Source organism: Pedobacter frigoris (assembly GCF_032678645.1).
GTDB classification, from domain to species: Bacteria; Bacteroidota; Bacteroidia; order Sphingobacteriales; family Sphingobacteriaceae; genus Pedobacter; species Pedobacter frigoris_A.
Map to the genome: position 1 here is coordinate 519,045 of NZ_JAVTSP010000002.1, position 115,343 is coordinate 634,387.

91 protein-coding genes (2 of these 91 cut by a window edge) are annotated in these 115,343 nt (G+C 39.8%); 50 read left to right on the forward strand and 41 right to left on the reverse strand.

Annotated features, from left to right (window positions below; all coding sequences use genetic code 11):
* The 3 genes in view from R2Q78_RS08655 to wecB (R2Q78_RS08665) are tightly spaced (at most 23 nt apart) and all read left to right on the forward strand, a layout consistent with a single transcriptional unit that may run on beyond the window.
* On the forward strand, nucleotides 1-168 hold the 3' portion of the coding sequence (locus R2Q78_RS08655; protein ID WP_316790845.1) for a WxcM-like domain-containing protein. It extends 258 nt beyond the left edge of the window; the window shows 168 of its 426 coding nt (coding positions 259-426); the start codon falls outside the window, past its left edge; its stop codon occupies nucleotides 166-168.
* A gap of 10 nt (nucleotides 169-178) precedes the next feature.
* Entirely contained in the window at nucleotides 179-1,300 is a 1,122-nt protein-coding gene (locus tag R2Q78_RS08660; RefSeq protein ID WP_316790847.1) for an NAD-dependent epimerase/dehydratase family protein, read from the forward strand.
* A gap of 23 nt (nucleotides 1,301-1,323) precedes the next feature.
* Nucleotides 1,324-2,466, forward strand: coding sequence for a non-hydrolyzing UDP-N-acetylglucosamine 2-epimerase (gene wecB, locus R2Q78_RS08665; protein WP_316790849.1), 1,143 nt, complete (start codon nucleotides 1,324-1,326; stop codon nucleotides 2,464-2,466).
* Between the two features lie 12 nt (nucleotides 2,467-2,478).
* Here the strand turns inward: wecB (R2Q78_RS08665) and R2Q78_RS08670 are convergent, their stop codons facing one another.
* On the reverse strand, nucleotides 2,479-3,210 hold the full coding sequence (locus tag R2Q78_RS08670) for a tyrosine-protein phosphatase (RefSeq protein WP_316790851.1): 732 nt from the start codon (nucleotides 3,208-3,210) through the stop codon (nucleotides 2,479-2,481).
* A gap of 166 nt (nucleotides 3,211-3,376) precedes the next feature.
* Here R2Q78_RS08670 and R2Q78_RS08675 point away from each other — a divergent pair, with 166 nt between their 5' ends.
* The 20 genes from R2Q78_RS08675 (at nucleotide 3,377) to R2Q78_RS08770 (ending at nucleotide 26,673) form a co-directional block, all read left to right on the forward strand.
* Nucleotides 3,377-4,147, forward strand: a complete 771-nt coding sequence (locus R2Q78_RS08675; protein ID WP_316790853.1) for a polysaccharide biosynthesis/export family protein — start codon at nucleotides 3,377-3,379, stop codon at nucleotides 4,145-4,147.
* Nucleotides 4,148-4,150: 3 nt separating this feature from the next.
* Nucleotides 4,151-6,553: a polysaccharide biosynthesis tyrosine autokinase gene (locus R2Q78_RS08680; protein ID WP_316790856.1), complete on the forward strand. Its 2,403-nt coding sequence runs from the start codon at nucleotides 4,151-4,153 to the stop codon at nucleotides 6,551-6,553.
* Between the two features lie 2 nt (nucleotides 6,554-6,555).
* Complete coding sequence (locus R2Q78_RS08685; protein WP_316790858.1) at nucleotides 6,556-7,857, forward strand: nucleotide sugar dehydrogenase; 1,302 nt, start codon at nucleotides 6,556-6,558, stop codon at nucleotides 7,855-7,857.
* A gap of 4 nt (nucleotides 7,858-7,861) precedes the next feature.
* Complete coding sequence (locus tag R2Q78_RS08690; protein ID WP_316790860.1) at nucleotides 7,862-8,845, forward strand: SDR family oxidoreductase; 984 nt, start codon at nucleotides 7,862-7,864, stop codon at nucleotides 8,843-8,845.
* 1 nt (nucleotide 8,846) lies between these two features.
* Nucleotides 8,847-9,983, forward strand: coding sequence for a DegT/DnrJ/EryC1/StrS family aminotransferase (locus R2Q78_RS08695; protein WP_316790862.1), 1,137 nt, complete (start codon nucleotides 8,847-8,849; stop codon nucleotides 9,981-9,983).
* Between the two features lie 2 nt (nucleotides 9,984-9,985).
* Nucleotides 9,986-10,564 (forward strand): acyltransferase, encoded by a 579-nt coding sequence (locus R2Q78_RS08700; RefSeq protein WP_316790864.1) that lies wholly within the window; start codon nucleotides 9,986-9,988, stop codon nucleotides 10,562-10,564.
* 1 nt (nucleotide 10,565) lies between these two features.
* Nucleotides 10,566-11,603: a Gfo/Idh/MocA family oxidoreductase gene (locus R2Q78_RS08705; RefSeq protein ID WP_316790865.1), complete on the forward strand. Its 1,038-nt coding sequence runs from the start codon at nucleotides 10,566-10,568 to the stop codon at nucleotides 11,601-11,603.
* Between the two features lies 1 nt (nucleotide 11,604).
* Nucleotides 11,605-12,843, forward strand: coding sequence for a polysaccharide pyruvyl transferase family protein (locus R2Q78_RS08710; protein ID WP_316790867.1), 1,239 nt, complete (start codon nucleotides 11,605-11,607; stop codon nucleotides 12,841-12,843).
* A gap of 16 nt (nucleotides 12,844-12,859) precedes the next feature.
* Nucleotides 12,860-14,266: a lipopolysaccharide biosynthesis protein gene (locus R2Q78_RS08715; protein ID WP_316790869.1), complete on the forward strand. Its 1,407-nt coding sequence runs from the start codon at nucleotides 12,860-12,862 to the stop codon at nucleotides 14,264-14,266.
* Nucleotides 14,267-14,288: 22 nt separating this feature from the next.
* Nucleotides 14,289-14,846 (forward strand): acyltransferase, encoded by a 558-nt coding sequence (locus R2Q78_RS08720; RefSeq protein WP_316790871.1) that lies wholly within the window; start codon nucleotides 14,289-14,291, stop codon nucleotides 14,844-14,846.
* Between the two features lie 61 nt (nucleotides 14,847-14,907).
* Nucleotides 14,908-16,032, forward strand: coding sequence for a glycosyltransferase family 4 protein (locus R2Q78_RS08725; RefSeq protein ID WP_316790873.1), 1,125 nt, complete (start codon nucleotides 14,908-14,910; stop codon nucleotides 16,030-16,032).
* Between the two features lie 13 nt (nucleotides 16,033-16,045).
* On the forward strand, nucleotides 16,046-17,092 hold the full coding sequence (wecB, locus tag R2Q78_RS08730) for a non-hydrolyzing UDP-N-acetylglucosamine 2-epimerase (RefSeq protein ID WP_316790875.1): 1,047 nt from the start codon (nucleotides 16,046-16,048) through the stop codon (nucleotides 17,090-17,092).
* A gap of 24 nt (nucleotides 17,093-17,116) precedes the next feature.
* Entirely contained in the window at nucleotides 17,117-18,412 is a 1,296-nt protein-coding gene (locus R2Q78_RS08735; RefSeq protein ID WP_316790877.1) for a glycosyltransferase, read from the forward strand.
* 77 nt (nucleotides 18,413-18,489) lie between these two features.
* Nucleotides 18,490-19,740 carry an EpsG family protein gene (locus R2Q78_RS08740; protein WP_316790879.1) on the forward strand — a complete coding sequence of 417 codons (1,251 nt, stop codon included), beginning with the start codon at nucleotides 18,490-18,492 and terminating at the stop codon, nucleotides 19,738-19,740.
* 15 nt (nucleotides 19,741-19,755) lie between these two features.
* Nucleotides 19,756-21,093: a hypothetical protein gene (locus tag R2Q78_RS08745; protein WP_316790882.1), complete on the forward strand. Its 1,338-nt coding sequence runs from the start codon at nucleotides 19,756-19,758 to the stop codon at nucleotides 21,091-21,093.
* 7 nt (nucleotides 21,094-21,100) lie between these two features.
* On the forward strand, nucleotides 21,101-22,273 hold the full coding sequence (locus R2Q78_RS08750; protein WP_316790884.1) for a glycosyltransferase family 4 protein: 1,173 nt from the start codon (nucleotides 21,101-21,103) through the stop codon (nucleotides 22,271-22,273).
* A complete protein-coding gene (locus tag R2Q78_RS08755; protein WP_316790885.1) occupies nucleotides 22,260-22,889 on the forward strand; it encodes a sugar transferase in 630 nt (209 codons plus the stop codon). The genes R2Q78_RS08750 and R2Q78_RS08755 overlap by 14 nt, the downstream gene beginning before the upstream one ends.
* Entirely contained in the window at nucleotides 22,870-23,514 is a 645-nt protein-coding gene (locus R2Q78_RS08760) for an acetyltransferase (protein WP_316790887.1), read from the forward strand. The genes R2Q78_RS08755 and R2Q78_RS08760 overlap by 20 nt, the downstream gene beginning before the upstream one ends.
* Nucleotides 23,511-24,665, forward strand: a complete 1,155-nt coding sequence (locus tag R2Q78_RS08765; RefSeq protein WP_316790888.1) for a DegT/DnrJ/EryC1/StrS family aminotransferase — start codon at nucleotides 23,511-23,513, stop codon at nucleotides 24,663-24,665. Before R2Q78_RS08760 ends, R2Q78_RS08765 begins: the two co-directional genes overlap by 4 nt.
* Nucleotides 24,666-24,720: 55 nt before the next feature.
* A complete protein-coding gene (locus tag R2Q78_RS08770) occupies nucleotides 24,721-26,673 on the forward strand; it encodes a nucleoside-diphosphate sugar epimerase/dehydratase (protein ID WP_316790890.1) in 1,953 nt (650 codons plus the stop codon).
* Here the strand turns inward: R2Q78_RS08770 and rfbC are convergent.
* The 7 genes from rfbC to R2Q78_RS08805 form a co-directional block, all read right to left on the reverse strand.
* Entirely contained in the window at nucleotides 26,663-27,220 is a 558-nt protein-coding gene (gene rfbC, locus R2Q78_RS08775; protein ID WP_316790892.1) for a dTDP-4-dehydrorhamnose 3,5-epimerase, read from the reverse strand. The two genes, R2Q78_RS08770 and rfbC, sit on opposite strands and share 11 nt — an antisense overlap.
* Nucleotides 27,221-27,250: 30 nt before the next feature.
* Nucleotides 27,251-28,111: a glucose-1-phosphate thymidylyltransferase RfbA gene (gene rfbA / locus R2Q78_RS08780; RefSeq protein WP_316790894.1), complete on the reverse strand. Its 861-nt coding sequence runs from the start codon at nucleotides 28,109-28,111 to the stop codon at nucleotides 27,251-27,253.
* A gap of 111 nt (nucleotides 28,112-28,222) precedes the next feature.
* Nucleotides 28,223-30,640, reverse strand: coding sequence for a glycoside hydrolase family 95 protein (locus R2Q78_RS08785; RefSeq protein ID WP_316790896.1), 2,418 nt, complete (start codon nucleotides 30,638-30,640; stop codon nucleotides 28,223-28,225).
* Nucleotides 30,641-30,794: 154 nt separating this feature from the next.
* Nucleotides 30,795-32,321, reverse strand: coding sequence for a RagB/SusD family nutrient uptake outer membrane protein (locus R2Q78_RS08790; RefSeq protein WP_316790898.1), 1,527 nt, complete (start codon nucleotides 32,319-32,321; stop codon nucleotides 30,795-30,797).
* A 44-nt stretch (nucleotides 32,322-32,365) separates the two neighbouring features.
* Nucleotides 32,366-35,659: a TonB-dependent receptor gene (locus tag R2Q78_RS08795; RefSeq protein ID WP_316790900.1), complete on the reverse strand. Its 3,294-nt coding sequence runs from the start codon at nucleotides 35,657-35,659 to the stop codon at nucleotides 32,366-32,368.
* A gap of 255 nt (nucleotides 35,660-35,914) precedes the next feature.
* Nucleotides 35,915-37,039, reverse strand: a complete 1,125-nt coding sequence (locus tag R2Q78_RS08800) for a FecR family protein (RefSeq protein WP_316790903.1) — start codon at nucleotides 37,037-37,039, stop codon at nucleotides 35,915-35,917.
* A 96-nt stretch (nucleotides 37,040-37,135) separates the two neighbouring features.
* Nucleotides 37,136-37,714 carry an RNA polymerase sigma-70 factor gene (locus R2Q78_RS08805; RefSeq protein ID WP_316790905.1) on the reverse strand — a complete coding sequence of 193 codons (579 nt, stop codon included), beginning with the start codon at nucleotides 37,712-37,714 and terminating at the stop codon, nucleotides 37,136-37,138.
* Between the two features lie 668 nt (nucleotides 37,715-38,382).
* On the opposite strand from R2Q78_RS08805, the gene R2Q78_RS08810 reads away from it, so the two are divergent.
* Nucleotides 38,383-38,862: a hypothetical protein gene (locus R2Q78_RS08810; RefSeq protein WP_316790907.1), complete on the forward strand. Its 480-nt coding sequence runs from the start codon at nucleotides 38,383-38,385 to the stop codon at nucleotides 38,860-38,862.
* A gap of 525 nt (nucleotides 38,863-39,387) precedes the next feature.
* On the opposite strand, the gene R2Q78_RS08815 is transcribed toward R2Q78_RS08810, so the two are convergent.
* From R2Q78_RS08815 to R2Q78_RS08870, 12 genes are all read right to left on the reverse strand, one after another.
* On the reverse strand, nucleotides 39,388-41,235 hold the full coding sequence (locus R2Q78_RS08815) for a WecB/TagA/CpsF family glycosyltransferase (protein ID WP_316790909.1): 1,848 nt from the start codon (nucleotides 41,233-41,235) through the stop codon (nucleotides 39,388-39,390).
* 10 nt (nucleotides 41,236-41,245) lie between these two features.
* Entirely contained in the window at nucleotides 41,246-42,235 is a 990-nt protein-coding gene (locus tag R2Q78_RS08820; RefSeq protein ID WP_316790911.1) for a glycosyltransferase, read from the reverse strand.
* Nucleotides 42,229-43,653 carry a lipopolysaccharide biosynthesis protein gene (locus R2Q78_RS08825; RefSeq protein WP_316790913.1) on the reverse strand — a complete coding sequence of 475 codons (1,425 nt, stop codon included), beginning with the start codon at nucleotides 43,651-43,653 and terminating at the stop codon, nucleotides 42,229-42,231. The genes R2Q78_RS08820 and R2Q78_RS08825 overlap by 7 nt, the downstream gene beginning before the upstream one ends.
* Nucleotides 43,643-44,962: an O-antigen ligase family protein gene (locus R2Q78_RS08830; protein WP_316790915.1), complete on the reverse strand. Its 1,320-nt coding sequence runs from the start codon at nucleotides 44,960-44,962 to the stop codon at nucleotides 43,643-43,645. Before R2Q78_RS08830 ends, R2Q78_RS08825 begins: the two co-directional genes overlap by 11 nt.
* Nucleotides 44,963-44,984: 22 nt before the next feature.
* Complete coding sequence (locus R2Q78_RS08835) at nucleotides 44,985-47,384, reverse strand: polysaccharide biosynthesis tyrosine autokinase (protein WP_316790917.1); 2,400 nt, start codon at nucleotides 47,382-47,384, stop codon at nucleotides 44,985-44,987.
* Between the two features lie 2 nt (nucleotides 47,385-47,386).
* Nucleotides 47,387-48,175: a polysaccharide biosynthesis/export family protein gene (locus R2Q78_RS08840; protein WP_316790919.1), complete on the reverse strand. Its 789-nt coding sequence runs from the start codon at nucleotides 48,173-48,175 to the stop codon at nucleotides 47,387-47,389.
* Between the two features lie 26 nt (nucleotides 48,176-48,201).
* A complete protein-coding gene (locus R2Q78_RS08845) occupies nucleotides 48,202-49,578 on the reverse strand; it encodes an exopolysaccharide biosynthesis polyprenyl glycosylphosphotransferase (RefSeq protein WP_316790922.1) in 1,377 nt (458 codons plus the stop codon).
* Between the two features lie 79 nt (nucleotides 49,579-49,657).
* Entirely contained in the window at nucleotides 49,658-50,983 is a 1,326-nt protein-coding gene (locus R2Q78_RS08850) for a right-handed parallel beta-helix repeat-containing protein (RefSeq protein ID WP_316790924.1), read from the reverse strand.
* Nucleotides 50,984-51,126: 143 nt separating this feature from the next.
* On the reverse strand, nucleotides 51,127-52,110 hold the full coding sequence (locus R2Q78_RS08855) for a helix-turn-helix domain-containing protein (protein WP_316790926.1): 984 nt from the start codon (nucleotides 52,108-52,110) through the stop codon (nucleotides 51,127-51,129).
* A gap of 119 nt (nucleotides 52,111-52,229) precedes the next feature.
* A complete protein-coding gene (locus tag R2Q78_RS08860; RefSeq protein WP_316790928.1) occupies nucleotides 52,230-54,203 on the reverse strand; it encodes a sensor histidine kinase in 1,974 nt (657 codons plus the stop codon).
* A gap of 306 nt (nucleotides 54,204-54,509) precedes the next feature.
* Nucleotides 54,510-54,815 (reverse strand): carbohydrate-binding module family 14 protein, encoded by a 306-nt coding sequence (locus R2Q78_RS08865; RefSeq protein WP_316790930.1) that lies wholly within the window; start codon nucleotides 54,813-54,815, stop codon nucleotides 54,510-54,512.
* Between the two features lie 5 nt (nucleotides 54,816-54,820).
* Entirely contained in the window at nucleotides 54,821-55,912 is a 1,092-nt protein-coding gene (locus R2Q78_RS08870) for a DUF1573 domain-containing protein (RefSeq protein WP_316790933.1), read from the reverse strand.
* Nucleotides 55,913-56,368: 456 nt separating this feature from the next.
* On the opposite strand from R2Q78_RS08870, the gene glmS reads away from it, so the two are divergent.
* The 3 genes from glmS (at nucleotide 56,369) to R2Q78_RS08885 (ending at nucleotide 61,382) form a co-directional block, all read left to right on the forward strand.
* Nucleotides 56,369-58,207: a glutamine--fructose-6-phosphate transaminase (isomerizing) gene (gene glmS / locus R2Q78_RS08875; protein WP_316790935.1), complete on the forward strand. Its 1,839-nt coding sequence runs from the start codon at nucleotides 56,369-56,371 to the stop codon at nucleotides 58,205-58,207.
* Between the two features lie 123 nt (nucleotides 58,208-58,330).
* Nucleotides 58,331-60,640, forward strand: coding sequence for a glycoside hydrolase family 20 protein (locus R2Q78_RS08880; RefSeq protein WP_316790937.1), 2,310 nt, complete (start codon nucleotides 58,331-58,333; stop codon nucleotides 60,638-60,640).
* Between the two features lie 73 nt (nucleotides 60,641-60,713).
* Nucleotides 60,714-61,382 (forward strand): class I SAM-dependent methyltransferase, encoded by a 669-nt coding sequence (locus tag R2Q78_RS08885; protein ID WP_316790939.1) that lies wholly within the window; start codon nucleotides 60,714-60,716, stop codon nucleotides 61,380-61,382.
* A gap of 7 nt (nucleotides 61,383-61,389) precedes the next feature.
* Here R2Q78_RS08885 and R2Q78_RS08890 read toward each other — a convergent pair whose 3' ends face one another.
* On the reverse strand, nucleotides 61,390-62,496 hold the full coding sequence (locus tag R2Q78_RS08890) for an acyloxyacyl hydrolase (RefSeq protein ID WP_316790941.1): 1,107 nt from the start codon (nucleotides 62,494-62,496) through the stop codon (nucleotides 61,390-61,392).
* Nucleotides 62,497-62,561: 65 nt separating this feature from the next.
* Here R2Q78_RS08890 and R2Q78_RS08895 point away from each other — a divergent pair, with 65 nt between their 5' ends.
* Complete coding sequence (locus tag R2Q78_RS08895; RefSeq protein WP_316790943.1) at nucleotides 62,562-64,502, forward strand: OmpA family protein; 1,941 nt, start codon at nucleotides 62,562-62,564, stop codon at nucleotides 64,500-64,502.
* 77 nt (nucleotides 64,503-64,579) lie between these two features.
* Here R2Q78_RS08895 and dxs read toward each other — a convergent pair whose 3' ends face one another.
* Complete coding sequence (gene dxs, locus R2Q78_RS08900; protein ID WP_316790945.1) at nucleotides 64,580-66,508, reverse strand: 1-deoxy-D-xylulose-5-phosphate synthase; 1,929 nt, start codon at nucleotides 66,506-66,508, stop codon at nucleotides 64,580-64,582.
* A 93-nt stretch (nucleotides 66,509-66,601) separates the two neighbouring features.
* On the opposite strand from dxs, the gene glyA reads away from it, so the two are divergent.
* Both glyA and R2Q78_RS08910 read left to right on the forward strand, forming a co-directional pair.
* Entirely contained in the window at nucleotides 66,602-67,873 is a 1,272-nt protein-coding gene (glyA, locus tag R2Q78_RS08905; RefSeq protein WP_316790948.1) for a serine hydroxymethyltransferase, read from the forward strand.
* A gap of 21 nt (nucleotides 67,874-67,894) precedes the next feature.
* Nucleotides 67,895-70,660, forward strand: a complete 2,766-nt coding sequence (locus tag R2Q78_RS08910; RefSeq protein ID WP_316790950.1) for a PAS domain S-box protein — start codon at nucleotides 67,895-67,897, stop codon at nucleotides 70,658-70,660.
* 386 nt (nucleotides 70,661-71,046) lie between these two features.
* Here the strand turns inward: R2Q78_RS08910 and R2Q78_RS08915 are convergent, their stop codons facing one another.
* The 6 genes from R2Q78_RS08915 to R2Q78_RS08940 all read right to left on the reverse strand — a co-directional run bounded on the left by R2Q78_RS08915 (nucleotide 71,047) and on the right by R2Q78_RS08940 (nucleotide 77,013).
* Nucleotides 71,047-72,423, reverse strand: a complete 1,377-nt coding sequence (locus R2Q78_RS08915; protein WP_316790951.1) for a hypothetical protein — start codon at nucleotides 72,421-72,423, stop codon at nucleotides 71,047-71,049.
* Between the two features lie 24 nt (nucleotides 72,424-72,447).
* Nucleotides 72,448-73,155 (reverse strand): ComF family protein, encoded by a 708-nt coding sequence (locus R2Q78_RS08920; RefSeq protein ID WP_316790952.1) that lies wholly within the window; start codon nucleotides 73,153-73,155, stop codon nucleotides 72,448-72,450.
* A gap of 46 nt (nucleotides 73,156-73,201) precedes the next feature.
* Nucleotides 73,202-74,251 (reverse strand): 23S rRNA (adenine(2503)-C(2))-methyltransferase RlmN, encoded by a 1,050-nt coding sequence (rlmN, locus tag R2Q78_RS08925; RefSeq protein ID WP_316790954.1) that lies wholly within the window; start codon nucleotides 74,249-74,251, stop codon nucleotides 73,202-73,204.
* 71 nt (nucleotides 74,252-74,322) lie between these two features.
* The gene (gene rluF / locus R2Q78_RS08930; protein WP_316790955.1) at nucleotides 74,323-75,411 is read right to left on the reverse strand and encodes a 23S rRNA pseudouridine(2604) synthase RluF; all 1,089 of its coding nucleotides are present in this window, start codon (nucleotides 75,409-75,411) and stop codon (nucleotides 74,323-74,325) included.
* 154 nt (nucleotides 75,412-75,565) lie between these two features.
* Nucleotides 75,566-76,063 carry a DinB family protein gene (locus R2Q78_RS08935; RefSeq protein WP_316790957.1) on the reverse strand — a complete coding sequence of 166 codons (498 nt, stop codon included), beginning with the start codon at nucleotides 76,061-76,063 and terminating at the stop codon, nucleotides 75,566-75,568.
* Between the two features lie 257 nt (nucleotides 76,064-76,320).
* Nucleotides 76,321-77,013 carry a YafY family protein gene (locus tag R2Q78_RS08940; RefSeq protein WP_316790959.1) on the reverse strand — a complete coding sequence of 231 codons (693 nt, stop codon included), beginning with the start codon at nucleotides 77,011-77,013 and terminating at the stop codon, nucleotides 76,321-76,323.
* A gap of 51 nt (nucleotides 77,014-77,064) precedes the next feature.
* On the opposite strand from R2Q78_RS08940, the gene R2Q78_RS08945 reads away from it, so the two are divergent.
* The 20 genes from R2Q78_RS08945 to R2Q78_RS09040 all read left to right on the forward strand — a co-directional run bounded on the left by R2Q78_RS08945 (nucleotide 77,065) and on the right by R2Q78_RS09040 (nucleotide 102,357).
* A complete protein-coding gene (locus R2Q78_RS08945) occupies nucleotides 77,065-78,243 on the forward strand; it encodes an amidohydrolase family protein (RefSeq protein ID WP_316790961.1) in 1,179 nt (392 codons plus the stop codon).
* Nucleotides 78,244-78,298: 55 nt separating this feature from the next.
* Nucleotides 78,299-79,240: an NAD(P)H-dependent flavin oxidoreductase gene (locus R2Q78_RS08950; RefSeq protein ID WP_316790963.1), complete on the forward strand. Its 942-nt coding sequence runs from the start codon at nucleotides 78,299-78,301 to the stop codon at nucleotides 79,238-79,240.
* A gap of 36 nt (nucleotides 79,241-79,276) precedes the next feature.
* Nucleotides 79,277-79,558 carry an acylphosphatase gene (locus R2Q78_RS08955; RefSeq protein ID WP_316790965.1) on the forward strand — a complete coding sequence of 94 codons (282 nt, stop codon included), beginning with the start codon at nucleotides 79,277-79,279 and terminating at the stop codon, nucleotides 79,556-79,558.
* A gap of 1 nt (nucleotide 79,559) precedes the next feature.
* Nucleotides 79,560-81,059: a lipopolysaccharide biosynthesis protein gene (locus R2Q78_RS08960; RefSeq protein ID WP_316790967.1), complete on the forward strand. Its 1,500-nt coding sequence runs from the start codon at nucleotides 79,560-79,562 to the stop codon at nucleotides 81,057-81,059.
* Complete coding sequence (gene dut, locus R2Q78_RS08965) at nucleotides 81,056-81,487, forward strand: dUTP diphosphatase (RefSeq protein WP_316790968.1); 432 nt, start codon at nucleotides 81,056-81,058, stop codon at nucleotides 81,485-81,487. Before R2Q78_RS08960 ends, dut begins: the two co-directional genes overlap by 4 nt.
* A gap of 6 nt (nucleotides 81,488-81,493) precedes the next feature.
* On the forward strand, nucleotides 81,494-82,567 hold the full coding sequence (locus R2Q78_RS08970; protein WP_316790970.1) for a tetratricopeptide repeat protein: 1,074 nt from the start codon (nucleotides 81,494-81,496) through the stop codon (nucleotides 82,565-82,567).
* The gene (locus tag R2Q78_RS08975) at nucleotides 82,545-83,333 is read left to right on the forward strand and encodes a DUF4292 domain-containing protein (protein ID WP_316790971.1); all 789 of its coding nucleotides are present in this window, start codon (nucleotides 82,545-82,547) and stop codon (nucleotides 83,331-83,333) included. Before R2Q78_RS08970 ends, R2Q78_RS08975 begins: the two co-directional genes overlap by 23 nt.
* A gap of 23 nt (nucleotides 83,334-83,356) precedes the next feature.
* The gene (locus R2Q78_RS08980) at nucleotides 83,357-84,622 is read left to right on the forward strand and encodes a murein hydrolase activator EnvC family protein (RefSeq protein WP_316790973.1); all 1,266 of its coding nucleotides are present in this window, start codon (nucleotides 83,357-83,359) and stop codon (nucleotides 84,620-84,622) included.
* A 54-nt stretch (nucleotides 84,623-84,676) separates the two neighbouring features.
* Entirely contained in the window at nucleotides 84,677-85,120 is a 444-nt protein-coding gene (tatA, locus tag R2Q78_RS08985) for a twin-arginine translocase TatA/TatE family subunit (RefSeq protein ID WP_316790975.1), read from the forward strand.
* 12 nt (nucleotides 85,121-85,132) lie between these two features.
* A complete protein-coding gene (locus R2Q78_RS08990) occupies nucleotides 85,133-85,339 on the forward strand; it encodes a twin-arginine translocase TatA/TatE family subunit (protein WP_316790976.1) in 207 nt (68 codons plus the stop codon).
* Between the two features lie 44 nt (nucleotides 85,340-85,383).
* Nucleotides 85,384-86,814, forward strand: a complete 1,431-nt coding sequence (gatA, locus tag R2Q78_RS08995) for an Asp-tRNA(Asn)/Glu-tRNA(Gln) amidotransferase subunit GatA (protein WP_316790978.1) — start codon at nucleotides 85,384-85,386, stop codon at nucleotides 86,812-86,814.
* A gap of 19 nt (nucleotides 86,815-86,833) precedes the next feature.
* A complete protein-coding gene (locus tag R2Q78_RS09000) occupies nucleotides 86,834-88,054 on the forward strand; it encodes a lytic transglycosylase domain-containing protein (RefSeq protein WP_316790980.1) in 1,221 nt (406 codons plus the stop codon).
* Nucleotides 88,055-88,193: 139 nt separating this feature from the next.
* Entirely contained in the window at nucleotides 88,194-90,509 is a 2,316-nt protein-coding gene (locus R2Q78_RS09005; RefSeq protein WP_316790982.1) for an NADP-dependent malic enzyme, read from the forward strand.
* Between the two features lie 3 nt (nucleotides 90,510-90,512).
* Entirely contained in the window at nucleotides 90,513-91,097 is a 585-nt protein-coding gene (gene ruvA, locus R2Q78_RS09010; RefSeq protein WP_316790984.1) for a Holliday junction branch migration protein RuvA, read from the forward strand.
* A 46-nt stretch (nucleotides 91,098-91,143) separates the two neighbouring features.
* Nucleotides 91,144-98,313, forward strand: a complete 7,170-nt coding sequence (gene sprA / locus R2Q78_RS09015; RefSeq protein ID WP_410478485.1) for a cell surface protein SprA — start codon at nucleotides 91,144-91,146, stop codon at nucleotides 98,311-98,313.
* A 94-nt stretch (nucleotides 98,314-98,407) separates the two neighbouring features.
* Complete coding sequence (gene gcvH, locus R2Q78_RS09020) at nucleotides 98,408-98,788, forward strand: glycine cleavage system protein GcvH (protein ID WP_316790988.1); 381 nt, start codon at nucleotides 98,408-98,410, stop codon at nucleotides 98,786-98,788.
* A gap of 3 nt (nucleotides 98,789-98,791) precedes the next feature.
* Complete coding sequence (locus R2Q78_RS09025) at nucleotides 98,792-99,193, forward strand: VanZ family protein (protein ID WP_316790990.1); 402 nt, start codon at nucleotides 98,792-98,794, stop codon at nucleotides 99,191-99,193.
* Nucleotides 99,194-99,385: 192 nt separating this feature from the next.
* Nucleotides 99,386-99,601, forward strand: a complete 216-nt coding sequence (locus R2Q78_RS09030; protein WP_136837157.1) for a ferrous iron transport protein A — start codon at nucleotides 99,386-99,388, stop codon at nucleotides 99,599-99,601.
* Between the two features lie 5 nt (nucleotides 99,602-99,606).
* Entirely contained in the window at nucleotides 99,607-101,724 is a 2,118-nt protein-coding gene (gene feoB / locus R2Q78_RS09035) for a ferrous iron transport protein B (RefSeq protein ID WP_316790993.1), read from the forward strand.
* Nucleotides 101,725-101,742: 18 nt separating this feature from the next.
* Nucleotides 101,743-102,357 (forward strand): SprT-like domain-containing protein, encoded by a 615-nt coding sequence (locus R2Q78_RS09040; RefSeq protein ID WP_316790994.1) that lies wholly within the window; start codon nucleotides 101,743-101,745, stop codon nucleotides 102,355-102,357.
* On the opposite strand, the gene R2Q78_RS09045 is transcribed toward R2Q78_RS09040, so the two are convergent.
* From R2Q78_RS09045 to pdxA, 13 genes are all read right to left on the reverse strand, one after another.
* Complete coding sequence (locus tag R2Q78_RS09045) at nucleotides 102,306-103,124, reverse strand: hypothetical protein (RefSeq protein ID WP_316790996.1); 819 nt, start codon at nucleotides 103,122-103,124, stop codon at nucleotides 102,306-102,308. The genes R2Q78_RS09040 and R2Q78_RS09045 overlap by 52 nt on opposite strands.
* A 36-nt stretch (nucleotides 103,125-103,160) precedes the next feature.
* Nucleotides 103,161-105,137, reverse strand: a complete 1,977-nt coding sequence (locus R2Q78_RS09050; RefSeq protein WP_316790998.1) for a dehydrogenase E1 component subunit alpha/beta — start codon at nucleotides 105,135-105,137, stop codon at nucleotides 103,161-103,163.
* A 13-nt stretch (nucleotides 105,138-105,150) separates the two neighbouring features.
* Nucleotides 105,151-106,542: a LutB/LldF family L-lactate oxidation iron-sulfur protein gene (locus R2Q78_RS09055; RefSeq protein WP_316790999.1), complete on the reverse strand. Its 1,392-nt coding sequence runs from the start codon at nucleotides 106,540-106,542 to the stop codon at nucleotides 105,151-105,153.
* Nucleotides 106,543-106,655: 113 nt separating this feature from the next.
* Nucleotides 106,656-108,266, reverse strand: a complete 1,611-nt coding sequence (locus tag R2Q78_RS09060) for a M28 family peptidase (RefSeq protein WP_316791001.1) — start codon at nucleotides 108,264-108,266, stop codon at nucleotides 106,656-106,658.
* 11 nt (nucleotides 108,267-108,277) lie between these two features.
* On the reverse strand, nucleotides 108,278-108,718 hold the full coding sequence (gene rpiB, locus R2Q78_RS09065) for a ribose 5-phosphate isomerase B (protein WP_316791003.1): 441 nt from the start codon (nucleotides 108,716-108,718) through the stop codon (nucleotides 108,278-108,280).
* 45 nt (nucleotides 108,719-108,763) lie between these two features.
* A complete protein-coding gene (gene tatC / locus R2Q78_RS09070) occupies nucleotides 108,764-109,654 on the reverse strand; it encodes a twin-arginine translocase subunit TatC (protein ID WP_316791004.1) in 891 nt (296 codons plus the stop codon).
* 81 nt (nucleotides 109,655-109,735) lie between these two features.
* Complete coding sequence (gene accC / locus R2Q78_RS09075; protein ID WP_316791005.1) at nucleotides 109,736-111,076, reverse strand: acetyl-CoA carboxylase biotin carboxylase subunit; 1,341 nt, start codon at nucleotides 111,074-111,076, stop codon at nucleotides 109,736-109,738.
* Between the two features lie 35 nt (nucleotides 111,077-111,111).
* Nucleotides 111,112-111,579: an acetyl-CoA carboxylase biotin carboxyl carrier protein gene (accB, locus tag R2Q78_RS09080; RefSeq protein WP_316791007.1), complete on the reverse strand. Its 468-nt coding sequence runs from the start codon at nucleotides 111,577-111,579 to the stop codon at nucleotides 111,112-111,114.
* 71 nt (nucleotides 111,580-111,650) lie between these two features.
* Nucleotides 111,651-112,640, reverse strand: a complete 990-nt coding sequence (locus R2Q78_RS09085; protein WP_316791009.1) for a beta-ketoacyl-ACP synthase III — start codon at nucleotides 112,638-112,640, stop codon at nucleotides 111,651-111,653.
* 8 nt (nucleotides 112,641-112,648) lie between these two features.
* Nucleotides 112,649-113,590, reverse strand: a complete 942-nt coding sequence (gene plsX, locus R2Q78_RS09090) for a phosphate acyltransferase PlsX (RefSeq protein WP_316791010.1) — start codon at nucleotides 113,588-113,590, stop codon at nucleotides 112,649-112,651.
* A gap of 99 nt (nucleotides 113,591-113,689) precedes the next feature.
* Nucleotides 113,690-113,881 carry a 50S ribosomal protein L32 gene (gene rpmF / locus R2Q78_RS09095; protein WP_136837169.1) on the reverse strand — a complete coding sequence of 64 codons (192 nt, stop codon included), beginning with the start codon at nucleotides 113,879-113,881 and terminating at the stop codon, nucleotides 113,690-113,692.
* A gap of 20 nt (nucleotides 113,882-113,901) precedes the next feature.
* Entirely contained in the window at nucleotides 113,902-114,441 is a 540-nt protein-coding gene (locus R2Q78_RS09100; protein WP_316791013.1) for a DUF177 domain-containing protein, read from the reverse strand.
* 65 nt (nucleotides 114,442-114,506) lie between these two features.
* Nucleotides 114,507-115,343 carry the 3' portion of a 4-hydroxythreonine-4-phosphate dehydrogenase PdxA gene (gene pdxA, locus R2Q78_RS09105; RefSeq protein WP_316791015.1) on the reverse strand. The gene runs 243 nt beyond the window's last position, so 837 of the gene's 1,080 nt are visible here — the last part of the coding sequence; the start codon falls outside the window, past its right edge; its stop codon occupies nucleotides 114,507-114,509.

Below are 115,343 nucleotides of genomic sequence, written 5' to 3' on the forward strand. Positions count from 1 at the left end.
TATACGATCTCCGCAATTAGCAATCAAGTGCTTCATGTGCCTTTAGGTTATGCGACTTCAGTTCAGGCCATAACAAATGAGTCAAAGTTGCTTGTATTTGCCGACTATGGTATAGAAAATGCGAAATTCGATGATTATCTGTATCCCCAAGACTATTTTGGAAAGTGAAATATAAATAATGAAATTAAAAATAGGAATAACTGGCCAGCAAGGGTTTGTTGGACAGCATTTATATCATGTGCTAGGTCTTTATCCCGAAGAATTTGAAAGGGTAGATTTTAATAAATCTTTTTTTGAAGATCAATCTAAATTGGATGATTTCACAACAAAATGCGATGTGATCGTTCATTTGGCTGCAATGAACCGACACAACGATCCTCAAGTAATTTACGACACCAATGTCGGATTAGTGGAAAACCTAATTCAGTCTCTGGAGAATTGTAATAGTAAAGCGCATATTTTGTTTTCTTCTTCTTCACAGGAAGAAAGAGACAATTTATATGGTAAAAGTAAAAAAGAGGGGCGTAAGCTCTTTATTGAATGGGCAAAACATTCAGGAGGCAAATTTACAGGAATGATCATCCCTAATGTTTTCGGACCATTCGGTAACCCTTATTATAATTCGTTTATTGCTACATTCTCACATCAACTAACTCATGATGAGCAACCCAGAATTGATGTAGATGGAGAAGTTAAATTGATTTATGTAACTGATCTCGTGCAATCTATCATTTCAGAGATTCGTGGCGCTATGGGCAATAATTTGTTGACCGTTGCTCATACTGATCAGAGGAAGGTTTCTGATATTTTAGCGTTACTGGGAACGTATAAATCAGAGTACCAGGATTTAGGAATTATCCCCGAATTAAAATCTGCGTTTGAAGTAAATCTCTTCAACACATTCAGATGTTATATGGACATTAAAAATCACTTTCCAGTTAAGTTTGTTAAACATACTGACCCGAGAGGTGCATTTGTTGAGGTGATACGTCTGAATGTCGGCGGGCAAGTTTCATTTTCTACCACTGTGCCCGGAATAACAAGAGGGAATCACTACCATACCCGTAAAATTGAACGTTTCGCAGTAATAAAAGGAAAGGCTTTAATACAATTGAGACGCATTGGTACAGAAGAGGTACTGGATTTTTACCTTGATGGTAATAATCCGTCGTATGTCGATATGCCGATTTGGTATACGCATAATATCAAAAATATTGGAGATGAGGAACTCTATACAAATTTCTGGATCAATGAATTTTTTGATCCGGCTGATCCCGACACCTATTTTGAAAACGTTTAGATAAATATTCGACACTAACATTTATGAAAGTAAAATTGAAAGTAATGACAGTAGTGGGCACTCGCCCGGAAATCATCAGACTTGCGAGGGTGATGGCAGCGCTTGATGCTTCAGATGCGATTGAACACATCATAGTGCATACTGGTCAGAATTATGATTATGAACTGAATCAAATTTTCTTTGATGACCTTTCTATTAGAAAACCAGACTTCTTTTTAAATGCTGCGGGAGCTAGCGCAACAGAGACAGTGGGGCAAATCCTAATTAAGATTGATCCATTATTGGCTAGTGAACAACCGGATGCTTTTTTAGTACTGGGTGATACCAATTCGTGCTTATGTGCTATACCCGCTAAAAAGCGACAAATTCCTATATTTCATATGGAGGCGGGCAACAGATGTTTTGATCAACGTGTTCCAGAGGAAACAAACAGAAAAATTGTAGATCATATATCAGATGTGAATTTAACCTATAGCGATATTGCCAGGGAATACCTTTTGCGTGAAGGATTACCGGCGGATAGAATCATTAAAACGGGATCGCCTATGTTTGAGGTATTGAATCATTATCTGCCTCAAATTGAAGGATCTGATATCTTGAATAGGTTGAGTCTGGAAGAACAAAAATACTTTGTTGTTTCTTCACATAGGGAAGAGAATATTAGTAGCGAGAAGAACTTCACAAACCTGATGAAGAGCCTGAATTTGATAGCTGAGAAGTATGGCTATCCAATTATAGTTAGTACGCATCCCAGGACCAGAAATATGATTGAATCAAAGAATATAGAGATGAGATCAGAGATTCAGTTCCTTAAACCTATGGGATTCAATGACTATAACGCACTTCAAATGAAGTCTTATGCTGTACTGTCAGATAGTGGAACTATATCAGAAGAGTCTTCAACGCTTAATTTTCCTGCATTAAATTTGCGTGATGCACACGAGCGTCCTGAAGCTATGGAAGAAGCATCAGTTATGATGGTCGGAATGAATCCGGAGCGGATCATGCAGGCTTTGGTTCAATTGAACTATCAGAAAAGAGGCACTGAAAGAAATTTCAGAAGAGTAGCCGATTACTCCATGCCAAATGTTTCCGACAAAATGGTAAGGATTATTATCAGTTACGTAGATTACATTAAAAGAGTTGTTTGGAGCGAGAATTACTAAACAGGTAATTGTTTATTCTTTCAAAAACCTGTTTTTTAATAGGTTACTATCGACTAATCGGGCGAAATATTTTGATTCTGGTACACGCTTAAGAATTGGCAAATGCCTCACATGATGAATATCAGTGCCGATAAAATCAATCATATCTTTTTCGATCAGTTTTTCTGCTATCGACCTGATATGTTTGCCATAGTGGTCGGTTAAGGATAGCGCATTTACCTGTAATTCTATACCCATTTCCTTTAGGCGGCTATAGTAGTTGAATTGTTTGTGGAAAAACAAATATCTTTCTGGATGAGCCAATACGACTTGATAGCCCTTAATTCCTAAATCAAAAATCACTTCTTCCAAATCGTGAGGTCTCGAGATTTGACTAAATTCGACAAGAAGTCGGTTCCCTGGCAAAGGCATTACTGTGCCTTCAGCTAGTTGATGCTGGAATTGTTCGTCCAAAAAATACTCTGAAGAAAGATTTAATGTTATCCCTTCCGGAATTTGATTATCCAGAAGGGAATGACCTTTTTTTAAGCTCTCGTGGGTATTTGGATGTATATCCTGAAGTGTATGGGGTGTTGTATACAATTTTGAAAAACCTAGTTCCTTTAATCCCGATATAATTTGGATACTATCAGCTATATCTTTGGCTCCATCGTCAACTCCGGGAATCAAATGGGAATGCATATCAGTACCAATGATAGTGAAATCGGAATAGGGTGATTTGAATTTCTTATTAAAAAATAGCATTTTCTTTACATTAATTTACTTGACGGCGATACTACGAAACTAAGAAATATAAGGTAAACTTTTGATGTAATGATAATTAAAGTTTCAACTTACATTCGGGCTTTTTTGTAGTTATATGTTAGAATGTAGTATATTCGCTGAAATTTAATATGTTACCTAATTACTTATGAAAAATACATTTTATCTACTTGCCTTAATAGTACTTTTCAGTTCCTGTAGGGCGAAATATAAAACTATACCGTATTTCACAGATTTACCTGCCGATAGCATTTTTCTACAGCAAATAACTAATCAGCAAGTGTTAAAAATCCAAAAGGATGATATTCTCGCTTTGACTGTAAGTAGCCTGAATGCAGAGGCATCGTCTATTTTTAACATGGGTAATGCAAGTACCTCACCTGCTCAGACGGGAAATGCTGTGTCTGGAGGAGTTAATGGTTTTTTAGTGGATCAGAGTGGCAATATACAGCTCCCTTTAATAGGGTCTATTAAAGTGTCAGGAATGACAGTTGTTGAAGCTCGCCAACTTATACAGAATGAACTTAAAAATTATTTGAAAGAACCCATAGTTAGTTTGCGGATAGTAAATTCTCGTGTTTCTGTGTTAGGAGATGTCGCTCGACCAGGAGTGTTTCCGATACAACAAGAACAAATATCGCTTACAGAAGCATTAACTATGGCTGGGGATTTGAATATAACTGCAATGAGAAAAAACGTATTATTGATAAGAGAGGAAGACGGAAAAAGGAAGTTTGTTCGGTTCAACCTTAATAATAGTACATTATTTGAATCCCCTTACTATTATTTAAGAAGTAATGATATTGTTTACGTTCAGCCGAGCAATGCAAAATATGCTAGTGTAGACACTAACTATAGAAACCTAAGTGTTGCTTTATCTTTAATTTCCATTGCCGTATTAATTATAACCCGCTTTTAATTGATGACAAATATCTCACCAAATTCGGAATTTTTCGATACTAACTCCGATCTTCAAAAAGACACTGATTTTAAGGAAATATTTTATAGATATTTATATTACTGGCCTCTATTTGCATTATCGATAGCAGTCTTCATGGCTGGTTCATATATCTATTTAAGGTATACGAAGCGTGTTTATCAAATTACTACAACTCTATTAATTAAAGACGAAAAAAAAGGGGGACAAGTCGGAGACGTTCTTGGGGAACTTGATGCATTTAGTAACTCTACAAATCTTGAAAATGAGATTTTGATTTTGCAGTCTAAAACCTTAATGCGTAAAGTAGTTGAGCGGTTACATCTTGATGTTACCTATGAAACAAAAGCAAGAGTATTAGATATAGATTTATATGGCGCTCGTCCGATCAACTTCATCACGGAAAGTATAAATCCTTCATTCTTTGGGCGGGAGCTGCAGATTTCCTTCCCTGACTCTAGGCATTACATGTTAGAAGATTTAAATTCGAACAAAAGAGTTGAAGGGCCATTGAATAGCTTTCAAAGAAATATTTTCGGAACTTACAAGATAGAGGTAACACCATTTTTCAATAAGTTTAAAAATATAAAACTAGAGATAAGAATTAGTGACATAGGAATGGTAACGGATAATTGCCTGTCAAAATTAAATATTCAGAAAGCAAAAAATGCAAGCGTCTTAACATTAGGATATCAGGCGACAGTTATAAAAAGGGGTAAAGATATATTAAATACGCTGGTTCAAGTTTACAATGAAGCCTCGGTTTCAGACAAAAACCAAACAACTCAGAGCACTTTAAAGTTTATCAATGAACGTGTTGTGTTAATAGGGGGAGAACTTAATGATATCGAGAAGGATGTAGAAGGTTTCAAGAGCAGTAATAGCTTAACTGATATTAGTAGCGAGGCATCATTATATTTATCAAATGTAAAGGAAAACGATAGTAAATTGAATGAAGTTGATCTTCAGCTAAGTATATTAAAAGGAATTCATACATATGTAAATTCAAACGCTTCTGGTGAAAAACTTCCGAGTACGATGGGTATTTCAGATCAGGTTTTGACCAGTCAAATTGGTCAACTGAGTGAGTTGCAGTTATTGAAAGACCGGACTCTTGCAACTACCCAGCCTAACAACCCATTACTTGATCCAATAAATTCCCAAATTGAAACCACACGTGCAGCGATAAGATCCACCATTAAAAATATTGAAGCAGCATTATTGAATACGAAGAGAACTTTAGAATTAAATAATTTAAAATATCAAGGGTCAATTCGAGAGATTCCTGGCCAGGAAAGACAGTTTATAAGTATTAAGCGACAACAAACTATAAAAGAATCTTTGTACTTATATTTATTGCAAAAGCGTGAGGAAACAGCCTTAGCATTCGCCTCGGCAATCGCGGATAGTAGAGTTGTTGATGAAGCGTTTGAGACTAAAAGTCCTATAAAACCCAAGAGACAAACAGTTTATCTCGCCGCTTTTCTTTTGGGTTTGATATTACCTGTTGGATACGTGTATGCCAAAGATTTATTGAACAATAAGGTAACTGGTACGAGTGATATCCAAAAAATAACTAGCGTTCCTATTCTAGGCGAAATTGTTTTCGAGGAAGGTTCAGAAGCCATAGTTGTTAAAGCGAATAGCAGAAAGGCTATTGCTGAACAGTTTCGGGCAATCCGGACTAATATGCAATATATTCATGGAAATCGAAAAAATGAGGGTGGCTGTGTTACACTATTTACCTCCAGTATGTCGGGAGAGGGCAAGAGTTTCGTCGCGACAAATATTGGTGCTGCTTTGGCAATAAGTGGTCGTAGAACAGTTATTTTAGAACTTGATTTAAGAAAACCAAAGATTAGTAAATATCTTGAGCTTGAAAATAAGATAGGTTTAAGTAATTATCTAATAGGTAAGGCTGATTTGAAATCAATAATCCAACCTTCGGGTGTAGATAAAAATTTATTTGTAATAAATTCCGGTCCTGTACCTCCAAATCCATCTGAGCTCCTTATCAATAAAGAGATGGATGAATTGATCGCTTATTTGAAAGATAATTTTGATGAAATTTTAATTGATACCCCTCCAATTGGATTGGTAACAGACGCACAAATTTTAGCGCGTTTGGTTGATGCGACAATATATATGGTGAGGCAAGGTGTCACATTTAAGGATCAAATGAACCATTTAGATATTTTGTATAAAAATAAAAAATTTCCTAGACTAAACTTGATTCTGAACGGGATTAAGCTTGGAGGTAGTTACGGATATGGTTACGGATATGGTTACGGTTACGGATATGGTTACGGGTATTATTCTGATGATCATCAAAAAAGTAATAAGAGTTTCAAATCAATTATGAAAGATATTTTAAAACGTTTTAAATAATTATGCAAATAAATATTACCGATGCAAAAATTGCAGTGATTGGCTTAGGGTATGTCGGGTTACCTTTGGCGGCAGCCTTTGCCAGGAAATATCCCGTAATTGGATTCGATATTCATCAGACTCGTATAGACGAGCTAAGAAGCGGATTTGATCGTACGTTGGAACTAGATAATAATCAATTGATCGAGGTTACGGTTTCATCTCCAACCATAGTAGGATTGTTCTGTACTAACCAATTGGAAGAAATGAAAAGCTGTAATGTTTTTGTTGTTACTGTTCCAACTCCAACAGATAAAAATAATCGCCCGGATTTAACACCTCTTTACAAAGCAAGTGAAACCGTTGGGAAGGTTTTGAAAAAAGGTGATGTAGTTGTTTACGAGTCTACCGTATATCCTGGAGTAACAGAAGATGAATGTATTCCGGTATTAGAAAAGATTAGTGGATTAAAATATAATGTTGACTTTTATGCTGGATATTCTCCTGAGAGAATCAATCCGGGAGATAAAGAACATACAGTTACAAAGATTTTGAAGGTAACCTCCGGCTCAACTCCCGAAATTGCAGAGTACGTAGATCAGTTATATAAATCGGTTATCACTGCAGGCACGCACAAGGCAAGTAGCATCAAGGTCGCTGAAGCTGCTAAAGTGATTGAAAATTCACAGCGTGACATCAATATCGCTTTTGTTAACGAATTAAGTAAAATATTCAATAGAATGGGTATTGATACTCATGAGGTATTAGAAGCTGCGGGTACGAAATGGAACTTCCTGAACTTTAAGCCAGGTTTAGTAGGGGGGCACTGCATTGGTGTAGATCCTTATTACCTTGCTCAAAAAGCTCAGGAACTAGGTTATCATCCAGAAATAATTTTGGCAGGTCGGCGATTGAATGATGACATGGGTGCTTATGTTGCACAAGAAGTCATAAAATTGATGATTAGGAAAGATATTCAAATCAAAAATGCCAACGTTTTAGTTTTAGGCTTTACCTTTAAGGAAAACTGTCCCGATGTTCGCAATACTAAAGTTATTGATATTATTAGTGAGTTAAAGACATACAATACTAATATTACGGTATTTGATCCATGGGCAAAACCAAATGAAGTTATGCATGAATATGGTTTGGAGACTACCAACGAAATTGAGGTGATTAATAGACAGACATATGACGCGATCATATTGGCTGTCAGCCATAATGAGTTTAAGCGACTGGATATTTCTAAATTGAAATGTAATAATTGTGTGATTTACGATGTAAAAGCATTTTTAGATAAAGACATAGTAGATTCAAGATTGTAAAAAAATGTACGAAACTAAACACCATCGAGAAGATTTGACAGGTAAATCTTTTTTAATCACAGGAGGAGCCGGATTTATAGGCTCTAATCTGGTGGAATACCTTTTAAAACATGGTGCCGGGAAAGTCAGGATATTAGATAATTTTTCCACAGGTTCACATGAAAATATAGCGCAGTTTAGGGATAATGCAGCTTTTGAAATAGTCGAGGGTGATATAAGGAGTCTTGAAGACTGCAGACTGGCAGTTGCTGGAATAGATTATGTTTCTCATCAGGCAGCGCTTGGTTCGGTTCCCAGGTCAATTAATGATCCAATCACTTCTAATGAGGTAAATATTTCAGGTTTCTTGAATATATTAGTTGCAGCAAGGGATGAGGGCGTCAATGGGTTTGTTTATGCAGCAAGCTCGAGTACATATGGTGACCATCCCGCTTTGCCTAAGGAGGAAGAAAATATTGGCAATCCTCTATCTCCCTATGCAGTGACTAAATATGTAAACGAGCTTTACGCTTCCGTTTTTTCAAGAACTTACGGATTCCATACAATAGGTTTACGCTATTTTAATGTTTTTGGACCTCGTCAGAATCCTAAAGGCCCTTATGCTGCAGTAATCCCTCTCTTTATAGAATCAGCACTGAAAGGTGAAGCCCCATTTATAAATGGTGATGGGGAGACAAGCAGGGATTTTACTTTTGTAGAGAATGCAGTTCAGGCAAATATAAAAGCTTTGTTAACCAGCGGCCTAAACAGCAATGAGGTGATTAATATTGCTTTTGGACAGCGTACGACATTAAATGAATTGTGGGATAGAATTGCTGAAAGAACAGGACTTGAGATAAAACCAGCTTATCGTGAGGAAAGAAGAGGAGATGTGAAGCATAGCTTGGCATCTATTCAGAAAGCAAAAAATTTAGTAGGCTATGATCCGGGATTTTCTGTATTAGAAGGCTTGGATATTTCTTTGAATTGGTATAAGAATAACAGTTAAGATGAAAGCAGCTCAAACCATACAAATGGTTGATTTAAAAAATCAATATTTAAAGATAAAACCTGAAATTGATAAAGCATTAATTGAAGCCGTAGAAGCTACCGCCTACATCAATGGCCCTGAGGTAAAGCAGTTTATTCAGAGTTTGAAAGATTTTAATAAAGTTAAGAGAGCAGTTACTTGCGCAAATGGAACTGACGCATTACAAATTGCTATGATGGCTCTTGACTTTAAGCCTGGGGATGAAGTCATCGTTCCCGCATTTACATATATTGCAACTGTCGAAGTTATAGCACTTCTTGGGCTCGTCCCGAGATTTATCGACGTGAGAAAAGATACATTTGAACTGGATTATACACAACTTGATGCTTTAATTTCAGAGAAAACCGTTGGAATTATTCCTGTTCACCTTTTTGGACAATGTTCCAATATGGTACCAATTCTATCTATAGCTAAGAAGCACAATATTGCAGTTATCGAAGATACGGCGCAAGCAATGGGGGCGGAATATATATATGCAGATGGAACAAAATCATTTGCCGGCACAATAGGTGATATAGGAACTACATCTTTCTTTCCGTCTAAAAATTTAGGTTGCTTTGGAGACGGGGGTGCTCTTTTGACTCAAAATGAAGGGTTGGGTGAAAAAGTGCATATTATTGCTAATCATGGTCAAAGGAAAAAGTATTACCATGAAACTATTGGGGTTAATTCGCGTTTGGACACAATTCAGGCCGCGATCCTAAATGTTAAAATCAAATACTTAAATGATTATAGTTTTGCCAGGCAGAAAGTGGCAAAAAAATATGATGCTGCACTAGGTAATATAGATGGATTATCTATTCCTGTGCGTGCAACTTATTCAACGCACGTTTTCAATCAATATACATGCAGAGTAAGTAACGGTAAAAGAGACGAACTCAAGTATTATCTGGAAGAGAGAGGAATACCGACAATGATTTACTATCCTGTGCCTGTTCATTTGCAAGAAGCTTATTCTATTTATGGATATAAAAAAGGAGATTTTCCTATATCTGAACAGTTGTGTAATGACGTCATTTCATTTCCCATTCACACAGAAATGCAAGATGACGTTCAGGAATTAATTATAGAGAATATCCTCACTTTTTTTAGATAATAATGGAGAGCAATTATTTCGTTCATGCCACAGCCATAGTAGATGAAGGAGCTTCAATTGGAGAGCTTGTTAAAATTTGGCATTTTTCTCACATTATGTCAAATTGTACGATAGGAGATAAATGTAACATCGGTCAAAATGTGGTTATTTCTCCAGGCGTCATTTTAGGTAAAAACGTCAAAATACAAAATAATGTATCTATTTATGAGGGAGTTACGTGTGATGATGACGTTTTTTTGGGGCCGTCAATGGTCTTTACTAACGTAGTTAATCCCCGCAGTGCAATTAATCGTCGAGGACAATATTCAAAAACACATGTTGGACGTGGGGCATCCATTGGAGCAAACGCAACCATTGTTTGTGGTCATGATATAGGAGAATTTGCATTTATTGGTGCAGGTGCTGTAGTTACTAAAACCGTCCCTGCGTATGCCCTTGTTGTTGGCAACCCTGCAAAGCAATTGGGATGGGTAAGTGAATATGGACATCGTTTAAATTTTAACTCAGAAGGTTTGGCGATTTGTGAGGAAAGTAATCAGGAGTATAAATTGGAAAATAATACAGTAACCAGAATAAAATAAAATGGCAATAAATAGAAAAATAAGATTCGCCGTTATAGGATGTGGACATATAGGCAAAAGACACGCCAGTATGATTCAGGGTAATGAGCATTTCGAACTTGTCGCTTTGTGTGATGTTAAATCAAAAGAAACATTAGGTATAGATGCTCATTCCTCTGCCAAATTCTTCTCATCAATTGATGAGCTTCTATCTGCAGATATTGCAATTGATGCCGTCGCTATTGCGTCTCCAAACGGATTTCATGAAGAACATGCCCTAGCTGTTTTAGAAAAAAGTTGCCACGTTGTTGTTGAAAAACCAATGGCCCTTACCAAAGCAGGATGTGAACGTATTATTTTTAAGGCTCTTCAAAAGCACAAACAGGTGTTTTGTGTTATGCAAAATAGATATTCTCCACCGTCTGTTTGGTTAAAGACTATTCTTGATGAAGGAGTTTTGGGTAAAATTTTTATGGTACAAACCAATTGTTATTGGAATAGAGACGATAGATACTATAAGCCTGATCAAAAAACGGGAAAGCCTACTTCCTGGCATGGAACAAAAGAATTAGACGGTGGCACTCTATTTACTCAGTTTTCTCACTTTATCGATTTGATGTATTGGTATTTTGGGGATATAAAAAATGTAAAAGCCAGATTTAATGATTTTATTCATGAAAAAAGCACTGAATTTGAGGATTCCGGTTTCATAAGTTTTGATTTTGTAGATGGTGGCATGGGTAGTTTAAGCTATTCTACAGCCGTGTGGGATAAAAATTTAGAAAGTTCCATCACGATTATAGCAGAACACGGATCTGTAAAGGTTGGCGGTCAATATATGAATGAGGTTGAATATTGTCACATTAAAAATTATATCATGCCAGAGCTTCCTCCAAGTAATCCTCCAAATGATTATGGTCCGTATAAGGGCTCTGCTGCAAATCATCATTATATATATGAGAATATTTCTGATGTAATAAATAACGAAGGAAGTATAACCACAAATGCGCTTGAGGGTCTCAAAGTGGTGGATATCATTGAACGGATCTATTCCTCATAAAATGAATATAGAAAAACTCAAAAAAATAGTAATTTTTGGAAGCTATAATAAACAAAGTGTAGGAGATAAGGCAATACTTATCTCCATTATTGATTTGTTATTCAGAAATTCAGCAAATAAAATCGTTGTTGAGGTAATTTGCTTCGACTCCGAAGCTATTCAGGAAGAATTGAAATTTTTTCCATGGTCGCCTTCAGTGAATGTTGTGCCATTTCAAGAAAATTTGCAGTATGCACCCGGCAAAAAGCTATCCGTTGGAGTAAAAAATAAATTAGGAAAATTTATTCCTAGGAGTTTGATTCATGCTATAAGTTCGGTTAAATTTTATTACAATTATAAACCTAAATTTGATACGAATGCCGATTTACTAATTATTGGTGGGGGAAACTTGCTAATGGATTTATTTCCATCTTGGCTAATTATGCCGTATGTAATCACACGAAGATTTAAGTGTCCATATGTAATCGCGGGTGTTGGAGCTTTCCCAATCAAAACGTTATTTGGGAGTTTGATAATAAAAAGGCTATTAAAGTCCTCCTCATTGAATTATGTGAGAGATAAGAAAACTTATGATTTGGTGAAAAAAGGTTATGGAATTGACTGTAACCTTCACCCCGATTTCGCATTTTCCTACCCAACGGAAGTTGAGGAAAATGGAGATAAGAATGAAAATATGATTGCGGTAAACATAGCTCCAATATTCAGTCCACAATGGCCATATTCCGACGAGGCCAAGTTTGAAAATTTTATAAATATTATAGCAGAAGGTTTGTATTATGAGCTTCTTAATAATAACGCCTACAACAAACTTTTATTTTTCGATAGTAACTATCCAACTGATAGATTAGGAGCTCTTAACATTATCAATAAATTGTTAGCTATGGGTATAGATAAGTCTCGCTTAGTATACAAAGATGAAATAACAAGTAGTCAAGGTATCGTGAATATGCTTCGCGGTGTAAAATTCTGTATTGTAACGCGTTTGCATGCTGGAATACTTGCATTGGACGCTGGCGTACCTGTTTTGGGGATAGCTTATCAACCAAAAGTCCGGGATGTGTTTCATTTGGCTGGACTTGACAAGGGCGTGATTGATATAAAAGAAATCGACGGATTCAGTTTATTTTTACGAGACTTCTCTGAAAATAGTTCCGATTTTAAGTTAAGCAAAGAAGTTAAAGGGAATCTGAGAATCAAAAATGAAGTTGTAATAAAAAGAATACTAGCTGTATCGAACTAATCTTATTTAATATCTTATGAGTCAAGGAAATGCTCTTTTGAAAAACACGTTTGTATACGCAATAGGTAATTTTGGTTCTAAAATTCTGACCTTTCTCTTGTTGCCTTTATTTTCTTATTACTTGACAACTGGTGATTTTGGAATTTATGATATAATTCTAACTACCATAAGTTTATTGGTCCCCTTTGTCACGATGCAATTTTCTGAAGCCTCATACCGTTGGCTGTTAGATTCTGGCGACGACGAAAAGGCAAAGTCTGTTGCGATTACAAACGGATTCACTGTGATATTTATAAGTGCCGTAGTTTATTGTGCCTTTTATGTAATTTTATCTCGGTTTATTGATTTTAAATTAACTATTTATTTTCCAGTTATACTTTTTGTTTCTAGTTTTTTACCCTTTTTTCAGCAAGCGGCGAGAGGTTTAGGTAAGAAGAAACTTTATTCAATAGCAGGGATTATTAGCGCTGCTTTCGTGTTGCTTTTTAATGTATGCTTTCTAATTCTGTTTAAATTGAAGTTGGAAAGTCTTCTGTTGGCAATGGTCTTATCAAATTCGATAGTTATATGCTTTCTTATCATTTCAACAAAAGTTTTCCGTTTTTTTGAATTCAAAAATCTTCGCTTAATCCATATCAAAGCAATGTTAAAGTATTCTTGGCCCCTGATACCTAATACTATAAGTTGGTGGCTTATAAACGCGGCTGATAAATACATAATACTCTATGTATTACATGCGGAAGCTAACGGTATTTATGGCGTTTCAAGTAGATTCCCCGCCATAATTGCACTAGTGAACTCGGTTTTTTTAATGGCATGGCAAGACGAAGGTATTACTAGTAAGGAAACGGACTATTCAACTAAAAATAGTTTCTTTGCCCGGACTTTTCATAAGTTCATTGCTTTCGAGTTAACTTTCGTTGCAATATTGATTTGCATATCACAATATTTGGTCAAATACTTTCTAGACCCTAAATTTTATGATTCCTGGCGCTATATTCCTTTTCTATTTTTAGGTGTAGCTTACTCTTCTTTCTCAGCGTACATTGGCGTTGCATACCAGCGCGCTAAGAAAACAAAAGGTATATTTACTACCACAATAATTGGAGGTGTGGTAAATATTTTAATCAGTCTACTGTTCATAAAACACATAGGATTATATGCTCCAGCTTTAGGCACTTTTGTAAGTTTTTTTATAGTATTTTTGGTAAGGAAACATGAAACTAATGCTTTTTCTCCGGTATATATCGACAAAATCCTTTTAACCCTTTTAACCTTTTGGGGTATCATATGTGTAGCGGTGACCTCATTCAGCAATGTTTATATAAACATCATTTTTACGCTATTTTCAATAGTTATTTTCGTTATGTGTAATCGTCCGCTACTTAAGTATGGTTATGGATTATTAAAGAGAAATAAATAATTATTAGGTTAGAACATATTCAATGAAATCAATATATAAAATCATTTTAAACTATAGAAATAAGCTCATTCTTAAGAGGATCACTAGTAAGTTCGGAAGCATAGGTGTCGGGGTCAAAATATGGAAGGATATAAAGGTATCCTTTCCGAGCAAACTCGTTATTGGTGATCATGTGTATATAGGGCCAAATGCTTTTATTCAGGCGTTAGGTGGCGTGGGTATAGAAAGAGGAACTATAATAGGGCCTGATTTGCGATTGTATTCCGCTAATCATAGATTTAAGCAGGCAGCCTCGATTCCGTATGACGAACACTATGATAAACGACAAGTTATGGTTAAGGAAAACGTTTGGATAGGTGGCGGGGTAATAATAGTTCCGGGTGTCGTTATTGAAGAGGGCGCAGTTGTAGGAGCGGGGAGTGTTGTAACAAAGTCCGTTCCAAAATTCGCCATCGTGGCAGGGAATCCTGCTAAGGTAATTGGTTATCGCGACGAAGAAGAATATTTGAGGCTCAAATCTGAAGATATGATTTATTTAAAATTGAAGAACTCAGGTTCAATCAGGCCTAATTATTTGTGATTACTCAGTTAAAGATTTTTATAAAATGATGCATATACTATTACTTCCATCATGGTACCCCATGGAAACTAGGCCTTTAATAGGAACATTCTTTCAAGAGCAAGCTTCTGCATTAAAATCTATGGAACTAAAAGTTGGTGTTGTGGCAGTGAATCAACAGCCCTTGAAAGATATAGGTAAACCCTTATTCAATAACGGTTTAGTATCAAAGACTGTTCATAATGATATACCTACCTATATTCAGGAAATTCGTTCATGGTTACCTAGAATACCTTACGGTAATGCATTTTTATCTAAACGCGCATTCCACAGAATCATTGATTTATATATCGAGGAACATGGTGTTCCAGACATTATTCATGCTCATTCAGTCTTCTTTGGCGGCTATGCTGCGGTAACACACAAACTCAAAATAAAAACTATTTTAACAGAGCACAATAGTGGATTTGTACGAGGTCGGTTTAATAGAGGTTGGCAAAAGAATTTGGTGAATTCAGTTTTGCAAAAGGTTTTACTTAAAATATCGGTAAGTAATTTTTTTTCAAATGCTCTATGGAAGCAATATCCAAAGCATGGAGAGTGGGTTACTATCCCAAATATAGTCGATAAACGTTTTTTTTTAAAGCCAATAAAATCTAAGGAATCAAGCGATCTTACCTTTTTAAATATAGGATTTTTGACTCCTGTAAAGGGACAGAGGTCTTTATTAACCGCGTTTGCATCGTTATTAAATCAGGTTCCTAATTGCATACTTAATATTGGAGGAGATGGGCCTTTGAAGGCAGAGTTGATAGAGTATGCCAGGAATCTAGGTATAGAAGAAAAGGTGTTTTTTCTAGGGAACTTAACTAGATCTCAAGTTCAAGATCATATGTTAAGTTCTGATTTTTTTGTTCTCAACAGCAATTTTGAGACATTTGGAGTTGTATTGATTGAAGCATTGGCTTCAGGATTACCAGTATTAAGCACTAAATCGGGAGGACCACAGGATATAATAAATGATTCTAATGGTATTTTGGTAGATAATCATGACCATGACGCGTTAGTTGATGGATTATTAACGTTATGTGAGAATAAAAATCAATATAATAAAGTGCATATAAGAGATGATTGTTATAATCGATTCTCAGAAGAGTCGGTTGCACGTACATTAACTAACACCTATTTAAAAGTTTTACAAGTATAATTTTGGATTACAGATGAAAATCTTAACTATTATCGGAGCCCGACCACAATTCATAAAGCATTTTCCCTTTGAGAAAGCCTGTGAAGGAAAATTAGAATTACAAACCATTCACACAGGACAACACTATGATGCTAATATGAGCGAGATTTTTTTTAAGCAATTAGGAATGAAAAAACCTGATTTTATATTAAATACAGGGAGTGGCAATCATGGAGCGCAAACAGCTTCAATGATGATAGAGATAGAGCAGATAGTTTTATCACAGAAGCCCGATGGGATTGTAGTATATGGTGATACAAATTCTACGTTGGCTGGAGCATTAGTCGCTTCAAAACTTCATGTTCCGTTGTTTCATATTGAGGCTGGATTGAGAAGTTTTAATAAAAAAATGCCAGAAGAGGTGAACAGGATTCTTACAGACCATGTATCAGATATGCTTTTTATTCCCTCCGAAGCTGCGGAGGCTAATCTTTCTAACGAAGGAATAACAAAAGGTGTTTATGTAATTGGAGATATAATGAAAGACTTGGTAAAGCAAGTAAAAGAGAAAGGACTTATAAGAAGTTCACCGTGTGATGATCCTTACTATTATGTTACTCTTCACAGGCCCTATAACACAGATGATACCAGTCGTCTAAAGTATATTTTAGAAGAACTTAATCTTTTAAGGTTTAAAGTTATAATGGCACTACATCCTAGAACCAAAAATCTCATGAAAAAGTTTGAGTTAAAACAAGAATCATATAATAATATTTCATTTATTGATCCTCAATCATATTTCGATAATTTAACGTACTTGTCTTTTTCAGAGGGTCTTATAACTGATAGTGGTGGAATGCAAAAGGAAGCGTATTGGTTGAACAAAAAATGCGTTACTATACGAACGGAAACAGAGTGGATCGAAACTGTGACCTTGGGAGGAAATTCTTTATTATTCGAAGATTTATCATCAATGCAAGATTCTATTGAAAAACCAATTGAAGCCTGGGACTTTAATCTTTATGGTGATGGATTTGCAGCTGAACATATAGTAGATAGAATTGTAGCTTATTTTGCATAGTGTAAGGATGATATGTTAAACCACATGAAGAAAAAAGTACTTATTATTTCCTACAGTTATCCACCGTCAAATGCACCAGCGGCACAACGGCCATATGCAGTCGCAAAATATCTGAACAAAGAAGAGTTTGAGGTCACAGTCATAACATGTGGCAATGCTGATAGTTCTTTGGGTTATAACGAAGGGTTTGATCCTGAACTTCCAAGTGTTAAATTAATAAAAGTAAATAGCTTGATAGGCAGTGGTGCATCGAAACTGAGAGAAAGCAAAATGAGTAGTAAAAGGAACTTTAAAAGTAGGTTAAAGTCATCCTTATTTAATCTTCTGTCTTCTATGGTTGTGCCAGATAAAGCTATATTTTGGTATCCAAAAGTTCGCAGATACTTAAACAATCACGCGGATCTGATTTATAAAACAGATGTACTATTTACAACTTCTCCCGCTTTTTCCAATCATTTATCAGGTTTATTCGTTAAAAATCGAAACAATGATGTTTTATGGATAACTGAAATGAGAGATTTTCATTCAATTGAGAGAACTACTCTTGCTAGAAATTTAAAACAATTAATAGACAGAAGGTTGGAGCGTTTAGTTATAGAAAGGTCAGATAAAGTTTGTTTTATATCTCATTCCATGAAAGAGATATATGAAAAATATTATCAGAGTTTTAACAATAAATTTAGCGTAATCTACAATGGATTTGATTTATCCGATTTCCAGAATTTAGATATAGGTAAAACAGCAAATAGAAAGCTGACCATATTTTACGCTGGAAGTTTTTATCAAGGAGTTAGATCCCCTTTACCATTACTTAGAATATTGGACAGCTTAATCGAAAGTGGAAGAATAACTCCAGACGAACTGGAAATTCGCATAGCCGGCAACTTTGAAAGTGCGTTAAAGGAGGAGGTGAAGTCCTTTCATTCTTATCGTTCGATTAGTTTTATAGGCAATATTCCTCGTGCCGAGGTACTTAGACAATTAGTTGATGCGGATCTGTTATGGTTAATCGTAGGGAATAAATCTACTCATTATACTGGTGTGCCTATCAAGTTCTTTGAATATCTAGGAGCCAGAAGACCTATATTGAATTTTGCGCCGGGTCTTTCAGAGCCGTCAAGGATTATTTCAGAAAATAAACTAGGATGGAATTTTGATACTTCAGAATTTAATTTGGGAGACTCTGTAGAAGTTTTTGAACAAATTATCGACAGCCACAAATCGGGATTATTAGCTGAAAGTCTGCAAGATAAGTCCTTTCCAGAATTTGATAGGCAACATCAAGGTAAACTATTTGATAAATTATTCAGTGGACAATGAACTTTTTGAAAATAAACCTATTATCTAAATGAATAACAGCTATTTGTATGTCAAACTGTAATATAACTAACTAGAATATGCTTAAGAGAATTGGGGGGTTCGGTTTTCCCTTATTGTTTGCTTTGCCAGTAGCAGGTTTTTTCGCTTCCTTATGTAATATCCGATCTAAATCTAGCGCATTTGTTTATGTCGCATTTGCTATGTTATTTGGATACGCTATTTCATTTTCAGATCCATCTGCCGATTCCTACAGGTATGCTGAGGCTTTTCAAAGATTTGACAATACACTTAATTACAATACCATTGTCCAACTTTATCGAAATGGTGAATTGCGAGATATGTACCGATTATTGCTGTTCTATTTTGTATCGTTGTTTTCAAGTAATCCCAAGGTGGTATATGCTTGTGCAGGCTTGGTATATGGTATATTTAGTTATTTATCCTTGCTGATATTTGTTCGCGAACGAGGGAACAAATGGGATAAATATACATTAGCATTAGCTTTAGTATTCTTTACATATATATCGCTCGCGAGTATCAATGGGTTTAGGTTTAACACTGGTGCCTTAGTGTTGTTTTATTCGACTTACCAATTTATTATTAAGAGAAAGACAATTTGGGTATTCGGAATTTTAATCACACCATTGTTTCACTACGGTATCATATTAATGATACCAGTTATCCTTTTCTACAAACTTGTAGAACGTTTGCTATACACTAAAGATGAGGTAAAGTCCATTTTATTCTATGCATTCATTTTGGCCTTTATTGCCTCCTGGATTTTAGGAGCCAATTCTATAAACTTGAGCTTTTTAAGTCAGGCAGATGTTCTGTCTGGTGCTGTGGGTGCGAGAATGAACTATATCAATAGTTCTGAAGTTGCGAATCTTGTTGAGAATAGAGGTGAATCGTCACTTTTCTTAGGTATTCAAAAATATTTTGGATATGGGATTAAAATATATGTGTTTGTGGTAATTTTATTCTTAAGGAAATTGTTGAATCGGGCAAAGAAGGACAAGATAGAATTCTCAAGATTATTTGCTTTCGTTTTATTTTTTTATTCAGTTGCCTTTATAGCAAGTTCAATTCCTTCGGGAGGGAGGTTCCTTAATATTGGTCATTTGTTTATGATATTGCTTTTAGGAAGATGTTACGCGGTTTATAAGGGGGAAGATATTAGAAAATTAATCCTTTGGGCCTTACCAGTATTTTCTTTTAATATTGCCTTCATAAATTTCATGTTGCCTTTCTTGATACTCAGTCCAACAATTTGGTATGGTAACCTTTTTTGGATTATAATTGAGGGATTGGATTTTTACTTGTCGTAAGCACTTCAAAAGATTATGAAGAAAATATATACAAAATTACCTTTGGGACTCCAAAATTTAGTTTTAACATTAATAAATACATACAAGTACTATCAAAAATATGGCGCCATTCCTATATTCAACCCGCTAAAGAAAATTATTCAGGAGCTTGATGTTAGTAAGTTTAATGACGATTTAGTAGTAGAGAGAATAAACCGTTTGATAAGTTATGCAACAGCAAATGTTCCATATTACCGAAAAAATAAGGATCTTTATATACCTCTAAAAACTGTTAAGGATCTTGAAAGAATCCCAATTCTAAAAAAATCGACTTTGAAGGAACATAATGGAGATTTCATTTCTGTAGAAGCGAATAAATATAATTCTTATAGCTTTAAAACCAGTGGGTCAACAGGAACCCCTCTTTATGGAGCTATAAAAAACTCTGAATTAAGGACACGGTTTGAGATGTTTCTTACGTCACTGAAAATCGAAGGCATAGACTATTCAAGGCCTTTAGCTCGATTTCCAGGAGCAGATTTGGCTAGGACGGGAAAAGTTTTCAGGCGCGATTTTATCAACGGTCATATGCTCTTTTCCATCTATCATTTATCAGATGCCAAAATCTGTGAATATCATAAAGCTTTAAGTCATTATAAAATTGAAATATTAGAGGGATATCCTTCGACAATTGTTTCGTTAGTGCGGTTTTTGAAGGCAAATAAATTATCACTACCGTATGTAAAACACGTACTAACAACTGCGGAAAAACTTTTGGATAACCATCGGCAAGAAATTGAAGAGTTTTTTGATACTAAAGTTTTCGATTTTTATGGGTCTTCGGAAGGATCTGTTTATATGTTCTCAACAAAAGAGGGACATTATTTAAACTCAAATATAATCGGATTTTTTGAGTGCGTTGATGAAAATCACGAAACTGTTAAGCTAAATGAGAGTGGAAGATTAATTGTTACAAGTTTTAGTAGCTCCTATACGCCCCTTATACGTTATGATATCGGTGACTATGCTACGATTATATCAAGTGATAGGGATGTAATCAAGGTAAAAGAAATCCAAGGTAGACAAGAAGAAATATTTATCACTCCGCAAGGAAAGGCATTTGGCCGCTTCTCACTGATTTTGAAATATCTTCCATCTACTATTATGGAATCTCAATTGATTTTGACACAGCGAAGTAATAAGGCGAAGATCGAATATATTTCGGTTATAGAATTGAGTATTGATAATTTCGAACTATTTGAAGAAAAGCTTAATTCATTACTGGAGATGAATTTTACATTTGAGTATCAAAGAATAGAAAAATTTGATAAATCAAAAAGAGGAAAATTAAGTGCTGTTAAAATATATACGTAATACCACTATGTTTAAACCTAAATTGATTAGAATTACTACCGTTCCCATTTCCCTAGAGAAATTGATTTCCGGTCAAATGGCATTTATGGGTAATAAAGGATTTGAGGTAAGTATGGTGTCTTCAGATTTTAAAGATAGCGACATACTGTCGAAGAAGGAACATGCGGACTTTATACCTGTTAATATGACAAGAAGAATCACCCCTCTTGCCGATCTGAGAGCATTATATCAGCTGATTGATGTTTTCAGAAGAATAAAACCCTCTATTGTTCACACCCATACGCCTAAAGCGGGATTGTTAGGAATGGTTGCGGCTAAGATGGCCGGGGTACCTATTAGGCTTCATACTGTCGCTGGGTTGCCTTTGATGGAAGCAACGGGCCCTAAAAGAAAATTACTCGAAGCTGTTGAAAAAATCACTTATGCCTGCGCAACTTTTGTCTATCCCAATTCCGGAAACTTAAAAGATTTTATAATAGCATCAGGTTTTTCGAAACCGGAAAAATTGAAAGTTATAGGGAACGGCAGTAGTAATGGGATAAATACCGAAGAATTCAAACGAGCACCGCAGATTGATGAGCATGCCAATGCAATCAAGGCACAATATCGAATAAAAGAAGAGGATTTTATATTCGTTTTTATTGGAAGGCTGGTAAAGCATAAAGGGATTGAAGAATTAGTGTCAGCATTTTCTGTTTTGAATAAAAAAGATCAAAATGTCAAATTATTACTGGTAGGTCCACAAGAAGAAAAACTTGATCCGCTGTCTAGTGGGTGTTTGAGAGAAATTGAAGAAAATCCTGCCATCATTGCAGTAGGTTACCAAACAGATGTCAAACCATATTTGTCATTGAGCAAAGCCCTAGTTTTTCCATCCTATCGTGAGGGATTCCCTAATGTTCCAATGCAGGCCGGCTGTTTCGATCTTCCTTGTATTGTTACTAATATTAATGGATGTAATGAAATAATTGTGAACGGCGAAAATGGATTGATTATACCTGTAAAAGATAGAGATGCTTTATTATCCGCAATGGAAACACTATATCTAGATAAAACTTTATATCCCAAAATGGCTTCAATAGCCAGGGAAATGATTGTAAAGAGGTATGATCAAGAAAGGGTTTGGCAGCTAATTTTGGAAGAATATAAAAAACATCTAAAAAATAATGGAGTTGTATAGAAAGGCATTAAAACGTTTCATGGATTTGGTCGTAGGCATTGCGGCATTTTTGATTGCTTTGCCAGTTTTTGCCATAGTTATGATTTTCCTAACCATTGCAAATAACGGAAAACCATTTTTCTTTCAAGTCAGACCTGGTAAGCACGGAAAATTATTTAAAATCATCAAGTTCAAAACTATGAATGATAAAAGGGGGGCTGATGGTGAATTGTTACCTGACGCACGGAGGTTGACATCTGTTGGGGCTTTTGTACGTAAAACTTCTCTCGACGAAATTCCTCAGTTAATCAATGTTATCAAAGGAGATATGAGTCTTATAGGTCCCAGACCTCTCCTTGTTGAGTATATTCCGCTATATTCCACCGAACAGGCAAGAAGGCATGAAGTCAGGCCAGGTATCACTGGTTGGGCACAGGTAAATGGAAGAAATGCAATCAGCTGGGAAAAGAAATTTGAGTGCGATATTTGGTATGTAGACCATCTATCATTAGCTTTGGACCTGAAAATTGTATTGATGACCTTACATAAAGTATTTAAAAGTGAGGGGATTAGTCAAGATGGACAAGTAACTATGACAAAGTTTACAGGAACAGTTAATGGCAGACAAGGCGCTTAACGTATATCTCATCGGTGCTCGCGGGCATTCTAAAGTAATCGCCGATATTTTGAATGTACAAAAGCGTTTGATAGGAGGTGTATTCGACAGGGATGCGCATATTAAACAAATGCTCGAATTTTTTGTCGAAAATCAACCCGAAGAAGGCCAATGGCCCTCACCGGCACTTTTTATCATCGGAATAGGCAATAATTTTATAAGAAAGAGAATAGCCGAAGAAAATCATGACGTAATGATTTTTACAACTGCAGTGCATCCAAGATCCACAATATCTTCCTATGTTACCATTGGTGAAGGAACAGTTGTGATGGCGGGCGCTGTTGTTAACGTTGACTCATATATTGGTAAACACGTCATTTTGAATACGAATTGTTCGATAGATCATGACTGCATTTTAGGAGATTATGTACATGTTTCGCCTAATGCTGCTTTAGCTGGTAGTGTCGAGGTAGGGGAAGGAACTCATATCGGAATCGGTACAAATGTAATTCAAGGCATAAAAATTGGTAGATGGGTGACGATAGGTGCGGGATCGGTAGTTATCCGCGATGTTCCTGACTACGCTGTGGTAGTTGGAAACCCTGGAAGAATTATTAAATATAATAAAAAGGACATATTAAAATGAACTCAAAAATCTGGTTATCTTCTCCCCATATGGGCGGTAATGAACAAAAGTATGTAAATGAAGCTTTTGAAACCAATTGGATTGCTCCACTCGGTCCCCACGTAGATGGATTCGAGAAAGATCTTTCAGCATATACGGATGTTAAGCATGCTGCAGCCCTAAGTTCTGGTACTGCAGCAATTCACCTGGCTTTGATCATGCTGGGAGTACAGGCAGGAGATGAAGTCATCTGTCAGTCAATGACGTTTTCTGCCAGTGCAAACCCTATCGCATATCTTGGTGCAGTTCCGGTCTTTATTGATAGTGAGACTGATACCTGGAACATGTGTCCTGTATTTCTTTTAAAAGCGATTAAGGATCGGCTTGCAAAAGGTAAAAAACCAAAAGCGATTATCCCAGTCCACTTGTACGGTATGCCCGCGAAAATGGACGAGATCTTAGCTATCGCAAAAGAATATGATATCCCAGTTGTAGAAGACGCTGCAGAAGCCTTGGGCTCGTCCATCAATGGAAAATCAGCCGGAAGCTTCGGCACGCTGGGCATCCTTTCATTTAACGGAAACAAGATCATTACCACTTCGGGCGGTGGCGCATTAATTTCAGACAACGAGGATTTTATAAAAAAATCAAGGTTTTTAGCTACGCAAGCCCGTGATGCTGCACCTCATTATCAGCACAGTGAAATTGGTTACAATTATCGCATGAGTAATGTGTGCGCAGCGATAGGGCGTGGGCAAATGGAGGTTTTAGATGATCACATTGATAACAGAAGAGCAAATTTTGAATTTTATAAAAATGAACTTTCCAGTATCGATGGTATTACTTTCTTGGAAGAGCCAGAAGGGTACAGATCTAATCGGTGGCTAAGTACTATATTGATAGATCCTAAGCTTACAGATGGTATAACCCGTGAAGACATCAGACTGGATTTAGAAAAAGATAATATTGAGTCAAGACCTCTTTGGAAACCTATGCATTTACAGCCAGTATTTGAAAACAGTCCATATTATGGTAATGGAATCTCTGAAGAACTATTCAAAAATGGGTTATGTATCCCTTCGGGTTCAAATTTGGAACGACAGGATCTTGAAAGAGTAGTTGGGAAGATAAAGAACTTAATGTGTACGAGAAAAATACCAATAAGTGGGTAACGATAATTGGTGTAGTTTTTGCTAACTTTGCATATGGTTAAATTATACTAGATATATGTTCTCCAAAATTGAAATTGTACCCAGATGGATAATTTTTACCATTGACCTTTGTCTGTCAGTGGTAGCTATGATGTTAGCAAAAATATTGAAGCACAATTTTATTTTAGCCGACTTAAATATTCTGGCCTTATATAAATCAATTGTTTTGGTGGTAGTGATAAATACCATTGTTTTTTTTAACATCAAAACATTTGCTGGAATTGTTCGATATACTAGTGCACAAGATTCTTTTAGAATACTCTTTGCGGTAACGCTAAGCGCATTAATCCTGTTTTTTACCAATGCGCTGTTTATCGTATTCGGCTTTGAGCATTTTGTTAGTAATGTAACTATTATAATATACACTCTGTCTAGCTTCTTGTTCTTAATTACATACAGGGTGATTGTCAAGTATTTTTTTATGTATATTAAAAATGCAAATCTTGATAAAATTCGTGTAATTATTTATGGCGCAGGCGAAGCTGGGGTGGCTACCAAAAGAACTTTTGATCACGATGCTAAAGTCAATAAAAATATTATGGCATTTGTGGACGACGATCTTCGTAAAGTGGGGAAGACCATTGATGGTATAAAAATTCTCGACGCGGGAATGCTGGAAACGTTGATTGTGAAGCACGAGGTCGATGAGATTATTTTCGCCTCTTATACCATTCCTCAAGAAAGGAAAGAGCAGATCGTTGACGTTTGTTTAGAAAATGATGTAAACATTCTTAATATTCCACCGGCAGATGTATGGGCAAGAGGAGATGTTAAACCGAAGCAGATTCAAAATTTGAACATCGAAGACCTGTTGAATAGAAAATCTATACAGATTAATATTGAAGGGATCCAAAAGCAATTAAAAGACAAACGTATCTTAATCACTGGTGCCGCAGGATCAATTGGAAGTGAAGTTGTGAGACAGCTGATGAAATTTGAAACCGGACTGATCATCATGTGTGACCAGAGTGAGACCGCTTTACATAATCTATATCTGGAGATGGAGGAACGCCATCAAAGTACAAACTTTCATGCCTTCATTGGTGATGTAAAAGATGAGAAAAGGATGTCTTTTTTATTTGAGACTTATAAACCTCATTACGTTTACCATGCTGCTGCTTACAAGCATGTACCAATGATGGAAGATAATCCCGCGGAGGCAATTAAAACAAATGTATTAGGCACGAAGACGATTGCAGACATGTCCGTAAGGCACGGCGTTCAAAAGTTTGTGATGATTTCTACTGATAAGGCAGTAAATCCTACCAATATCATGGGCGCATCAAAACGTATCGCTGAAATATATGTGCAGTCACTAAACAACTCATTAAATAATCCCAATCTTATTTTTAGTAATGGTTTAAGTTATCTAAATGATGGTAACGTAAAGCCAATTACAAAATTTATTACTACACGTTTCGGGAATGTATTGGGATCAAATGGCTCTGTAATTCCAAGGTTTAAGCAACAGATTGAAAAGGGTGGTCCACTTACAGTGACTCATCCTGAAATAACCAGGTATTTTATGACCATTCCTGAGGCCTGCAGGTTGGTTCTGGAGGCGGGTTGTATGGGTAAAGGTGGAGAGATCTTCATCTTCGATATGGGTAAGTCTGTAAAGATTGTCGAGCTGGCCAAAAAGATGATCCGTCTTGCCGGTTTAATTCCTAATAAGGATATCGCGATTACATATACTGGGCTTAGACCAGGCGAAAAGCTTTTTGAAGAACTATTAAACGACAATGAAAATACGATGCCTACGCATCATGAAAAGATCATGATTGGCAAGGTTAGAGAATATGTATTCAACGAGATAGAGAAACAAGTCTACCAGCTTTTAGATCATGCAATTATAAATGACAACAGAAAAGTTGTCGTGCAGATGAAAAAGATTGTCCCTGAATTCAAGAGTAAGAATTCCAAGTTCGAAGAATTAGACATTGAACTTTCTGAAATGACTATTGATTAGTGGCGAATGCCATCTCTTCAAATGTCGGTAGAATCAAATCCTTATCTGATAAACTTCTATTCTCCTCCGGTATTCCCCAGTCAATACTTAAAGTAGGGTCGTTATATTGTATTCCTCCCTCAGAAGCTTTATTATAACTGTTGTCACACTTATAAGCAAACACTGCTGTTTCGCTCAATACGGAAAATCCATGAGCAAAGCCACGTGGGACATAAAGTTGCAAATTATTTTCTGCGGTTAATTCTACCGACACCCATTGACCGTAAGTCTCAGACTCCTCTCTTAAATCTACAGCAACATCTAACACGCGGCCTTCTATTGCCCTCACTAACTTCGCCTGTGCGTATTCACCTTTTTGAAAATGAAGGCCTCGAATTACACCATAAGTGGATGCGCTTTGGTTATCCTGAACAAAGTGTCCTGACTGCCCCGTAAGCTCCTCGAATTTAGGCTGGTTAAAGCTCTCAAAAAAATATCCCCTGCTGTCTTTAAACACGGTTGGTTCAATAATAAAACAGCCTTTAAGCTTTGTTTCTTGTACTTTCACTAATCTTCAATATATCGTTGTTGTAATAGATTATTTTAATAATTTTAATAGATATGCACCATAACCACTTTTAACCAATGGTTCTGCTACAGCCTTTAGCTGTTCTTTATTGATAAAGCCCATTCTGTAAGCTACCTCTTCAATACATCCTATCTTTAATCCCTGGCGCTCTTCAATGACGTGAACAAACTGACCGGCTTGCATCAATGAAGCAAAGGTGCCCGTATCCAGCCAGGCGGTCCCCCTGCTCAATACACCAACCTTCAATTTACCTTGTTCCAGGTATACTTTGTTTACATCAGTAATTTCATATTCGCCCCTCGCAGAAGGCTTGATATTTTTAGCGATTTCCACAACAGAATTGTCATAGAAATAAAGACCAGGGACCGCATAATCAGATTTTGGATGAGTGGGTTTCTCTTCAATAGATACTGCCTGATTTTGCTCATTAAACTCAACAACTCCATAGCGTTCCGGATCAGAAACACGGTAGGCAAATACTACTCCACCATCCGGATCGGCGCTGGATTGCAGCAACCTTGACATCCCATCACCATAAAAAATATTATCGCCAAGCACCAATGCGACCTTATCGTCACCTATGAAATCGGCACCTATGACAAATGCCTGGGCAAGGCCATTGGGCTGTTCCTGTACTGCATAAGAAAACTTGCAGCCCAATCTGCTTCCGTCACCCAACAGCTTTTCAAAATTAGGCAAATCGTGCGGAGTAGATATTACGAGAATCTCCCGGATTCCCGCAAGCATTAGGGTTGACAAAGGATAATAGATCATCGGCTTATCATAAACCGGCATCATTTGTTTGCTCATTACCAGGGTCAACGGATGCAGCCTTGTTCCGCTTCCACCTGCTAAAATTATTCCTTTCATTAATTATTGGCGTTATTCATCGGTAAATGATTTTTAATTCTGGGCGCAAAGCTAAGAATATTCATTGGAAATGAGGAAGAAACAAAATCCATCACGAATCACGTTAATACTCTATAAGAGCTTCATTAAATTATATTTCTTACCCGCTGTTGTCTTAAATTCTACCTCTTTATCACCATATTTTATCTTGCAATTGCCGCCTGTGTTTGAAAGTAATGAAGCAGCGATGAGATTACCTGCATCCCATTTCATATCCACTACAAAATTGCCACGGGCCACTAAACCTTTTATTTCGCCATTTTTCCATGTTGATGGCAATGATGGCAAAAGTTCTACTACATCTTCATGGCTTTGCAATAACATCTCGGCGATGCCAGCTGTAGCACCAAAGTTTCCATCAATTTGAAATGGAGGATGCGCACAAAATAGATTTGCAAAAGTACCACCACCATTACTCATGTTTATTTTACTGCTGGTGACCGGTTTAAGCAAATCATTTAACAATTTTAATGCCCTATCACCATCTCGTAACCTTGTCCATAAAGCAATTTTCCAGGCTAAAGACCATCCCGTGCCATTATCGGTGCGTGCATTTAAAGATTTCTTTGCGGCCATTGCAAGTTCTGGCGTTTTATTTACAGAAATATCTTTACCCGGATAAACCGCATAAAGGTGAGAAATGTGCCTGTGTGTAGGCTCTGCTTCCTTAAATTCTTCGGCCCACTCCATTAATCTGCCATCAGAAGCAACTTTTGGACGGGCTAAATTTGCAGTAGCATCACGTAACTGGGTTAAAAACTCATCATCATTAACATTTAAAATTTTTGCAGCCTTGGCCGTGTTTGTAAACAATTCATAAATGACTTCCTGATCGTGTGCCGGGCCCATACTAATTTGCGCATTTCCTCCGTCGGGTGTTTTGAAAGTGTTTTCTGGTGAAGCCGATGGCCCAGAAACAAGTTTGCCTGTTTTAACATCTTTAACCAACCAATCCAGGTAGAAAAGTGACGCTTGTTTTAAACTTGGATATGCTGATGCAAGATATTTTTTGTTATTGGTAAAGGCATATCTTTCCCATAAATGTTGAGAAATCCACCCGCCCGCACCAACATGCATACCCCAGCTTGGATGTTCTCCTGGCGAAGTATAGCCCCAAACATTTGTAATGGGATGCAATACCCAACCCTTCATGCCGTATTGTACCCGGGCTGTTTTTTTGCCCGGTTCTTGCAGACAATTTATCAGATCAATCAATTGTTGATTACATTCCGATAAATTGGTAATTTCTGCAGGCCAATAGTTCATTTGCACATTAATGTCGGTGTGATAATCGCCATTCCACGGCGTTTGGATTTGATTAGCCCAAATGCCCTGCAAGTTTGCCGGCAAACTGCCCTTGCGGGATGATGACAGTAACAGGTAACGGCCATATTGGTAGTACAATTCGTATAAACCAAGTTCATTTTTCGTTTCGTGGTTTTTTAGTAGAAGTTCGTTTGTTGGCAAGTCATTTTTAGCATTGCCTAGTTTAAGTGATGAGCGGAACATATAGCTGGAAAAATCTTTTATATGCTGGCTTTTTAGCAAAGTATAATTTTTTGAAATAGCTTTTTTGGTAATCTGATCCAGCTCGGTGGCAAAGGTATTGTTAACATAATCTGGATAATGCAAACGATAGTCTGTTGCTGCGGTAACCACAATAGTCACCGCCGTGGCATTTGTTATTTGGAACCCATTATCGCGAGTTTCTACTTTACCGCCGGTTAAAATGGGCGTTGCGTAAGTTTTATACTGCATTCCATCGCCACCTTTGCCATTATCCATAGCCCCTTGCATTAATAATTTATTTCCCTCAACAGTGGTTTTAAACCTCTCGGGCCTGGTTAATGCCATTTGGAAAGTTATTGCGTTAGGTTTATCGGCCGTTAGACGTATTATTAATGCCCTATCCAGATTAGATGCGAAAATCTCTCTGGTAAAAGTTATGCCATTCTGGGTATATCTGGTAAGCGATATGCCTGTGGTTAAATCTAATTCGCGATGATAATTTTGAAAGCTATTTTCATTTTTAAAATCAAGCCATAAATCTCCCAAAGTTTGAAAACATCCGAAAGGCACATTAGCGCCATTTCCATGTCCAGATCCTGCACCTTTGCAAACCTGTGTTTTATTGGTGAGTTCGGTTGCTTTTTTATACTCACCGGCAAAAAGTAGTGCACGTATTTCAGCCAGATATTTTCCGGCATCGGGGTTATCGCTATCTTGTGGGCTACCGCTCCAAAGCGATTTTTCGTTGAGCTGTATCCTTTCCTTATTTACATCACCAAAAACCATAGCCCCCAAAAAACCGTTCCCAACAGGGAGCGCCTTTAACCATTCTGGATTGTTGGCTACGTCTTTTAAATTGTCTTTAACCAATGCATCAGCGGGTGTTTTAAACCATATTTTATCATTAGTTTTTAATTGAGCCCTAACATTAAAAGTTATGGCGAATAGCAAAAAGAGTATATATTTTTGTCTGTGGTTCATAATGTGTCTCTGATATGCCGTGAATTTAGCAACAACTAAGTAAAGCACCGCGTTTGCCGGTCAATATTGTTGTTACGTTTGTAAAAGTGATGGTAAATTATACATATACCACTGGCTGTTCTATTAGCCAGTGGTATACGTTGAAGCTTAAATACTACTTGATGTAGTCTGGATTTTGTTCCAGTTTTTTATTCCTGTCCAATTCTCCCTGAGAAAAAGGCAATACATTATTCAACTCTCCGAATTTTAATTGTACACCTGCTGGATTTTTCAACAGGGCGAGTTTCGGGCCCATTAAGTTTCTTCGCTTCAGATCAAAGTAGCGATGACCTTCTAAAGCCAGTTCAACCCTTCTTTCGTGAAGAATGAAATCCCTTAATTTCTCCTTTGTATTATAAACTGTTCTATCTATCGGTGGCAAGCCTACACTCGTCCTGGTCCTGATTTTATCGATAGCGTCGTAGATCGCTCCATTAGGCCCGCTTTCTTCGTTTTTGGCTTCTGCATACATCAACAATACATCAGCAAAACGCAAGTGGATAATATTCTGATCGGTAAGCGGTGTTTTACTTCTGTCGAATGGTAGTTTGGACAAGTCGACATACTTCTTTTGAGAATATGTAGTTAGAAGTGGGTCAGATTCATTGAAAACCGTACCGTCCGGATTAATGTATTTCTCTGTTGGCACTTTGATCGTAAATTTCAAGCGCGGATCTCTGTTGTTATAAGGATTTGTACCGTCATAACCCGAACCGGTCTCACCGATCATTTTCCCATTAGCCATTTCATATTCATCTACCAGGTTCTGATAAGGCGCTATGGAGCCATACCAACCCAGCTCAACCAGCACACCTTCGCCGCCCTGAGGGTTATTTGGCGCCAGAAATTTCGTTGAGAATATAATCTCCGGATTATTTTGCTGCGTTGTGGTGAGGAAAAGTTTTTCATAACCGCCCTGGTAAATGCTAAAACCTCCTGATCCGGTCATGACGTCATTCGCAAATTTCGCTGCTTGCGGCCAGTTTTGCTGAGAGAGATACACTTTTGCTTTTAGCGCCTGAGCACTACCCTTTACCGCATGTCCCGCATACGCCACATCTTGTAAATTAGAGATAGCGAAATCCAGATCTTCATGGATAAAGGCCAATACTTCTTCTTTAGAGCTCTTAGCGATTTTTCCTTCATCCACTGTTTTGGGATTAGTCTTATACAATACGACACCTCCGTAAGCTTGAACGAGGTCGAAATAAAACATAGCTCTTAAAAATCTTACTTCGGCTTTATACGTGTTTTTTGCTGCTTCAGTACTAGGCGCTTTATCAATATTTTCTAAAAAGTAATTACAACTGGCAATGCCTTGATAAGGAGCGTTATAAAAGGCTCCAGGTATATTTGTGGGATTTACAATACCCTGTGTTAAATTGCCAAAGCCATAAAAACTGTGCCGGTCTAAAGCGTTGTCGGAATAGGTATCGAGCCATAGTTTCCTATGACCGAAGAAACCTTCCTGTAGTCTCCGGTATACTCCCGCAAGGCCCATTTGAGCATCTGCATCGCTTTTCCAGAACACTTCACTTGAAATAGCTGCTGTGGGATTTTTATCTAGGAAATCTTTCTTGCAAGAGATTAGCATGCCAATTAAAACAATAATTGATGTCATGCCGATAAGTTTTGCTCTCATTTTATATTTTATTTGAAAATAAGCAATGTTAATAGTTAGAATATTTAAAACTTGACCTTTACACCGGCGGTATAAATTCTAAGTTGCGGGAACTGTGCGAACCTGCCAGATCCGGCTCTTTCGGGATCATTGCCCTCATATTTTGTCCAGGTCAATAGATTATCCCCGGATATATATACGGTAATTCCTTGTGAGTCTACTTTTTTAGTTATTGCTTCCGGCAATGTATAAGAAAGGTACAAGTTCTTTAACCGCAGATAAGAAGCATCCTGAAGAAAATATGTCGAAGAGTAACCAGCTACACCAGCATAGCCTGTCAGATAAACAGCAGGTATGGTATTGCTTGGATTTGTCGGCGTCCAGGCATTCAGGAATTTAGTCGGTGGCGCTGAACCTTGCATAAACGGCTCATAACCCCATTGACTAACCTGCACTTTTTGTCCTTCTACACCTTGAAAAAAGGCGCTCAGGTTAAAGCCTTTCCAACCGGCGTTTAAACCAAATGAGTAGGTGTAATCCGGAAAGCTGCTGATACGTATTCTGTCTTCCGGACCTACAGTGCCGTTTCCACTCACATCTCTTATTTTTAAATCGCCAGGTTTTAGCACTCCAGAGTTGGGTTGTTTAGGCGAGTTGTCTATTTCTTGTTGGTTTTGAAAAACGCCTATCCAGTCATACAGGAAAAAATTATTGAATGGCTGCCCAACCTCGAATGTGCCGAGCGTTTCTGCCAAAACTCCTGTTACCTTATTCCTGTACCTATGGAATATGAAGTTAGCCCCATAATTGAAGTCTCCGATTTGATTCTGATGTCTTAACTCTAGTTCTATCCCTTTATTTACCATTGCACCAGCATTTACAACAGGTGGTAGCAGACCTATACTCGCGGGAAGATCTGTACGTGTTGCCAATATATCCGTTGTATTTTTGTTATACCAGTCAAAGGTTAATCCAAACAGGCCTTTAAACAAATCCATATCCAGTCCAAAATCTGTGATGGCAGTTTTTTCCCAACGTAAATCTTTTGTCGTTAGCGTATTATATAGCACACCTGAACTCAGCGTAGAAAAAGGATAGGTGGTGAGTGAGAGAATATCCTGGAAAGGATAGTTTCCGATTTCCTGATTACCCAGTACACCGTACGAAGCTCTTAATTTTAAGTTGTCTATCCACGATATGTTATCCTTTAGAAAACTTTCCTCAGATATTTTCCATGCAGCAGAACCGCCGCCGAAAGTTCCCCATCTGTATCTTGGATCTACTCTGGAAGTGCCGTCATACCTGAAATTACCTTCAAGTATGTATTTTTCTTTATAGTTATAATTTAATCTTCCAAAAAATGATTGCAGCGCCCATTCTGATGAACCACCGCTTAATGACTGATCTTTTGGTGAGCTTCCATCCAGCTCCATTATGGTGTTGTTTGGAAAGTCAAATCTATTGCCGGCTAAGTTGGTGCTCTTGTTGTCTTGTTGTTCATAACCAGCCAATACACCTATATTATGGTCATTTGCAATGACTTTGTTGTAATTGAAGGTGCTATAGAATGTTTTGGTAAGGTTCCTGGCTGAACTTTGTCTCAATCCAAAAAAAGTAGGATTACCATTACTTACCTGGTCGTAAACCCCGGAAGAATTTGGCTGATAAGAAAATGATGGATTTGCAAATTGACGATTTTTAAAGTCTTGATTGAAGAAGGTGATCGCACCTTTAGATAACCAATTTAATCCATCAATGATTTTAACGTCTACATAACCTTGCGCATTTACATTGTAGTTCTTTGTGAATTGTGAACCGGTGTTGTAAACTTCTTCCGGTGTACGATTTGTGCCTCCGCTGCTGGTATAATCTCTACTTGCGACTCTTCCGCTTCCGTCAGGCAACAACGGTCTGAACGTAGGCGCTGACGCGTAAGCCAGGAGCAATAAATCATCATTAACTAACCAGGGAGCTTTCGCATCCTGAAAGGAGAAGTTGATGTTAGTACCAACTTTTACCCTTTTATTTACCTGATTGGAAAAATCCATCAATGCATTATAACGCTTATATAGGTATCCTTTTGTGATACTCTTTTGATCAAGGTAATTTAAAGATATGTTGTAGGTGGTTTTTTCACTTCCCCCAGAAAAACCTAAACTATGATTGTGAATCGGTGCTTTGCCCAGCACATAATCCAGCCAGTTAAAGTTGGGATACTGGTCGCTGTTTGGATTGTTCTTGTAAGCATCAATTTGAGCCTGAGTGTACTGTGCAGGTTGTCCGCTTCGCGCTTTTGCCTGGTTATACATTTCCATATAGGTTACGGAATTGGTAATTAGTTCCGGATATTTGGTAGCTTCGCTAATTCCATAATTGCCATTGTATTCAATCACATTGGTTCCTGATTTTCCTTTTTTGGTGGTCACCAGGATTACACCATTTGCTGATCTGGCCCCGTAAATAGATGCTGAAGAAGCATCTTTTAACACCGTTACATTTTCAATATCCTGTGGAGAGAGGTTGTTTATGGAACCGATTACACCATCAACTAGAATTAAAGGAGCCGAAGAAGCTCCATATGAACCTAATCCACGTAATCGAAAACTGCCATTATCTCTGCCTGGTTCTCCGGTTGGCTGCACTACATCGAGTCCGCTGATGCGGCCTTGCAATAAGTTTGTTAAATTAGGAACGGGACGCTCAGTAATGGTTCTGCCCGATACACTGGCTACTGAACCAGAAAGGTTGATTCTCTTTTGTGTACCATAACCCACCACGACAAGTTCTTCAAGATTCGCCGTGCTCTCTTTTAGAACGATACTAATTTCAGTCCGGTTATTGACAGCTATGGTTTGAGTTTCAAATCCTACTGCAGAGATTATGATTTCATTCTCACCAGTAGCGAGAGAAATAGAAAAATTTCCATTTGCATCACTAACAACACCTTTATTGGTGCCCTTCACTGAAATATTTACATTTGGAACCGGTTTCCCATTTTCATCTATAATTTTACCTTTAATATCTGCTATTTGTATTTTGTCGATAGCAGGCTCATTAATAGAAGGGCGTCTTTTACTCAGCACGATCGACTTTTGTTTTATTTCAAAATTCAAGTCCTGGTTTTTTAGAATAATTTTTAGTGCATCATTTAACGACACCTTTTCCAGGTTGACGGTTACGATCGCAGTTTTGCTGACAATGGAAGATTCATAGAGCACGACATAACCCGTCTGTTTTCTGATCTGTGTAAATACGTGCCGAAGATTTTTATTGTTCTCCTTGATTGTGACATATTGTGCAAAAGTCGATGCACTTAGCTGCATCAAAAAGGTAGTCATGATTACAATAATCAGTTTCATGATACGCAAAATTTGTTTAAATGCGACATATGGAATATTGCATCTAATTAGATGAATAAATTTCATAAATTTGGTTGTTTTGGTTGATTTGCGAAAGCCTTCTCATCGTCGAAAATTTGCAGGCTGTAGCGTTTTAAACAATAAAATAATTAACAGATCAAAACATGCAATCAATCCCGATTTATTTCGGGGTTGATTCTTTATCAATTTTGGCAATTGAAGCCTCAAAGGTTTGATCATCATAGTTCTGTAAGTCTATTTCATAACCAATATTCTCCTTCCATCAATTTTAAAATGTATATTTTTTGTTGATTCTAATATTTCCAGTACGGTAGATACATTATCGTACCTTGATACCCCGCCACCATATAACTTATCTTTATCCACGTTTTTCTCATACTGAACATCTACGTTATACCACCTCGAAATCTGCCGCATGATACTTTCCAGAGTTTCGTCTTCAAAGAGAAACAGACCCTCTTTCCATGAAATGACGTCAGTGGCATTTACTGTCTTAATGTTAAAACTGCCATCACCGGAAAGTGAACTTTGCTGATCAGGCATGAGTATATGACGGGATGTTCCACTGCTAACCTTTATACTGCCTTCTACAAGCGTAGTCAATATTGCCGGTTCATCTGCATAACTGTTGATATTAAAGTGAGTACCTAAAACCTGAACTTCCTGATTAGATGTGCTGACTATAAAGGGATGCTTATGGTCTTTAGCTATTTCGAAATATGCTTCACCTTGAAGTTGTACCTTGCGTATACCCTGGCGCACAAGGTCGGCAGAATAGGTAATGCTGGAAGCAGCATTCAGCCATACTTTTGATTTATCCGGTAAAGTCAGTATATAGGTTTCTCCACGTGCTGTGGAGAGTGTGTGCGTTATACCTCTTTTATCTCCGCTGCCGGAAGATGGTTCGATTTCATATACAAGTTGGCCCTCTTTGGTTTTCGTCACTTTGATTCCCGCCTGATTGGCGACTTCGCCATTTGTGATATCATCAAGCCTGATTTTTTTTCCATTGGCAAGTGTTAAGGTTGCGCCAACTTTTCCAGGTGCGATGTCAGACACAACTGCAATCTTATCTTTCTCAGTATTGGTGTGATTTGAGTGGTAAAAAATGCTCAATCCGATTACAATGGCAGTAATAGCAGCTGCCGCATACATCATGCGCGGCCATAGGCCCCGTTCTTTATATAAGGGTAGAGAATTTGAAATGGAATTCAGTTCATCTTTCAGTGTTTCTTCACTAATTGCAAAGTTTGGGAATTTACCATGAGTTATCCAGTCTTCAACCTGTGCTTTCTCGGAAGAATTACAATGCCCTGATCTGTATTTTTCCAGAAGTTCTTCTGCGTGTTGCTGATCCATCGACTAATTATATTTGGCTATTATTGTAGTTAGTCAGTTAACGCAAGCAGAAGGGTTAGTCGCAATTAAAATATTTAATTTTCATCGATTTTATGTTCAGACCAGGAAAATAAGACTCATCATTGAACCAAATTTTACTTTCAACTTTTTTAGTGCCTGATGCATGTGACCTTTCACTGTTTCTTCAGAAAGTCCTAGTTCCTCTGCTATTTGTTTACGAGTATACCCCGTCTTACGGCTTAATTCAAATACTGCTTTCATTTTTACCGGAAGCGCCTGAATCTCCTTTTCTATAAGTAATTCCAGCTCATGATGTCTCACCAGATAATCGGTGGGATAGGACTCAGGTATTGTTGAAAGAAATTCACTAAAACTATCTAAGTAACGTATTGAAACTTGTTTGTGGGCGATGAGGTTGGCTATTTTATTTCTGACGGCAGAATGTAGATAGGTCGACAAAGTGTAACTTATAACCAGACCTTCATGATTCTGCCATAAAGAGAGGAATACTTCGTGAATAATATCCCAAACCTCTTCTTTGTCGCCCAGTCTTCTAAAAGCAAAGAGATATAACAGTCGCTTATAGCGATTATAGATTTCGGTGTAAGCCTTATTATCACCGCTACGGAGCATTGCGATTAGCTCCTGATCTGTAAGTTCGTTATACTCTGTCATATTTTGGTTACGATAAAATTACTAAAATATGTGAATATATCAGGTGATCTGTCAAATATTGAAAATTGCGGTGCGATAGAATACACTTTTGGTAAATTAATTGCTCCTGCAAGGTGTTAAAACTTCTTAAAATCAGCACCCGTTCTGGCTCTCGCATCTTTATCAAAACTCTGGATTACTCGACAAATTTCTGTAATAATAAATTATTGACAATTCATTCAGAATATTGCACGTTAATCCAAAATATTAATTACAGAGAAATGTTTGGTTGAATTTTATCTTTTAAGTATATTTGATAAAAATTAAAAGTATGTGATAAGCTAATATTATACATTTGCAAAATCTTCAAAATATTTGAAGCATTTAGCACTTAAGAGTCTCGTCTTAGAAACGTAGGAAATTTCATATGAACACGAGAGGATAAGTGAAAAGGTGCTTGCGCGTAAAAGCGTGAGCCCTGCTTATTCGTGTTCAGGTCTCCTACGACCTCTAAGGCGATAAGTGGGGTTTCACGCTTTTTGCGTTTGATAGGCATTGGGCAAAATACAATCAGGCAAATCGACCAACCCCACTTTCAGATTCTGTATCATATCAGCTTACTCCCAGGCTAACAGAATGCTATGAAAAAGATCTAAGAAACCAAGTCTCATAACTAAATATATAATCTAATGAACAGAACGATGAAATTGGTCGTAATGGCCACGCTTTGCCTCAATTTTTGCTACGGACAAACTAAAAAAGCTTGTCCTAAACCTGCATCTACCCGAACTCACATCTATGCTTTTACGGGTTATAGGTCTGGTTATAAGAGCAGTTGTCGCATTAGTGCAGACGAGTTTATGCGGGGAAAGATGATTACTGTCCGCAATTACACCATTCCTCAATTGTATGCCATCGCTTTGAGATTGACACCGCTCAATGACGCTTCTTTTAAAGCCAGTGAGCAAGAGAAAGTTATTATTGACGTTAGCCAGCCCGAGAAACTGAAGCGATTATTTTGCTACAAACTGGTAGTTCCTTACAATCATCAGGATGATTTTTATGCACTGATGCACAGAAGCCTTGATGGCGAATGGCCGGAATATGAAGTGAAAATCGAGAAAAAGGGTAAGGAATATTTTATGGTGATTAGGGATAAAGAGGAGTAAATATGATCTACGAACCTAATGTATGTGATAAGGAGGGGTCGATGGTGAAATGAACGAAACAGCCATTTGTGGCACTTGGCACAGATTTTCCTAATCCCGCTAGATCCGACACAAGCGCAGTATCCGTTGCTTGCAGGGTGCTTGATCCTGTTAGTCTTCGGATTGGTTTGCTGGAAGCGATTTCGGGTCTTTTTTTAGCACGTAACGCTTATGCCCGCATCTGCTGCACTCATATCTTTTGAGATCCAAAAAGAAAAGCAGGTTCTTTACCAACGGGCTCCGTTTTACACGGGTATCCATGTCTCCATTTTCACATTTTGGACATTTAATATAGCTTCTTTTGGAATTTGTATGCTCCGGTATCGATTGATTCTTCATGATAATTTAGGTGTTCCTGTTAGCCCTCATAGTTTGCTAACAAGTGCCGTAAATGTAAGAATCAATTGTAACAAGAATGTTGTTGTGCTAGTCCTGAATTATAATACAGGACTAACTGTAATTGACTGGTTTAGTTTATAGGATATTTTACTTAAAAGTCTGGCGTGTTTTTTCTTTTAAAATATAATAGATAAATACAGGGCCATAGTAAAGGTATCTTTTAGATAGCCTTCTTGGCTCTTTCAGCAGGCGTACAAACCATTCCAGACCATAGTCGATCCATACCTGATCTGGCCTTTTAATGGTACCCGCATAAAAGTCGAACACCGCACCAATGGTACAAATGACTTTTGCATCCAGACTTTTTCTGTGCTCAAATGACCATTTTTCTTGCTTTGGAGCAGTCATGCCCACAAACAACACATCTGGATGGAAGTTATTTACTGCATTGATCATTTCCCTGTTGTCATCTTCACTGAAAACAGCCTTAAACGGAGGAGAAAAGGTCCCGATACTGATATTCGGGTAAATATCAGCTATTTTGCTTTTTATCAGTTGAAGCGTGTCTGTTGAAGCGCCAAGGTAGAAACAACTCCCTGATTTTTGATTCAGCTCTTTTAACAGGTATTCATGGACATCTGCACCAGCGATCTTTTTTAGTATGGTACCTGTAAGCAATCTTGCCGCCCATACGACGCCTATCCCGTCAGGAAGTAAAACGTCTGAGGCTTTCAATGCCTTTTTATACACCGAATCCTTTTCAGCAATGCAATAAGAGTATTGGTTAATCGTGTTGATCATTAAGGACGATTCGTTTCGAAGTTCGGCTAAGCTTTTTGAAAAGACATTATAAACCAGAAAGTTGGTTTGCTGATCTGATCCTGTTATTGTTTCAATGATGGAAGAGATTTCTGCGCAAACCTTTTCTTTGTTGAACGCTTTTCCCTTCTGCAGGTTTTCCAAATGCATCTGCTGCCTGAGTTCGGGAGAATCGAGTAACGTTGAAAGCGCAACTTCGACACTGCCTTTATTTTTTGGTTCTACCCAAAGGCAGTTTTCCGGTGCGGTCAGGTAGTCGGTTGCTGCCCGTATGGGCGTAGTAACAATGGATAGTCCGGCGGCGACTGAATTGAAAAGAGCCATAGGAAAGCCTTCCTGACAGTAAGTAGGAAATACAAGGATGTCTGAATTGGCATAGAATGTAGCCACATCTTTTTCGGGAATGATTCCTGTAAATGTGATTTTATGGCCTATTTCTTTCAATACTGCCTGCTGCTGCAAGCCTTGCATTTCAGGGCCATCGCCCACCAGAATTAATGCGACTTCATATTTTTTCACCAATTCTGCAAAGGCATCGATGATTTCATAAACTCCCTTTTCCCGGATGAATCTCCCTGCAAAAAGTAAAATGGTACAGTCTGCAGGTATCCCAAGTTTAGTTCTGAAATTCTCGTCCTTTCTGAACTGGAGTCCACGGACAATGTTTTTTGTGACGAAAATCCGCTCTGAGGGTAAAAATCCATTTTTGATGATTGCGGTTTTTTCTTCGCTGGACAGGAAAAGCCAGGCTGAGATCTGTTTCCGGAGGTAAGACAAAACAACATTTTTCATGAAAAAACCAGTTGCTTCCAATACTTCCAAATCAGAACCGTGAGATTTAATCATCAACCGAACTTTTTTAAAATAAAGCATTCGAAACAGCACTACCGTAATCCAGTCTCTGGTACAGGCAATCAGCTCAAGACGTGAATTGAAATAGATGATATCCGGTTTGAAACGATAAGATTTGAGTACCAGATGAACTGCATTGTAAAGGATGGTAAAAAGTCTTCCCAATTTTGAGTTTGTACCTTCTTTTGCTGCGTACGAAAATCCTTCGCATTCATATCCCAGGTCTTGCAACCCGGTCAGTTCATCAAGTGCGATTTCTACATGGGACCTGGAAGGGATGCTCATCAGAATCCTTGTTTTTGCATTCATCTTTGTGTACGTCATTCGTCTATTTTTATTGTATTCTCTTTAACACATCAGCTCCTGTTAGCCAGCAATAAGCCCACATACAGTAGCGATAACAAACTGGAGCGCCAGAGAAAAGCAGCCAGGCATATTTGTGTTTTTTTCTCACTGCGGAGGATTTTCTGATGAATTCCTTGTATCCATTGAGGGTATTGACCACCTGTTTATACTCCTGTTCGTAGTGATCACGGTCTCGCGTCAATATCAATAAGTTCAACAGGGAAATGTTGGCCATCACATCAAATGCTTTAGCTTCTGCAATACATTCCGGATCATTTTTAGTAACCAATTCCACGATTTTGGCTGATACCGCTACGGTTTCCAGGTAATTCCTGTTGAAACCGCTCATGCTCACAGAATTGTCTCTGATCATGTAATTGTACTTTATTGAATCTTCGGCTACTGTTTTTTCTGCGCTGATGAATGCTTTGCAGGCAAACAGGATGTCCTCGTAGAGAATGCCTTCAAAACGGATTTTATCCAGAATTTTGGAGCGGTAAATCTTGTTGTTTGCATTGCTGTCAAAATCTCCTCTGATGGAGGCAGAAAGTGCCTGTTGGTGATCGAGTATCCCGATCTCTCCGGTGTTGGCCGGGTCATTCGATTTTCCATTTTTGATGATGCGCAAACGACAGGTGGAAATGTCAGCTCCGGTTGCCTCTGCATTTCTGATCAGCGTCTCATACATGTCCTGTTCGATGGAATCATCACTGTCGACAAAACCTATGTACTTACCTTTAGCATGCGCCAAACCTGCATTTCGTGCGGCGGAGACCCCCATGTTTTGTTGCTCCAATACGGTGATCCGGGTGTCGAGCGCCGCATAGTGTAAACACCTTTCGCCGCTCTGGTCTGTAGACCCGTCATTGACCAGGATCAACTCGAATTCAGTAAATGACTGGCTGATTATAGATTGAATGCATTCATCAATAAAATGCTCCTTATTGTAAACCGGGACTATGATGGAAAGTATTACCATGATATTTTTTTATAAGAAATGCCAATTCCTAAAGCGACCACCAAAACGAGTGCGCTAAATAAGAAGTAAAAGAGATATGGCCCTGTGATCTCCGGCAGCAGCCAAAAGCCGGCTACTGTACAGACAATACTGGTGTAAAACCACAGGCAGTGTCCCGCGGCTATTATTCCTTTTTTGATCAGGACCATGTCCTGAAGCAGGTGAAAAACAATTAACGAAGCGAAAATGGCATAATTGATGACCGAAAGTGATTTATAGAAATACAAGCCAGCCAGACAGCCACCGAGATTCACGATCAGCGACAGAATATTAAACTGCATGTCCCGCCGTTCCAGTCCGAGCGCGACCAACAGGTTTGCCTGTAGTAATACGGTGGGCATGATCAGGAAAGCTAGAAACATTTGTTGCAGGCATTCCGTTGCATTTTGATAAGTATCGCCAAAGGCGAATGGTAAAATGAAGGATGCGAATGAAAAAATGAAAGCGTAAGCCAGGATGGCTACTGCAGAATAGCCGAAGAACAACAAGTTGTAGAGACGCTGTAAGCCTGTGGTATTTTTTTCGGTAACGTACTTTACAAACCTGGGGTAAATTGTGGCGGAGGCTACTATCGGCAGAATCTGAAAAATAGAAAAAATACGGAAGGAAATCTCATACGCTGCCACCTCAGCTAAGCCAAGGGTTTTTGATATAATGATGTTGCCCGCGCGCCAGTACAGGATAGAAAGACTTCCTATCACCATGAACCTCCAGTTTTTGAAAATCAGTATTTTCAGGTCGCGGGCAGATAATTTCGCTTTAATCAATGCCTGCAGGTTTGTGGTAGAGGATCCTATTTTCAAAAATGAGCTTAAGGTCAGCAGCCTGACGACGATCATGAGTATTGCCAGGGTGATGACGGAGAAAGGGCTGATGAACAAGAGGCAACCCACAAGCAGTTTCAGAAAACCATCTATGATCATGATGACTGCCGTCCGGTCTTGTCTCCCTTCTGCGATGTTTAAGCTTCTTAGGGCATTGATGAGGTTGTCAAAAATGATATTGGTACCCAGAATGAGACTCAGGATCCGGATCTGTCCGTCCGGGTAGATGCTATACGTAAATACGATGTTGAGAAAGTAGAACAAAAATCCGAGCCCTATCTGGCTTTTCAGGAATTTGCCTGTTAGCTCCGCTTTGTCTGTCGCGGAGACGTATTTGCGAATGAACCACTGACCCAGTCCCATGGAAGAAAATGCCACCACGAGTTGATAGATTGTAGTAGAGATGAGGAACTGTGCGAACTCGACAGCGGTATATTTACGGGCAACAATGGCAAAAAACAAGCTCACAAATAGCAGTTGGAGGACGTTTGCGCCAATACCCCAGGTGCCGTTTTTCAATAGCCCTATTTCTTTAGTCGTTTCTTTACGCTTCATCCTCAGCTGTGGTTTGTTTTTCAGGATAACTGATGATAAGTATGATCATGACTGCCATGACAATCATAATGCGGTAGTCTGAAATGGAATAGACGGTACTGAAGGCCACTGCCCAACTCAGCAGCGATGCCATTAAAAAGATGACTTTTCTGTCAAACGTATTCCTGAAATAGCCTATTATAGCCTTCAGGAGCGGGATGATGAGCATCAACGCAAAAACCCCAAAGCCGATATAACCAAACTCAACGAGTATTTTCAGGTAGCCATTCTCCGGCTGGTCAAAATACAGGAATAAACCATCTTCTATTTCAAGGTATTGATCCTGATTATGCCGGGTGATGTGGTCCTGATAGTTACCGGAACCGATACCCAGCAAACTGTTTTCCTGCGAAATAACCAAAGCTTCTTCCCACAGATTTTTCCTGAAGAGGTAATCTTCTGACAGATTTTCGGCACGCTGGAAAACGCCCGTTGTTGGTGCAATGACCATATAGAAAGTGATGGCAAGTACGATGACTATGCCGCCATACAGCCTATATTTTCCGGATAGGATAAATAGAATGGCGAACAGGCCGATCACAAATCCGCCAATTGGTGCCCTGCTGCCGGCGAGGTTGAGTCCGATGACGGCCAAAATAAAAACCAGATAGTTTAACAGCCGCACATTTCTTTTGGTACCCTCTTCCACATATAAAAATAGAAAGCTACCCATGGCCAGGTATTGACCATGTGCCTGTGAATCATAAAAAATGCCTGGGAAACGGACCATATGAAAAATAGGATCAATGGTGTTGGGCCCTAGTTTAGGGTAGAAGGTAAAACCAAGACCAAAAATGAACTGTAACCCAAGGAAGACCAGGGCCATCAGGTAACTGGCTTTTAATGCAGCGATCACACGTTGATGAAAGGAAGGGTCTTTGTAGCAGGATATCAGTAGAAAACGGCCAAAAATAAAGATGGACAGAAATTTTATAAAACTGAAAAAGGTCCTGTTTGGAAATTCCGAAGCAAGTCCGCCAATAACAAGTATGATGGATAAAATGACAAAAAACACAAAGTAAAAGTTCTGCCTTGTTTTTAACTGGATGGTTGTAAAGTCTTTTAATAAAAAGATCAAACCATAAAAGCAGATAAAATCAAAGGTTTTGAAGCCGCCCATTGCTTCAGGTGTAATCTTCAGGTTCATCAGCGGAAGACAAGTCAGTATAAAAATCAGACATGACTCCACAGTGTTGCCGTTGTAAAAAACATTGAGCACGAACATCAGCAACGTCAGTGCTGCAAGAATGAAAATTAGGTTTTCAGACATTTTTCACGGTATTTTTAAAGGATCAAAATCTAGTCATGAAATGCTTCCATGAATTCTTAAAATTTTTACCCTTAGTCATCTCTGTATAGTAACTGTCATTGTAATTATATCCATAACCGTATTTTCCTTGTGTGATGCCATTAAAAATGATGTTCATTTCCGGCAGCTGATCAGAACTGGATAGCTCTCTTATAAATTCCAGTTCTTGCTTGCTGGTGTAGCCCTGTCTGATGACGTATAACGATATATCGGCAAGACGTCCAATAATCATTGCGTCAGTAACCAAATGTAAAGGTGGACTATCGATGATGATATCGTCACAATGTTTTTGCAGGATGGCCAGTAATTCCCTGAGTCTTGGCCCTTCCAATAATTCGGAGGGATTATGACGAATTTTGCCGCTTCCAATCATGTAAAAATCTTTATGTATGCCGGAATGTTGTATAATTTCATGAGTTGTAATAGATGAACTAAGAAATTCACTAATTCCAGGTTTATCCTCATCCATATTAAACAGTGACATCACACTTGGCTTTCGCAAATCCATTTCCAGCAGAATGGTTTTTCTACCGGTGGCAGCGATAGATACGGCGAGATTAGAGGCGATGAAGCTTTTGCCCTCGCTGGCCGTGCTAGAGGTACACAACGTAATCCTGCCAGGCGTCTTTCTTGTTTTGAAGATATTGTCGTAAACCAGATTTTGTAATTTTTCTGCCCTTTTTTTATGCAAATTATACAGGTTTGTTCTTATAGACCTAAACTGTTCGGCAACTAAATGACGGGGGTTATCAATCAGCACAATGTCTTTACCTAAGTATTCATAAGAAATCTCACCTATTATTGGAACATCAAGCGCATTTTCTATTTCTTCCCTTGTTGTAATTTTTCTGTTAAAAGCATACCTGAAATAGATGATCATGAATGGTATAATCAGACCTAATATCAAAGCTATCGCAACGACCAGCGGGATCCTTGGCCATTTTACTTCACCAACATTCGCACTGTCTACAATACGTGCGTCAGCTTGTGTAGAAGCGTAGCTTAGCGCAAGTTCTTCACGTTTTTGCAACAGGTATACGTAGAGGTTTTCTTTGCTGGATTGTTGTCTTTTCATCCCCACATATTCACGTTCCTGACCGGGAATTTCTTTTATGGAAGATTCAAATTTTCGGTTTACCGATTGAAGCTGTCTCTTCTCGCCCAGCAGGGAAGCCTTTATCCCTCCGATATTTGCTCGTATTGCCGATTTGGTGGTTTTGATCTGCATATTTATAGGCTCAAATAACGGATTTCCCTCAGGAGTTGAAGTCAGGAGCTCCACGCGCTTGAGTTGAAGTGCAGTCAGGTTTTTAATCAGACTGGCCAATGCCTCGTCTTCAATTCCAAGGGTAGCAGGAGGGCTGGTATTGGCGGGGGAATTCACATAACGTTCAATTCCATAGATATTACTAAGCTGGACATTGACATCGTTTAGTTTGGCATCATTTGACTGCTGGTTTTCCAGATAAACTTTTGACTGTAAACCCACATCCGTTAATCCTTTACTACTCCTGTAACCTTCAACTTTATTTTCAGCCGCACTTAGTTCGCCCGTTAGTGAAGCCAATCGCTTGTCTATAAAATCAATGGTACTTTTGGTGATCCGTCTTTCCTCTGTAGCGGTAGCCTGGTTATATGACTTTATCAGGGCATTCAAAAAGTTTTTGCCTCTTCTTGGAGACTCATCCGTTAAAAATAGACCAATCGTAGGAGCAGATTTATCCAATAGACGAGCCTCAAGCGATTTAGCATATCCATCTGTTGTTTTTTCCGGGTCTGATATTGTGATTTTAACCGTAGTGCCGATATATTGATTTAGACTTTGGGTTGCTTTTAGGATCCATTTGCCGAAATCAGTTTCAATAGTTTCATTGAACTTACCTTTTATTGACGGCAGATTGTCCCTCTTAACTGTAAAGTTATTGGCGTCCTGAATCAGGATCGATATTTCATGTTTACCGACAATACCACTGCCGCGGGATATTTCCAGTTTTACAGGAGCTGTCCCATACAAATCTCTGGTGTTGAAAAAATCTCCCGCTGTATAAGTGATATATAGCCCAAGGTCATTTACTACCTGGGAAATTATCTTTTTTGAAGTGATTACCTGGATTTCAGTTTCTGCACTTCTTGGGGAGGTAGACAATTCCAGTTCTTGCAGATTAGATTTTTCCTGTGGTGTTTTTTTTTCATCTTTTACCAAAATGGTAGCACTGATGTTGTACTCCGGATTTTTTATCTGCAGGTAAATGAAAGCAGCACCAAGTGCCAAAATCAAACCTAAAAGAAACAAAGGCCAATGATAGAAATACTTGACCAGAATAGTTTTTAAATCGGTGAATTGATTGATTCCCGATTTCCTAGTTGTCTTGTTGTCTGTCATAGTTATCTGAAGAATGAAATGGTTATGGCCACTACCGATAAGGCAGATATGATCAGGCTGGCATTTCTGTAGCCAGTATCAACGCCTGCAATTTTAAGCTTCCCGGGTTGAACGATGAGCTGGTCGTTTGCCTTTAAGTAGAAATAAGGCGACTCGAATAGCTTTTTAGAAGTCAGGTCTAGAGGGACATATATTCTTTCGCCTTTTTCTTCCCTTACCAAAATCACGGTTTTGCGCATTGCCGTGATGTTTAAATCGCCGGCTAGTGCAAGGGCTTCCGTAACTGTCAGCCTTTCACTCGGACTGGCGTAGATATTCGGACGCATCACATCACCCACAACAGATATCTTAAAATTCACGATTTTAACCGTTACACTCGGGTCTTTGAGGAAGGGCAATACATTTTTTTGTATCAATGCCGCCAATTCTTCAGTTTTTAGCCCTGCAACTTTAGTAATTCCGATCAGCGGAAGATTAATTTCCCCGGTTTGTGCAACCTGGTATCCGTACATTGGGTTGTTTGGATTTGCACCCGCATTTTGTTTATTATTCGTAAAAACAGCCGAAGCCTCAGGATTTTTGCTTTCCACATTGATCGACAGTTGATCTCCCGGTTGAATGATCAAAGGGGAATAATTGGAAAGTGCTGTTCTGGTAACCTGGCTTGTACTTACATCTTGAATGTAGGGGATGTCCTTATGGGAGCTACAAGAGCACATAAAGGCGATCATACATAAGAGCAATAATGATTTTGGTGCAGAAACTGCGTTTAATTTTAAATTTAGTGTCATAAGATAGATTTTAGATTTTGAAGATGTTAGAAGGCGTTTTCTTCGCCTTTAAATATATTTTTCACTGTTAAAAACATAATTTTAATGTCGAGCAGCATATCCCAGTTCTCCAGGTACCAGATGTCATGCTCAACTCGTTTTTCCATTTGGGTGGTATTCATTGTACGTCCACGATAACCATTGACCTGGGCCCACCCGCTGATTCCGGGTTTTAAAAAGTGGCGTACCATGTAGTTATCGATCAGTTTTCGGTAGCCTTCTGTATCGGCAACCATATGTGGCCTTGGACCAATTACCGTCATGTCCCCCAAAAACACATTTAAAAATTGGGGAAACTCATCCAGACTTGTTCTGCGCATAAACCTGCCTATAGGTGTAACCATACTGCTTTTATCTTTAGAATCTGTAGTTTGGATGTACATGCTTCTAAATTTGTAGCACCAGAAAGTTTTATTGTTCCGCCCATTGCGGAGCTGTTTGAACAAGGCAGGGCCAGGGCTTTGCATTTTGATGATGATGGCCAAAACCGGATAGAGCCACGATAAAATGAATAAAATTGTCAGTGAGCTCACGACGATGTCGAAAATTCTTTTGATGGCACGGTTGCCCATCTTTTCCAAAGGCTCCTTCCTTGGGCTGAGCACTTTAAACTCACCCATGTCATCAATGCTAAAGTTGTCTTCGAATCCAGTGAGGTCGGGCACAAACTTAAGCCTCATGCAATGCTTATCACTTTCTTCAATCAGGAAGGAATAGTCTTCCATTTGGTTTGGATTTGGATTTACCGAGACGTATACCTCCTGAACACCCGCATCTGCAGCGGCTTTGAATTGTGCAGCCGCCAGATTGGATCTTAGCTTGTTGTTCAGCTTACGGAGTAATCCTACTTTTATAAAGCCCTTAAAATTTAATGCATGATGCTTTCTTAGGTAATGGGCGAGTTTCGTGCCCCCGCGGTTGATACTTAAGATTGCGATCGTCTTGCGGAAATCAAATTTCTGGTTCAATAATGACAGCAAAGCCTTTCCCGCAAACTTAAGCAGGACTATTCCTATTGACATCAGCACAATATAATACAAGAAGAAAATATGGAGCGAGGTCTCCTGGTTTCTGAACATCATATAAATCAGGAGCCCGATGCTGTGCAGCGCGAATGTTTTCCAGGTTGCGAGTCTAACCTTTTTAAGGTTGTGTATGGTAGCATTCGAATACAGCCCAAAGAGGTTGGCGCAAAGTAGCCAGCCAAGACTTGAAGGTAATGCATTTTGATGATAGATCTCTTTTTCGATGAAGACGCCATTCATGTCCGAAAGGTAATACGCCCCAAACAAGCCAATGTTCAACAAGACCAGATCACATCCTGCCAAAGCAAAACGCAAAATATAAAAATACCGTGTATTCATAGGAAGTAGATAGTACCCTATAAGATTCAAAAACGGTGCCCGGAAAATCTGATCTTAAAATGTAATCCTAAATCGCAGGCTAATCAGGCGCTTCATAAGCACCGATGTCGGCAGGTTTACCTTTAACACGAATTTTTCCAGTCTGGTCGGAATTACTGTACAAATTTTGGTTGGCACGATTGATTGCCGGGCTCTTTTTTTGAAGCGCGAAACTGGCGTCTAACCCATGTTTAGGGAGTTCAAAATTCGGATTTTTTCCGTTGATGCAGGAGGGGGAGGATATGGATATTTTTATCTTATCTGGTGTCGTAATGTTGTAGTGGAGATTATTTTGGTAAGCTATACTCGTATTTTTATAATTGGAGTTGATCCTGTTGTTTTTATCGGCGACAAGAATATTATTGACGATACGTATGTCATGACTGGAAACGGCAAGGATCTCTCCCGCATTCAATGGTCTTGTTTGGGAATTACGGTATGCTGTATTGTTGATGATATCTACCTGGCTGCTTTGAAAAGCGTGAATTCCAGTTCCCCCATTGTACCAGCAAACATTGTTTTCTATCAGCGTTCTTCCCAGATATCTGCCTATGACAGAGCCATTTTGTTTGTTTTCAAAATCATCAATAATTATCCCGTTGCCATCTTCCAGTTTACAGATCTGAAACCATGGTACTAACGACTTATTGTTGTAACACTTATTGCGTTTGATTACGTTGTGGTACCCTTTTTTTTGGTCGTAATTCCAAAACTGATAAAAGGAAATCCCGCTGGTAGCGAAGACAGAATAGAAACTGGTATTGTAGACCAGGTTGTTTTCGACCGTGATGTAATCAGTCTGTATGGCGCTTATGCCTCCGCCGCCACAATCATGTACAGTGTTGTTTTCAATCACGATATGATGGGGATGTTTTCCGTTTCTGCCGTCTATTACAATGCCATTGCCGTTGAATTTGGGATCGTAAGTCCCGCTCGTATTCGCGCAGCTTCCCGGTTGTTTTAGCGCCTCCTTTAGTGTTACCTTTGCGTTGTTTCCAATGACTTCAAACCCGGAGATTTTGATGTAGCTTATGCCGTCACGGATGGAAATACCGCCCCAGCCATCAAATCTAATGGTTGGTTTATGGCTTTTGTAGTTCGTATAAACAATGTATTCGCCTGCCTTACCACTTACAGGAATATTGACTACGTTACACGTAGGGCAATCATTTGAATAAGTCCCATTCATTACAAAAACCGTATCTCCCGGTTTGGTCAGATCAGCAGCCTCCTGAATTAGTTTTTTCGGATGTAATGCAGACAAGCCATCATTGTTTTTATGGCCGGAGGAACTGCTTACAAAGTAGCTTGTCCCGTAACAAAATATGACAGAAAAGGAAAGTAAAATAGTAAGCGTAACTCGCATGTTTTATAGCTATAATAATTGAATACTAATTTGTTACATTTAATTTTTTTATCAAAAAATTATTCAGCTAAGGTTAAATCAGCATTGGGCAATTAAATGTACAATTTATGGTCGTATAGCCTCGGTTTTTTTTGAAGAAGTTATCATGCCGGATTAAAAAACTGCATGGCTTTGGCAAATTCAGCGGGACTCATCCCTATGTGTTGTTTAAATTCCGCGAAGAATACACTTCTGGAAGAAAAGCCGCCGTCTTCGCCCAAAGCCTCTATCTTAAGGTGCTGCCAGTCTTCATAGCGCTCCAGCTGTTCCTTCACATAGATTACCCTATAGCTGTTTACAAATGCATTGAAACTTTTTCTGTAATTGAAATTGATCAGGTAAGACAGCTGATGTGTGGGGATGTTAAGTGCTGCGGACATCTTAGAAAGCGTCAAGCCCTTTTGTCTGAACCCTTGCTGCTTCACCATGAAATCTTCGATCCGATCGCATCTTTCCTTCAAAAGCTCCTTATCATTCGCAGTCTCGTGCTCCTTTAATATCCTGTCAAGGGTTTTTGGATTAATGTCCAGGTAGTCCGCCAGATATTTGGTAGGAATGCGGCCAATGTGCTCCGGTGATACGGCAACGTAATATTCATACTTTTCCTGGGCAGTTCCCATTCTAACCATATTCGACCGTTCGTGTGCTGATTTGTAAAAACTCTCCAGGACCTTGCGGATGATGATGTTTAGCTCGATGGATGTTTCGAGCAAGCTGACAATCTTCTTTACATCTAAGCCGATAACTACGGTTTCTTCCATGGCCAGGATACTTTCTTCAGATGGCTTTTCTCCGTACATTCCGGATATGGAGGAAACGCTGTCGCCCTCACCACAAATATAAGTGGTCAGTCTTTTATCACCCTTCAGGGTATAGCCAACCACTATTCCTTTGAGGATAAAGTAAAGGGCTGTGCACAATTCTCCTTGTTTTAGGATGTATTCTCCCTGCTTATAGGTGGTCTGAAACAGCCCGGCATGAATTTCTGCCCTCAGCTCATTGGGTAAAGGATGATAGCTGCAGAGAAAGTTGAGTACGAGCTCCGCATGGGTAGCTTCAGGCTTGATGATCTGGAGAGTGGGCTTCATGCAATTTTATTAATCGTCAAATTAGGTATTTCATGAGCGCGTGAATAAAACTAAGTATTTAACTTAAGTAAATACTACTGAAAATTTACGCAAACGTTTGATCTGTGAATTGAAATATTTTAATAATCACAGCATTTTGGCAGGCTGAATGAAAATACTATGAATTCATCCTGAAGCGCTATGTTTAGTTCGCCTCCATTGCTGCGGATGTATTCACGGCAGAGGTGTAAGCCGAGGCCGACACCCTTTTCGTTTTCGGTACCGTAAGTTGTTTCCATGGCATGGGGTACTATCATTTCGTTGATATTGATCCTGGACGGGTCAGCGGCTACATTTGCGATGGCTATTTCTATGTTATTTTCAATGTGTTTAAGGGAGAGTTCTATTTTTGAGCTTCTGGGCGTGAATTTTATAGCATTGTCAATTAGATTTCGCAAAACCAGTTTGACCTGATTCTCATCGGCCAGCACCGGAGCAGCATTGTCCATATTTAGCAAGACACTGATCTCTTTATTATGAATCAATGGTGTGTAAACCAACATGAGTTCTTCAATGCTTTTTCTGATGTCAAAGCAGACGGGTTCAGCTTTTATTCCCTCCATTTGGGTTTTTGCCCAATGAAGGAGGTTATTGAGTGTATTGTAGATGTTCTCAATGTTCTTCTTGTTTTCCTTGAGCATATATTGCAGGTCGGCCATACTCAGGGCATCCATTTCATTGAGCGACAGGATACTCATGAGGCTGTTTAGCGGGCTCCGGAGGTCGTGGGCAATGATGGAGAACAGTTTGTTTTTAACAGCATTGGAAGTTTCGAGTTCTTTTACACTTTCGCTGAGCATTTGTGTGCGCTGCTCTACCAGTTTCTCCAGGATCTGTTTTTGATTCTGAGCCAGACTAAGGTTTTCATCGCGCAGGCGCTGTTCTTTCTTCATGATGCCTTTGTAGCGGTCGCCCAGCGCAAAAGAAAGCACCAGCAATTCCAAAGTAGAACCTATAGGCACCAGCTGCATGGTAAATTCAGTAGTGGGTAACATGTTTCCAAGCGAGAGCGTGACGATGACAACAGTGGTGAGGATAAAGAACCAGGCAATGATGTAATATTTTGCAGCCTTGTGTCCACGGAAATAAGCCATGATGCCGGATGACCAGAGAATAACGGACAATATAAAAGTAAGTATTTGCGCAATTGAAGCCGCCAGACTTTTATTTCCGGAAATGCTGACAAAGAACAATACAATGGCACTGGCCATCAGGAAATAATAAGCTTTTAGCATTCCCGGAATTACTTCATCCAGGTGTAAGAACTTCCTGGAAAAAAAGATGGCGGTAAGCATTGAAGCACTGAGGAACACGTGGGGGTAGGAGTTGATGAGCATCCTGATGTCTGTGCCGAATACGAACCCATATCCCCTCAGATAGGCCAGCATGTATATGGATAAAGTCAGTACATAGAAGACGTAATAGAGATAGGTATTGTCGCTCAGGCTGATGTATAAAAAGAGGTTGAACAGCAGCAGGGCGATTAAGATTCCAATATATACATATTCTATCCTGTCCTTCCATTCCCTGCCTTTGACTACAGCATCGGTGGTAGCGAGTTTGATCGGGACGAGCATGATGTTATTGGTCTTTAGCCTCAGGTAGACGGTGTAGGTATCAGCCTGCCCCTGGTCGGGAAGCGTAAAGACGAAATTACTTTGATTGCTGACGTCATCATAGTTCCGTTCCAGACTCCCGGATTTCAAGTGTTTGATCAGTTGATCACGGTGGCTAACATAGCAATCGATGTGTTCGATATTGGGTACGTCAATGATCAGGTATGCTTTAGAACTGTCTTTCCTTTTGTAGTTGAACTTTACCCAGAATGCGGAGGCGGTATTGCCAAAATTCAGGATGTTCTGTTTGCCGGGACTGAACTTGCCTTGAGTATCAATGTTTTTGATATCCCCTAATGACAGGCTGGCGGTTTTATCTTCGAAATAAGTAACCTGCTTTCCAAGACTTTTATTGTCAATATCTGGTGTCAGGATTTGCCCTGAAACATTAAGATATAGAAGTAGACTGAAAATAAAAAAAATTATCCCGGAACGCATATTTAGGTTATTGTGTTATAAAACTAAGAAAATATCCCAGAGTGAGGTAAATGGAGAGGAATTTATTTCTGTAGTTGTTATGCTACTTGCCTTGTGGTTTGTATCGAGCATTGCGGAATCGCAGAACACATAGATGACTAGATAAATATATAGCCGATTTAAATGATAACGATTATTTAGGCCTTTTCTGAAAAAGGTGGTGAAGAAAGAACTTTATAATTCATACGGTGATATTCTTTCATATTTTAATGGATGAACATGAATTCACTTTAATTTATAAAAGGGGGGAAGCCCCCCTTTTATAAATTAAAGTGGGGAAGGCACATAATTACATGGTGGAGCTGGATTTTTAGCTTCTTCCATTGTGTATACGCAAGTTCGTTCGTCAGGGGCAAAGTATAAACCGGCAGGACATTTTGAGTCTAAAGCAATTCGTACAGTGCTTGGAGAATCTAATACCACGCAAAAATAAAACTTCTTACAGTCGGTAGGATGTGGCAGTGGGCCGGTGGTTACTGTGTCATCTTCACACTCAATAGATAAAGGATCAGCGTTTGCTACAACTGAAAAAAAAGCCAATAGGCAAAAGCAAAAAAAGATTGTTTTTTTCATATAGTTTAGTTATTAGTAATTTGTGCAACTCCATTAATGTTAATTTTTAAGGGCTCCGTAGCAGAATTTGAAAAGACAAATACATTTTGATTGAATATACCTGCTTCCTTAAGTTTATAGCTAACTGTTATTTCCGCCGTTTTTCCTGGGGGAAGATACTCTTTTGGCCAGATCGCTTTTATGCAATCGCATGACACCTTTACATTATTTATCAAAAGTGGTTTTTTACCAGAATTTTTAATTGGGATAGTTATTTTTTTGAAAATGCCAACATTTTCAGCTCCAAAATTTATCTCAGTTTGTGGGGTGGTAATAAGAGCCTCATTGAAATCCTGATATTGATTGTCTGTGAGGTAACGAAGCTCGTTTTTTAAGGAGTGGTAAAGTATCGCATCGATTTCACGATTATATTTTTTTAAGGTTTCTCTAGCTATGTTCTGGGCTCCGATAGTATCTTTTACTAGCATCATCGCTTTAGCAAGTAGGTAACTGTTAAAAAAATATGGCATCTGATCAACATTTTTTGATAAACTATTTATTTCATCTGTGTTCAGAGTTTTATTGCTCTTAAGTAGCTTCGTACCTTTTAAAACCTGATTGATGAAATCTAATTTTTGTTCACCTGAAAAAGAATCTGTCTTAGCTGAGTTCAAAAAATAGTCTTTAGATCGGTAATAAATTTTTCCAGAATAGACGGATTTTAAGGCAGTAACCAAAATCTCTGGTCTGGCTCCCCTGAAGAAACCTTTCACCTCGCCATTTTTGTCGAAAATTACAGTTAAAGGGAAACTATATTCTCTAAGTAATTGATTAAACCAGAAATTTTCATTTTTGACATCAATTGATTTGATTTCCAAATCAGAATTAAATGGCGTAGTTTTACTTTGATTAAGTGACAATAGTTGCTTTTTGTAAAAGTCACATAAATCACAACCAGACATGGTCAATACGAGTGCGAGGTACTTGTCTTGTGTTTTTTGATTTTCTAATATCTTGTCAAGACTAAGTAAGCCATTAAAATTTATATCTGCCTTTTTGGGTTTGCATCCAAGAATAAATAAATAGAATATGTAAATGAGAATGGGAGCGTTTTTCATATAGTTAAAGGTAAGTGTAATGCCTGGCAAAAACAATAGGTATTATCTATAATTTTTTTCTGAAGAATCTGGCGTCTATTATTTTAAAAGGAAGCTTGATTCTTTTTGAAAAGCTGAACATATAACTGTGAATTTAGTTTTTCTGTCTGGTTATGTTTCTTTATAAATGCCAAGGGTTAAGTTCAAATTGATAGCCATTTTGAGGAAAGTAATTGTAAAATAATAAAGGTAGGCTTCTTGTAAATTATGCATTTTTGTCAAAAAGATAAGCGTTTTTGGCTTATTTAAAGCGTTTTTCTACCTAAAATTTCATGATCTTTTTCTTAGGTCTTCAGTTCAATTACCGCGTTTATTGCTCATTTAAAACGTTTGCATAAAATAAATAATTCTGATTTTTTGTGGTTATATCAGTTTAGTTTACTTAATTTCGGGCGATTAATTTTTTAACTATAAAATATGTGTGGAATAGTTGGTTACATCGGCCATAGGGAAGCCTGGCCTATAGTACTAAAAGGACTTAAACGATTAGAATATCGCGGATACGACAGTGCTGGTATTGCACTCATCACCGATGAAGGCCTGAACATTTATAAGAAAGCCGGTAAGGTCCAGGAACTGGAAAACTTTGCCGAAGGTAAAAACCTGTCTGGTACAGCAGGGATAGGCCATACCCGCTGGGCTACCCATGGCGCCCCGTCTGACAGGAACTCACATCCGCATACTTCTAACAACGGAAATTTGACCATCATCCACAATGGAATCATAGAAAACTACGCTACCCTTAAAGAAGAGCTTCAAAGCCGCGGGCATGAGTTTAAAAGTGATACTGATACTGAGGTGCTGGTTCACCTGATTGAAGAAATTTATACCTCTGAACAGATCGATCTTTTTGAAGCAGTAAGGTTAGCGCTCAATGAAGTTACCGGAGCTTACGCCATCGTCCTGATGGATAAAGAACAACCGGACCAGCTGATTGCTGCAAGAAAAGGAAGTCCAATGGTAATAGGTGTGGGCGACGGCGAATATTTTATCGCCTCGGATGCAACCCCGATTGTTGAGTATACAAAAAATGTAATCTACCTGAATGATAACGAAATCGCCTATGTGAAACGTGATGAGCTGGTGATCAAACGTTTGGATAACGTTGTACAAACCCCTTATATCCATGAACTGGAATTGAAGCTGGAGATGCTGGAGAAAGGTGGCTATGAGCATTTTATGCTGAAAGAGATCTTTGAGCAGTCACGTTCTATCCGTGACTGTATGCGTGGCCGTATCTATCCTAATGAAGGGAAGGTGCAGCTAGGCGGAATCAAGGAATACGCAGATAAACTGAAAAATATAGACCGCATCATCATTGTTGCATGCGGTACTTCGTGGCATGCGGGATTGGTTGGAGAGTACCTGATCGAAGAATATGCAAGAATACCCGTAGAGGTGGAATATGCTTCTGAGTTCAGGTACAGAAACCCGATCATTACTGAAAAGGATGTCGTGATTGCCATTTCTCAATCGGGAGAAACAGCAGATACCATGGCAGCTATAGAAATGGCTAAGGAAAGAGGAGCAACTATATTTGGCGTTTGTAATGTGGTTGGTGCCTCTATTCCGAGGCTTACTCATGCCGGTGTTTATACTCATGCAGGTCCTGAGATAGGCGTAGCTTCTACCAAAGCTTTTACGGCGCAGGTGACTGTGCTTACGCTAATGGCATTTTATATGGCGCAGCAAAAAGGTACATTAACCAATTCTAAACTCGTTGAGCTACTTACCGAGCTGGATCTTATTCCTGAGAAAATAGAGAAGGCACTGGAGTCGGACACAATGATCAGGGAAATCTCTGAGAAATTTAAAGACTCGAGAAACTGTCTTTTCCTTGGGAGGGGCAGTGGATTTCCGGTAGCATTGGAAGGTGCATTGAAACTGAAAGAAATCTCCTATATCCATGCAGAGGGTTATCCTGCGGCAGAAATGAAACACGGACCAATTGCCCTGATTGATGAGGAAATGCCTGTTGTGGTCATCGCTACAAAAAATTCTTCTTACGAGAAGGTCATCAGCAATATTCAGGAAGTAAAAGCCAGAAAGGGTATTGTACTTGCTATCGTAACTGAAGGCGACACTGAAGTGAGGAAAATGGCAGATTACTGTATTGAAATTCCTGACGCGAGCGAGGCATTTTTGCCTTTGCTGGCTACCATCCCCCTACAATTGTTATCGTACCATATTGCGGTATTGAGAGGCTGCAACGTAGATCAGCCAAGAAATCTGGCCAAGTCGGTTACGGTTGAATAAAATAATGCAGCAGCCTGAAATATGGCTGCTGCTGATTCAAATGGTGCTTGTTAAGCCAAAATCACTTAATGTTTTGGTAAAAACGTAGAATTTAAATTATGCTAACTGGCGTACTTTAACCAGATGAAAACTACATTTAATATACTGGCTCTGGTTATATTGTCCATGTTTGTGAATCCAGTCATGGCACAGCAGCAGGTAAATATCGTTCCCAAGCCGGTGAGTCTTATAAGGGGTGAAGGAAACTTCACGATCAGCCCGCAGACTACCATCAATATTATAAATCAGAAGAAAGAACTAAAACCGGCAGCAGCATTTTTCGCTGCCTATATTCACAATATTTCGGGTTATAACCTGGCTACAAAAAGCAGTTCATCAAACAGCATCAATCTGAGTATTGAGCAAACAGATCAGATAGGAGACGAGGGTTATGTGCTGAAGGTATCACAAAAAGGCATAGACATCAAGGCCAATACCAAAGCAGGGATCGTTTATGCAATGCAATCGCTGCTGCAAACGCTTCCTCAAGTGAGGACTAATGCAGCCTTGGCGGTTCCGGTAATGGAGATTACAGATTACCCAAGGTTTAAATGGAGGGGAATGCATTTGGACGTCAGCCGCCATTTCTTTACCCCTGATATGGTGAAAGAATACATTGACCTATTGGCCAGTTACAAGTTTAATACCTTTCACTGGCATCTTGTTGATGATCAGGGCTGGAGGATAGAAATAAAAAAATATCCTGAGCTGACTAAAACCGGAGCCTGGAGGGTAGATCAAAATGACGAGATATGGGGCGACAGGCCTCAGGCAAAAGCAGGGGAAACACCTTCTTATGGAGGATACTATACCCAGGATCAGATCAAAGAGATTGTGGCTTATGCTGCGGCAAGAAACGTAACTGTAGTTCCTGAGATAGAAATGCCGGGGCACGTAGCTTCTGCAATCGCTGCTTATCCTCAATTGAGCTGCAGCCAAAAGCCTCAGCTGCCAATGACAGGCGGTAATTATACCAATATGTCGTCCAATTACTGTGCGGGCAATGAGGAGGTATTTAGTTTTCTGACTAATGTCCTGGATGAAGTTCTCGAACTTTTCCCGTCTAAATATATCCATATCGGTGGTGATGAGGTGGACAAAACCAGCTGGAAAAGTTGTCCTAAATGTCAGGCCAGGATAAAAGATGAGCACCTTAAAGATGAAAATGAACTGCAGAGTTATTTCATCACCAGAATGGAAAAATACCTGATCGGTAAAAAAAGAAAAATGATAGGCTGGGATGAGATCCTGGAAGGTGGACTGGCGCCTGAGGCGACTGTAATGAGCTGGAGAGGGGAAGCTGGTGGTATAGAAGCGGCTAAAATGAAGCATGATGTGATCATGACTCCCGGTAATCCGGTTTATTTTGATACTTACCAGGCTGGCCCTGCGGGGGAGCCTGTGGCTATCGGTGGTTTCAATACTTTAAAGAAGGTATATGACTACGAGCCGATACCAAAGGAACTGAATAAAGATGATGAAAAGTATGTGTTGGGTGCACAGGCGAATGTCTGGACAGAATTCATTACAACTACGGAGCATCTTGAATATATGGTTTTGCCGAGGATGCTTGCCCTTGCAGAAGTGGTATGGTCTCCTAAAGAGAAAAAGGACTTTGTAGATTTTAGTAAGCGCCTGCCTTATCATTTCAGGGGCTTTGAGCAGAAAGGATTTCATTACAGTCAGGGTAACTACACCGTGGTGATCAAACCTATCCCGCAAAATGGCAAATTACTGGTAGATCTGTCCTCAGAAATGTTGAATGCGGGTATTTACTATACTTTGGATGGTTCTGAGCCCACATTGGAAAGCAATAAATACACAGCTCCATTCGGGATAAATTCATCAGCTTTATTAAAAGCCTCGATTGTTTTGAATGGCAAAATAATGGGTTATAAACCTGCTGAACAAACATTCGTGATCCATAAAGCTGTAGGTAAGGACGTGAAATATGCAAATCCCGTAAACAGGTATTACCTGGCAGATGGGCCTAATTCATTGACAGATGGTATAAAAGGAACCAGTGCAGTAGGTAAATACTGGCATGGCTTTAATGGGACTGACCTGATTGCTACTATAGATTTGGGTACAGACCAGCAGATTAAAACCATTAGTTTGGGCTGTCTGCAAAATTACAACGACTGGATTTTTCTGCCTCAGCAGGTGAAATTTGAAGTGTCTGCCGATGGTGTGAACTATACTGAGTTGGCAGTCGTCAATAACACTGTGCCTGTGGATCAAAAATTCTCTATTAAAGATTTCAAAGCCGAGTTTCCTGAAAGAAAAGCAAGGTTTGTGCGTGTAACTGCTAAGAACCTCGGTGTGTGTCCCCCAGGCCATTCCGGTGCAGGAAAACCAGCATGGTTGTTTGCCGATGAAATCGTTGTGAATTAAAGCTGAGAATTTTTCCAGGAAAAATTAGGTCTATTGTGTTGATATTTAGTAGATTGGCGAAAAATTTTATCCAATGATGGAAAAGGAATGGAATGATGAGGAGTGGCAGGAGCTGGCAAATCAGTTGAGTGAACCACAGGGTGATGCCGGAATAAAAACAGGAGAAATGATGGCGTCATCCAATGAAAATATGATCTTCCGAACGATAGATTTGCTTGGACTGAGCGTGGATGAAGAGGTATTGGAGATAGGACATGGTAGTGCCAGTCATTTGAATGCGCTAATGCGTAAAGCATCTGGTCTTGAGTACACTGGCATCGATATATCGCTGACCATGATCGAAGAAGCAAAACGGATCAATTCAGCTCTCATTGATGCCGGATCGGTATCTTTTCACCTTTCCGACGGCCTGCATATTGACTTTTCAGATAACCAATTCGACAAGATTTTCACTGTAAACACATTGTATTTCTGGAAAGATCCAAAGGCTTATGCTCAGGAGATTTACAGGGTGCTAAAACCCGGAGGAAGTTTCTGTCTGGCTATCGCAACTAAGGATTTTATGGAAAAATTGCCATTTACCAAATGGGTGTTTCAATTGTACAACAGGTCGATGGCAGAAGAACTGCTAAGTTCAGCAGGATTTTCTATTCAATCCGTCGCAGAAGAGAAGGATATCGCAATCAGCAGAACAGGAGAGCAGGTAGAAAGGGACATCATCATTGTCACTGCCGGTAAATGATACGCTGCTACAAACGCGGTGTAAACATAAATCCGAACCCAACAAAATCTGCTTCTGTTTTATGCACGTAGATTTTGGCCTGTATTGCTGCCCAGTCGAGCACATTGTACTTCATACCGGCTGTCCAGTAGGTATGGTTGTCGCGGTAACTATTGTAGTGTAAATAATAGCCATATTTTACCATGAGCGCTAGTTTTCCCATCCATATATCAGGCCCCAGGGCCATTCCGACACGCCAATGGTCATAGGAAGTGGCGTAGGACTGGTAAGTGTGGTTAAAATTAGAAGGATCAAAAACAGAATGGTAATATACCGCATCAACACCGGTGCTCAGTGCCAGAATAGAGTTTAAGCGGTAGTTGTATCCACTGTAGAGACCTGTTCTGAAATAACCATCTTTACTTTGGTATACACCTCTTCTTCCCATATTGATTCCAATATCTATACTGTGTTTCCTATAGCTTTCTGCTGTAGCATTGGCATTTCCGGAAGGTCTGACAGGTGTATTTAGAGATTGTATGATGCCAAGGCTCACACTTGAGGAGTTGATTCCATTATTAGGAACCCTAAATGCTGCATTGGAGTAGTGGAGTACATCGATTCCGGCGGATAATTGTGTAGCAGGAGTAAGGGCCGTTGTCACTTTTAATGATGCCCTTGAAGTAAAATTAATATGACTGCCTATAAGCGGATTTTGATTGGTGAAAAACGTTTCTCCGGCATAGCCCAGTCCAAAAGCAGGAGAAAATAACAATTCTGTTTTACCTGCTTTTAATAAGGAAATGTTTAGTCCGCCTAATAAGGCGTATGAATCTCCGAAAAGACCATCTTTAGTGTCCCCGTCTATTTTAATATTGCTCATATTCTTATAATTGAATACGACATCTATGCTCTTGAGGTGCATGGTTTTCATCCATGCTGATGGTTTGTTTTCGGTATTGATGTGGTAAAGCAATTCTCCGCCGTAGGCCCTTCCGGTCAGTTTGTGCTGTGCTGTAAAAACTCCTACAGAAATCTGTGGACTAAATTCTATGCTGTTTTTTGGTTCTTCTTGTGCTTTAGTTGCAAAAGCCGCTGTCAATAAAATGAATACTGCTGATAAAAGTTTAAACATGGATAAAAATAAATAATATTGCAGTTCTTTTAGTAACTTAAAGTGAATTTAAATCCGCTCATAGAATGAAAAAACTTTACACTCTTTCATTTGCCTGCTTAATGGCCTGTTTTTGTCTAAATGCTATGGCCCAGGAACAGTCGGGATTACGTGAGCGGGCTGATCAATTGTACCGGGAATATAAATATGCAAATGCCTCAAAAATCTATCTGAAACTTACAGACAATAAGAGGGCAAGGCTCCAGGATATGGAACGACTGGCGGAGTGTTACCGAAAGATGAACAATTATGAGGATGCGGAGAATTGGTATTCGCGGGTAGTCGCTGTGCCGGAAAGCAAACCTGAAAACCTGTTGTATTATGGCGAAGTGCTAAAAGCCAATTCCAGGTATGATCAGGCGAAAAAGATGCTTCAGGATTATGCCGCAAAAACAGGAGATCTGAAGCGTGTGGCGAATGATATTTCCGGATGTGATTCAGCTCAGGTCTGGATGGCGCATCCAACATCACACAGCTTAAAAAATGAAGCTACTATAAATACCGCCAATGCAGAGTTCTCTGCTTTTCCAATCGGCGATAAGATCTATTATACCGCAGAGCCTGATGAAAGCATTTTAAGTAAAACCTATGGCTGGACCGGCAATTCTTTTCTTAAGGTTTATACAGCCGGCCATGCTTCAGACAATACGCTTTCTTCAGCTGCGGTTGCGGGAAATGATATCAATAGTGAAACTTACCACGTGGGCCCTGTCGTTGGCAATAAAGCAGGCGATGCATTGTTCATCACCAGAACATATCCCGGAAAAAATGGGGAACTGAGCAAGGAAAACAACAATAAGTACAAAACCAATAAACTGGAATTATATATTCAGAAAAAGGTGAATGGTAAATGGTCAAAGCCTGAAGCTTTTGCCTATAATGATGTAAAAAAATACTCTGTCGGTCATGCATCTTTATCCCCAGATGAAAAGATACTTTATTTTGTCTCGGATATGCCAGGCGGACAGGGGGGGACTGATATTTGGTATGCCGAACTTGGTGCTGATGGCAAGTGGGGAACTCCGGTAAATGCTGGAAATCTAATCAATACGCCAGATAATGAGATGTTTCCTTCTGTAAGTGCGGACGGCACATTGTTCTATTCAACAAATGGTCTGCCTGGAATGGGGGGACTCGATATTTTTAGCTCAAAAGGGAAAGCTGCTCAATGGGGCAAACCACAGAACCTAAGGTATCCTGTGAATTCGGCAGGAGATGACTTTGCATTTATTGCTAGTGAAAGTTATACTTCAGGCTATCTTTCTTCCAACAGAAAAGGAGGGAAAGGGAATGATGACATTTATTCTTACAGTTATGTGAAACCACGGATAGTCCTGGCATTGTCCGGAATAACCTATAATAAAAAGACCAGCGAAAAACTTCCAGATGCTATGGTAACTTTATATAGCGGGGGCAGGACCATTGTGGCAAAACAGAGCAGCCAAAGCGACGGTACTTTTTTCTTTGAATTGGATAGGGCTTCTGACTATAGTGTTTTGGCATCTAAGACCGGTTTCTATGCGGATTCAGCAAAGGTTAGCACCAGAGGTATTGAAAAATCGGATACCCTGCACGTATCTTTATACCTGAACCCGTTATTTGAGAAAGGAAAGATCCTTGCCCTTGAAAACATTCACTATGATTTTGATAAGGACAATATTCGTGCTGATGCAGCAAAAATATTGAATGAACTGGTGCGTACGATGCGGGATAATCCGACGCTTAGCATTGAGTTGGGCAGTCATACAGATTCACGCGGCGTCGATATCTACAATCTTGACCTTTCTCAGCGCAGGGCGAGGTCTGTAGTAAATTACCTGGTTTCACGTGGCATTGCGCGCGACAGGATGGTTGCGAAAGGCTATGGTGAGACGATGTTGCTTAACCGTTGCGCAAATGGTGTGAAATGTTCGGCTGCCGAACATCAGGCTAACCGGAGAACAGAATTTAAGATTCTTGAATATTAACTCGCAGGTAGCTGTAAAAGAAAAGGGGGCTGTCCGAAAGGTATATTTCGCACAGCCTGTTTTAATAATTTAAGTCGTTATGAAGCAATAGTCGCAGTAGTTCTTCCTACAGCTATTTTTTTGATCGTGGCAATAATTGCATTGGTATCATAGCCGCAAAGGTTCCAGAGTTCAGCTTGTTCACCATGTTCTACAAATTCATCAGGAATACCTAAACGAATTACCTGAGCATTATATTTGTGATCTGCCATGAATTCCAATACCGCACTGCCCATACCGCCCTGCAAGCAGCCATCTTCGACTGTGATGACATTCTTGTAACGGGTAAATACATCATGTAACAGCGCCTCATCAAGAGGTTTTACAAATCTCAGGTCGTAATGAGCCGGGTGTATGCCTTCGCTGTTTAGTTCCTTGCAAGCCTCTACAGCAAAATTACCGACATGACCGATGGTCACTATGGCCACATCTTCCCCGTCACATATTTTCCTGCCTTTGCCAATTTCAACGGCTTTCAAAGGACGTTTCCAGTCTACCAATACCCCATTACCTCTTGGGTAGCGAATAGAAAAGGGCCCCATATTTTCCGTCTGTGCAGTGAACATCAGATTCCTGAGTTCTTCCTCATTCATCGGCGCCGCAACTTTCATATTGGGGATACTGCGCATGTAGGCCAGGTCGTAGGCGCCATGGTGAGTAGCACCATCTGCTCCTGCCAGACCTGCGCGGTCAAGACAAAAAACAACATTTAAGTTTTGTATCGCTACATCGTGGATCACCTGATCATATGCCCTTTGCATGAAGCTAGAGTAAATATTGCAAAATGGAACAAGCCCCTGCGTTGCCAGTCCGGCGGAAAAAGTAACAGCATGCTGTTCAGCGATACCTACATCAAAAGCACGGTTTGGCATTGCCTTCATCATGATGTTCATGGACGAACCAGATGGCATTGCCGGCGTTACACCCACAATCTTTTTGTTAGCTTCAGCCAATTCTACAAGAGTATGTCCGAAAACATCCTGGTATTTAGGTGGTTGGGGCTTATCTACAGGAGATTTCTTGATTTCACCTGTTATTTTATCAAATAAACCGGGGGCATGCCATTTGGTCTGGTCTTTCTCTGCCAGCGCAAAGCCCTTGCCTTTTACCGTTACACAATGCAGCAGTTTAGGTCCGGGGATATCTTTCAGGTCTTTAATTACCTGGGCAAGACGTACTACATCATGACCATCAACCGGACCAAAATACCTGAAGTTTAAAGCTTCGAAAAGGTTGCTTTGCTTCAATAAAGTGCCCTTAATGCTCTTCTCAATCTTCTTTACGAACTTATGCGCATTGGGTCCAAGCTCAGAAAGTTTGATCAATACGTTAGAGATATCATCCCTAAAGCGGTTATAAGATTTTGAGGTGGTAATGTTTGTGAGATACTCTTTCAGCGCACCAACATTAGGGTCGATGGACATGCAATTGTCATTCAGGATTACCAGGAGGTTTGAATTCTCAATTCCGGCATGGTTTAACCCTTCAAAAGCCAGTCCGGCTGTCATAGCGCCATCGCCAATTACTGCGACGTGCTGACGATCGGTTTCTCCTTTGTAATGGGAAGCCACGGCCATGCCCAATGCAGCTGAAATAGATGTGGAAGAGTGTCCTACACCAAAGGTGTCGTATTCACTTTCACTGATTTTTGGGAACCCGCTGATTCCGTTTAATATCCTGTTTGTATGGAAAACGGATTTACGTCCGGTAAGTATTTTATGTCCGTACGCCTGGTGGCCAACATCCCATACCAGTTTGTCATAAGGTGTATTTAATGCGTAGTGAAGTGCTACTGTGAGCTCAACAACACCGAGACTAGCCGCAAAATGTCCGCCATTTACACTCACAACATCAATGATGTACTGACGCAGTTCTTTACAGATTTGCTCCAGGTCTTGTTCCTTATACTGCTTTAAATCAGCAGGATAGTTGATGTTTGTAAGTAATGGACCGTTAATGTCTTCCATGCAGTGATTTATCGAATAGAAGTACAAAGTAAGGTATTTTGTTACCAAACTAAGAAGGAAAATCGTTAATTTTACAAAAATATACTTCGATAAATGACTAGAGATACTTTAATTTTTGATTTGATTGACAGGGAATTGGACCGTCAGGAAAATGGACTAGAACTGATAGCTTCAGAAAATTTTGTAAGCAAGCAGGTAATGGAAGCTGCAGGTTCTTGTTTAACTAACAAATATGCTGAAGGCCTTCCGGGCAAGAGGTATTATGGCGGATGCCAGGTAGTTGATGAGGTGGAAACCATTGCTATTGAGCGTGCAAAGCAACTTTTTGGCGCAGCATGGGTGAATGTACAGCCGCATTCAGGAGCACAGGCAAATGCAGCAGTGATGCTGGCAGTGATTCAGCCTGGTGACAAAATATTAGGTTTCGACCTTTCGCATGGTGGTCATTTAACTCACGGATCTCCGGTTAACTTTTCAGGAAAACTGTATCACCCGTTGTTTTACGGAGTAAAAAAAGAAGATGGATTAATTGACTATGCAAAACTTGAAGAAGTAGCATTGGCAGAGCGTCCGAAATTAATCATTTGCGGTGCCTCTGCTTATTCAAGAGAGTGGGATTATGCTTTTATCCGCAGTGTAGCTGATAAAATAGGTGCATTGGTGCTTGCAGATATTTCTCACCCGGCAGGTATGATTGCAAGGGGATTATTGAATAACCCGCTTCCTCATTGCCATATTGTGACTACAACTACCCACAAAACCCTTCGCGGTCCACGTGGCGGTATGATCATGATGGGTAAAGATTTTGAAAACCCGTTCGGATTAAAAACTCCTAAAGGAGAAACCAGAATGATGTCATCAGTATTAGATATGGCAGTTTTCCCTGGTACTCAGGGTGGTCCTCTGGAGCACATCATTGCTGCAAAGGCAATCGCTTTCGGAGAAGCTTTGAGTGATGAATACCTGACCTACATTACACAAGTTAAAGCCAATGCACAGGCAATGGCCAAAGCATTTGTTGCCAAAGGTTATGGCATCATTTCAGGAGGTACAGATAACCACCTGATGCTGATCGATCTCCGCAATAAAAACATCACAGGAAAACTTGCAGAAAATGCACTGGAAAAAGCAGATATTACTGTAAATAAAAATATGGTTCCTTTTGATGACAAGTCACCTTTCGTAACTTCAGGTATCCGTGTGGGTACAGCAGCTATAACCAGCAGAGGTTTTAAAGAGACGGAAATGGAAACCATTGTTGATCTAATTGACCAGGTAATTACCAATGCTGAAGATGAAGAGAATTTGAAACAAGTGAAACAGCAGGTAATTGAACTGGTAAACCGTTTCCCATTATATAAATAAACAGGGTTTACTAAAAAATAAATGTCATCAGAGAGCAGGAATTCATCAACCAATGAGGATGAGCGTATTAAAGCTTTGCACAGATATGGTATATTGGACACGCCTAAAGAAAACGAGTTCGATAACATTACCAAACTTGCAACTTTAATCTGTAATACGCCCATCGCCTTAATCACAATGGTTGATGAGGACCGGCTCTTTTTTAAATCCATTACAGGAACTCAGGAGCAGGAGATCTTACCTGAACAGTCATTCAGCTGGTTTACCATACTTGGAGACGATGTACTTGAAATACCTGACATCTCAAAAGACGAGCGTTTTAAGGACCACCCCGGGGTAATTGGTAGTCCTCATGCCAGATTTTATGCCGGCGCGCCATTGATTGATGAGCATGGACATAAGCTTGGTGCAATTGGCGTCTTTGATGTTGTGCCCAGGCAACTCACAAATGATCAGAAGGAAGGGCTAAAAACACTTTCCCGGGAAATCATTACTCATATTACACTAAAGGAAAAGAGTGCGGAATTAGCAGCCAAAACACAGCGCTTCGAAGACCTTCTGAATATTTCCACCGTATCTCCCGAGATCCATTGTATCCTTGATTATTATGGCAACATATTGTTCATCAATGATGCAGTAACCACCATACTCGAATATACAGCAGAGGAGGCCACGGGGCTAAGCATATGGAATTTTTGTAATAAGGAGGACATCAACAGGGTTGTAAAATACATTGAAGATGGTCTCAGAAATAAGCAGAAGCAGTTCAATGTAGACTTTAGGATCGTTAGCAAGACAGGTGTCATCCGTTGGCTAAGCTGGACTATGGTAGCCAAAAATGGCAGATGGTATGCTTATGGAAGAGATATTACAGACAGCAAGAGGGTAGAAGAGGACCTGATGAAACTATCGTTTGTGGCCAGTAAAATTGACAGCGGCGTAGTGCTCAGTGATTCCAATAATCGTGTAACCTGGGTCAATGCCGCATTCGAAAAAATCACTGGTTTTACGCTTGAGGATTTGAAAGGCAAACGGCTCGGCGATCTTATAGCAGGACCGAAGACAGATGCTGAACTGCTTGAAAGGGCGAGACAGCTGTCTAAACAAAATCAATCCTTTACAGTAGATCTTCTTGCTTATAGAAAAGATAAGAAACCCATCTGGCTGTCTGTATACAATACAGTTGTATTGAATGAAAAAGGCAGTCTTGAGATGGAAGTGGAGATCATCATTGATATCACTGATAAAAAGAAGGTAGAAGAAGAACTTCAGGTGCTTTCGCTTGTAGCGAGCAAGACCAATACCAGTGTTAACATTTCTAACAGTTATGGCAATACTACCTGGGTAAACCATTCACTGGAAAAGCTAACAGGATATACCCTTTCAGAATTGCAGGGTAAAAAGCTCGGTGATATCTTGTCTAAGGATGCATCCGAACATGCTATTATAGAGGCTTCCAGGAATAAAGCTCAGAATAACGAGTCCTATTCAATAGAGGTAAAAGCAACTACAAAGGAAGGAAGTCACGTATGGTTGTCAGTTTCGAATACACCTATTGTCAATGAAAAGGGAGAGCTGGAAAGACAGATCGATTTGATTACCGACATCACCCAGCGCAAGCAGATAGAACAGGAGCTGATTGCTTCTAAGGAACAGGCTTTGCAATTGAGTGAGGCAAAGGAAATGTTTCTTTCGGTAATGAGCCACGAGATCAGGACCCCGCTCAATGCGGTAATAGGGATGACGCATCTGCTGCTGGACAATGATCCTAAAGCATCCCAGATAGATGATCTTAATATTCTTAAGTTCTCTTCCGAAAACCTGCTCAATATCATCAATGACATTCTTGATTTTACAAAGATCGAAACCGGTAATATGGTGCTTGAATCTATTCCGTTCAGCATAAAAGCTTTAACGGGTGATATCGTAAATTCATTACAGGTAAACGCTGCTATTAAAGAAAACAGGCTTAGACTGGATTTTGATGACGATGTTCCGGAAACCATAATGGGCGATAAGACAAGGCTGTACCAGGTTTTGATGAATTTACTTGGCAATGCAATTAAGTTTACCGATCATGGAGAGATTACCCTTAAGGTTGGGCTGGCCAAAGTGCCTTGTGAAAAATACATTCCTGTGTATTTTGAAGTTAGTGATACCGGAATTGGCATTCCACAGGATAAACAATCTTATATTTTTGAGACCTTCACCCAGGCAAAAACGGATATTTCAAGAAAATATGGTGGCACCGGGCTTGGCCTGGCAATCACCAAAAAGCTTTTAAAATTATACAATTCGGATATCCAGGTGCGTAGTGAGGAAGGCAAAGGCACTACATTTTCCTTTGTAATCAATTTTCATAAGGTGGCAGTCGCAGATGCTGCGCACAGAGTAGTTGACAACGCAGACATTTTTAACGGCAAAAAGATACTGGTAGTGGACGACAATGAGATCAACATACTGATCGCAGGCCGTGTACTGGGCAAGTGGGGATTTGTACTGGATTTTGCGGCCAGCGGACACGAGGCTATTGAGAAAGTAATGAAAAATACCTATGACCTGATTTTTATGGATATTAAGATGCCGGGTATAGATGGTTTTGAAACTACCGGTATCATCAGGGGATTACCAGGACATTATTTTAAGTCGGTTCCGATTATTGCTTTAACGGCCTCGACTCTGCAGGATGAAAACAGCAAATTTAAAGCTTCGGGAATGAATGGACATATTCTAAAACCTTTTAAACCAGAAGAGATTAGAAATATCATCACAGCCTACTTTTCTTAGTAGTATAGCAATCAATAAATTTTATGGGATTTTAGGGTGTTTAAAGCGTTTTTTGCTTGGAAAATTTTTAAATGATAAAGGGCCGATGTCCCACGAGAGTGGAAGTATCGACCCTTAAATTAACGCTCTCGGAACAAAGGAAAGAAAAATATTTGAATTGGCAAAATAATCCTGCTTTATTTTTGTAAATCGATAAGATAATTTTTGTAATGCCTTTATTTACAATTGAAAAGACTTAAAATGGCTGAATAAAAATGCTGATAAAAAGTAAAGGGCCGATATCTCTTTTAAGAAAATATCGACCCTTACCATCTAAATTAACGCTCTCATCAATATAAACGAGCTTATATTAAAAATGTTTTGCGCAGGTATACTTTTTTTAGAAATTACTTTTCATAACACCCTAACGTGGGTGGCTGATTTCGCAGCAGGCCATTTAAATCCTTATTTAAGTAAAGGTTGAAATATGGGTCGGCAGTTAAATCTGCCCCTTTTTTCAGCGCTGCGCTGTTGTTTAATAATCCGAATTCAAACTTGCCTGAGTTGACAAAACCAGGATCGGTATCCAACTGATTATCATTACCGCTGTAGGTCTGCAGACTTGTTCTGATGATGTTATTTCTGATATCAGTATCTATGGTATTTGTAGTTTTTTTGTCTATCAAAAACTCCTCCGTCAGGCTTCCCCAGATGATGTTATTTATAAATACTGCCTTTAAATTTCCGGATAGACTGTTTTTTCCGAGATCACTCAGATAGACAGCTGGCGTTTTGCGGGCAACTAAAGGATTATAACCTCCAAACGTATTTTGCTTGATGTTGTAATTGCCGCCGGATATCCCATAAAGTATGTATTGTCCGCAATTGAAGAACAGGTTGGTGAAGGCGGTAACGGATGTGCCGTATCCGGCTATTGCAGTTATACTCATATTCTTTACAACACTGCCGCTGAGTAGTAATTTCGGCCCTCCGTTCTTGCTTAAAGAATCTGCCGTGATGCCGATGATGGCATTTTTTATGGTACTGTTGATGATTTTAGAATTGATACTGCTGCTGTAAAAATGAATGCCCATCCATTGTCCCGGTTCCTCAGCATAGCTGTTTTCCATGCGGTCGCCGGCAAATAAAATAGGTTGTGTTACCTTGCCCTGTGCATTGAGTGATCCACGTACCAGCATCGCGGCTCCGTTGTGAAATAGCACTTTAGTTCCGGCTGGTATATTTAAAGTGACGTCGGGAGCAACTGTGACAGATTTGTAAATGATGTACGGCAAGGTACTTGTCCAGGTAGTATTATTGCTAATCACCTGTCCGTTTATGAAAACTGCATTTTGTCCATAGGCAATTAGCTGCACTGTTTGTTCATTCCCGTTTGTGTTAAAGAGGATAGAATCCTGGACGATAAATGGCTGACTCTGATTGTTTGGATTGATCGATACCTTGATGAAAATATTGATAGAGTCCTTGCTGCCGATTTCAATATTGTCCCTTTGATTTACAGGTTGTCCGTTGATGATCAAGCTGAATGGAGAATGATTGCCGCCACTCAGTCTGATATTGCTGATGTTGATGTCTTTGTGATGAATGTTATAAACCTTTATCCTTTTGTTGGTAGAGCCAACTGTAGTAAATACGGTATCAAATAATACGGTATCAGATGAGAAGACCAGTTTTGCGTCTTTATCTGTCGTGATATCATCAGACTTGCGGCAGCCTGTAAGCGCTATGATGATCAGGAAGATGAGTGTCAGAGGTATCCGCATAAAGACAAACTTATCGAAAAGTATTCAATCTGCAAATGCGATGGCTGCAATACTCAGCTTACTAATCCCGTGTCTGTATAATTCCATTGCACATGCTTCTATTGTTGCTCCTGTTGTGATCACATCATCAACCAGCAAAACATGCTTTCCTGCCAAAACAGTCGGATCAGCAATGCCGAATACTTCTCTCATATTCTCGTATCTCTTGTATCTGCTCTTCCTGGTTTGAGAACTGGTGGCTATCTTTCTGATCAGACAGCCTTTTGCAACCGGGATATTCAGTCCAGCAGATAGTCCTTCGGCAATGCACATACTTTGATTATAGCCCCGCTCTTTTTCTTTCTTTTTGTGTAATGGGATAGGAATGATCAGATCTATTCCCTGGTAATGTGGGCTACCTGTTAGTTGTCCGGCCAGCATAGTGCCCAATTTAACTCCCAAATCCTTTTTTCCTTTATATTTTAGGTGGTGTATCAGATTTTGAACTGAGTTGCCTTTTCTGAAATGCAATAATGCCATTGCATGATGGAAAGGAATCCTTCCCCAGAGTTTCCTGGCTACTTTATTGTCTTTATAATTGTGGTGGTCGGTATAGGGAAGGTTATGTATACAAGCGGTACAGATACGGCCCTCAGCACGGTGCAAAGGTGTGTTGCAGGCACAGCATAGCTCAGGAAATAGTAGTCCTGTAAGATCCTGTAACAGGATTAAGGTGGTATTGAAGAATTTCACCCGCTAATTTCGCCATTTTATCAGCAGAGTGGTTGAAAACAGGAAACTAATTCTGGTCTTTTACAGCAAGTTGTCCGCAGGCGGCATCAATGTCCTTACCACGGCTCCTTCTGATATTGGTATTGATGCCCTGGCTTTTCAGGTAGTTTGAAAATGCATCAATTTTATCTCCTTCAGCATTGATAAAGTCAGCGAATTGAATGGGGTTGTATTCAATCAGGTTCACTTTACATGGCACATGCTTACAGAATTTGGCCAGTTCCATTGCGTCTTCAATTTCATCGTTGAAATTATTGAAAACAATGTATTCGTAGGTGATTGGATTCTTTGTTTTTGAGAAATAGTACTTTAAAGATTCAGCAAGTGCCTTTAATGAATTCTGCTCGTTGATCGGCATGATCTCATTGCGCTTTTTATCATTTGCAGCGTGGAGGGAAACCGCCAGATTGAATTTTACGCCGTCGTCACCAAGTTTTTTGATCATCTTGGAAATGCCCGCTGTAGAAACAGTAATGCGTTTGTACGACATATTCAGTCCATCGGGAGCTGTAATGCGCTCAATAGATTTCAAAACATTGGCATAATTCAGTAAAGGTTCGCCCATGCCCATGTATACAATATTGGTAAGGGGAGCTTTGTAGTTGAGTTTTGCCTGCTGATCTATCAGGACTACCTGATCATAAATCTCATCTGCATTTAGGTTCCGTTTGCGGTCCATATAACCGGTAGCACAAAACTTGCAGGTCAGGCTGCAGCCTACCTGAGAGCTTACGCAGGCAGTCATGCGCTCATCCATCGGAATCAGCACCCCCTCTACAATGTTGCCGTCATAAAGCCTGAACGTGTTTTTTATTGTATGGTCATTACTGAACTGCGAATTATTTACCTCCACTACATTGATGGAATAGTTCTCATTCAGCTTGGCGCGCAGGTCTTTGGAGAGGTTACTCATTTCTTCAAAACTACGGGCAGATTTTTCCCAAAGCCACTGGTAAACCTGTTTGGCTCTATAGGAAGGTTCTTTCATGGCAGTAAAGTGCTGTTGCAGTTGTGCCAGGTCAAGCGAACGGATATCGGTTTTCTTTGTAGGAAGCATTTCGCTGCAAAGTTACCAAAAAAAGATTATTTAGTTGCAGGATTGATATTCCTGACTTAAGTGTGAGCTAATTAGCGTTTTGGACTCTTCACTTTTGCTCCTGGTGCACCAGATCTGCCGTTGCCCGGTCTTACCGATCTTTTGCTTGGACCACCGGCTTTAAACCAGTCTCCGTTACCTGAAGCAGCTTTTGACCCACCTGCCGGTCTTCCTCCTGCTGCTGGTTTAGGTGCAGACTTACCTTTTCCTCCGGCGGGGCGGTCGGCACGGCTAATCGTAGCATTTTTGCCAGCAGCCCTTGATCCGGCACTTTTACCAGCACCTTTAGGCCCCGATGCTCTGCCTGAAGATCTGCCTGGCGTTACGTTCTCCATAAAATCCTCTTCTTTTGGAGCTTTGGCTTTTTTGACTACTCTTTTTGGTGCTGCAGAGGCCGACTCAGAACTCGATTTCGCTACCATGTTGTAGATATCAGTTTGCTCTTCAGGAGTCAGTTCACGCCATTCACCCAGAGGAATTCCTTTGATGCTCACATTCATGATGCGTACACGTTCCAGCTTAACCACTTCAAAACCGAAGTGCTCACACATACGTCTGATCTGTCTGTTCAAGCCCTGGATCAGGGTGATTTTAAATACAGAAGGACCTTCCTTGGTGACTTTACATTTTTTAGTCATCACCCCAAGTACAGGAACACCTTTGGCCATCCCTGTCAGAAATGATTCTGTTACCGGCTTGTTTACCGTGACAATGTATTCTTTTTCGTGATTATTACCTGCTCTGAGGATTTTATTAACCAGGTCCCCATTATTGGTCAGGAAGATCAATCCCTGAGAATCTTTATCTAAACGGCCGATTGGGAATACCCTTTCACTATGATTTACATGATCAACAATATTGCTTTTTACTCCGGCTTCGGTAGTGCTGGTGATGCCTACAGGCTTGTTGTATGCAATTAAAATAGAATTCTCAACTTCTTTAGGTTCTATGGTCTGTCCGTTTACAGTTACAATATCCCCAAAGAATACCTTATCGCCCACCTTTGCCTTTTTTCCGTTGATATATACATTGCCTTGCTCGATGTACCTGTCGGCTGCTCTTCTTGAGCATAGACCGCTTTCACTTATGTATTTATTTAACCGGGTTGTAGAATCAGACATGGGTAATGGAGTTATAAATTGATTTCTTTTTTACAAAGGAATCAATTTATAACCATATATGCTATCAAAATATTTCAAAGCATAGTGATATCATAAAGAAAGTAAGGTCATTCTCAGTACAAAATGACCCCACTTTAAAATAGAAAGGACGATATTAAAGACCCATTTCATCGGCACTGGGTCCATAACTCCCTGGAATGGGAATGTTCAGTAAACGTAAATAAACTCCCAATTGGGCCCGGTGATGAATGATTTGATTGATGCTCATCCGAATGATGTCTGCTTTAGGTTCTTTGGTATGAATTTGATCACCTGTTCTCAAAGTCCATGGTTTATCAAGGACGCTTTCATATTCATCAGTAAGCAAACTTGTTCCATCGGCCAGAGATTGTTCAAAATAAGCTAAAAGTTCTTCGGTGGTATTTAAATTCTTAGGAGTGTAGGGCGCTGTAGCAAAATCAAGTTCGTCAGTTGTCAGGGTCATGGTTACCCAGGTAGGCAATTCTGCGATGTGCGTAGCCAGGCTCTTGATCGTCATGCTTTTTGGGTGAGGCTGCCAGCTGAACTTGTCAGACGGAATACGCGCTAACATTTTGCGGGTGGTTACTGCTTCTTGCTCCAGTTCTTTCAGATACATTTTAATTCTGTTCATAATCTTTATTTGTTTGTACAGAACAAAGAAACGGAGGCCCACTGACAGCCCTATGGCAGTCTGATTTTACCGCCTGATTTTTTTTATAAATGTATTGGGATATGGCTTATCTCTCTTTGGAGAGAGGTCGTACTGAGTGCGTATTGAAAACAATATAAATGCAGGGTGAGTCCACGTTTTTTCTGGAAAAAGGTGGACTCACCGTGGACTTATGGTGCAGTCATGGTGCACTCAGGTATAAGCAGGTACGAACTAAGTTAGTGGCTGACCGGAATCAATTTCATATAATCATTTAGGGGCGTATGATCTTTTTTTCGGAAAGGAATGCCATGATTCCTGATTTTGATAATTCTGGAAGCCCGGAAATCACGGTACTCCTCACGCAGGTGACACCAGGCAATCAGGTGCCAGTTGAACGCGTAAAATACAAGTCCGATGGCTTCAACTTCTCGTTTACTGGTTTCACCTTTGTTATTCTGGTAGTCAATTTCAATGATGAACTGTCCCGAAATGGCATTCTGTAATGTTGCCAGGTGGTCAAACTCGTCATTCATCATTTCATGGTGCAGCTGGAATTTAATGCTTTCATTGAGTAGTTCCAGCTTTTCCTTTTGGCTGTTTTTCAAGACAGCTTTTACTTTATTGAGTGCAGTCGTATAGTTAGTGAAGATGGACTTATCCGCAAAGCGGGAAACCAGGCGCTCCATGATTAGCAAGGCATTGGCCTCATCCGAAGTAAAAGAAACGGGAGGAAGGAAATACCCCTGTACAATGAAATACCCTTTAGGCTGTTCAAAACTGATCGGTACCCCTTGTTCTATAAGCGCTTTTATGTCCCGGTAAACCGTACGCACACTCATTTGAAACTGGTCTGCAATTTTATCTGCAGTGATGTATTTTTTGCTCTGCAGCAAAATCAGTATTCCAAAAAGCCTGTCTATGCGATTCATCGGGTTCAATATTAATGATCAGATACAAATATATTTATTTTCTTTGCATCTATGATTTCTTACCTGTCAGCATCATATGTTTATCCTGTAACTTCCGGACCGATAAAGAACGGGGTTATCGGAGTAGAAGAAGATGGCCAGATTACCGCAGTATTTACACCAGAAGAAGCAGCAGAAAGGCAAATTAAGGATGTTGTTACTTATGACGGGATTTTGGTCCCAGGTTTTGTAAACACCCATTGCCATCTGGAACTTTCGCACATGAAGGCCAAAATTGCAGGGAAGAAGGGGCTGGTCGATTTTGTGAAGAATGTGATGAAAACGCGCAGTGCTGATGACTATAGCATAGAGGTAGATATGCTAAAGGCAGATGTAGAGATGTTTGAAGGTGGCGTTGTGGCTGTTGGTGACATTTCAAATCAGGCTATTTCAGCATCAATAAAAAAAGGGAGCCCTATTTACTACCATACTTTTCTGGAGGTGATGGGCTTTAACCCGGCGACAGCAAAATTGTCGATGGACCGGGCACTGGAGTTTGAAGAAAAATTCGAAGACTTATCCCTTTCTATAGTGCCTCATGCGCCATATTCTGTTTCTTCGGCATTGTTTGAAGCGCTTAAAGCAAATTCAGTCGACAAAGCTTCATTGGTAAGTATCCACAACCAGGAAACTGCGGATGAGAATGCTTTTTTTGAGGATAAAACCGGCAAATTTTTGGACCTATATGAATTTTTGGGCCTGAATATCGATTTCTATAAACCTTCAGGGAAAACATCACTTCAGAGTTACTTGCCATTGTTGTCGCCGGATAATAAGACTTTGCTCGTTCACAATACGTTTACTTCAGCGGAGGACGTGAAGTTTGCAGAGGCTGTTCATCCTAATTTATACTGGTGCCTTTGTCCGCGTGCCAATATGTATATAGAAGACCAGCTACCTGATGTAAATATGTTAAAGGATGCAGGAGTAACGATTACCTTGGGTACGGACAGTCTTGCGAGTAACAGAAAGCTCAGTATACTTGCTGAGATGGAGGTGCTGGCAAATGATTTTGATATACCAGTCTGGGATCTGATCAAATGGGCAACCTGGAACGGAGCTGATTTTTTAGGTATTACTGAACGTTATGGTAGCCTGGAACCCGGTAAAAGGCCTGGTATAAATTTGCTGGGCTATAAAGAAAAAAATGGGCAACCAGTCCTGAATTTTAAAATGAAACGGTTATTTTAAAGTTAACTGGTTATTTGATTTAACAGTATATACTTTAGCATATAGATCTGCTGATATGAACAATAAGATTACTGCCCTTTTTGAAATTGAATATCCGATTATACAGGCCGGTATGGTTTGGTGCAGTGGCTGGAGGCTGGCTTCGGCAGTGTCCAATGCCGGGGGATTAGGGATCATTGGCGCCGGTTCGATGTATCCGGAGGTATTGCGTGAACATATTCAGAAATGTAAGATGGCTACAGCAAAGCCTTTTGGTGTAAATGTGCCTTTACTTTATCCGAATGTTCAGGAGATCATGGAGATTATTGTTCAAGAAGGTGTGCGTATTGTTTTCACATCAGCGGGAAACCCGGCTACATGGACGGGATTTTTGAAAGACAAGGGGATTACAGTAGTGCATGTAATTGCCAACACGAAATTTGCATTGAAGGCAGAGGAAGCGGGGGTGGATGCAATAGTTGCAGAGGGATTTGAGGCAGGTGGTCACAATGGAAGAGAGGAGACGACCACGATGTGCCTGATTCCGATGGTAAGTGCTGCGGTGAAGATCCCTGTGATTGCTGCCGGAGGTATCAGCAGTGGTTCCGCCATGCTTGCTGCGATGGCTTTGGGTGCAGATGCAGTCCAGATAGGATCTGCTTTTGCAGTAGCCGAAGAGTCATCTGCCCATCCAAATTTTAAACATAAAATTATTGAAGCATCGGAAGGCGATACAAAGCTTAGGATGAAGAAACTGGTGCCGGTCCGTTTATTGAAAAATGAATTTGCAGATGCGGTGGCCCAGGCCGAAGCGGAGGGTGCGGATACCCAAACCCTAATGAATATTTTGGGACGTGCACGGGCAAAATTAGGTATGTTTGAAGGAAATATGGAGGAGGGTGAATTGGAGATTGGGCAGGTTTCTGCAATGCTGAAGGAGGTTAGGCCGGCAGCGGAGATATTGCAGGAAATCTGGGCGGGTTTTTTGGAAGCAAGGATGCGTATTTTAAACAGTTAACATCCCTATATTTGTAAGCTAAGGAATAGATTTTAAATGAAAATAGTACATAATAATATCAGAATTACCGGTAAAGTGCAGGGTGTTGGTTTTAGAGAGACCACCAAGTATTTTGCGGATCAGGCGGGAGTTAAGGGTTTTGTGAGGAATGAAGCTGATGGTTCTGTGTATATAGAAGTAGAAGCAGAACAGTGGGTGCTGGAATCTTTCGTAGAGTGGTGTAATGAGGGCCCGGACCGGGCAAAGGTGGAAGGATGTGAAGTGACGGTGAGTGAAGAATTGAAACACTTCAAGGATTTTGTGATATTAAAGAAATAGGATGTCAGTATTAAAGAAATTCCTGGGACAAACGGCGGTGTATGGTGTGAGTACCGTATTCTCAAGGCTGTTTAATTTTATTTTAACGCCGATATTTACCAGGGCATATTCTACCTCTGTTTTTGGGATTTTCACCAAACTGTATGCTTATGCGTCATTGATTAATGCAGTACTGGCATTTGGTATGGAAAGTACTTATTTCAGGTATTTAAATAAGCATGAAGACAAGAAGCAGGAGGTTTACAACAACTCGTTTTTGTGTATCGCATTTATTTCGTTGCTGTTTCTTTTGACGGGATTGGTGTTTGTGAATCCAATTGCATCCTATTTATCTGCAGAGGCAGGGCACCTTGCGGATTACCGTAAATATGTTCAGTATTTTATTGGAATTTTATTCGTAGATGCCATTTGTGTCATCCCTTTCGCTAAACTAAGAGCCGAAAACAAGGCATTTAAATACAGTTTGGTTAAGTTTTTGAACATTGGATGTTTTGTTGGGCTAAACCTCTTCTTTATTTATGTCGTGCCGGCGATCATAAAGCACGATTGGCCTATGGCTGATTGGTTTGCCTCATGGTTTCGTCCAAAGTGGGTTGGTTATGTTTTCATTTCAAACCTTGTTGCGAGTTTAGTTACCTTCTTAATGCTGATTCCTGAGTTTCTGAAATTACAGTTAAAGTTTGACAGAGAACTATTTGCCAAGATGTTTACTTATTCATGGCCAATACTTGTTGCCAATCTTTCTTTTATCGTAAACGAGAATCTGGATAAAATCGTGTTGAGCGAATTGCTTCCTGAAAAAATAGCAGACGGTCAGGTAGGTATATATGGTGCAGTATGTAAGATTGCTATATTCATGAGTATTTTTATTACGGCATTTAGACTTGGGGCTGAACCTTTCTTTTTCAGTTATGCGAAGAATGCAAATGCAAAAAAAACCTATGCAGTAATCCTGCATTATTTTGTGGTAGCTCTTGCTTTGTTATTTGTTGCACTTATTGCGAATATTGAGATTTTAAAACATTTTATCAGCAGGGACAAAGAACATATTGCCGATTATTGGGTAGGCTTGCCAGCGGTTCCTTACCTGCTGTTCGGTTATGTTTGCCTTGGTATCTATATGAATCTGTCGATTTGGTACAGGCTGTCGGATCAGACCAGGTTTGGACTCTACATCTCAATTGTAGGTGCTGTAATTACGATAGTGCTCAACTTTGTGCTTATTCCGAAATACAGCTATATGGGTTCCGCATGGGTATCTATGCTGGCTTATTTTGTAATGATGGTCATATCTTACGTATTAGGGCAAAAATATTACCCAATCCCTTATGAATTGAAGAAAATCGTTATATATCTGCTGGTGTCGGTGGTGCTGGTGATTTTGTCATTCTGGGTATTTAACAGAAATATAATTATTGGCAATGCCTTGCTGCTGGCTTTTGCAGCGGGCGTGTTTTATTTTGAAAAAGATCAGTTGAAAAGTATATTAGTTAGGAAATGAAAATAAATATCATCAATAAATCAGGGCATGATTTGCCGCAATATGAAACCGCTCATGCCGCAGGTATGGATATGCGCGCTTTTACAGAAAATGAGATTACAATTAAACCTTTACAGCGTGTTTTGATTCCAACTGGTTTATATATTGAACTTCCGGTAGGATTTGAAGCTCAGATCAGACCTAGAAGCGGATTGGCTTATAAGCATGGAATCAGTATTGTGAATGCTCCGGGAACAATTGACGCAGATTACAGAGGCGAAATAAAAGTATTGCTGGTCAATCTTTCTGATACTGATTTTGTTGTAAATAATGGAGACAGGATTGCTCAGATGGTGATTGCAAAACATGAGACCATTAGCTGGGAGGCTGTAGAAGAATTAAGTGATACTGCACGAGGAGCAGGGGGTTACGGACATACCGGTAAATAGAATGTTATGAAATTGAAGTTGTTTTTATTTTTATTGTTTTCCTGCGGAATGAATGCATTTGCACAGCAGCCGGTGATCTCTGCTTTGGACAGCAATGTGATAAAGACACTTTTTTTTACCGGATTAAAAGAAAAACTCAACGAAAACTACGAAAAGGCGGCGGAGAGTTTCAATAAGATATTGAAAATGGATGCCAATAACGCTGCAGTACACTATGAACTGGCTGTGTTGAATTTCAGGCAGAATAAACTTTTGGATGCTGAAATTGCAATAAAAAAGGCCGCTTCAATTAATGCAGATAACATTTGGTACTGGAAGTTGCTGGCGGAGCTATACAAGAGAAATGGCAATATGGATGCGCTGGTCGGTGTATTTAACCAGATGATCAGATTGTCGCCGGATAATGATAATTATTATTTTGACCGGTCAAACGCCCTGCTGCTTGGAGGGAAAGTAGAAGAAGCAGTTAAAAGTTATGATGAACTGGAACGAAAATTTGGTTCATCAGCCGAACTTACTGAGGCAAGAGGCCGTGTGATGGGAGACAAACAGGATATGCGCAATAAGAAAAAGGATAATGGTAATGTAGAGCCGCCGCAATCTGTGGGAACACAGGATCCAAATGATCCTAAGGTAATGGCAGCACAGGCACAGCAACTTTATAAAAAAGGGGATTTAAACGGAGCCCTTGAACAGCTTAAGAAAGTCCTGAAGATTACTGACCAATTGTACCCTGTATGGGAACAGGCAATGGATATACAGATGAACCTGGGCCTGTATAAAGATGTACTGAAGCTGGGAGATGAGGCATTGGCGGTATTCCCTAATCAGGCGATCTTGTATTACTATATGGCTTATGCACAACAACAAGAAGGTAAATACGATGACGCGTTGACGAACATTAAAATGGCTATACAACTTGATTCGGAGAATATGATTTACCTGGAGTGTTTTGGAGATATTTTGTCATTAAAGGGAGATGGAGCACAGGCTATGGTACAATGGAAAAAGGTACAGGCGGGTGGTGGAGGTTCTCAAAAACTAAAGAAAAAGATAGATGAGCGGAAATACATTAAATAAACTTGTTTTTGCTGCCACGATTGTCCTGGCCCTGGGCTGTAAGACAAAAAAGGCAGTAGTGGTAGTTCCGCCGACAGGTGCTACTACGGCTATAAGCAGTAAAAAGATAGAGACCCTGAAGATGCTGAAAGAAAAGGACATGCTTTTCAATACTTTATCTATAAAAGCTAAGGCTACGCTGGATATCAATGGCAATTCCAATAACGTGACCATGAACTTCAGGATGGTTAAAGGCGAAAAGATTTGGGTAAGTATTACTGCTTTTGCCGGAATTGAAGTGGGGAGGGCTTTAATTACACCTGATAGTATTAAGGTAAAAAACAGCTTTCAGGGTGTTTATTTGAAGAAGCCGTTTAGCTACGTACATACTTATACGAATAAGCAGGTGAATTTTGCGTTATTACAGTCAATTTTTTCAGGGAATACCATAGATGATTTTATGGTTGAGCAATCTGATCTTGAACAGGAAGATGGTGTTTGGGTACTTAAAGGAGCGCAGGGAGATCTGGCTTACAATGTTTTTTTTAACACACTTTTTAAAATAGGGCAAACCAATTTAAATGATGTGAAGTCAGGGAAGGCATTGAAAGTTGTTTACGGAGATTATCAGAAAATAGACGATGTTCTTGTGCCGTCTAACATTAAGATCAGTTCGATGGCAGGCACTCAAAAAATAGGGCTTACACTGGACTTTTCTAAGATAGAACGCAATGTTCCACTGGACTTTCCGTTTAATGTTCCTACTAAGTATGAGGTAATAAACTGATTTTTTTTAATACTTTTGGTGCAATGAAGCTAAGCAAATTCCTCTTATTCCTGTTTTTTGTATTGACCGCATCCGTTGCTGTAGCACAAAGCAGTGCAGAACTTAAAAGAAAAAAAGAAGCTTTACAGCGCGAAATTGACTTGTTGCAGAAAAATGCGAACAAGGCTGCGAATAGCAAAAAACTTACTTTGGGTGAGATTAAGTCCTTAAATGCGAAAATAGGACTGATGCAGAGTAAGATTTCAGTAATTAACTCTGAGATTAAAAATCTCGATAACCAGATCCATGAGAATACGAATACCGTACATAACCTAAAGGGCCAGCTTGGCCAGTTGAAAAAGGAATACGGTAGTATGATCAGATTTGCCCAGAGAAATAAGAATGCTTATGACAAGATGATGTTCATTTTTGCAGCGTCTGATTTTAATCAGGCTTATAAGCGGATCAAGTATTTACAGCAGTTTGGACAGTATAGGAAGAAGCAGGCTGATTATATACAAGGCAAGCAAAAGGATTTGAATTATAAGATCGTGATTCTGGATAAAAACCTGAAACAGAAAAGCAGTTTGCTTCAAGAACAGGAAAATGAAAAGAATAAACTCGGAAAGAATAAGTCTGAGCAATCGGTAGTATTGAATAAATTCAGTAAGCAGGAGCGGTTGTATAAGCAAGATATTGCCAGTAAACAGAAACAAGCAGCGCAACTGGAAAGAAATATAAGGTCTGCAATTGCAAGAGAAATTGCATTGGCAAAGAAAAAGGCAGAAGAAGAAGAACGTTTGGCTGCAGCCAAAGCCAAGGCTGAAAATAAACCTGCCCCGACCACCGCTGCCGAAAAATCCAAGGCGTCAGGGGGCTACCTGACTGCAACACCTGAGTCTGCAAAACTTTCAGCTCAGTTTGAAGGTAACAGGGGTTCACTGCCATGGCCTGTTACTATGGCTACTATCACCCAGCGCTTTGGTAAATATAAAGTTGGACAGGCCGAAAATGACAATGATGGTATTGATATTGAAACTCAGGAAGGAGCGCCGGTGCGTGCAGTGTTTAATGGTACTGTAAGTACGGTTAACAGTGCAATGGGTGGTTATTTTGTGCTGATCAGGCACGGGCAATACTTCTCAGTTTACAGTAACCTTAAGTCCGCAAGTGTATCAAGCGGACAAACGGTTACTACCAGACAAAACATAGGTGTGGCGGGCCATGAGGACGGCAGGCCTATTGTTAAATTTCAGATATGGCGTGGTACAGTTCCTCAAAATCCAGAAGCCTGGCTGGGAGGCAAGTAAATTGGCAAACAAAATAGTTATATTTGTATTAAATCAATAAAAACACGCAAGAAAATGTATACAGGGACGTTAGCAGATTTCATGGGGATGGGTGGACCAGAGGTAATGCTCATTATGGTTGTTATACTTTTGTTATTTGGAGGTAAAAAATTGCCTGAACTTGCACGAGGGCTTGGGAAAGGAATGAGGGATTTTAAAGATGCATCAGAAGGTGTAAAAAGAGAAATCCACAGGAACATTAATTCCGTAGGTATTGTTGATGATGTAAAAGATATGGTAAATGATGTGAATGACAATTTGCGTCATCATCCATCAGATACTGATTCATCGCAGGATCATTCCGGAACTTCATACGAAACGGACGAACCTAAACGGAATATCAATTTTGAGAAGGAAGGCACTGAAAGTGCTGCTCATTCGGTAGCTACCGAAAGTGTAACTGCTCATGCTGATTATACGGAGAACACAAAAATAGAAACGGATAAAACTAAACTTTAAGGAAAAAATATCATGTTAAATACAACATTAGGAGCCTTGTTAGGCGGACCAGAAATTGCAATTATACTGGTTATCGTTTTGCTGCTTTTCGGCGGAAAAAAAATCCCTGAACTGATGAGAGGCTTAGGAAAAGGCGTTAAAGAATTTAAAGATGGAAAAGATGGTGTTGATGGAGATCCTGCAGATCCAAAAAGTACAACTACCAATAAACCTTTATAGGTTTTACTAACCAATTTCTATAAACCTTTAATGTATTCTTGAATTTGAAGAAGTATAACTCCTTAACAGAGATACAAACCCTTATTGGTCAAAAAAAAATAAGTTTGCCAGGGTTATTGGACTATTATTTCGAGCAAATAGAAATGAATAAACACCTCAATGCATTTAATGAGGTGTTTTTTTATTCTGCGGCTGAACATGCAAAAGCTGTACAGCAGAAAATAGACGATGGAACAGCCGGTAAACTTGCCGGTATGGTGATCGGTATAAAAGATAATATTTCTTATAAAGGGCATGAGGTTACCGCTTCTTCTAAGATGCTTGAGGGCTTTATTTCACCTTACTCCGCTACTGTAATAGAGAGATTGATACAGGAAGATGCAGTAATCATCGGACGGCTGAATTGCGATGAGTTCGCAATGGGCGGCTCCAATGAGACATCTTATTACGGCGTAGTTAAAAATGCAGCGGATACCAGTCGTGTAGCCGGAGGTTCGTCGGGCGGTTCAGCTGTGGCAGTACAGGCAGATCTTTGCCTTTCTGCATTGGGTACTGATACCGGTGGCTCGGTTAGGCAGCCTGCTGCTTTCTGCGGGTGTATTGGAATGAAACCTACTTATGGCAGGATTTCACGTTATGGTGTAATTGCATATGCTTCTTCATTTGATCAGGTAGGTACGATTACCTCATCAGTTAGCGATGCCGCTATTCTTCTAGAAGTTTTGGCTGGTGCTGATGATTACGACAGCACGGTCTCAAAAAATATCGTGCCGGCTTACACTAATGGATTGGGTGCTTTTGAAAAGAAGAAGATTGCTGTTTTAAAGGAAACTTTGGAGAGCGAAGCGCTTGATCCTGAAATTAAATCAGCTATACTTAATTCAATTGAGCAGTTAAAAGAACAAGGACATACCATTGAGTATGTTTCATTTGATCTTTTGGACTATTTAGTGCCGGCATATTATGTGCTGACTACAGCGGAAGCTTCCTCAAATCTATCGAGATATGATGGGGTACATTATGGATACCGTAACCTTGAAGCTGCAAACCTGAATGAATTGTATAAAAAATCAAGAGCCGAAGGATTTGGTGAAGAGGTAAAAAGGAGGATCTTGCTGGGGACTTTTGTATTAAGTGCAGGTTATTATGATGCTTATTATCAAAAAGCACAGCAGGTGAGGAGACTGATCAGGGAGAAGATGGAGGAATTGCTGAATAAATTTGATGTGATACTTACACCAGTGGCACCAACACCTGCATTTAAAATTGGAGAGAATCTGGAGGATCCGCTGGTGATGTATATGGCGGACATATTTACCGTACTTGCATCTTTGACCGGGATTCCAGCTATTGCTTTGCCTCTGGGCAATAATAGTGAAGGTTTGCCGTTAAGTATTCAATTAATGGCCAGGCACTTCGGTGAAGAAGAGCTGCTGGCGCTGTCCCATAATTTTTTAAACGAGCATGTAAGTTGAGTGCTCATATAAATTGCCTATGAACAAAAAAGTACTACTCGTATCGTATTGCATCCTGGCTTTTATCGGCTTTTCTGCATCGGCCCAGCAACCGGCTATTCTTTTAAATGATACAACTTCTGTGCCTCAGGTGACAGAAACTCCTTTGTTTAGCAACTATAATTTTACTTATAAATCGAGATTAGATTCTATTCAGAAAATAGTTCCTCTTTCCTATAATGAGTATGTACAGAAGTACATAGATATTTATAGCGGGAGAAAGGATATGATGGGCAGGATGCTTGGTCTGTCGGATTATTACTTTCCGATCTTTGAAAAGGCCTTGAAGAGCTTAAATATTCCCGAGGAAATTAAATACCTGCCGATCATTGAATCGTCTATGAACCCCCATGCAGTTTCCAGAGTTGGGGCTACGGGTTTGTGGCAGTTTATGTTTGGTACTGCTAAGGGTTATGGTCTGAATATGGATAATTTCGTGGATGAACGTAAAGATCCTATACAGGCAAGTTATGCAGCTGCGGCATATTTTAGAGATGCTTATGAAGAATTGGGCGATTGGCTGCTGGCAATTGCGGCTTACAATTGTGGAATGGGCAATGTGAGGAGAGCGGTTGAAAAAGCTGATTCCAGAGATTTCTGGGAGATCAGGAAATACCTCCCGCTAGAGACAAGAAATTATGTGCCTGCATTTATAGCTGCGGTGTACGTGATGAAATGTTCAGAAAAACATCAGATCAGATATCAGCGTCCTTCCTATATAAAAATTACAGATACCATTCAGGTAAATAAGTTTGTGTCTATTCCTGATCTTGCGAGGGCATTGAGCATGGAAGAGGAAGAGTTATATGCCCTGAACCCGAGTTACAAGAAGAAGATTGTGAATGGGACTGATTTATCTCCCAAGCGTATTATTGTTCCTAAGGTTAGCCTGGCAAACTTCGCACAGATTTATGAGCTTTTGAATTCAGATGTAGAGACAGATATGAATGTTGTTCTGGCTTCAACCGATGACAGAAGGGTAATGAAAAAGGCGAGCGTAGCTAAAGCCAAGCCTTTGTATCTTTACCATAAAGTCGCCCCTGGACAGAGTCTGGGACTGATTGCCGATAAATATCATGTCGAGGTTCAGGATTTGAAGGTATGGAACAAGCTCAAAGGTACTACTATAGTGCCCGGACAAAGGTTAAAGGTGCTTAATAATCAGGCTGAAAAGGGTACTCTTAAGCGCATAAGAGGTTAATTTTCATTGGCTTATTTTGCCTGTTCACTTTGTTCATATTCATCAATTCTGCATTTCTATTCGCTAATTCAGCGACCTTTTTTTATTTTAAGGCTAAATAAAAGAATTGTAACTTTGGCGCTTTACAATTGACCATTTTATGAGTAAAATAAATAGGAAGCAAGACGCTTTAGACTACCACTCCCAGGGCAGACCAGGGAAAATTCAGGTTATACCAACAAAACCGACGAATTCACAAAGAGACTTAGCACTTGCCTACTCGCCAGGTGTGGCAGAGCCATGTTTAAGAATAGCAGAAAATACAGAAGATGTATATAAATATACAGCCAAGGGCAATCTTGTTGCTGTAATCAGTAATGGTACAGCCGTTTTAGGACTAGGAGACATAGGACCTGAAGCTGGTAAACCGGTGATGGAAGGAAAAGGACTTCTTTTTAAAATATTTGCAGATATTGATGTTTTTGACTTAGAGCTGGACACTAAAAATGTAGATGATTTTGTGAAGATCGTAAAGGCTTTAGAACCTACTTTCGGTGGGGTAAACCTTGAAGACATTAAAGCTCCTGAGTGTTTTGAAATAGAACGCCGTCTGAAAGAGGAAATGAATATTCCTGTGATGCATGACGACCAGCATGGTACTGCGATCATTTCTGCAGCTGCATTATTGAATGCATGCGAACTGCAGAAAAAGAAAATGGATAAGGTCAAGATCGTGGTTAACGGAGCAGGTGCTGCGGCTATATCTTGCAGCCGTCTGTATGTTTCTCTGGGAGCTAAGAAAGAAAACATCATTATGTGTGACCGTTCGGGCGTAATCAGAGATACACGTGAAAAGCTTGATGCGATTAAAGCTGAGTTTGCAACATCCAGAGATGTCAATACACTGGAAGAAGCAATGAAGGATTCTGATGTGTTTATCGGATTGTCTTCGGCAAATTGCGTGACTTCAGAGATGCTGAAATCGATGGCTAAAAATCCAATTGTGTTTGCAATGGCAAACCCTGATCCTGAGATTGCTTATGAATTGGCTATAAATTCACGTAAAGATTTGATCATGGCTACGGGACGTTCTGATTATCCTAATCAGGTGAACAACGTTTTAGGATTTCCATATATTTTTAGGGGAGCACTCGATGTAAGGGCAACCAGCATCAATGAAGCCATGAAGATTGCCGCGGTAAAAGCAATTGCCGAACTGGCAAAAAAATCTGTTCCCGAGGCTGTAAACATGGCCTATAACGAAAAGAATATCAAATTTGGCAAGCAATACATCATCCCAAAACCGATGGATATGCGTTTGATGACCAATGTTTCTATGGCTGTTGCTAAAGCTGCGATAGAATCAGGTGTTGCACGTAAGATCATCACTGACTGGGATGCTTATGTAGAGGAACTAAAGGGCAGACTGGGTGGTGATGATGCGATTATGCGTGCAATTACCAACAAAGCTAAATCTGATCCTAAGCGTGTGGTATTTGCTGAAGCCGATAACTATAAAATTTTAAAGGCTGCCCAGATCGTTAAGGATGAAAATATCGCTATTCCTATCTTATTGGGTAATAAAGAGATCATCAAGAAAATTATTGAAGAGAATGCGTTAGATCTTGAGGGGGTTGCAATTATGGATCCTTTTGAGGAGCCTGAGCGTATGAATAAATATGCCAATTCTTTATACAAGAAAAGACAAAGAAGAGGTGTAACGTTGTTTGAGGCAACCAAGTTGCTGCGTGACAGGAACTATTTTGGTGCCTCAATGGTGGAATTTGGCGAGGCAGATGCAATGATCTCTGGCTTGACAAAGAACTACGTGTCGACCATTAAACCGGCTTTGCAGGTTATAGGTACCGAAGAAGGGGTGAATCGCGTGGCAGGTATGTACATGATGATGACCAAAAAAGGGCCTGTGTTTTTTGGAGATACCACTGTTAACGTAGATCCGACAGTTGAGGAACTGGTTGATTTAACCTTGTTACTGGAGCGCTCTGTGAGCAAGTTTAACATACAGCCGAGGATTGCCCTGCTTTCCTATTCAAACTTTGGGTCTAATGAAGGCATTGTTCCTGAAAAGGTGAGAAAAGCAGTTAAGATCCTGCATGAGCAGCATCCAAACATTATGGTGGATGGTGAGATGCAAGGTAATTTTGCGATAAATAACGAGTTGTTGAAAGATAATTTCCCTTTCAGCAGGCTGGTAGATGCACCCGCAAACACTTTGGTATTCCCTAACCTCGAATCGGGTAATATTGCCTACAAGTTATTACAGGAGCTAGGCGAGGCAGAGGCTGTAGGGCCTATTCTGCTGGGCTTAAAAAAACCAGTACACATTGTGCAGTTAGGCAGCTCAGTGAGAGAGATTGTAAACATGGTAACCATTGCGGTTCTTGATGTACAGGGTAAGGAGCAGGATGCAAATCCGAAAAGAGGAAGTATATTGAGAAGAATTTCTAAAAAATAAAATATGTTTGCATATATCGATGGTAAGTTAACTTTTAAATGTCCGGCTTATATAGTCGTAGAAGCCGGAGGAGTTGGCTATCACATCAATATATCGCTGAATACCTACAGCAGTTTGGCAGATGCCGAACGCTGTAAAGTGTATACGTGGCTTCATGTAAAGGAGGATGCGCATACACTTTACGGTTTTGCTGATGAAGGTGAAAGGAGACTTTTCCTGCACCTAATTTCAGTATCAGGCATAGGTCCGAATACGGGTAGAATGATGCTTTCGTCTATCACTCCAACAGAGATCCAAACAGCAATTGTGAATGGTGACCTGACGTTGATCCAGCGTATCAAAGGCATTGGAGCGAAGTCTGCTCAAAGACTTGTACTTGAGTTGCAGGATAAGTTGAAAAAAGAAGGAACAGGATCATTGATCGCTGCGCCATTAAATAATACAGTAAAAGAAGAAGCGCTTTCGGCATTGATGATGCTTGGATTTGCTAAACCAGCTTCGGAAAAAGCAATAGACAATGCGGTGAAAACAGGGGGGCAGGATTTGTCTGTTGAGCAAATGATAAAATTAGCCTTAAAGAACCTATAACCCACTTTTACCCTTGAAAAACATATTAGCGCTAATTCTCTTTTTAATGATCTTTTTGGGTGTAAACTATGCATACACGCAGGTTGTTCCCAAAAAAAATACGACTGACTCTACTAAGAATTCCTTTGGCTTAAAGGAAAAACAAAGATTAGGAATCAGGTCGTTAAATAACCCATTTTATCCTTTGCCGGATAATGTAAAAAGGGAAGTAACTTATGATGCCCTAAATAAAAGGTATGTAATCAGACAACTGATCGGCGACCGGATACTGGGGGAGCCTCAATACCTGACGATTGAAGAATACCAGAGACTGGTAAACAGTGAGATCAAACGCGGCAACTGGAGAGTACTCTCTAATGAAGAAATAGAGGATGTGAGGAGGACGGGCATTATTCCAAGTCTGAAAATCAACAGTAAATCTTTCGAACGAATATTCGGAGGTACAAATATTGACATTCAGCCAAGGGGTGAAGCTGAGCTTACATTTCTCGGAAGGATCAATAAAAATGAGAATCCTTTATTTAATGAGCGTCAGCGTGTTCAGGGAAATTTCGATTTTAACCAGCGCATCCAGATGGATGTGATTGGAAATATCGGAACGAAGCTGAAGATCAACATGAATTACAATACTGAAGCCCAATTTGATTTTGAAAACCAGGTAAAGCTGGATTATACTGGCGGAGAAGACGACATCATTAAGAAAATTGAGGCTGGTAATGTGAGCTTGCCACTGAATACTACTTTAATTAATGGAACACAGGCATTATTTGGAATAAAGACTCAGTTGCAATTTGGGAAGCTGAATGTGAATACTGTTTTTACACAGCAGAAATCCCAATCCAGAGAAATTCAGATCAGCAATGGTGCCCAGCAAAATGAATATAGAATTAGCGGGGATAATTATGAAGCCAATAAACATTACTTCCTCGCCCAGTATTTCAGAGATAACTATAATAAAGCACTGATAAATCCGCCAACCATCACCTCTGGTGTGATTGTCACCAAAATAGAAGTGTGGATTACCAATAAAGCTGGTAATACAAAAGATTCAAGGGACGTACTCGGCTTTATCGATCTTGGAGAAAATAAACCTTTTAATACCGGTCAGCTGACCGGACTGGGATATTCTGCATTGCCTTCCGGATTTTCCAATCCTCAATTTCCAAGGCAATCGAATAACTTATTGGAGTTGTTGCCGGCAGCTGCCAGGGAAACAAATTCGAACAGTGTAATTTCATTTTTCCAGGCTAATGGCGGTACCGATAATTTTGCCAAGCTCACTTATGCGAGAAAGCTTGAAGAAAGGGAGTTTACTTTTCATCCCAAGCTGGGTTATATTTCCCTGAACAATGCATTGAATACTGATGAGGTGCTTACCGTAGCTTATCGCTACACGTACAACGGAGTAGAATATCAGGTAGGAGAGTTTTCTACAGATGTACCATTTGATCAGGAATCGCCGAAAGTTTTGTTTACGAAGTTGCTGAAAAACGAAACGACTAAAACTAATCTTCCTACCTGGGACCTGATGATGAAAAACATCTATTCCATTGGTGGTTATCAGATCAGTCAGCAGAACTTTAAACTGGATATTTTCAGGATCGATGAGAAAACAGGAATTGAAAGACCTGTGATCACCGAAGGAGAGAAACTGGACCAGTTTAGAAAGCCATTGAAAGACAAACTTTGGATACAGGTTGTTGGTGTTGACCGACTGAATCAGCAGGATGAGCAAAAGCCTGATGGTATTTTTGATTTTGAAACAGAGAATAATCCTTTTAATGCCAACGGGAATAACAACGGGGCTTATAATTCCTTTGGAAATAGTGGGGTGAATGGAAATACTTCGACCAATACAACTAATAATTCAGCAGTGATGCTGACAAACACCAGAAATGGATATATCACTATAGATCCATTAAACGGAAGAATTATTTTTCCGTTGATCGAGCCATTTGGAAAAGACCTGGCAGATCAGTTTTTGTCAACTGAACAGTCATTTATTGATAAGTATACTTATACAGCATTGTACGATTCTACAAAGGTGATCGCACAGCAGTTGTTTACCAAGCAAAACAGATACATCATAAAAGGTAGCTACCAGTCGGAAATTGCTTCAGAGTTTAACCTGAACACTATGAATGTTCCGGAGGGGTCTGTTAAGGTTTTTGCAGGTACAATCCCATTGCAGGAAGGAACAGATTATACTGTCGATACTCAGGGAGGAAAGGTTAAGATATTAAATACGGCTTTATTGGTTTCTGGTCAGCCGATCAGGATCACAACTGAAAACAATGAGTTATTTGGATTACAGCAGCGTTCTTTGTTTGGAACGCGATTAGACTATAAGATGAACAACAAACTGAATCTGGGAGGTACATTTATGAGCCTTACAGAAAAGCCTTTGACACCTAAAGTAAATATTGGCGAGGAGCCTATTTCGAATACAATATGGGGATTGGATCTGAATTACAGTTCACCTTCGAGATTCTTAACCAAACTGGTGGATAAGCTGCCTTTATTGTCTACCAAAGCTCCTTCGACGATCACGTTTTCCGGTGAGTTTGCACAACTGCTGCCGGGGCACCCTTCGGCCCTGAACTTTGGAGGCAAGACGGGAGGAGTAAGTTATTTAGATGACTTTGAAGCTTCACGTTCTATTATTGACTTAAAGAGTGCGATTGCATGGCAGTTATCAGGTACTCCACAGTTGTTCGCTGAATCAAAGAACATAAATGACCTTAGTTACGGTTATAACAGGGCCCGCATTGCTTTTTATAATATAGACCCTACTTTTTACGAGAGAAATTCGGCGACATTACCGACAAGCCTGAGAAATAACAAGACTGAGCTGTCTAACCATTATGTCCGTCAGATTATAGAACAAGAGGTTTTTCCTTTTAAAGAAACCAGCACCGGACAGGCGATCATGCTTCCGACGCTTGATGTGGCATTTTATCCTACGGTTAGGGGGCCATATAACTTTACACCCACAGGATTTACGCCTAATGGCTTACTCACAAATCCAAGATCAAGGTGGGGTGGTTTATTCAGAAGAATTGAAGCAAACGATTTTGAGGCTTTAAATATTGAGTTTATAGAATTGTGGGTGATGGATCCAAATATTTATAAACCTAATTCCCCGGGGGGTGATCTTTATTTCAATTTGGGAAATATATCAGAAGACATCCTGAAAGACGGTCGTAAATCATTGGAAAATGGATTGCCAGCTGATGGTGACCCTTCAAAATATGATGAGACGAATTGGGGAAGAGTGCCAAAATTACAACCGGTAGTCCAGGCTTTTGATAATGATCCCAATGCAAGAAGATCGCAGGATGTTGGTTTGGACGGGTTGTCTAATGCAGATGAAAAGACAAAGTTTGCTACGATAATTAACCAGATTAAAGCACAGCTGAATCCTGATGCAGCAGCTGAATTGGATAAGGATCCGTCATCTGACGATTACTCTTATTACAGAAGCAGAGATTTGGATCAGGCAAATGCCGGAATTTTAAAGCGGTACCAGAGATATAATGGTCCGGAGGGAAATTCTAAAACACCTCAGCAAAGCCAGGAAGATTTTGGTGTGGACAATTCCGCCTCTACCTCGTTGCCGGATGGAGAGGATATCAACAGGGATAACAACATGACACAGTCTGACGAGTACTTTCAATATAAAGTATCTATGCGTCCGGGTGATCTGATGGTTGGGCAGAATTTTGTGACTGATAAGATTACTTCACAAGTGAAACTTGCAAATGGGCAAACACAACCAGTGACCTGGTACCAGATCAGAATTCCTCTGGCCCAATATCAGCAGAAGGTGGGAAACATCCAGGACTTTAAGTCGATCCGTTTTGTAAGGATGTTTATGACGAATTTTGCAGATACCACCGTTTTGAGATTTGGAAAAATCCAGCTGGTAAGAGGTGAGTGGAGACAATATAATGCAAATAATGACGCTACACAGGTAATAGCAGACCAGGCACTGCAGCCCGCTAATCCGGATAATTCTACGATAGAAGTGGCAACAGTAAACATAGAGGAGAATGGTAGACGTACACCTATTCCTTATGTAGTGCCTCCAGGTATTGAACGTGAACGTGATTTTAGCAATTACCGTGGAGATACCAGGCAGAATGAGCAGTCGCTGGCAGTGACGATCAAGAATTTAAGAGATGGTTATGGGAGAGCGGCATTTAAAACTGCTTTGAATGATTTCAGATCCTATAAGCACCTGGAAATGTATATTCACGCTGAGGCAATAGGAAATACAGTTTTGAATGATAATGACCTGAGCGCATTCCTGCGCATTGGAATGGACAATCAGGATAATTATTATGAATATTCGCAGCCATTAAAGGTGACCAACCCGGGGACCAGTGATCCTTATGCGATATGGCCGGATCAGAATAAACTGGATATTGAGCTTGAGCTATTCCAGAATGCAAAACTTGCGAGAAATAAAGCATTGCTGAACGGGCAGCCATGGCCAATTAATATACCTTTTGATTATATAGAAAACGGCAGGACTATTACAGTTAAGGGTCAGCCTGACATGAGTAAGGTTAGGGTTTATATGCTGGGAGTGAAGAATCCTTTGAGAAATTCGGCAAGCCCTATTGGAGATGATGGATTGGACAAAAATGCTCAGGTTTGGTTCAACGAGCTGAGGCTGACAGAATTTGATGAAAGAGGAGGATGGGCTGCTACGGCAAGAATGAATGCTCAGCTGGCTGATTTTGCAGATGTGAATGTATCGGGGAGTAAATCGACCATAGGATTTGGCTCATTGGAGAAACGGGTAAGTGAAAGAAACAGAGCAGATAATGTTTTCTTTGATGTTTCATCAAGCATGGAACTGGGCAAGTTTCTTCCGAAGAAATCGGGGGTGAAGATACCGATGTTTGTGAGCTATTCAAGCCAGATCAGTACACCACAATATGATCCGCGTACCCCTGATATTGAATTGAAGAAAGCACTTGATGTGTCTACTAAGGCGGAGAAAAAAGAAATCCTTGAATATGCTCAGGATTACACCACGCGTAACAGCATCAGTTTTACAAATGTGAGAAAGGAAAGAACTGATCTTGAGAAAAAACCGAAGTTGTGGGATATAGAAAACCTGAATGCGAGTTACGCTTATACTAAATTTTCACACCGGGATTTCATCAACCAGAATAACGTACAGCAGACTTATAGAGCATCTCTTGCTTATAATTATGCCGGTCAGTCGAAAACCATTCAGCCTTTTGAGAAGCTCATAAAGAGCAATACACTGGCATTGTTAAAGGACATTAATTTTAGTTTGTTGCCAAACTCCATCAATTTCAGGGTTGACCTGGACCGTTATTATTCCGAGAATAGCTTGAGGAACAATGATCCGAATAACTCAATTCCGATCAATACAACATTTAACAAGAATTTCCTGGTGACCAGGGTTTACGGTATTTCCTGGAATTTTACCAGGTCTCTTACCCTTGATTTTGATGCGACAAATTATTCGATCATTGACGAGCCGGAAGGGCGGATTGAAGGTTTGAAGAGAGATACACTTTGGCAAAATTTAAAACGTTTGGGACGTACAACGGATTATAGCCATAATTTGAATGTTACTTATAATTTGCCGATTAATAAGATTCCGGGATTAGACTGGGTGAATATAGCTACCCGTTACGGTACCAGCTTTAACTGGCAAACGGAGCCTTTGTCTACGCTTAGAAATCCACTAATTGACCTGGGTAATACCATTCAGAATTCAAGGGTAATTCAGATCAATCCTAACCTGAACCTTGCCAGTTTGTATAATAAGTTCGGATTTGTAAGAAAAGCAGGTGCCGAGGGAGATAAGCAGAGCGGATCAGGGGTTTTAGTTGGCTTATTGACAAGTGTTAAGAATATAGTAGGCGCATTTACACAGACCAAAGGTATTTTCCTGCCAGGTTACTTGCCTAAAACCACGTATTTTGGTATAGATGATGTAAGTGGGGCTCCTGGTTTAGGATTTGTGTTTGGTAGTCAGCGTGACATCAGGAGTATGGCGGTGAATAATGGCTGGATTACCGCTGATACACTTCAGTCTCAACTTTATATCAATACTTTGAGAGAAGACCTGAGCTTTACCAGTTTAGTAGAGCCGATAAAAGATTTGACGATTACCCTGTCTGCCAATAAAAACAGGACATTGAATTATTCAACCAATTTCAGGTATGATAGGGACAGCCGGAACTTTGAGAATCTAAGTCCCTTTACCACCGGAGATTACAGTGTGTCATTTATTACACTTGGTACCGCGTTTTCAGAGAAATCAGGAAGTACTGTTTCGAAATTGTTTAATCAGTTCATGTCGAACAGGCAAGTGATCTCTCAGAGACTGGGAGCAGGTAATCCAAATTCTGCCGGAAGCAGCGGAGGTTTTGCTGATGGATATGATAAGAATTCCCAGGATGTAGTTGTGTCCGCATTTTTGGCTGCATACAAGGGTAAAGATGCTGGTTCTGTCAGTTTGAATTCCTTACCTAAGATTCCATTGCCAAACTGGAGGTTAAACTACAAGGGTTTGACCAGAATAGGGTTTCTGGGTGATAGGTTTACTTCTATTGACATCGCACATTCCTATCGTTCTGTATATAGTGTGAATGGCTTCAATTCATTGGTGAGGTACCAGGAGACTAATGGATATGTGAGTAGTAAAGATGTTAATGGAAACTTCCTGCCTACTTATCAGTATGCTCAGGTGACTATCGCCGAGCAGTTTTCTCCTCTGATTGGTATTAATACGAGGTTTAAAAATAACCTTACCGCCAATTTTGAAATCGGTAAATCCAGGATGCTGGGCTTAAGCCTTGCCAATAGCCAGCTGGCTCAATTATCGGAAAATAATATGGTTTTCGGAATGGGATACAGGACTAATAAATTCCGGTTCCCATTCGGGTTGTTTAAGGGGATGAAAACTGACAACAACATGGACTTTAAACTGGAAGTAGGGGTAAGGGATAATAAAACTGTTATTTACAGAGCAGATATTAGCGAGGCAGAGGTATCATCAGGAGCAAAGAATATTACATTGAGGCCAAGTGTGGACTACGTCCTGAACCAGCGTTTCAATATCAGGTTTTTCTATGATTCGAATGTGACCAAACCATATACTTCCCAGAATTTTAATACATCGTTCAGTAACTTTGGATTTAGTTTGAGGATTACACTGAATTAGGATTGTTATAGACACTCAGAATAATTACCTTTGAAGGCGCGGTACAAGATCCGGACTGCAAAAAAATAGAATAAGAAATTATAAACTTAGACAAATGAATTTTCCATCAGAACTAAAGTACACTAAAGACCACGAATGGGTTAAAATCGAAGGCAATGAAGCTCATATTGGTATAACTGATTTTGCTCAGCGTGAGTTAGGTGATATCGTTTATATTGATATCAATACAGTTGGTGATGAAGTAAGCAAAGATGAAGTTTTTGGTACTGTTGAGGCTGTAAAAACTGTTTCTGATTTATTTATGCCTGTTACAGGTACAGTAGTAGAGGTTAATGCTGCGCTTAACGATAACCCTGAGCTGGTAAATTCTGATCCTTACGGACAAGGATGGATGGTTAAGGTAACTGTTTCCGACCTTTCAGAAGTTGATGGTTTATTGGATGCTGAAGCCTATAAAGGTCTTGTAGGAGCCTAATTAATGAATAAATTAAGAGTATTGAGATACCAGATATGGGCCATTCTATGGACTATTGTAATTCTGGTTCTTTGCAATATGAAAATGCCTGCCAGCAATGGGGGCTTTTTTTTTGAGGGTTTTGATAAGCTGGTGCACCTTGGATTCTTTTTCATACTCACCATATTTTTGCTGTACGGAAAGATAAACCATCAGCATAATTACAGCTTTCGTACATTAACAATATTTAAGATCATTCTGGTTACTGCTGCTTTGGGCGCCGGAATTGAGTTGTTACAATGGAAGGTCTTCACTTACAGGTCTGCTGAATGGTGGGATTTTGCATGTGATATGGCGGGCGTATTTATGGGTGTATTTAGTTATATTCTTTTACATAAATCTAATTACAATGAAAAGACAGATTAGTTTACTTGTTTTATTGTTGTCTGTAGCTGTTATAAGCGGTTGTGCTGTATTTGGTGGGGGATGTAAGTGCCCGAAAGTGAGTTATTCTACTTATCCAAAACAATAGGATTGTTACCCTGTTATTTGGATTTATTATAAATTAAGGCTAAATTGCGGGCCTAGTAGGGTAAATATTAAATAATAAATACATAGATGAAACTTTCGCAGTTAAACCCAGGAGAACAAGGAACTATAGTAGCATTTACCGACTTGGAGATGTCTGTTAAATTGATGGAAATGGGTTGCTTGCCGGGGGAGATTGTTGAGGTAGAACGTTTTGCTCCTCTTGGTGACCCGATTGCTATTCGTGTAGCTGGTTACCAACTTTGTTTACGTAAAAACGAAGCATCTATTATCATAATTCAGTAGTAATTTTGGCAAAAGATATTAAAATTGCGCTAGTTGGGAATCCCAATACAGGAAAGTCTACGCTTTTTAACCTGCTTACGGGACTGAATCAAAAAATCGGAAATTTTCCTGGTATTACAGTTGATAAGAAGTTAGGGTATTGTAAGCTAGCTGAAAATAAGCAGGCTGAAATCATAGATTTGCCGGGTACTTATAGCTTGTATCCAAAAAGCAAGGATGAGAGTATTGTCTTTCAGGTACTGGCAGATAAGAACAACCCCAGTCATCCTGACATCGTAGTGCTGGTGGCTGATGCTACAAACCTAAGAAGGAATCTTTTGCTTTATTCGCAGGTCGCTGATTTGGGCTTGCCAGTAGTGCTCGTCCTGAATATGACCGATATGGCTAAAAAGGAGGGTATTGATGTTGATATCAATAAACTTTCTGAAAGGCTGGGCATACAGGTTGTGGCGATTTCTGCAAGAAGCAATTCGGGTATAGATCAATTGAAGACTGCGATTGCAAATACGACTCCGATCGCTACTCAAACAAGCGGGGCAGATATGCATATGCTGGCTCCTGAGTCTATTGATCTTGTTAAATCACACCTGAAAATAGATAATGATTACCTGGCTTTGCAGTTGTTACACCAGCATCAGCCATTAAATATTTTTTCTGCTCAAGATCACAGTGTATTCGAGAAAATAAAGAGCAGCCATAATTTTGAATCATCGAAGTTGCAGGCAGCAGAGACGATAGCAAGATACAGGTATCTGGGTACAGTCTTAAGTGGAGTGATAGAAGACACCGGCGCGGTTAGGAAGTTCGCCTTTAGTGATAAACTGGACGCTGTGCTGACGAATAAATTTTGGGGATTCCTGATTTTTATTGCTATTCTTTTCTTCATCTTCAATTCGATTTTCTCCTGGTCATCTTATCCAATGGAGCTGATCGAGTACTCATTTGTCTGGCTTACAGAGTTTGGTCACCAGCATTTACCTGAAGGTATACTTACCAATTTGCTATTGGATGGCGTTGTTGCCGGATTAGGCGGAGTAGTGATATTCATTCCTCAAATTGCTATTCTTTTCGCCTTCATCTCCATTCTTGAGGATACGGGCTATATGGCCAGGGTGACCTTTATGATGGACAAGATCATGCGGAAGTTTGGTCTTAGCGGCAAATCAGTAGTGCCTATGATAGGTAGTCTTGCATGTGCCGTTCCTTCCATTATGAGTGCCAGGAATATTGAGAGCTGGAAAGACAGAATCATCACAATTATGGTAGTTCCGCTGGTTAGCTGTTCTGCCCGTTTACCGGTATATACATTGTTGATTTCATTGGTTGTGCCTGAAAAAATGGTTTGGGGTTTTATTAACCTGCAGGGACTGACGTTGATGGGAATGTACCTGATCAGCATCTTTGCGGCGGTTATTGTGGCCTTTATCATGAAGGTCATCATCAAGGCAAAAGAAAGATCTTACTTTATTATGGAACTTCCTGTGTACAGGATGCCAAGGTGGACGAACGTACTGTATACGATGTATGAAAAATCCAAGACCTTTGTTTTTGAAGCCGGTAAGGTGATTATTGCAATTTCTATTATACTATGGGTTCTGGCAAGTTATGGGCCGTCTGATAGGTTTGAGAACATTGATAAAAAATATGCTGCTATAGAGGCACAAAAAGATAGTGTGCAAATTAGTACGCTGGAGAGAGATAGGTCTGCTGAGAAGCTTGAAAATTCGTATGCAGGGATTTTAGGTCATGTGATAGAACCTGCGATAAAGCCATTGGGTTTTGACTGGAAAATTGGTATTGCTTTAATTACTTCTTTTGCTGCCAGAGAGGCATTTGTAGGTACAATGGCTACAATCTATAGTGTTGATGGAGGGGATGAAGAAGTGGCAACAATCAGAAATAAAATGCGTGGTGCTACAAACCCTGATACAGGACTTCCAGTATTTACTTTTGCTACGGCATTCTCTCTGATGCTTTTTTATGCATTTGCGATGCAGTGTATGAGTACGGTAGCTGTAGTCTTCCGGGAAACCAAATCATGGAAATGGCCTGTGATACAATTGGTATACATGACGGCAATGGCTTATGTAGCCAGTTTAATTGCTTATCAACTTCTGAAGTAATTTAGCTATCTTGGTTTTGTGGAAAAGGAGAACATCTTAGCACAATACATGCCCCCATTGGCGGCGCCAATCATTGCGCGGTGGATAGATTATTTTCAATGCGAATTTAAAATATCTAAAAACAGGGCAACGAAGCTGGGAGATTACCGTCATCCTTTTAAAGGAGAGGGACACAAAATATCCGTAAATAATAACCTCAACGTTTACGCTTTTCTGGTAACGACTGTACATGAATTTGCCCACCTGCTGACCTGGAATGATCATAAAAACAAAGTGAAGCCACATGGTGAGGAGTGGAAGCGTAACTTTAAGCGGATGATGGTGCCTTTTATCGATCAGCAGATCTTTCCTGAAGATGTTCAAAAAGCCATTGTCAGTTATCTGAATAATCCCTCTGCAGCAAGCTTTACAGATCTTAAATTGTCACGTGCCTTAAAGAAATACGATCTTTCGGCGGATGTCTCTCGTCTTGAAGAGCTGCCGTTAAATGCGGTCTTTAAGATTAAGGATGGAAGGCATTTTAAAAAAGGAGAGCGACTTAGAAAAAGATACAGATGCTTGTGCCTTGACAATGGCAATATCTATCTTTTTAATCCGCTGGCAGAAGTTACTTTAGCGGCAACCGGTACATAAAGGGCCTCATCATTTTCGATTTTCCATTTCACATTCAATTTTCTGTCTTTAAATAATGAAGGATCGTTAATCAGACTATCAGTTAACGCATCATTTTCGTTCACAAGTATAGTGGCGCTATAGTCGCCGGGGATTTTACCTTTGAGCAATATATACTTCGTATCCGGAGTAGAAATGAATCGGTCAAAAATCATTTCAAAGTTGTTGCTCCCTTCAACTGCCTGATTTAGGAGGTCAATTTTTTTGGTATAGTCTTCGGTGTTATTAGAAGTATTGACTTGTTTGGCGTCTGCAAATGACATGCGTTGTAATTCTGCTAAAGAATGTCCTATTCTGGCGTCTTGTTTAAATGAAATATTGTTTCGCAAATAGGTTCTTTTATCAGCAAATACAGTACCCCCAGATTTCATGAGCATCCGGCTTTCTTTAATGAGGATCAGGCTATTGTCTTTAAAATAGTATTTTCTTGTAATGGAAGAGAGACCTTCATTTTTAATATGCTCTATCAATAACTGCGGGATACCATTCCAAGTGAATCGTTCCACATAAATATCCTCATCTTTAGTCTGATAAACCAGGCTATATTGTCTCTCCATCTGCTGCTGGTTTTTGTCAATAGAGTCAGCTAACCGAACAATAGCGGTATCAGTAAGTGCTTCAGTGGAGTTTTTATTGATTAGGTCAGCCTGCGGATGTTTAGTCCCCTGGTTACAACCAAATGCTAATCCGACAATTAGAAGAAATAGGATATAATGTACTTTCATCATTCCTGATTCGGGCGATTATCGTGCCAAGTACTGCTGTTAGTAGGAAAGGAGTTTTGTGATGCTTTCCGAAAGGCGTTCTTTAGCCAAAAAGCTATCTTCCAAAGGTTTGCTCATGGGTATTGCCGTGTCCAGACTGGCGCACCGAATCACAGGGGCATCAAGATATTCAAAGCAGTGTTCAGCGATCCAGGCAGCTATTTCGGCTCCAAATCCGCAAGTCAGTGTATCCTCATGCAAGATCAATACTTTGCCGGTGTTTTTAACTGCTGAGGCAATGGCTTCCTTATCCCATGGAACAAGACTCCTTAAATCAATTATAGTGGCGGAGATGTCAGGATTTTCATCCAGATAAGACAATGCCCAATGAACACCAAGTCCGTAGGTGATGATACAAAGCTGTTGGCCATACCTGATGGTATTGGCTTTACCAATCTCAATGGTATAAAAGTCTTCAGGAACAAATCCGTTCAGACTCCTGTATAGATACTTATGTTCGAAATACATTACCGGGTTAGGATCCTCTATTGCTGCGAGTAATAACCCTTTGGCGTCAGCAGGAAATGCCGGATATACCACTTTTAATCCGGGTGTCTTTGTAAACCATGCCTCGTTACTTTGAGAATGAAATGGCCCGGCACCTGTTCCTGCCCCTGTAGGCATCCTGATCACCACATCTGCTTTTTCTCCCCATCTATAGTGAGTTTTGGCGAGGTTATTTACAATCTGGTTGAATCCACAACTTACAAAATCAGCGAATTGCATCTCCACTACGGATTTGTAGCCATTTATGGACAAGCCCAATGAGGCACCTACAATAGCTGATTCACAAATGGGCGTGTTTCTTACCCTGTTTTTCCCAAATTCATTTACAAAGCCATCTGTGATTTTAAAAGCACCGCCATATTCAGCAATGTCCTGGCCCATGATGACCAAGTTGTCATGCTTTATCATTGCAGTCCTGAGACCATCAGTAATGGCATCTATATACCTGACGTTTTTTGTCTGTTGTTTAGGTTCATGAACTTCCGGCACATGTGGGTAATACATGTCATTCAATTCCCCTTCTACATCTGCAGAAGGCTCCTCCTCGTTAAAAGCGCTTTCTACTTCAGTTTCTATTTGAGTTTTAAAAGTAGTTTTTATATCTGTTATCTTTTGCCCGGTAAGTATATTTTGAGCAATAAGAAAGTCTTCATAATTCCTGACCGGGTCTTTTTTGCCCCATTCATCAAATAAATCCTGAGGTACATATTTAGTTCCTGAAGCTTCTTCATGTCCTCTCATTCTAAAGGTGAGGCATTCTACAAGTACAGGTCTGGGGTTTTTCCTAATCTCCTCTGCGATGGATGAAATGGTATCATAGACCTCCAGAATGTTATTCCCATCAATCTGAAATCCCTCAATGCCATAGCCTATGGCTTTGTCTATTAAATTTTTGCATTTAAATTGTTCGTTGATAGGAGTGGATAGTCCATAGCCATTGTTCTCGATCAGGAAAATAACAGGTAAATTCCAAACTGCAGCGACATTGATTGCTTCATGAAAATCTCCTTCACTTGTGGCACCCTCTCCGGTAAATACAAGAGTAGCCTTTTCGCGATTTGCAATCAGGTCAGCAAGAGCAATTCCATCCGCAAGTGCCATTTGAGGGCCGAGATGGGAAATCATCCCGATAATTTTATGTTCCTGTGTCCCAAAATGAAATGACCTGTCCCGCCCTTTGGTAAAGCCATTTAATTTACCCTGCCATTGGGCCACGAGCTTTTTCAAAGGGATATTTCGGGTTGTGAATACGCCAAGATTCCGGTGCATGGGCAGGATATATTCCGAAGCTTGCATTGCAGCGGTACTTCCTACAGCTATTGCTTCCTGGCCGATACCTGAAAACCATTTTCCAATTAGACCTTGCCGAAGCAGGATCAGCATTTTTTCTTCAATCATTCTTGGATAAAGCAGCTGCTTGTATAACTCAAGCAGGACAGCATCGCTTTTATCTTTTTTGTTGAAGGTCATGGTTTCGAATGCCTTAAGGGGTCTTGCCTTCTTTATGCTTTTCTTCCCAAAGTTTTGCAAAAGACTTAGCAGAAATTACGGGCATATTGCGGTATTTGCCCCATATTTTTTTAAACAGGGTTTTGAGGAAGAAATTCTTGATCTTTCCTCCCAGGAAATCCATTCTCGATCTTTTCAGCATACCGATTTTCCAGACCTTCCAACCTATTTCTTCTGTCTTGGCATTGTCGTGTTGTGCAGCAGCGTCACGCCTGTTCAGCAAAAGCATTTTGTGGATGTCAATTTTAGCAGGGCATACTTCAGAGCACTTTCCACATAAACTCGAAGCATAACTCAGGTGTTTGAAGTCTTTCATCCCCTTCAAATGAGGTGTGATAATCGACCCAATAGGCCCGCTATAGGTAGTATTGTAGGTGTGTCCGCCAATATTCTTATAGACAGGGCAGGCATTTAAGCAGGCACCACATCTGATACAATAAAGTCCCTGACGCTGTTCCTTTTGAGCGAGTAAGTTTGTACGTCCATTGTCGAGCAATACCACATACATTTCTTCAGGACCATCTGTTTCTTCCCCTCTTTTAGGACCGCTTAAAATGGTATTGTATACCGTTAAGTTCTGTCCAGTGCCGTGGCTGGCCAGTAGTGGCCAAAATAAATCAAGATCTGCCATAGATGGAATAATTTTCTCAATACCTACTATAGCGATATGTATTTTGGGAAATGTGGTACACAATCTGGCATTTCCTTCATTTTCAGTTAGTGCAATGCTACCGGTATCTGCAATTAAAAAATTACCACCGCTTATTCCGACGTCAGCATTCAGGTATTTCTCTCTTAACAGTTCACGTGCTTTTTGCGTTAGTTGTTCAGGGGTAAAATCTATTGGCGTTCCAAATTTTTCATGAAATAGCTGTGCAATTTCCTCTTTGCTAAGGTGCATTGCGGGGGTCACAATATGGTAGGGGTGCTGGCCCAGGAGCTGAACGATGTATTCTCCCAGATCACTTTCCAGGGATTCAACGCCATTTTTTTCCAGAAATTCATTTAGATGAATTTCTTCCGTAGTCATTGATTTTGATTTAATGACTGTTTTGCCTCCAACTCTGTTGATGATGTTGAGGATCTCTTTTTGGGCCTCATTTACATCATTAGCCCAGATCACCTTTCCGCCTCTGCGCTGAAAGTTAGATTCGAATTCAGGTAGGTATTTATCCAGGTTCTCCATTACACGCCACTTGATGGCATGGGCTTTCTTTTTGGAATTTTCTAAATTCTCAAACTTGGACAAACCACGTTCCACGGCAACATTGTACTTTCCAATGTTGTGGTTGATGGTTTTGCGATGGCCTAAATCGAAAGCTTTCTCATCCGCCTTTACCAAAAATTCTTCAGCAATCTTAGTCATGCTCAAACTTAGAGAAAACTAAGGAAGTATTCAACAGAAATAAAAACATTACAAAATACTGAGCATAAAAAAGCCTGCCGTTTAAGGAGGCAGGCTTAATAGATATTTTCTATTTAGTTTTTAGGAGTTCCGTCTTCGTTTTTATCTACGCGGGGTCTTTTGAGCCCATTAGCCAGTTCCCATGCTGTAAAGTAAACAAGTTTGGCTCTTTTCGCTAGCATTGGGAAGTCGATCTTACTAATCTCATCACTCGGCTGGTGGTAATCTTCGTGAACCCCATTGAAATAGAAGATCACAGGGATACCATGTTTTGCAAAGTTGTAATGATCAGAACGGTAATAGAATTGATTAGGATCGGTACGGTTGTTATACCTTTCATCCAGAGTAATATTTACATAATCTTTATTTGCTTTTTTGCCGATCTTATCAAGATCAGTACTCAGCATATCTGATCCTATGATGTAAACGAAGTTATTGTCAGTGGCATGGTCTTTATCACCACGGCCAATCATGTCAATATTTAAGTTCGTAATCGTATTTTCTAATGGGAAAATAGGATGTTCAGAATACCATTCAGAGCCTAAGAGACCTTTTTCTTCACCGGTAACGGTCATGAATAAGATACTTCTTTTAGGACCTTTACCTGCCTTCTTAGCTTTTGCAAATGCCTCTGCGACCATTAGAACTCCTGTAGTTCCTGAACCATCATCGTCAGCTCCGTTGTTTATTTTGTCGTCACCTTTAGCATTTGGAGTGATTCCGATGTGGTCGTAATGACCAGTGATTACCAGAACTTCATTTTTCAATTTAGGGTCAGAACCCTCAAGAAATCCAAGCACATTTTCAGCCCTTACCTTTTTTTCTACCTTATTTGCTGATGCAGAAATGCTGATTTTCAAGTTCTGACTGGCAGGTTTACCTGTTTCAGAGATGTTCTTTTTAAGGGCATCAATGTTAGTATTTCCGGCGGAAAGAATTTTGTTGGCCAGGGTAGTTCCAATAGTGATGACTGCAAGACCTTGTGGAGTGTTTAAGCGATCCATATTCTCTTTAGTCTTCATGACCATTTGCTCGGAAAGCAGATAACCTTTCAAGTTGTCAGGCATATTATCCATTGCGGGGTCGATTGCCAAAACAGCCAGGGCTTTTTGTTCAGTCAGGTATTTAACTTTAGCATTGAAAGCCGAACTTGCATTTCTTGATGTAGTTCCTGATGTGCTTTCTCCTTTGGGATCGCCGGCTTTGAAAAGTAATACAACTTTTCCTGCCACGTTTTGACCTTCGTAATCGTTATAACCTTCTTTTGTAAGGCCATAACCTACGAACAAGACGTCATTCGTGTTGAAAGAAAAGCCTTTCGCAGAAACAGACTGCGGCATGTTGTAAAAATCTTTCAGGGGCTCTCCAGGCTGTCCGTCTACAGTTAAGATCTGTGACAGACCATAAGTAACCATATCAATCGACTGAAAATAATCACCATTTACAGGTCCTTTAAGACCGACGCTTTTAAAGTGGTTTCTAATGTAGTCAGCAGCCATCCATCCGCCTTTTTTACCCGTTTCTCTACCCTCATATTCATCAGATGCCAATACTGATAAATGCTTGAAGGCATTGTCTTTTGTAATGGTCTCACTAAATTTTACCGCGTCTTTATTTTGTGCTACCGCCGTACAGCCCATAAGAAGCAGGGTAAGTACGGTGTGTAAAAAGTGCTTTTTTATCATTTCTCTAGATTTTAGCATGATATTTTTCCAACTCTTCCTGCATGTCTGCCACCTTCAAATTCGGTGTTGATGAAAGTAGTAGCCATCTGTTGTGCAAGTTCCTCTGAAACAAACCTTGCAGGAATGCATAAAACATTGGCATTGTTGTGCTGTCTTGCAAGTGCAGCGATTTCATCCAGCCAGCAGATCGCTGCACGGATACCCTGGTGTTTATTTGCTGTTATCGCAACGCCATTTGCACTTCCGCAAACCAATATGCCGAATGTGTATTCAGTGCTTTCTACAGCTGATGCTACAGGGTGAGCAAAGTCCGGATAATCAACAGATGCCAGAGAATGAGTTCCGAAATCTTTCACCTCATAATCAGAAAGGTAAGATTTTAACAACTCCTTGTATTCAAAACCAGCGTGATCTGCACCAATGGCAATTTTAATTTTTTTATCTGTTGACATTTTCAAAAATATATAGAATAATAACTACTAAACGTAAATTTTTTGTTAGGCATTTACTTTACTTACACCGTAAAGTTCCTTGTTCCTTTTTTTCTCAATATTGGCTGATATAAAGATACTTCCCTCATAAAGTAAAAATAGCGGGAAGGCTACAACCAGCATGGTAATGATGTCTGGGGTAGGGGTTACGATTGCCGCAATAATGAGAATAACGACAATTGCATATCTTCTGCTTTTACGCATGAATGCCGGAGTCATCACCCCAATTTTGGAGAGGATGTAGACCACCACAGGCAATTGAAAGATAACTCCGGAGCCTATGGTCAGTGTTGATATTGAAGAAAGATACGATGTGATGGTAAATGTGTTTTCAATATCAGAACTAACGGTATAATTGGTCAGAAAGTTAACAGACAGCGGACAGATGATAAAATAGCCAAACATTAGTCCGATAAAGAACAATGTAGATGCGAAGAATACGAATCCACTTGCAGATTTACGTTCTTTGTCATGCAATGCTGGCTTGATGAAAAGCCATAATTCAAATAAAAGATAGGGAATACCCAGAATGATGCCAACCATCACACATGAGTTGATCTGCAGTGTAAATTGCCCTGCCATCTCCGTATTGATGATCTTTGCATCTATATGCGTGATGCAAAAATCAGAACTGATCAGATTTGGAAATGCAGCAGTAAGCTTACACATCATTCTGTAAGTCCAGAAATCTGGATTTTTTGGGCCCATGATCACATCATGAAATATAAAATCCGAGAACCAGAAAGCACCTCCGGTAAATATGACGACAACTAAAAGACCTCTTAACAGATGTTTCCTCAACACATCGATGTGGTCGAAGAAAGACATTTCAGCTTCTAATGTTTTTCCTTTTTCTTTAATAGCACTTAACAGGCCTTTTTTCTTAGTATCACTCATGTAAGTTATTTGTAAACAAAAATACCATTCTTGTTTTATTCAGAATGGTATTTACGTTAAATCTTATAAATAGATTTAATTCTATTCTGAAAATTCGAAGGTTTCCATAAACTTCGTGGTAAAATTACCTGCTCTAAAGTTAGGATCTTTCATCAATTTTAAGTGGAAAGGTATCGTAGTTTTTACACCTTCGATTACGAATTCGCTCAGGGCTCTTTCCATTGTGCTGATTGCCTCTTCACGTGTTTGCGCAACGCAGATTAGCTTAGCAATCATAGAATCATAATTGGATGGGATCTGATAGCCTGCATAAACATGCGTATCAACCCTTACACCATGACCACCCGGAGAGTGGAAGTTGGTGATTTTACCCGGACATGGTCTGAAGTTATTGAATGGATCTTCAGCATTGATCCTGCATTCAATCGCATGCATATCAGGCATATAATTTTTACCTGAGATCGGAACTCCGGAAGCCACTTTAATTTGTTCTTTGATCAGATCGTAGTTGATTACTTCCTCCGTTACCGGATGTTCTACCTGAATTCGGGTATTCATTTCCATGAAATAGAAGTTGCGGTGTTTGTCTACCAGGAACTCGATAGTACCCGCGCCTTCATATTGTACAGCAATTGCTCCTTTGATAGCAGCATCACCCATTCTTTCTCTTAGTTCCGGAGTCATGAAAGGAGATGGCGCTTCTTCAACCAGTTTCTGGTGACGGCGCTGTATTGAACAATCACGTTCAGATAAATGGCATGCTTTACCATATTGATCTCCAATGATCTGGATTTCAATATGACGTGGATCCTCTATATATTTTTCAAGATACAATCCGTCGTTTCCGAATGCTGCACCAGATTCCTGTCTTGCGCTGTCCCATGCATTTTCAAAATCTTCATCTTTCCAAACCACGCGCATTCCACGTCCACCACCACCGGCAGTAGCTTTCAAAATTACAGGGTAGCCCATCTCATTGGCCAATACAATGCCTTCTTTCACACTTTCCAACAAGCCTTGGGAACCAGGAATAGTCGGAACACCAGCGTTCTTCATCGTTTCTTTAGCAGAAGCTTTATCTCCCATAGAATTAATTTGCTCAGGAGTGGCCCCGATAAATTTAATTCCATAATCACGGCAAACAGAAGAGAATTTTGCATTCTCAGATAAGAAGCCATAACCAGGGTGAATTGCATCAGCATTTGTTAATTCCGCAGCTGAGATGATGTTTGGGATGCTCAGGTAAGAGTCTTTACTTGGCGGAGGGCCAATACATACAGCCTCATCGGCAAAGCGAACGTGCAGACTTTCGCGGTCCGCAGTCGAATATACCGCTACTGTTTTAATGCCCATTTCCTTACAGGTACGGATGATACGCAAAGCGATTTCGCCCCTGTTGGCAATTAATATTTTCTTAAACATATATTTGATATAGTGTTATTTGCTTTAAGCAAATATTAAATTGGTTCTACTAAAAATAAAGGCTGATCGTATTCTACAGGTGATGCATTGTCAACAAGGACTTTTACAATTTTACCTGAGACTTCACTTTCAATTTCATTGAACAGCTTCATTGCTTCAATGATACAAACTACTTTACCGGTAGAAACTTCATCACCAACATTTACAAATGATGCTTTATCCGGTCCTGCAGAACGGTAGAATGTACCGATCATTGGAGATTTAATGGTAATGTATTTTGAAGTATCGTCAACTGCAGCTACCGGTTTCACTTCCGCGGCAGGCGCAGCAGGTATAGCAGCCTGAACTGCAGCAGGAACAGGGGGAGCCATGGTGACTACTGTTGTTGCCGGAGTTTGATTTGTTTTAATAGTTATCTTGAAGTCTTGCTGCTCAATAGCGACTTCATTTACGCCAGAACGAGAAACAAATTTAATAAGTTCCTGAATTTGTTTGATATCCATTTTTTGGTGTTATTTTATGAAAACAATGTGTTTTTAGAATTAACTAAGTTATGATTAATTATTATAAAAGCTTAATAAGCCCATTTTAAGTATACAGAGCCCCACGTAAACCCTCCGCCAAATGCAGCAAGTATAATGTTATCTCCTTTTTTCAACTGACTTTCCCATTCCCATAAACATAGAGGAATTGTGCCGTTAGTTGTATTACCATAACGTTGAATGTTGATCATTACTTTTTCAGAGCCGACACCCATTCTTGACGCAGTGGCATCGATGATTCGTTTGTTTGCCTGATGGGGCACCAGCCATTTTACATCGTCAGATGTCAATTGGTTGCGTTCCATGATCTCTGCAGCTACATCTGCCATGTTGGTCACGGCAAATTTAAATACAGCCTGACCTTCCTGGTAAACTACATGTTCGTTGGCATCAACAGTTTCGTGCGAAGCTGGTCTTGCCGATCCGCCTGCTTTCTGATGTAAAAATTGTCGGCCTGCGCCATCACTTCTCAGGATAGAGTCCATCACCCCTAGTCCTTCCTCATTTGGCTCCAATAAGACTGCGCCACATCCATCACCAAAGATGATGCAGGTAGTTCTGTCTTCATAGTTAATGATCGATGACATTTTATCACCGCCAACTACAAGTACTTTTTTATGTTTCCCGGATTCAATAAACTGAGCTCCAGTGGAAAGTCCGTAAATAAATCCTGAGCATGCAGCCTGAAGGTCATAGCCCCAGGCATTTTTTGCGCCGATTTTGTCGGCCAGTATATTTGCTGATGCGGGGAAGGGGAGATCTGGAGTGGTTGTACAAAAGATAATCAATTCGATTTCTTCTGCTGTAATTCCGCGCTTCTCAAGTAATCCATTCACGGCATGAACAGCCATGTCTGATGTGCCTAATCCTTCACCTTTTAATATTCTTCGCTCTTTTATGCCGGTTCTGGAGGTTATCCATTCATCCGTAGTGTCTACAATTGACTCCAGTTCCTTATTGGTAAGTATATACTCGGGAACGTAGCCATTAACAGCCGTAATCGCAGCGTGAATTTTACTCATCTTATCTATTAATTATTAAATGCAGCCTGTATTTTACCTACCAAGCCAGTAGTAATCATATCCCTCGACTGTAAGATCATATTCTTTACAGCAGTGGGGCTAGATATTCCATGGCCAATCACGACTGGTGCATTTACACCAAGAACCGGACTTCCGCCATAGTTTTCATAGTTAAAGCGGTCAAAGAACTCGTCTTTCAACCCCCTTTTTAAAGTCAATACGTAAAATGATTCTGCAAGTTTAAGCATCACATTGCCTGTAAAGCCATCACAAACAATTACATCAGCTTTTTCATTAAACAGGTCCCGGCCTTCAACATTTCCCACGAAGTTGAAAAGATTGGTATCTTTCATTAAAGGAAAAGTAGCCAGACTAAGCATGTTGCCCTTTTCATCCTCTTCGCCAATGTTCATTAAAGCTACTTTGGGATTGTTGATCTGCATGACATATTCTGCATATAAACTGCCCAATACCCCAAACTGAAGCAGGACATCCGGTTTGCAATCTGCATTGGCACCAACATCGAGCATCAGACCAACGCCACCTGAAAGTTTAGGAAGAAAAGTTGTAAGGCAAGGCCTAATGATCCCGGGAATAGTTTTTACACTAAACACAGCGCCAACAAGCATTGCGCCAGAGTTTCCGGCACTTGCAAATGAATCCAATTTACCTTCTTTCAGTAAATTGAAGCCTACAGCAATACTTGAATTGGGCTTTTGAAGAATAGCCTTAGTGGGATGTTCACCCATACCAATCACCTCTTCAGTATGAACATACTCAAAGAGATCCGGATCGAATCCGTTTTCTGATATTAGGGGCTTAATCTGCTGAGTATCACCAATGAGTACGATTTGCTCATCCGGAGATAACAATGGATGGGCAGCTATTGCTCCTAAAACATTTGCTTTAGGAGCATAGTCTCCGCCCATTATATCGAGACCTATTTTCATAGTAAAAAATCAGTTTGTGTAGAAGGCAAAATTGCCTTTGTTTCCAATCTCTAAAGTTAAACTTTCAAAGACTTAAAACACAAACTATTTTTCAGAAAATTAACCTATTGATGTGCTTTCAATAACCAATTTGCCGTTGTAGTATAAATTACCATCAACGTTGTAAGCGCGGTGTGGTGTATGGATTGCACCTGTTGTTTGACAAGTAGCTAAAGAAGGAGCTTCTGCTTTATAGTGAGTTCTTCTTTTATCTCTTCTACTCTTAGAAATCTTGCGTTTTGGATGTGCCATTGCTGATTTATTTAATTATTTTATTTTAATTTTTTTAATGCTGCCCAACGTGGGTCGTCATTTTGTTGTTTTTCTTCTTCTCTTTGCGTTCCTGATGAAAGACTTTCCAGTCTCGCTATCATTTCCTGGTCGCATTGCTGACCAGATTCACCGTTTTCCTCACATATTTTAATATAAGGAACAGATACCGTAATGAATTCGTAAATCAATCCTGAGATATCGATCTCACTTTCTTTTTTACTTAAGGTAATGATCTCCAGATCATCACTTTCCAATTCATCTTCAGCAAACTTTACAATCTGCCTTTCCTGTATCTCAATCGGCGAGTTAAATTCTGCCAAACATTTATCACAATCCAATACTATTGTCCCTTTAATGTGGAACTGCAGGATTAGCATGGTTTCCTGTTTGTCTAATTCAACTTCTGCCTTTAAGTTTCCTTTTTTAACTAAAGAGTACTCAAAAGCATCAAAAAAGCTGTTATCAATCTCAAAGTCAAACTGATGTTTGCCAATTTTTAAGCCTGTAAATGGGATTGAAAATTGTTTTAATGGTTTCAATTGTAACAAAATTTTAGCCCGCAAATGTATGGATTATTTTAATTGCGTGCAAATTCTTTTTTATCCTAATTTGCGTCGTCCTTTAAGTCAAATGCAGTCTCTACCAGCTTGCCCCCGCTTCTCAGTTGATTTCTGAGTAGATCTTCCTGTTCCCTTCTGTTTTTTACAATATGTATTGCTGTAAAAATCGCTTCTATAAAAGAAGAAGGATCGGCAATGTTCTTTCCTGCAATATCATATCCTGTTCCGTGATCTGGTGAAGTGCGTACAAAGCTCAGTCCGGCACTATAGTTAACGCCAGAGCCAAAAGCAATTGTTTTAAAAGGAACAAGTCCCTGGTCATGGTACATGGCCAATACAGCATCAAATTGTTTGTAGCTTCCTTTTCCGAAGAAACCATCAGCAGGAAATGGTCCGAAACAAATAATTCCCTTGTCAAACGCTTCCTGGATAGCAGGACTGATGATGGTTTCCTCTTCTTTTCCCAGCAGTCCATTGTCTCCTGCGTGTGGGTTCAGGCCTAAAACGGCAATTTTTGGTTTTTCAATCCAAAAGTCCTTTTTCAGACTTTCATTCATCAACTGCAATTTCTTTACAATTTTCTCTTTAGTAATGCTTTTCGGTACATCACCCACCGGAATGTGTCCGGTCACTACACCCACACGGATATCGTCGCTCAGCAGAAACATAAGCACATCGTTGCTTTTGCTTTTTTCCTGAAGATATTCTGTGTGTCCGGGAAATTTGAAAGTATCTGATTGAATGTTGTGTTTATTAATTGGAGCTGTTACGAGTGCATCGATATGACCATTTACCAGATCTTCCGTTGCTTTTTCCAGCGACAATAAGGCGTACTTGCCTCCAATTTCATTAGAAACACCAAGTTCGATTTTTACATCTTC

What these genes read in the sequence shown, in the direction of transcription:
- glmS (WP_316790935.1), top strand. Translation starts at nt 56,369, where the DNA reads ATGTGTGGAATAGTTGGTTACATCGGCCATAGGGAAGCCTGGCCTATA.
- R2Q78_RS08740 (WP_316790879.1), top strand. Translation starts at nt 18,490, where the DNA reads ATGCTTAAGAGAATTGGGGGGTTCGGTTTTCCCTTATTGTTTGCTTTG.
- R2Q78_RS08915 (WP_316790951.1), bottom strand. Translation starts at nt 72,423, where the DNA reads ATGCGGATACCTCTGACACTCATCTTCCTGATCATCATAGCGCTTACA.
- R2Q78_RS08685 (WP_316790858.1), top strand. Translation starts at nt 6,556, where the DNA reads ATGCAAATAAATATTACCGATGCAAAAATTGCAGTGATTGGCTTAGGG.
- R2Q78_RS08865 (WP_316790930.1), bottom strand. Translation starts at nt 54,815, where the DNA reads ATGAAAAAAACAATCTTTTTTTGCTTTTGCCTATTGGCTTTTTTTTCA.
- R2Q78_RS08950 (WP_316790963.1), top strand. Translation starts at nt 78,299, where the DNA reads ATGAACAATAAGATTACTGCCCTTTTTGAAATTGAATATCCGATTATA.
- R2Q78_RS08810 (WP_316790907.1), top strand. Translation starts at nt 38,383, where the DNA reads ATGAACAGAACGATGAAATTGGTCGTAATGGCCACGCTTTGCCTCAAT.
- R2Q78_RS08835 (WP_316790917.1), bottom strand. Translation starts at nt 47,384, where the DNA reads ATGACAGACAACAAGACAACTAGGAAATCGGGAATCAATCAATTCACC.
- R2Q78_RS08745 (WP_316790882.1), top strand. Translation starts at nt 19,756, where the DNA reads ATGAAGAAAATATATACAAAATTACCTTTGGGACTCCAAAATTTAGTT.
- R2Q78_RS08770 (WP_316790890.1), top strand. Translation starts at nt 24,721, where the DNA reads ATGTTCTCCAAAATTGAAATTGTACCCAGATGGATAATTTTTACCATT.
- R2Q78_RS08870 (WP_316790933.1), bottom strand. Translation starts at nt 55,912, where the DNA reads ATGAAAAACGCTCCCATTCTCATTTACATATTCTATTTATTTATTCTT.
- rpmF (WP_136837169.1), bottom strand. Translation starts at nt 113,881, where the DNA reads ATGGCACATCCAAAACGCAAGATTTCTAAGAGTAGAAGAGATAAAAGA.
- R2Q78_RS09085 (WP_316791009.1), bottom strand. Translation starts at nt 112,640, where the DNA reads ATGAGTAAAATTCACGCTGCGATTACGGCTGTTAATGGCTACGTTCCC.
- R2Q78_RS08990 (WP_316790976.1), top strand. Translation starts at nt 85,133, where the DNA reads ATGTTAAATACAACATTAGGAGCCTTGTTAGGCGGACCAGAAATTGCA.
- R2Q78_RS08880 (WP_316790937.1), top strand. Translation starts at nt 58,331, where the DNA reads ATGAAAACTACATTTAATATACTGGCTCTGGTTATATTGTCCATGTTT.
- R2Q78_RS08795 (WP_316790900.1), bottom strand. Translation starts at nt 35,659, where the DNA reads ATGAAACTGATTATTGTAATCATGACTACCTTTTTGATGCAGCTAAGT.
- R2Q78_RS08895 (WP_316790943.1), top strand. Translation starts at nt 62,562, where the DNA reads ATGAAAAAACTTTACACTCTTTCATTTGCCTGCTTAATGGCCTGTTTT.
- rlmN (WP_316790954.1), bottom strand. Translation starts at nt 74,251, where the DNA reads ATGCTTCCTACAAAGAAAACCGATATCCGTTCGCTTGACCTGGCACAA.
- R2Q78_RS08955 (WP_316790965.1), top strand. Translation starts at nt 79,277, where the DNA reads ATGAAAATAGTACATAATAATATCAGAATTACCGGTAAAGTGCAGGGT.
- R2Q78_RS08800 (WP_316790903.1), bottom strand. Translation starts at nt 37,039, where the DNA reads ATGGATCAGCAACACGCAGAAGAACTTCTGGAAAAATACAGATCAGGG.
- R2Q78_RS08940 (WP_316790959.1), bottom strand. Translation starts at nt 77,013, where the DNA reads ATGAATCGCATAGACAGGCTTTTTGGAATACTGATTTTGCTGCAGAGC.
- R2Q78_RS08750 (WP_316790884.1), top strand. Translation starts at nt 21,101, where the DNA reads ATGTTTAAACCTAAATTGATTAGAATTACTACCGTTCCCATTTCCCTA.
- rpiB (WP_316791003.1), bottom strand. Translation starts at nt 108,718, where the DNA reads ATGTCAACAGATAAAAAAATTAAAATTGCCATTGGTGCAGATCACGCT.
- gcvH (WP_316790988.1), top strand. Translation starts at nt 98,408, where the DNA reads ATGAATTTTCCATCAGAACTAAAGTACACTAAAGACCACGAATGGGTT.
- R2Q78_RS08945 (WP_316790961.1), top strand. Translation starts at nt 77,065, where the DNA reads ATGATTTCTTACCTGTCAGCATCATATGTTTATCCTGTAACTTCCGGA.
- R2Q78_RS08725 (WP_316790873.1), top strand. Translation starts at nt 14,908, where the DNA reads ATGGAAACTAGGCCTTTAATAGGAACATTCTTTCAAGAGCAAGCTTCT.
- R2Q78_RS08845 (WP_316790922.1), bottom strand. Translation starts at nt 49,578, where the DNA reads ATGAATACACGGTATTTTTATATTTTGCGTTTTGCTTTGGCAGGATGT.
- R2Q78_RS08700 (WP_316790864.1), top strand. Translation starts at nt 9,986, where the DNA reads ATGGAGAGCAATTATTTCGTTCATGCCACAGCCATAGTAGATGAAGGA.
- R2Q78_RS08860 (WP_316790928.1), bottom strand. Translation starts at nt 54,203, where the DNA reads ATGCGTTCCGGGATAATTTTTTTTATTTTCAGTCTACTTCTATATCTT.
- R2Q78_RS09055 (WP_316790999.1), bottom strand. Translation starts at nt 106,542, where the DNA reads ATGACTAAGATTGCTGAAGAATTTTTGGTAAAGGCGGATGAGAAAGCT.
- accC (WP_316791005.1), bottom strand. Translation starts at nt 111,076, where the DNA reads ATGTTTAAGAAAATATTAATTGCCAACAGGGGCGAAATCGCTTTGCGT.
- tatA (WP_316790975.1), top strand. Translation starts at nt 84,677, where the DNA reads ATGTATACAGGGACGTTAGCAGATTTCATGGGGATGGGTGGACCAGAG.
- R2Q78_RS08820 (WP_316790911.1), bottom strand. Translation starts at nt 42,235, where the DNA reads ATGGTAATACTTTCCATCATAGTCCCGGTTTACAATAAGGAGCATTTT.
- ruvA (WP_316790984.1), top strand. Translation starts at nt 90,513, where the DNA reads ATGTTTGCATATATCGATGGTAAGTTAACTTTTAAATGTCCGGCTTAT.
- R2Q78_RS08715 (WP_316790869.1), top strand. Translation starts at nt 12,860, where the DNA reads ATGAGTCAAGGAAATGCTCTTTTGAAAAACACGTTTGTATACGCAATA.
- R2Q78_RS08855 (WP_316790926.1), bottom strand. Translation starts at nt 52,110, where the DNA reads ATGAAGCCCACTCTCCAGATCATCAAGCCTGAAGCTACCCATGCGGAG.
- R2Q78_RS08970 (WP_316790970.1), top strand. Translation starts at nt 81,494, where the DNA reads ATGAAATTGAAGTTGTTTTTATTTTTATTGTTTTCCTGCGGAATGAAT.
- R2Q78_RS08720 (WP_316790871.1), top strand. Translation starts at nt 14,289, where the DNA reads ATGAAATCAATATATAAAATCATTTTAAACTATAGAAATAAGCTCATT.
- R2Q78_RS08785 (WP_316790896.1), bottom strand. Translation starts at nt 30,640, where the DNA reads ATGAACCACAGACAAAAATATATACTCTTTTTGCTATTCGCCATAACT.
- R2Q78_RS08850 (WP_316790924.1), bottom strand. Translation starts at nt 50,983, where the DNA reads ATGCGAGTTACGCTTACTATTTTACTTTCCTTTTCTGTCATATTTTGT.
- R2Q78_RS09025 (WP_316790990.1), top strand. Translation starts at nt 98,792, where the DNA reads ATGAATAAATTAAGAGTATTGAGATACCAGATATGGGCCATTCTATGG.
- R2Q78_RS09045 (WP_316790996.1), bottom strand. Translation starts at nt 103,124, where the DNA reads ATGATGAAAGTACATTATATCCTATTTCTTCTAATTGTCGGATTAGCA.
- R2Q78_RS08825 (WP_316790913.1), bottom strand. Translation starts at nt 43,653, where the DNA reads ATGAAGCGTAAAGAAACGACTAAAGAAATAGGGCTATTGAAAAACGGC.
- R2Q78_RS08695 (WP_316790862.1), top strand. Translation starts at nt 8,847, where the DNA reads ATGAAAGCAGCTCAAACCATACAAATGGTTGATTTAAAAAATCAATAT.
- wecB (WP_316790875.1), top strand. Translation starts at nt 16,046, where the DNA reads ATGAAAATCTTAACTATTATCGGAGCCCGACCACAATTCATAAAGCAT.
- R2Q78_RS08805 (WP_316790905.1), bottom strand. Translation starts at nt 37,714, where the DNA reads ATGACAGAGTATAACGAACTTACAGATCAGGAGCTAATCGCAATGCTC.
- R2Q78_RS08765 (WP_316790888.1), top strand. Translation starts at nt 23,511, where the DNA reads ATGAACTCAAAAATCTGGTTATCTTCTCCCCATATGGGCGGTAATGAA.
- accB (WP_316791007.1), bottom strand. Translation starts at nt 111,579, where the DNA reads ATGGATATCAAACAAATTCAGGAACTTATTAAATTTGTTTCTCGTTCT.
- R2Q78_RS08890 (WP_316790941.1), bottom strand. Translation starts at nt 62,496, where the DNA reads ATGTTTAAACTTTTATCAGCAGTATTCATTTTATTGACAGCGGCTTTT.
- R2Q78_RS08760 (WP_316790887.1), top strand. Translation starts at nt 22,870, where the DNA reads ATGGCAGACAAGGCGCTTAACGTATATCTCATCGGTGCTCGCGGGCAT.
- tatC (WP_316791004.1), bottom strand. Translation starts at nt 109,654, where the DNA reads ATGAGTGATACTAAGAAAAAAGGCCTGTTAAGTGCTATTAAAGAAAAA.
- glyA (WP_316790948.1), top strand. Translation starts at nt 66,602, where the DNA reads ATGACTAGAGATACTTTAATTTTTGATTTGATTGACAGGGAATTGGAC.
- R2Q78_RS08690 (WP_316790860.1), top strand. Translation starts at nt 7,862, where the DNA reads ATGTACGAAACTAAACACCATCGAGAAGATTTGACAGGTAAATCTTTT.
- plsX (WP_316791010.1), bottom strand. Translation starts at nt 113,590, where the DNA reads ATGAAAATAGGTCTCGATATAATGGGCGGAGACTATGCTCCTAAAGCA.
- R2Q78_RS08975 (WP_316790971.1), top strand. Translation starts at nt 82,545, where the DNA reads ATGAGCGGAAATACATTAAATAAACTTGTTTTTGCTGCCACGATTGTC.
- R2Q78_RS08840 (WP_316790919.1), bottom strand. Translation starts at nt 48,175, where the DNA reads ATGACACTAAATTTAAAATTAAACGCAGTTTCTGCACCAAAATCATTA.
- rluF (WP_316790955.1), bottom strand. Translation starts at nt 75,411, where the DNA reads ATGTCTGATTCTACAACCCGGTTAAATAAATACATAAGTGAAAGCGGT.
- R2Q78_RS09060 (WP_316791001.1), bottom strand. Translation starts at nt 108,266, where the DNA reads ATGATAAAAAAGCACTTTTTACACACCGTACTTACCCTGCTTCTTATG.
- R2Q78_RS08980 (WP_316790973.1), top strand. Translation starts at nt 83,357, where the DNA reads ATGAAGCTAAGCAAATTCCTCTTATTCCTGTTTTTTGTATTGACCGCA.
- dut (WP_316790968.1), top strand. Translation starts at nt 81,056, where the DNA reads ATGAAAATAAATATCATCAATAAATCAGGGCATGATTTGCCGCAATAT.
- R2Q78_RS08790 (WP_316790898.1), bottom strand. Translation starts at nt 32,321, where the DNA reads ATGAGAGCAAAACTTATCGGCATGACATCAATTATTGTTTTAATTGGC.
- R2Q78_RS08885 (WP_316790939.1), top strand. Translation starts at nt 60,714, where the DNA reads ATGATGGAAAAGGAATGGAATGATGAGGAGTGGCAGGAGCTGGCAAAT.
- R2Q78_RS08670 (WP_316790851.1), bottom strand. Translation starts at nt 3,210, where the DNA reads ATGCTATTTTTTAATAAGAAATTCAAATCACCCTATTCCGATTTCACT.
- R2Q78_RS09000 (WP_316790980.1), top strand. Translation starts at nt 86,834, where the DNA reads ATGAACAAAAAAGTACTACTCGTATCGTATTGCATCCTGGCTTTTATC.
- R2Q78_RS08705 (WP_316790865.1), top strand. Translation starts at nt 10,566, where the DNA reads ATGGCAATAAATAGAAAAATAAGATTCGCCGTTATAGGATGTGGACAT.
- R2Q78_RS08910 (WP_316790950.1), top strand. Translation starts at nt 67,895, where the DNA reads ATGTCATCAGAGAGCAGGAATTCATCAACCAATGAGGATGAGCGTATT.
- R2Q78_RS09030 (WP_136837157.1), top strand. Translation starts at nt 99,386, where the DNA reads ATGAAACTTTCGCAGTTAAACCCAGGAGAACAAGGAACTATAGTAGCA.
- rfbA (WP_316790894.1), bottom strand. Translation starts at nt 28,111, where the DNA reads ATGAAAGGAATAATTTTAGCAGGTGGAAGCGGAACAAGGCTGCATCCG.
- R2Q78_RS08735 (WP_316790877.1), top strand. Translation starts at nt 17,117, where the DNA reads ATGAAGAAAAAAGTACTTATTATTTCCTACAGTTATCCACCGTCAAAT.
- wecB (WP_316790849.1), top strand. Translation starts at nt 1,324, where the DNA reads ATGAAAGTAAAATTGAAAGTAATGACAGTAGTGGGCACTCGCCCGGAA.
- R2Q78_RS08815 (WP_316790909.1), bottom strand. Translation starts at nt 41,235, where the DNA reads ATGACGTACACAAAGATGAATGCAAAAACAAGGATTCTGATGAGCATC.
- R2Q78_RS09005 (WP_316790982.1), top strand. Translation starts at nt 88,194, where the DNA reads ATGAGTAAAATAAATAGGAAGCAAGACGCTTTAGACTACCACTCCCAG.
- R2Q78_RS08830 (WP_316790915.1), bottom strand. Translation starts at nt 44,962, where the DNA reads ATGTCTGAAAACCTAATTTTCATTCTTGCAGCACTGACGTTGCTGATG.
- R2Q78_RS08660 (WP_316790847.1), top strand. Translation starts at nt 179, where the DNA reads ATGAAATTAAAAATAGGAATAACTGGCCAGCAAGGGTTTGTTGGACAG.
- R2Q78_RS08710 (WP_316790867.1), top strand. Translation starts at nt 11,605, where the DNA reads ATGAATATAGAAAAACTCAAAAAAATAGTAATTTTTGGAAGCTATAAT.
- R2Q78_RS08755 (WP_316790885.1), top strand. Translation starts at nt 22,260, where the DNA reads ATGGAGTTGTATAGAAAGGCATTAAAACGTTTCATGGATTTGGTCGTA.
- R2Q78_RS08935 (WP_316790957.1), bottom strand. Translation starts at nt 76,063, where the DNA reads ATGAACAGAATTAAAATGTATCTGAAAGAACTGGAGCAAGAAGCAGTA.
- R2Q78_RS09050 (WP_316790998.1), bottom strand. Translation starts at nt 105,137, where the DNA reads ATGACCTTCAACAAAAAAGATAAAAGCGATGCTGTCCTGCTTGAGTTA.
- dxs (WP_316790945.1), bottom strand. Translation starts at nt 66,508, where the DNA reads ATGGAAGACATTAACGGTCCATTACTTACAAACATCAACTATCCTGCT.
- R2Q78_RS08960 (WP_316790967.1), top strand. Translation starts at nt 79,560, where the DNA reads ATGTCAGTATTAAAGAAATTCCTGGGACAAACGGCGGTGTATGGTGTG.
- R2Q78_RS08680 (WP_316790856.1), top strand. Translation starts at nt 4,151, where the DNA reads ATGACAAATATCTCACCAAATTCGGAATTTTTCGATACTAACTCCGAT.
- R2Q78_RS08675 (WP_316790853.1), top strand. Translation starts at nt 3,377, where the DNA reads ATGAAAAATACATTTTATCTACTTGCCTTAATAGTACTTTTCAGTTCC.
- sprA (WP_410478485.1), top strand. Translation starts at nt 91,144, where the DNA reads ATGATCTTTTTGGGTGTAAACTATGCATACACGCAGGTTGTTCCCAAA.